The sequence below is a fragment of the Actinophytocola algeriensis genome (genome assembly GCF_014203735.1).
GTDB classification, from domain to species: Bacteria; Actinomycetota; Actinomycetes; order Mycobacteriales; family Pseudonocardiaceae; genus Actinophytocola; species Actinophytocola algeriensis.
Genome location: NZ_JACHJQ010000010.1, coordinates 115,343 through 230,685, shown reverse-complemented (window position 1 = coordinate 230,685; position 115,343 = coordinate 115,343). Strand labels below are relative to the sequence as shown.

Here is a 115,343-nt window from a genome sequence, read left to right as displayed (position 1 = left end):
CACGCAGACCCCGCCGGCCGGCATCGTCCTGGACAGGGACCGCGCGACGTCGTCGAGTGTCGGGCCCATCTCGGCCAGGTGGTCCTCCCGGACGTTGCACAGCACGCCGATGTTGGAGCGGATCAGCTTGTCCTGGCTGATCGCCTGCAGGTCCGGCATGACCGCCATGCACTCGATCACCAGCGCGTCCGGCCGGTACGCCGAGGCCCGCCGGACGATGCCGACCTGTTCGATCACGTTGGCGATCCCGAACTTGCGGTAGACCGGTTCCTCGCTCGCGTCCGGGTGGATGAACCGGGCCGCGGTGCCGGTGGTCTTCGCGACGGTGACGAGTCCGCCGCCACGCAGCGCGCCCGCGCACAGCCGGGTGATCGAACTCTTGCCGCGAATCCCGTTGATCATGATCCGGTGTGGGATCCGGTTCAGGTTGGCGTGGTGCCTGCGTTGTTCGACGACCCCGCCGAACAGCAGCAGCGCGGACCCGGCGAGCAGCACGCAGTACAGGAACACCATCAGCGGCCCCGGGGCGCGGGAGACGGCCGCGGTCTGGTGCGCGGTGCCGAGGGCACCGCGGCGATCAGCTCGGTCGCGTCGGTCGCCGCGCCGCTCGGCCTGCGCGCGCCGCCGAGCCTGCGCACCCCGTCGGTCAGCGCCTGCCTGCAGATCTCCAGGCACGAGGCGATCGTGCCGATCTGGTCCTGGTGCTGGGGGTAGGTCACCGAGGAGTAGCGGCCCGCGACGATCTCGTCGGCCGCCTCGGCCACCCGGCGCAGTGGCCGGAGCAGCAGCAGGTACTGCCAGCCGAACAGCAGCACCGCGAGGAGGGCGGCGACCAGCGCGGCCACCATGGCGTCGCGCCGCTGTTCGTTGCCGGGCAACGCGAGGTCGACGACCGGCTGCTCCGCGACGACCGTCCACCCCAGCTGCCCGCTCGCCCCACCGCGCAGCGGGGCGGCCACGACGACGGCCTGTCCGTCCGTGCCCTCCTGCGTCCTGGCGACCGGGCCGTCCTTTCCGGCGTCGGTGGCGCTGTCCCGCAGCTCCGCACCGAGCTCGGCGAAGGCGACGAAGCCGTCGGTGGCGGCGATCGTGCGCAGGTCGTCGTCGACCAGCCGGACCGAGCCCGGCGCGCGACCGAGCAGTCTGGCGATGTGGTCCAGGTCGAACTCGCCGACCAGTGCCTGGCCGTCCGGCAACGGTGCGTGGGCGAACAGCACGGGCACGGGAGCGGTGCCCTGCCGCAGGAGAAGACCGGGTTCGGCGGGCAACGGCTCCGCGGTGCGCAGCGGTGGGCGGCCCACCACCGAGCCCGCGCCGCCGGACCGGTCCGCCACGTACACGCTGCGGTACCGGGACTGTCCGGCGATCAGCTCGTCGAGACCGGACCGGACGTCGCCGCCGGTGAGCGCGGCGAACGACGTCAGGTCGGCGAGCCCGTCGTTGAGGCTGCGCCGCAGCGCGTCGGTCGCCGCCGTCGTCTGGTTGCCCGCACTGCTCACCACCGCGTCGGGCACGACGACGTCCCGGCTGCCCGCGGTCACCAGCACGGTGGCCGACCAGCCGAGCACCGCGGCGGAGGTGAGGCCGATGGCGAACCAGGTGGCCGGGCCCCTGCGCCGACGGCTGCCCGGCCGTTCCGGAGTGCCGCCACCCAGCTCCGCGCGGCAGTGCTCGAACGCGGCGGCGATCCGGTCCACCTCCCGGGTCCTCGACCGCCTGATGCGGGTCGTCATGAGCCGCCCGCCCGCGATCGCGAGCGCGTCGGCCCGCAACCGCCGGACCGGGCCGACCAGCACCCGCCGCACGACCAGGAACCCGGACAGCGCCACGGCAGCGAGCGCGACGGCCGGGATGACGCCGTTCCCGCCCGGCCCCGAGTCGGTGACCGGGGCGCGCACCACCGACACCACGGCCAGGCCGAGCACCCCGTCCACCTGGGCGGACGACACGGGGGTGTACACGACGGTCGGCTGCCGCCCGGCGACCGTGCTGCCGGTGAGGTTGCCCTTCTCACCGGCAGCGGCGGCGGCACTGGCCAGTTCGACCAGCCTGCCGACGTCGGGGTCCAGCGGTGCGCCGCGGGAGTCGATCACCTGACCGGTGCTCGCGGTGAGCAGCAGCGTCTCCCGCAGGTCGCCGCCGAGTGCGGCGTCGGGGAGCCTGCTGCCGCGCGCGGCGACGAGCAGCCTGGCGCCGGGCAGCGCCTGGGCCACGACCACCCGCAACGCGCCGTCGGCGCCGACGACCGGGGTGACGGTCGTGCCGGTCACCGACCGGGGGAGCGACTGGACGGCGACCGGCTCACCGCGCGACGCGACGAGGGCCCGGGAACCGGCGTCCAGCACCGCCGCGCCGCGCCACTTCCCGTTCTGCAGCAGCCGCGCCACCAGGTCCTCCGGCGTCGCCGCCGGCACGGCCGTCGCGGCGCGGAGGTCGGCGATGCCCTGGCTGGCGGCGGCGCCGACCGCGGCACCGGCACCCCGCACGAGCTGCGCCTGTGACTCGGCGATGGCGGCGGGCACGGTGCCGGACTCACGGCCGCCGAGCAGCACCGCGCACAGCCCCGCGTGCAGCAGCAACAGGACGAGCACGGTCGTGGCGGGGGTGCCGATCCCGGAGGGGAAGCCGCTTTCCGGTAGCTGGTCGGTCAACGTGTGCCCCGGCTGGGGGCGACGCGGTCGCCTGGTGCGGACTCCCATGGTGATCTACACGTACGCCAGCCCGGAAGCGTTCTGGTCCGTCTACACTCCGCGCCGATGAGGGGACTCCGCCGCCGACCGGTCCTGTGGCTCGCCATCGGGGCGGTGCTCGTCGCGGGCACGTTCGTCGCGGTCACATTCGTCGCGGTCACGACCGCCGACGGGCCGGACGGCGACCGCCCGGCCCCGTCCACCGACCTCGCCGAGGAGGTCCGCCGGTTCGCCGAGGGCCTCGACGACGACGCGCCCTACCGCCCACCGCGCCGCGACGAACGACGTCAGCTGCTCTCGGGTCTGCGGGCGCTGGAGGCGGGGAAGCCGCCACTGGCGGCCGAGGACCTGGGCTTCACGGCGAGCACCGGCACCGACGAGAAGACCGGCCGCCCGTTCGGCCTCCTGGTCAACCCGGCGGACGAGCGCGGGTGGGGCTGGTACCTGGTCGACCGGTCGGCGCCGGTCAAGCTGGTGATCGAGGTCCCGCACCCCAACTCCGACCTGCACACCGAGGAGATCGGGCTGGCGCTGTACCGGGCGGTCCCGGGGTCGATCCTGTTGGTGGCGGGCACCCACCGCCGGGCCGACGACGAGGCGGGCGACGTGGCCCACCGCACCGACTCGATGTTCCACGCGGTGGCCAGGGACCTCGCCGGGCGAGACCTGCCGCAGATCCAGCTGCACGGCTTCCACGACGACAACCTCCCGGACACCGACGTCGTGATCTCCCCGGGAGCAGGCGACGACGGCGACTTCGTGCGCCGGATCGCGACCCGGCTCGACGCCGGTTTCCGCGTGTGCCGGTCCTGGCAGCGCGACTGCGGGCGCCTGGAGGGCAGGACCAACGAACAGGGCCGCGACGCGGCGAGGCAGGGCACCCCGTTCGCACACGTGGAGATCAGCCGGACCATCAGGGACGACCGCGACGCCTGGTCCAGGCTGGTACGCGCACTGGCAGGCCGCTGACAAACCACCGAAGTGATGTCCGGACCGGGTTTGGGCGGGTAGCTTCGGTGGTAACGAAGATGATCATGTCCGGTTTCCCCGGGAGGGTGCTCGTGCAGATCCAGGTCAACACCGACCACAACATCCACGGTGGCGAACGGCTGGCCACCCATGTGAGCGCCGAACTGGCGACCGTCCTGGCCCGGTTCGACGGGTGGTTGACCCGGGTGGAGGTGCACCTCAGCGAGGACGGCGCGGGCAGGCCGGAGGACAAGCGCTGTGTGATCGAGGCCCGGCCAGCCGGCAAGCAGCCGGTCGCGGTCACCCACCACGCGACCACGGTGGACGAGGCGTACACCGGCGCGGCGCAGAAGCTGGAGCGGGTGCTGGACACCAGGTACTCCCGCGCGCACGACCACAAGGGGAGCGACAGCATCCGGCACATGCCGGCACCGGACGCACCCGAGACACCCGGCGATCCCGAGACCCCGGCATGACCTGACCACGCGCCGGTGCCCTGGCCGAACCGCGGCCAGGGCACCGACGCGTGGCTCACCCGGTCAGGGGCAGTTGGTGCTGCGCGCGAGGTTGCGCGAGCCCCAGTAGACGGGGTTGCCGTCCCGGAACGTCACCCGTTGCGCGGAGCCGCTGAGCTTCTGCTCGTAGTGCAGGTGCGGGCCGGTGGAGCCGCCGGTGTTGCCGACGCGGCCGATCATCGTCTTCTCCGTCACGGACTGGCCGACCGACACGTCCTGCGAGCTGAGGTGCGCGTAGAGGGTCTGCCAGCCGCCCGCGTGGTCGATCACGATGTAGCGGCCGTAGGACGTGTCGCCCAGGTTCGCGACCCTCGACACCCTGCCGGGCGCGGAGGAGTAGACCTTCCAGCCGTTGTCCTCGGGGTAGTGGTTGAAGTCGACGGCGTTGGCCGGGCTGTGGCCGCTGCGGGTGCTCGCCTCCCAGGTCTCACCGCAGGGGAACGGCAGCCAGAAGCGGCCGGTCGTGCCCGGGTTGAACTGGTGGGAGGCGTTGTTGTTCTTCAGCGTCGAGTTCAGGTTGCTCTTCGCGCCGGAGCCGAAGTTCTGGTAGTAGCCGCCGTAGCCGGAGTTGTAGTACACCCGGACCGTGCCGCCGGTGCGGTTCCACACCGACGCGGCGTTGTTCTTGATGCACTGGCCCTGACCGGCGCCCGCACCCTTGAAGTCGTAACAGGTGGGCTGGGTGGTGCCGTAGTCGGCTACGGACCCGGTGAAGTCGGAGATCGACCCCGCGTGGTCGCTGTTGTAGTAGTAGCAGAACTCGCCGCTCTCGCAGACGCCGTCCCGTGCCGCGGCGCTCGCCGGGGTCGCCGTGAGCGCGGTGACACCCGCGGCGGCGAGCGCCGCCACCGCGGTGGCCACCAATGTCCGCGTCCATGTTCTCAGTCTGGGCATGCGATTCCTCACTGGTGCAGGGGTTTCCGAGCGATCAGGCGGCGCGGAGGTACTGCTCCCACGTCACCTTGGTCACCTGTGGCCCGTCGTCCTGGCCGTTGTTCGCCAGTCCGTTGCGCCCCAGGTAGTACTGGCCGACCTGTTTCTGCGCGGGAGTGGACAGGTCGGTGTCGTTCACGGCTATGCCGTGGATGTGCAGCGGCCAGTCGCCCTGATCGGGCCTGCGCAGCCACGCGGCGAACCCGACCCGCCGCAACGCGGTCACCACCGCGGTCCGCTGCGCCGCGGTCAGCGCCTCGGCGTCGAGGTCGACCGCGCCGCCGCCGTCGTGCGTGCCTGCCGAGGTGGGGTCGTTGCCCGGCGAGTACGAGCCCTGCTCGACCACCAGCGACACCCCGGCCAGCCGCTGCGCCTCCCGCAGCATCGCGACCGTGCGCGTGTTGAACGGGAAGCCCTGGAACGTCGTGCGGGAACCGGGCGTGAGCGTGCGGGTGAGCGTGAACCGGCCCTGCGCGAGCGCCGTGAGCGACGCCCGCCCCGGGAAGCCGTTCGCCGCCGCGCCCTCGTAGCCCAGCGACTCCTGCCACCGCCCGTACGCGGTGCGGGTCACGGTGCCGAAGTGCCCGTCCACGTACTGCGCGGCGAGCAGCCCCTCGTCCACCAGCGCCTGCTCGACCAGCAGCACACTCGGCCCGGCGCCCGGCGTGAGCCCGGTGCCGGTCTTCACCGGATCACACTGGGCGGCCAGGACCACCAGTTCCATGTCCGCGGTGCCGGCACTGGCGGCCGCCACCCGAGGCACCAGCACGACGGCGGCCGCGGCGGCCGGGACCACGGTGAGGAACCCGCGACGAGCCAGACGATCTGTCATACCGCACACCGTCGGACAGGCCCGTACAAAACCCGTACATTCTCCTCGGTCGCGGTGCCGCCGAGGAGCGCTCCGCACATCGCGTCGTGCGGTTCTCGACGAGTCGGGAGCCGACACCGCGAACCGGGGATGCCGGTCAGCCGTCCAGGCGGCCCGGCACGGGGTCCGGCTGGATCCGGACGACCTCGGGGGCCGGGCCCGACCGCGCGGCCGGCACGGTGCCCAGCAGCGGGATCCGCACCGACGTCTCCGCCAACCCGATCGTCACGCGGGGAAGCTGACCCGGGGTCGTGGTCATGCTGCTGTCGTTCCCGGCGATCACCAGTGCCAGCCGGTGCCCCGCGGGCACTGTCCAGTCCGTTGTGGACAGTCGGAAGGTCATGGTGTACCTCGTGCCAGGGGTGAGTGTGCGTGGCGTGCTCAGTGAGGCGTAGTTGGCGAGGTCGGCCCAGCCGCGGGCGATGACCTGGGCGTCGACGGCGGCCGTCGTGGCCACCGTGTCGCGGTAGCAGGCGTCGTCGCCGGGACGGTTCTCGCCCCAGCACGACTCGGTGGCCAGCGTCCGGATGCCCTCACCGGAGCTGCCGCGGGCCGTCGCCGGACCGTAGTCCACCAGGTAGGCGGACAGGTGCGCGGTCGACGTCGACGGGGTGGCGGCGACCGTGACACGGGAAACCCCGGCCACCCGCAGATCCGTCGCCAGCGTGCCGGTGCTGTAGACGACCCGCCGGGCCGACGTCGCGCCGGGCGAGGCGATGTAACGCGACGGGGTGCCGGACCCGTTGTCGGTGAACGACGAGGTCGACGTACCGGGCGTGGTCCGCAGCGTGCCCACCCCGGCGACAGAACCAGCCACCGGGTACAGCGTCCGCGACCGCGTACCGGCCGGCGGCCAGTCGGCGGTGTCGCTCCACTGGTCCACCGCACGCTCGACCGACACCTTCGGCTCGTTCTCGATCCCGTTCGGCACGTCCAGGAGCCACCGGTCGAACCAGCGGTGCAGTGTGGCGACCCAGGTGGCACGCCGGAAGTCGAACGGGTCGATGTGCCCGGTCTGCGACAGCCACAGCTTGCGCGGCACCGAGGCCGGCACCGCGTCCAGCCACTGGCCCCAGTTCACCGCCTTGACGTTCAGGTCGGCCCGCCCGTTGACGGAGAACACCGCGGCCCGCACGTTCGCGGCGTTCCGCACGTAGTCCCGCTGCTGCCACATCGCGGTGTAGTCGCCGTTGCCAGGGGCGCCCGCGGTCATCTCCGACCGCACGGCTGCGCACCGCGACCGTGCGTTGGCGTTCTCGAAGCCCGACGCCAGGCTGGTGGGCGTGCCGAAACTCCGGAACGACACGCCGTCGGACCGGAACCAGTCGTACCAGGAGCTGATCGCGGCGATCGGGCGCAGCCCGTCCACCCCGGTGGCCGCCACGCCCTGCGTGATGCTGCCGTCCCACGACTTGCCGATCATCGCGGCCGCGCCGGTGGACCAGCTCGCGGTCACCGGCGAGCCGCCCGACGCCGCCGAGTAGCCGGTCGCCCTGCCGTTCAGCCAGTCCACCACCGCCTTGCCGGAGGCCACTTCGGACCGCCCGCCGGTGTCCATGCAGCCGGTGGACCGGGACGACCCGCTGAAGTCGACCAGCGCGACCGCGTAGCCGCGCGGCACGAAGTAGTTGTCGTAGAACAGCGGGAACTTGAGCGGCAGACCGGCGGAGTCGTAGGACTTGCGCTCGCTTTCGTTGCCGCGCCCGGACGTCGTGTAGTACGGGCTGGCGTCGATGATCACCGGCACCGGCTCGGTGGTGGCTGGCCGGATGAGGTCGGTGGCCACCCGGTCGCCGACCCCGTCGCCGTCCAGGTCCAGCCCGATGTCCACCCACACGGTCTCCCGCACCGCGTCGGCGAACGCGTGGATCGGCTGTGTCACCCCGTTCGCGACGACGAAGGCGGGGGTGGCCGCCGACGCGGGCACCGCCACCAGCCCGGACAGCACCACGACCAGTCCGGCGATGATTCCGCCTCGTCGCACCATGTCAGGCACGTTAGGTCACGGTGAGTACGGCGTGGCAGGACCAACCGGTGATGCCAGTTGCCACCTGGGGGCAACGTGGATCGGCGCCGCGGAGTCTTCACGAAGGTAAGGGATTTCCCGACCTGGAGGAGAAGTGGTGGGCCGACGGAGATGGTGGCGCGGCGGGGCGGTGGCCGTATTGGCGGCCGCGCTGGCCGCGAGTGTGGTCGCGAGCACGGGGCCGGGGGCGGTGGCTCAACCGATGGCCGCGGACGACCGGGGCGAACCGGTTTCGGTCACGCTGGTCAGCGGCGACCGGGTGCAGCTGTGGGGGAGTGACCCGGCGGCACCGCTGCGGATCGAACCCGCGCCGCGCGCCCACTCGGTGCCGTTCCAGGACTACTGGCACGACGGCGACCGGTACGTCGTTCCCGGCGACGCCGCACTGCTGGTCGGCGCCGGCGTGCTGGACCGCGAACTGTTCAACGTCACCGGGTTGATCCGGCAGCGCTACGACGACGCCCACACCGCGGCGGTGCCGCTGCTGGTCGAGTACGCCGACGCCGGAGCGCGCGCCAGGGCCGCGGTGCCGGCCGGTGCGACGGTCCGCCGGGCGCTGCCCGAGTTCAACCTGACCGCGCTGGACCAGGACAAGGACAGTGCGCAAAACCTCTACGGCGCACTGACGCGGCCCACCGCCCGCAGTGCCACCGGAGTGCGCAAGGTCTGGCTGAACAAGCGGGTCCGGGCCACCCTGGACCAGAGCGTGCCGCAGGTCGGCGCGCCGACCGCGTGGGAACGCGGACTGACCGGGGCCGGGGTGCGGGTCGCGGTGCTGGACACCGGGATCGACACCGACCACCCGGACCTGGCGGGCAAGACCGTGGTCAGCAAGGACTTCACCGGGACAGGCGGGGTCGAGGACGGGCACGGGCACGGCACGCACATCGCGTCGATCGTCACCGGGACCGGCGCCGCCTCGGGCGGCAAGTACCGCGGTGTGGCGCCCGGCGTCAGCCTCGCGGTCGGCAAGGTGCTCGACGACAGCGGCTGGGGCACCGACGACGGCGTGCTCGCCGGGATGCGCTGGGCGGCCGCCGAGTCCGGCGCGAAGGTCGTCAACATGAGCCTGGGCAGCGACCCGACCGATGGCCAGGACCCGATGTCGCTCGCGGTGAACGCGCTCAGCCGCGAGTACGGGACGCTGTTCGTGATCGCCGCGGGCAACTACGGCGCGGACCGGACCGTGGGTTCCCCGGCAGCCGCGGACGACGCGCTCACCGTCGGCAGCGTGTCCAAGCAGGACGAGCCGAGCGACTTCTCCAGCCGCGGCCCGCGACGCGGGGACGGCGCGGCCAAGCCGGAGATCAGCGCACCGGGCGGGAGCATCGTCGCGGCCCGGCCCGCTGGCGTGCCGCCGCTCGGCGAGCCGGTCGGCGACGGCTACCAGCGACTCGACGGCACCTCGATGGCGACTCCGCACGTGGCCGGTGCCGCGGCGATCCTGGCCCAGCAGCACCCGGACTGGACCGCGCCCATGCTGAAGTCGGCGCTGGTCAGCAGCGCGCACGACGTGTCCGCGGGGGTGTTCGAGGTCGGCGCGGGCAGGCTGGACGTGGCGGGGGCGACCGCGACCCCGGTCGTCGCCACCGCCGCGGTGTCGGCATACCTGCCGTGGCCGAACGCCGGGACGGTGGAGCGCAGGACGGTCACCTGGACCAACACGGGCGGCGCACCGGTCACCCTGGCACTGAGCGCCGAGCTGGTGGACGAGAAGGGGGCGGCGGCCCCGGCCGGGCTGGTCGCGCTGACACAGGACAGCGTGACGGTCCCGGCGGGCGGCAGTGCGCCGGTCGAGGTCGTCGTCACCGGCCAGGAGGGCCGGACGGGCACCTACTCCGGTGTGCTCGTCGCCAGCGCGGGCGACGTGCGGACGCGCACGGCGATTTCGGTGTACCAGCAGGAACAGCGGTTCTCGTTCACGCCGACCCTGCTGGACCGCACCGGCGCCGAGCCGGTGGACGAGTTCAGCTCGTCGGCGTTCGTCATCGACCTGGAGTCCGGCGACATCAACTCCGCCGCCTCGGGCCAGACGATCACACTGCCCCGCGGCCGGTACGCCGTGCACGCCGCGGTCACCACCTCGGCGCCCGGCCAGGAGTCGTCGTACACGACGATCAGCCATCCCGAGCTGAACCTGGACCGGGACGTCACCCAGGTGTTCGACGCCCGGATCGGCCAGCCGGTCATCGCCGAGCCGGACAACCCGGAGGCCCGTGGCGGGACGCACGCGATGTACGCCATGTCCCAGGTCGCGGAATGTGACTGCCGGTTCGCGTTCGTCACCGATGCCGACGCGCGGTTCCAGCCGCTGTACGCGGCGACGCTGCCGGGCACGGCGTCGGACGCCTACGCGCTCGGCGTCGCCCGCCGGGCCACGGAACCGGGTCTGGAGATGGTGGCCGACGACGGGCAGGAGTTCGACGTCAATCTCCAGGCGCTGTTCAGCCTGCCGCCCGCCGAGGAAACCACGCTCACCGCCGTCTACGGCGGCTCGGGCACGCCGGAGGATCTCGCCGGGATCGACGCCACCGGCAAGCTCGTGGTCGTCGAGTTCGACCCGTACGTCGGCCGGGAGGAGTGGCTGCGGCGCGGCGTGAACATCGCGAAGGCGGGCGGCAAGCTCGCCATGTTCCGGTTCATCGACGAGGGGGCCACCCCGCTGCCCCCTGGTGACCCGATCGAGGGTGAGCCGGTGCCGACCTTCTACGGTGACGGCAGTGGCACCGTGGACCGGCTCACCGACCTGGTCAAGGAGGGAGAGACCACGGTCGAGTACGCCAGCAGGGAGACCACCGACCTGCGCTACGAGCTGATCCACGGCGTCGAGCGGCAGGTCACCGCGCCGGTCGTCTACCGGCCGAGGACCGCGGACCTGGCCACCATGCGCGCGGCCTACCACGACAACGCGCCGAACTCCGCCGGGTTCGTCGCCTTCGGCAAGCTGTTCGGGCGCTACGTCGGCACCGGGTGGTTCGCGCGGACGGCGGGCGGGCGAGAGCGGGTGGAGTACTTCACCCCGACCGAGTGGGAGCTGAGCGCGACCACCGGCCCGTATGTCGCGGACGAGACCGTGACGCTCGAAGCGAACCGGCCGCCTGCCAGGATCGCCTGGAACAAGGCGGTGGTCGGCCCGTCGCTGCGCGGCACGACGAAGAACTTCGTGCCCGAGGACCCGCACCCCTGGTCGTGGCGCAACGACGGCCGGATCAACGTCAAGCTGCCGATGTACGGCGACGCGGCGGGCAGGCCGAGGATGGTCGACACGTTCAGCGACGCCAGCGGATCGGTCACCGTGTACCGGGACGACGTGGCGCTCGGCACGGTCCCGGTGACCGACTTCTCCGAGTACCCGGTGCCGGACGCGGACTCGTCCTACCGGGTGGTGGCCGACGCGCGGCAGCACAACGCGACCTGGACACTGTCCACAGTGGTCACCGCGGAGTGGTCCTTCCGTTCCTCGGCGGCCGGTGAGGGCAAGGCGCTGCCGATGCTGACCACTCGCTTCGATCCGGCGGTCGACGTGCGCAACCAGGCGCCCGGGAACCGCCGCTTCTCGTTCCCGGCCTACGTGGAGCGTCAGGACGGCCCGGCGAAGATCACGTCGCTGAAGGTCGACGTGTCCTACGACGACGGGAAGACCTGGCGGCCGGCGGACGTCCGCCGGGACGGCAGGAGGTGGGCGGTGTCCGTGCGGCACCCGGCGAACGGCCACGTCTCGTTGCGGTCCACCGCGTCCGACTCGGACGGGAACCGCCTGACGCAGACGGTTCTCCGCGCGTACCAGCTCGGCTGAGTGCACAGGGCCGGTGGCACCCCGTGCGGGTGTCACCGGCCCTTCCTTGTCGGGTCAGCACGGGTCGGCGGCATGGCCAGTGGCAGAATCAGCCTTGTGCAACAAAATTCTGCCAGGTAGTCTCGGCGCATGCTGAGGTCCGTTGCCGCGATCGTGATCGACCAGGTCGCACCGTTCGAGTTCGGTGTGGTGTGCGAGGTCTTCGGGTTCGACCGGACCGACGACGGCGTGCCGCTGATCGACTTCAAGGTGTGCGGTGAGCGGCCGGGGGAGCCCCTCCGGACCAACGTCGGCGCGATGCTCATCCCGGAACACGGGCTCGACGCCGTCGACGAGGCCGACCTCGTGGTCGTGCCCGCGGCGTCGGTGCGGGACGAGTACCCGCCCGCCGTGCTCGACTCGCTGCGCCGGGCGATCGACCGGGGTGCCACGCTGCTGTCGGTGTGCAGTGGCGCCTACATCCTCGGCGCCGCGGGCCTGCTCGACGGCCGGCCCTGCACCACGCACTGGCGCAACGGGCAGGAGCTGCTCGAGCGCTTCCCGACGATCAAGCTCGACCCGGACGTCCTGTTCGTGGACGACGGCAACCTCGTCACCAGCGCGGGCACGGCCGCCGGCATCGACGCCTGCCTGCACATCGTCCGCCGCGAACTGGGCTCCGCCGCGGCCAACGCGATCGCGCGCCGGATGGTCGTGCCGCCGCAGCGGGACGGTGGCCAGCGCCAGTACGTCGAGGTACCGATCCCGGAATGCACGTCCGACAGCCTCACGCCGCTGCTGACCTGGATGCTCGACAACCTCAGGACCGAGCACACGGTCCCCGACCTGGCCCGCCGCGCGCAGCTGTCCGAGCGCACGTTCGCCCGCCGTTTCGTCGCCGAGACCGGGACCACGCCGGCCAAGTGGCTCGTCATCCAGCGCGTACTGCACGCGCGCCACCTGCTCGAGGACACGCAGTTGCCGGTCGAGAAGGTCGCCGAGGAAAGCGGTTTCGGTTCGGCTGCACTGTTGCGGCACCACTTCAACAAGGTTGTCGGCGTACCGCCGAAGAACTACCGCCGCACGTTCGGCGCCGCACAGGGGATGCCCGCTTAGCTTGTGTGGTTGTCCTCGCCGGACGCATGGCGCACACAACTTCCCGTCCTTGTCGCGGACCTTGCCGCCGACGACCTCCGCTGGCCGTTGTCCGCGGAAGCGTGGCGATCGGCACTTTCTCGCTCCACAGCAGAACCTCTGGTCCGCTCGCAGGTGGGCCGTTGCTGGACGCCGCGCTGGTGGCGGACCTCATGGCGACCGCATTGCTCGCGGTAGCGCCGACACGTCGATCGACAACTTCGCTTAAGCCGTCAGCGGAACCGGTCATCGCGCCGTCGCTGTGCGGGGCTCAACGGCCGACCCGAAACCCGAACCATGCGGGCTGCTCGGCCGATCCCAGACGAGCCTGTGACCGGTCGTGTGAGGCCAGTGCTCGTGTCCACTGCTGTGTGGTCAGCCGGATCCACTGCGGGGCGGAGGTGACCCAGCGGCGAGGGCGTCCGCGAGGGTGGCGTGGAGCGCCAGGAGCTCGAGGAGACCTGTTCTCTGCAGTGTGCGGGCGACGACGTTGCCGCTTGCGACGATTCGCAGGTTGCTGCGGGCACGGGGTTGTTGCTGGTGCTCGACGAGGACGCGACGCCCGACGAACTCATGAAGGAGACCCGGCTCATGTCCAACACGAGGAGCCGCCCGGATGCGTCCTGCGCGGCGCTCGTCAGTTCAGCGGACAGGAGGGCTGCGTTGGAGAGGTCCACCTCACCGATGGCGTGGACCACGACCGCACTATTGTCCACCTCGCGCCGCAAGATCAAGAGGTCGTCGTCTCGCGCGTTGTCGTCGGAGTCTGGCACGTCACCGGATCCTCTCGTCACGGTTCACGCGAGGCACATTAGCCGCCGCTACCCGGCGACACACCTGATGTCCGCGGGACGATGGTGTGTTCGGTGGTGATGGGTGGAACATCTGAGGTGGCGGGCGGTGTTGACCAGACCCACCATGCTGAACGCCTGGGGTGTGTTGCCCCCCGGTCGACGGTGAACAGCTCGTGAAGGCCATGCGAGCGGTGACCGCGTTCGACGAGCTCGAGCTGTTGCCGGCTCATCAACGCACGGCCTTGCTCGCTGCCCTCGTGCCCGGGCGCAGCATTGGTGTCGGTGTGGACGGGCGAGTGCGGTGAGCATCGCCGCCGCGAGCGTGGTGTTGACGGTGCCGAGGCCGAGTTCCACGTCGGGCTGATGGTTGGCTATGACGTTAGCCGCTAACATGTTAGTGACTAACAGGAGGTCGTGATGGCTGAGCCGCACTGGCGGGAGCGAAAGAAGGCACAGACGCGCCAACGGTTGCAGGAGCAGGCATCGCGGCTGTTCATCGAGCGTGGTTACGACGCGACCACGGTGGAACAGATCGCGGCGGCGGCCGGGGTGTCGCACATGACGTTCTTCCGGTATTTCCCGACCAAGGAAGACGCGGTGCTCAGTGACTCCTACGACCCGCTGCTGGTGGCGGCGATACAGGCCCGCCCACGCTCCGAGCACCCGGTGGTCCGGATCCACGCCGCGGTACGTGAGGGTCTGGGCGCGATCTACGCCGCTGACCGGGAGGCGTTGCTGGTGCGAGTCCGGCTGACGTTGCGGACTCCGGCGTTGCGGGCACGGTTGTGGGAGAACCAGGTCGCCACGCGGGAACTGCTCGCCGGCGCGCTGGTCGACGGGGAGCCGGACTTCGCCACCCGGATTCTGGCCTCGGCGTGCCTGGCCACGCTGACCAGCGCGCTCGAGGAGTGGGTGGCCACCGACGGCTCCGCCGAGCTGCCCCACCTGATCGACGACGCCTTCGCGGTGCTGAGGGAGGGGTGGCGGCCATGACGGCTCCGGTCATCGTGGTCGACGACCTGCACGTGCGCTACCGGGGCGCCGCGACGGACGCCGTGGACGGAATTTCGTTCACGGTGGCGGAAGGGGAGGTCTTCGGGTTCCTCGGGCCGAACGGGGCGGGGAAGTCCACCACACAGCGGATCCTCACCGGCCTGCTCCGCGGTCACGAGGGGCGCGCGGACGTGCTGGGGCGCCCGGTGATGCGGTGGGGCCGGGCTTACTACGAGCACATCGGGGTCGGGTTCGAACTGCCCGCGCACTTCTCGCGGCTGACCGCGCGGGAGAACCTGGCCGCGTTCGCCGCGTTCTACCGGGGGCCTGCCGACGAACCTGGTCCGCTGCTCGACCTGGTCGGCCTCGGCGCGGACGCCGACCGGCTGGTGGGAGAGTTCTCCAAGGGCATGCGGATGCGGCTGAACCTGGCACGCGCACTCGTGAACCGTCCCCGCGTGCTGTTCCTCGACGAGCCCACCTCCGGCATGGATCCGGTGCACGCGAACCTGGTCCGCGACCTCGTCCGCCGCCAGCCCGAGCAGGGGTGCACGGTGTTCCTCACCACGCACGACATGGCGACCGCAGAGCAGCTGTGCGACCGGGTCGCGTTCATGGTGGACGGACGTATCGCCGCCATCGACACTCCGCGCAACTTCCGCCTCGCCCATGGCAAGCCGTGCGTGGTGGTCGAGTACCGGGACGAGAACGTGCTGCGGCACAAGGAGTTCCCGCTCGCAGGCATCGGCGAGGACCCCGCGTTCGCCGCCCTGCTGCGTGCGCACCGGGTGGAGACGATCCACACCAGGGAAGCCAGCCTCGACGACGTGTTCGTCGAGGTCACCGGTGGGCGGCTGTGAACCGGCTCCGTGCAGCCGTCGCGCTGGAGTGGCAAGTGGAGTGGCGGTACCGGATTCCCGCCGTCGCGCTCGGCCTGACCGCGGTGTGGACGCTGGTACTGCTGGCTGTGCCCGGCCCGCTGGCCCGTGGTGCCGGTCCGGTCATCCTGACCATCGACACGGCCACCTTCGGATCGTTCTTCATCGCCGCACTGGTGTTGTTCGAGCGCGGCGAGGGCGCGTTGGCCGCGCTGACGGTCAGCCCGCTGCGGTTCGGTGAGTACCTGGGTGCGAAGGTCGGCGTCCTGACCGGACTGTCGGTGGTGTCGGCGGTTCCGGTCGCGCTGGCCGCCGGGGTGAACCTCGTGGCGGCATTGCTGGGCGTGGTCCTGCTGGCGGTGCTGTTCCTGACGGTGAGCTTCGCGCTCGTGGTCCGGCGGCCGTCGCTCACCGCGTTCCTCACCGTCGCCCCGCTGCCGCTGGCCCCGCTCATCGCGGCGCCGCTGGCCCACCTCACCGGTGTCGCCGACCACCTGCTGTTGTTCCTCGTGCCCACCACCGCGGCCGCGGCCGTGATCCAGGGCCGTTTCGACCCGCTCGCACTCGGCTACCTGCTGGCGACCACCGCCGTGGCCATCTGGTTCGCCCGAGGACGTTTCACCCACGAGCCGGTGGGCGCCGAGAGCCGAGCACGGCCGCGCGGCACACGCTGGCGGCCGCGCGGATGGCTCGCCGCGCTGGTGGGCATCGACCGGCGGACCTCCGTGCGCAGCGCGCTGCTGCTGGTGGTGCTCGCCGGGCCCCTTCTGCTCGCGATCGCGCTGCGGCTGGGCTACCCGCCGCTGGCGGCGTACCTACAGGAACGGTTCAGCGTCGATCTCGTTCCGTACCAACCGATCCTGCTCGCAGCACTCCTTGTGCTGCACGTGCCGCTGATCACCGGGATGGTGGGCGCGCTGCTCGTCCTCGACGACATCGACGACCGCACCCTGCTGGTCCTCCGGGTCAGCCCGGTCACCGCGCGGCGCTATCTCGTCTACCGGATGGCCACGGTCGCCGCGGCGGCGCTGCTCATGCTCGTCGTCGTGGTGCCCGTGTCCGGGCTCGCGCCCAGCTTCGACCTGCCGGCGCTGGTGCTGGCGGCGGCACAGGCGCCGTTGATCACGCTCGCCACCGCGGCCGTCGCCCGCAACAAAGTCGAGGGACTGGCCTGGCTGAAGGTTCTCGGGCTGGTGCCGACGGGGATCGCGCCCGCCATGTGGTGGCTGCCCGACGCCGCGCAGTGGCCGCTCCAGCTGTTCCCGCACTTCTGGACCGTCGACGCCCTGTGGCGACCCAGTCCACTCGGCCTGCTCGTCGGCATCATCCTCACCGCGATCGTCGCGGCTCTGCTGACGCGCCGAACCCTGCGCCGGTTCGACTCGCTCTGACCCCGACTTGTGTTCCAGGCGGTCTGTGCGGCATCTTTACCGGCGGCGCGCCGGGAGGTCTGGTCGGCACACCCTCTGGGGTGTATGGGTGTTTCCGAAGTGGACGGGGTGTGTCGGTGGCGCTTGTGCTCGCGTTCGGTGTCGTGCTGCTCATCAGCGTGTCGTTGTCCGGGGTGGCGGCGAGGACGGTCCTGTCGACCGCGCTGTTGTTCCTGCTGGCCGGTGCCCTGATCGGGCAGGGTGGCCTGGGGTTGGTGGACATCCCGTCCGACGGGGCGTTCGTGACCGGGCTCGCCGACCTCGCCCTGTTCACGGTCCTGTTCACCGACGGCCAGCGGGCCGGGTTGCCCGCGCTGCGCGAGGGCTGGCGGCTGTCGGGCCGGGCGCTGGGACTCGCGATGCCGTTGACGATGGTAGGCATCGCGCTGCCCGCGCACTTCCTGGCCGGGATGGACTGGCCGACCGCGTTCCTGGTCGGCGCGATCCTGTCGCCGACCGACCCCGTGTTCGCCGCGGCGATCGTCGGGCGGGACGACGTGCCGCTGCGGTTGCGGCGGCTGCTCAACGTCGAGTCGGGCCTGAACGACGGGCTCGCGCTGCCGTTCGTGCTGATCTTCCTGGCCACGGCGGCGAACCAGGACGCGCACCTCGGTGAGGTGGCCTTCGAACTGGTCGCCGGGCTCGCGCTGGGGATCGCGATCCCGGCGGCGGCGGTGCTCGCCTGGCGGCTGCGGATCCTCACCGCCGAGCCGCGCCTGCAGGCGCTCGGGCCGCTCGCGATCGCCGTCATGCTCTACGCCGCCTGCCACCTCACGCACGCCAACCCGTACCTCGCGGCATTCGCGGCCGGTTCGACCATCGCCACGCTGGACCACGTCGCGGCCGAGCGGTTCGAACACTTCGGCGACCTGCTCTCGGAGGTGACGAAGTTCGCCGCACTGCTGGTGTTCGGCGCACTGATCACCCCGGAGCGAATCGGTGACCTCACCGCGGGGGACTGGCTGGTCGCGGTGCTCGCGATCCTGCTGGTACGCCCCGCGGCGATGCTGTTGTCGTTGCTGCGCACCACGTTGCCGGCACAGCAGCGGTGGGTCGCGGCGTGGTTCGGCCCCAAGGGATTCGCGTCGGTGGTCTACGGCCTGCTCGTCCTGCAGGCCGGACTGCCGACGGGGGAGCACGTGTTCGACCTCGTGGCCATCACCATCGCGCTCTCGATCGTCCTGCACTCCTCGACCGATGTGCCCATCGCCAAGGCACTCCGCGTCGAACCGCCCGACAACCTTCCGCCGGGCACCGCTCCGGTCACCGAACCACCACGCTGACCTGGGGCGCGATCATGTCGGTGATCGTCACCTGGTCGCTCTGCCAACTGGTGGTGGACGGGCGCCTGGGGTGGGCGACTCCGCGGTGGCGAGCAGCACCGCCTTCGGCACCTGGGTGAGTACCTCAGGTGCCCGATCACGAGATCAACCCGAATGCGCTAGCCTGCCGACAGGCGCGCCGGGAAGTCTGGTCGGCATCGGTGTTGTGCTGTCGACCAGGGAGTGAAATCGCATGCCGCGTTCATCATCGGTCACTCCGGCGGTGGTTGCTTCATGACCGATCGCCAGAACTCCTCTTCATCGACGGACGGCACTGACCTTGTCGATGTCGTCACCGTGTTGCACGACCAGCTCGACAACGTGCCTTTGCTTCAGTTGCGAGGAGCGGTGGTACTGCCTCGCGGGACGATCGTCGCGCTGGCCGACGGCACCGCTGTCCAGGTGCAGTCGTATCACCTGATCGCGCCGCGCACCGGCTCGGAACCAGCTCGGCTGGTAGCGCGAGTGGTTCGGGTCTCTGGTGATCGACCGGAACGAGGTTAGGAAGTTTCTGGCTGCCTCAATGCCAGTCTTTGCGCTTTCTTAACGTCACGAATTTGTGAAGATGCTGTAGTTTGTGAAGGTATGACGGGTACGGACGCGGCTGTCAGGGGAGTGCCCCTGGCCGATGCCGGTCGCCTGTCGTCGTCGCACGCGGGTGCGCGCCGCGCGGACTCCGATCCGCCGGTTCGGTAGAGCACTCCCGCCTTTTCTTTCGTTCTTCGACTGGCCGCCCGGTGACGATCCCGGGTGGCGGTTCGCACATCCGCTTGCGCACCGGTATCGCCGGTGCGCCTGTCAACGAGGACATCTCATGCCTGCTCTGACTGACGCTGCCATCTCGGTGTCGGGCCTCGACAAGTCGTTCGGTACGACCAAGGCGCTCGACCAGCTCGACTTGACCGTGCACACCGAAGAAGTGCACGGCTTTCTCGGCCCGAACGGAGCGGGGAAGTCGACCACGATCCGGGTGCTGCTCGGGTTGTTGCGCTCCGATGCGGGGACCGCGGCGGTGCTCGGTGGCGATCCGTGGCGGGACGCGGTCGCACTGCACCGCCGTCTGTCCTATGTGGCCGGTGACGTCAACCTGTGGCCCAACCTCACCGGGGGAGAGGCGATCGATCTGTTCGCCCGGCTGCGCGGCGGTTTCGACCGGAAGCGCCGGGACGCGTTGTGCGACCGGTTCGACCTCGACCCGACGAAGAAGGGGCGCACCTACTCCAAGGGCAACCGGCAGAAGGTCGCCATCGTCGCCGCGCTCGCGTCCGACGTCGAGCTGCTCGTCCTCGACGAGCCGACCGCGGGTCTCGACCCGCTGATGGAATCCGTGTTCGCCGAGTGCGTTCGCGAGCTGAAGGCCGCCGGGCGGACGGTACTGCTGTCCAGCCACATCCTCGCGCAGGTCGAGGCCCTGTGCGATCGTGTCTCGATCATCCGCCTCGGCCACATCGTGGAGTCCGGATCGCTGTCGGAGCTGCGGCACCTCACCCGCACCACGGTCATCGCCGAGACCGCGCGACCCGCTGACCGGCTCGCCGAGCTGCCCGGCGTGCACGATCCGGCCGTCCACAACGGACAACTGCGGTTCGACGTGGACACCGAGCAGCTGGACGCGGTGATCGGGTACCTGCACAGCCTCGGCATCCGCTCGCTGGTCAGTCAGCCCCCGACGCTCGAGCAGCTGTTCATGCGCCACTACGGCGACGACCTCAACGCTGACGTCACCACCACCCGGAGCGCCTGATGACCATCACGACCACGCGGCCCGCGGTCACCGCACACGATCGCGGCAGCACGTTCACCGGCACCGGCGCCCTCGTGCGGTTCATCCTGCGCAGGGACCGGGTACGCATCCCGGTGTGGCTTGCCGCCCTCACCCTCACCACCGTCGGCACCGCGCAGAGTTTCCAGGACCTCTACGGTGACGACACCAACCGTGCCCAGGTCGCCGAGACGATGAGCACGCCCGCGGGGCTCGCGATGACCGGGCCCGCGCACTACCTGGGCGACTACACGCTCGGCGCGATGATGAGCCACCAGATGCTCGGCTTCATGGCGATCATGGTTGGCCTGATGAGCGTGCTGGCCGTGGTCCGGCACACCCGGGCCGAGGAGGAGACCGGTCGCGCCGAGCTGGTTCGCGCCAACGTCGTCGGCCGCCACGCACACCTGGTCGCCGCGCTCGCCGTGGTCGCCGCGACCAACGTGGTGCTGGCCCTGCTCATCGCGGCCGGCCTCGGCGGGCTCGGCATGGCTGGCATCACCTGGAGCGGTGCGCTGCTCTACGGCGCCGCGCACGCCGCGGCCGGCATCGTGTTCGCCGGGGTGGCCGCGGTGACCGTGCAGATCACCGAGCACTCGCGAGGCGCGGCCGGTCTGGCGCTCGCGGTCGTCGGCGTCGCCTACGTCCTGCGTGCCGCCGGTGACGTCGGGGACAACGGGCTGTCGTGGTTGTCGCCGATCGGGTGGGTCCAGGCGACGTGGGCGTTCCTGGAGAACCGGTGGTGGCCGTTGCTGCTCGCGGTCGCGCTGGCTGTCGGGCTCGTGCTCGTCGCGTTCCAGCTCAGCAGCCGGCGCGACGTCGGCGCGGGCCTGCGCCAGCCTCGGAGTGGGGCGGCGGCCGCGTCGAACGCGCTGGCCCACCCGATCGGGTTCGCGCTGCGGCTGCACCGCGGGCTGATGTTCGGGTTCGGCGTCGCGATGCTGCTGCTGGGCGTCACGTACGGCTCGATCCTCGGCGAGGCCGAGGACATGCTGGCTGGGATCGACGCGTTCCAGGACGTCATCGCCGAGATCGGTGGCGCGACGGTCGCCGAGTCGTTCGCCTCGATGGTCATGGTCATCATGGCGATCATCGCCTCCGTGTACGTGGTGATGGCCGCGCTGCGGCCCAGGGCCGAGGAGAACGCAGGCCGTGCCGAGCCGGTGCTGGCGACCGCTTTGTCCCGCGTCCGCTGGCTCGGCAGCCACCTCGTCGTCGTCCTGATCGGCTCGGTCGTGATGCTGCTCGCCGCCGGTCTGGGGATCGGCCTGTCCGGGGCGTCGTCCATGGGCGACAGCAGCATGGTCGGGAAGCTGGTCGGCGCGTCGCTGGCGTACCTGCCCGCGCTGTGGGTCACGGCCGGGATCGCGGTACTGCTGGTGGGACTCGTGCCCCGCGCGGCAGCGCTGGCGTGGATCGTGCCGTTGTACGCGTTCCTGGTCGGTTACCTCGGCCAGATCCTCCAGTTCCCGAACTGGATGAACAACCTCTCCCCGTTCGGCCACATCCCCCAGTTGCCGGTCGACGACCTCGACTTCGTGCCGCTCCTGGCGCTCACCGCGCTGGCCGCCGCGCTGGCGGTGGGTGGTCTGCTCGCGTTCCGGGAACGGGAGGTCAACGTCACCTGACGTCGGTGCACCGTCCGTGTCGGCCGGTCTTTCGGGCGAGGACGAAGTACCGCAGCCACAGGTAGGGCGCGGCGATGGCGATCGTGATCGCGGTGATCACCGCGCCCTTCCTGGTGAACTCCCAGAACGAGATCGGGGAGCCCGCCCGCATGGCGATGCCGAGTCGTTGGCAAGCTCGAGCACGATCGGGCTCATTGTCGCCACGTACGGGATGTTGTCGATGATCCCGGACAGGAAGGCGGACACGATGAGGATCAGCATGACCGCGACGAGCGCGTCGCCTCCGGTGGCGTCGGCCGCCAACGCGGCGAGCTCTCCGATGACACCGGTCTTGACCAGCGCGCCGACCATGATGAACGGGCCCGCGAAGAACAGCAGCGTCTCCCACTCGACCCCGGCGAGGTAGTCCTTGGCCTGGTGCCGGAGATCAGCACGAGCACACCGGCGCCGAGCAGCGCGACCACCGAGGGTTCGATGTGGAACACCGAGTGGCCGATGAACGCGGCGAACACGGCCGCGAGGACGAGTTGGACGCGAGCACCTCGGCGATCAGGAACGGCAGCGGTTTGATGTCGAGCCGCACCGCCGAGCGCCGCGGCGGTCTTCGGGATCCGCTCGGTCGCGATGGACAGGTACGCGACGACGAAGACGGTGATCGCGATCCCCGTGCTCACGCCGAACTCCGTGCCCGGGAGGGCGTCGACGTGGCTAGCGCCGGGTGAGCGCGAGTTGCAGGAGCCGGGACGCGGTGATCACTCCGACCAGCTTGTCGCCGTCCATCACCGCGGCGAGCGGGCCGCGCAGGCGGGCCATCACGGCGGCGACCTCGACGATCGTAGCTGGGCACGAGGATCAGCACGACCTGGGAGGCAGGCAGAACCGCCACCGGCTTGCCCGTGGCGTCGGTGACCACCAGCCCGGGTAGCCGGCGCTCCGCCATCTGCGTGACCGCGGCCCAGGCGTCGGACTCCGCGACGACCACCGGGAAGGCCTCGGCCATCTCGTTGGCGTGCATGGTCGCAGCGTACGACCGACATGGCGGCAACTGCGCGGCAAGCTCGACACGACACCACTGGGCGCCTCCGGGGTCGACATCGGGATCCCGCCCCGGTGTTCACCAGGCGGCATTTTGGTCCTTCCTCACTCGACTTTCGGTGTCGTGTTTCAAGTGGACCGACACGTCACAGTTGTCGTCTCGACTGGAAACACCACCTTATTCACACCGCGTTTGTGCGTTAAGGTGCGATTGTGAAGGTCGCCATCGCCGGCGAGACCAGACCCGACGAGCGGCGGGTCGCGCTCGTTCCTGACCTGGTGCCGCGTCTCGCCGAAGCCGGACTGGAAGTCGTGGTCGAGCCGGGCGCCGGTGAGGCCGCGGGATTCACCGATGATGACTACCGGCATACCGGTGCGGCCGTGGACAGCGGCGCGCTGGACGGTGCCGGCGTGGTGCTGTCCGTGCAACCGATCGCCGCGCACCGGTTCGACCTGCTGGCCCCGAACGCGATCACGGTGTCGTTTCTGCCGGTGGCGCAGGAGCTGGACCTGGTGCGGGCGCTACGCGACGCCGGGCACACCGCGTTCGCCATGGAGCTGGTGCCGCGCATCGCTCGTGCGCAGGCCATGGATGCCTTGTCCTCACAGGCTTTCGTCGCCGGGTACCGGGCGGCGCTGGTCGCCGCCGAGCGGCTGCCGAAGTTCCTGCCGCTGGCGATGACAGCGTCCGGCACGATCCCGCCCGCGAGGGTGCTGGTGCTCGGCGCCGGTGTCGCTGGGCTGCAGGCCATCGCCACGTCGCGACGGCTCGGCGCGGTGGTGCACGCGTACGACGTGCGCGCCGCCGCCGCCGACGAGGTGCGCAGCCTGGGTGCGGAGTTCGTCGAGCTGGAGCTGCCGACGCTGGAGGGCACGGGCGGGTACGCGAGACAGATGGGCGAGGAACGCGCCCGGCTGCAGCGCGAGCTGCTCGCACCACACGTGGCCGCGGCGGATGTGCTGATCACCACCGCCGCGGTGCCGGGGCGGCCCGCGCCGCTGCTGGTGACCACGGACATGGTGGCCTTAATGCGCCCCGGCTCGGTCGTGGTGGACCTCGCGGCGGAGTCCGGCGGCAACGTCGAGGGTGTGAAACCAGGCGAGGAGCTCACCGTCGACGACGTGCTGCTCTGGGGCGGCCGCAACGTACCCAGCCAGCTGCCCGCCCAGGCGAGCCGGCTCTACAGCACGAACGTCGTGAACCTGTTGCTCCTCATGCGTTCCGGCGAAACCCTGGCGCCGGACTTCGACGACGAGATCATCTCCGCGTGCTGTGTCACCCACCGTGGCGAGGTCCGGCACGCGCCCACCAGGGACCTGCTCGGCAACGGCGGTGGAGAGGAGCGGTCCTAGTGGATGGAATCGCGCTGCTGACGGTCTTCGTGCTGGCGGTCTTCGTCGGGTACGAGGTCATCTCGAAGGTGTCCTCGACCCTGCACACCCCACTCATGTCCGGCTCGAACGCGATCAGCGGCATCGTGCTGGTCGGCACCATCGCGGTCGCCGCGCACACCGAGTCGACGGCCATCTTCGTGCTCGAACTCGTCGCCATCGTCCTGGCCACGGTCAACCTCGTCGGCGGGTTCGTGGTCACCGACCGGATGCTCCGGATGTTCCGCGCCAGGGGCAGGAAAGAACGGGAGCCCCGCGCGTGAGCGAGAACTGGACGGCACTGCTGTACCTGGTCGCCGCGGTCTGCTTCATCTTCGCGCTCAAGGGGTTGTCATCGCCGAGTACCGCGCGGGTGGGCAACCTCGTCGGTGCGGCGGGAGCGCTGGTGGCGGTGCTCGTCGTGTTCGCCGCCGAGCGCCCGGACCGTCTCGTGTGGATCCTGGTGGCGATCGCCGTCGGTGGTGCGATCGGCACACTCGCGGCGCGGCGCGTCGCGATGACCGCGATGCCGCAGATGGTCGCGCTGTTCAACGGTGTCGGCGGCGCGGCGGGCGCCCTGGTCGCGCTGCTGGAGCTGGCTGAGGGCACCTCGGGCGACCTGGCACATCTCGCGGTGACCGCGTTCACCGTCCTCATCGGATCCATCACCTTCTCCGGTTCTGTGCTCACCTTCGGCAAGTTGCAGGAACTGGTCACCGGCCGGCCGATTCTCTTCCCCGGCATGCGCTGGGTGGCCCTGGCGACGGTCGCGGGCACTCTCGCCGCCGGTGTCTGGGTGGCGGTCGACGGCGAGGTGCTCGGTGCGGTCCTGCTGGCGGTCCTGACGCTGGCGCTCGGTCTGCTGCTGGTGCTGCCGGTCGGGGGCGCGGACGTGCCGATCGTGATCTCGCTGCTCAACGCGTTCAGCGGGATCACGGTGGCGGCGAGCGGTTACGTGCTGTCCAACACGCTGCTGATCGTCGCGGGCACCCTGGTCGGCGCGTCGGGCACGCTGCTGACCAAGATGATGGCCGACGCGATGGGCCGGTCGCTGGTCAACATCCTGTTCGGCGCGTTCGCAGGCGGGTCGACGCTGGGCAGCACCACGGAGTCGGACCGCCCGGTGCGCTCGGCGGGTCCGCAGGACGTCGCGATCCTCCTCGGCTATGCCCGCAAGGTGATCGTCGCGCCCGGCTACGGACTCGCGGTGGCCCAGGCCCAGCACGCCATGCGTGATCTCACCGACGAACTGGAAAAGCGCGGGATCGAGGTCACCTTCGCGATTCACCCGGTGGCCGGGCGGATGCCGGGCCACATGAACGTCCTGCTGGCCGAGGCCGACGTCCCGTACGACAAGCTCAAGGAGATGACCGAGATCAACCCGGAGTTCCGCACCACGGACGTGGCACTCGTCGTCGGCGCGAACGACGTCGTGAACCCGGCCGCGCACTCCGCACCCGGTTCACCGATCTACGGCATGCCCATCCTCGAAGTCGCCCACGCCGATGCCGTCGTGTTCCTCAAACGGTCCATGCGGCCCGGTTTCGCGGGCATCGAGAACGAACTCCTGTACGACGCGAAGACAACCCTTCTGTTCGGCGACGCCAAGGAATCGCTCAGCAAGCTCGTGGCCGCGGTGAAGGCGCTGTAGTTCCGGTACGGCCAGGTCAGGAGCGCCGGGCGGCGATCGTCTCCAGTTGACGAACCGCTTCGCGGACGCCGTCCTCGGCCCGGACCTGTCGACCAAGCCTGGTCGCCGCCGAAGCGAGTCGCGTATCGCGCACGGCCTGTTCGATGGCCGCGGCGAGCCGATCGACGTCGAGATGGCGTTGGCCAACGGGTGCTGGTGCGACTCCGAGGTCGTGCACCCGCTGTCCCCAGAACGGTCGGTCGGCGACGAACGGGCACACGACCTGGGGCCGTCCCGCGGCGACGGTGCCCGCGCCACCGTGGTGGATCACGGCCGCCACCCTCGGGAACAGCTGGTGGAAGGGCACCTGGTCGATCGCGAACACGTCATTGCTCGTGCTGTCAATGGCCTCCGTGGTCAGGCCGCCCCATGCGGTGCCGATGACAGCACCGTGGCGGTGGCAGGCCAGTCCGCGGCCCGCAGCATCGCCTGCACCGTGCTGTTCTGCGGCGAGCGACCTGAGGGCGGTCGACACCGACCCGGCGCTGGCGCTGAGCCGCTCGCCGATCTCACCGCCCGGCCCTCGAACCAAAGGCTCGCCAGGTGGGAACGATGACCGCGTGACGTGCTGTCCGCTGTTCGGTCTGCCTTCGGGTTGTGGTGAAGCGTTCAGTCCTTGCCGACGGGGTCGGGGACGGCCGGTGGCTCCGGTGTGACGATGTCCTCGGCGTGGTCGGGCAACGCGCCATGGGTGGTCTCCATGTGCAGCCGCAGGAACTCGAGGTGCCGCTCGTACTGGTCGAGCAGGTCGTTGATCAGCTGCTCGGTGCTGTAGCCGAGCACGTCGTAGCCCTGGCTGCCTTCGGTCAGGTACACCTCGACCCGGAAGTAGGTCTCCGCGCTACCACCCCTGCGCGGTGCGAACGACGGCGTCCGTGCCCGGCACGGCCAGGCGCGGTAGGTGAACTCCTCCTCGGTGCCCATCGCCACGGTGAGCTCGTAGTACGGCATGCCGAGTTCGGCGACCACACCTTCGCGCACGTCGGCGTCGGCACCCTGTTCCCGCAGTTCAGCGGCGACCTCGGTGAACGCCGGCCGGCACACCTCGGTCATGAACCGGGCCGCGGCCTGCTCGTCCGGGTAGTGCATCGCCCGTGCCAGCCGCTGCCGCCACGTGCGGGTGACGCCCCGGGCTTCGATCGTCGTCCGTTCGGACAGGGACGAGGACAGGCTGGTACGGGCGGCGTCCTCGCGGAACCGTTCGATCCGCAGTGCCTTGTACAGCCCGAGCATCACCAGGAACATCACGAACGAGAACGGCAAGCCCATGATGATCGTCGCGTTCGTGAGCGCGCCGACGCCGCCGACCAGCAGCATGGCAAGTGTGAGCACACCGGTCGCGACGGACCAGTACACCCGCACCCAGCGGGCCGCGTCGGTGGTCGGTGTCCGCAGGCGGGAGGTGAAGTTGCCCATCACCAGTGCGCCGGAGTCGGCGGAGGTCACGTAGAACAGCAGCCCGACGAACGTGGCGAGACCGGCGGCGAACGTGACCCCGGGGTAGTGGTCGAGCAAGGCGTAGAAACCCTGTTCCGGCGCGTTCATCGCGGTCTGACCGAACTCGGCGTCGCCGCCGCGCACGATGGACAGCGCGCTGTTGCCGAAGATCGACAGGAACGCCAGCGTGAACAGGAACGGCACGATCAGGGTCGCCGCCACGAACTGCCGGATGGTGCGACCGCGGGAGATCCGGGCCAGGAAGAGCCCGACGAACGGCGCCCACGCGACCCACCACGCCCAGAAGAACAACGTCCAGGCGTTGAGCCATTCGGTGGGCTGGTCGTAGGCGAAGGTGTTCAGCGTCATCCCGGGGAACCGGCTCACGTAGTCGCCGATGTTCATGATGAACGCGTTGAGCAGCTGGACCGGGTTCTCCATGATCGCCACGTACAGCATCAGCACGATGGCCAGCACGACGTTCAGCTCGGACATCCTCCGGATGCCCTTGTCGACGCCCGCGACCGCGGACACCGTGGCCATCAGGACGGCGACGGCGATCAACCCGATCTGCGCCGGCACGCCCTCGGGCAGGTCGAACAGGATCTTCAGGCCGTGGTTGAGCTGTACCACGCCGATGCCGAGCGACACCGCGATGCCGAAGATCGTGCCGATCACCGCCGCCAGGTCGACGGCGTCACCGAGCCTGCCGTGCACCCGCTTGCCGATGATCGGGTACAGCGCGGAGCGGATCGACAGCGGCAGCCGGTAGCGGAAGGCGAAGTAGCCGAGCGCCATGCCCATCAGCGCGTACATCGCCCAGCCGGTGATGCCGTAGTGGAACATCGTCCACACGATGGCCTGGCGAGCGGCCTCGACCGTCTCCGCCGCGCCCTCCGGCGGGGCGAGGTAGTGCGAGACCGGGCCGGACACGGAGAAGAACATCAGGTCGATCCCGATGCCCGCGGCGAAGAGCATGGCCGCCCAGGCGAACAGGCTGAAGTCCGGTTTCGAGTGCTGGGGGCCGAGCTTGATCGTGCCGTAGCGGGAGACCGCGATGAACACGACGAACACGAGGAAGATCGTGGCGGCGAGGAAGTAGTACCAGCCCAGGCTCCCGGACACCCAGCCGACCACGACGCCGATGGCCTGTTCGGCGCCGGACGGGGTGATGATGGCCCACAGTGAGATCGCGATGATCAGTGCCGACGAACCGTAGAACACGACGGGGTTGAGCCTGCTGTCCTTGGCCGGTACGTCCTGGGCGGACGACATGGCGTCACCTCTCCTGGTCGGCTCCGTGCCGGTAGTAGTCCACTGTGGCTGGTCGAAGCGGGGTGTTGCCGAGAATCAGGTCGGCGGCCTTCTCGGCGAGCATGATCACCGGGGCGTAGATGTTGCCGTTGGTGAGGTAGGGCATCGCGGACGCGTCGACCACCCGCAGCCCGGTGACGCCGTGCACGGCCATGGACTCCGGGTCCACGACGGACATGTCGTCGATGCCCATCCGTGCGGAGCACGACGGGTGGTAGGCGGTCTCGGCGTCCCTGGCCACCCAGCCGAGGATCTCCTCGTCGGACCGGACATCGGGGCCGGGGGAGAGCTCTCCACCGTCGTAGGGGGCGAACGCGGGCTGGGAGAGGATGTCGCGTGCCACCCGGATCGCCTCGAGCCACTCCTTGCGGTCGTTCGGGGTCGACAGGTAGTTGAACCGCAGCGCCGGGTGCTTCCGGGGATCGGTGGAGGTGATCTTCACCGAGCCGCGCACGTCGGAGTACATCGGTCCGATGTGGACCTGGTAGCCGTGTTCCGCGCCCACCTGGGTGCCGTCGTAGCGCACCGCGATGGGCAGGAAGTGGAACATCAGGTTCGGGTAGGCGACCTCGTCGTTGCCGCGGACGAAACCACCCGCCTCGAAGTGGTTGGTGGCCGCGGGACCCTTGTGTCCGAGGAGCCACCGCAGTCCGACGGCCGGCCGGTTGCGCAGCTTCAGCGCGGGGTTGAACGAGATCGGCTGGGTGCAGGCGTGCTGGACGTAGACCTCGAGGTGGTCCTGCAGGTTCTCGCCGACGCCCGGCAGCGCGTGGACCATCTCCACTCCGAGCGGCGTCAGCTCGTCCGGGTTGCCGATGCCGGACAGCTGCAGCAGCTGCGGGGTGTTGACCGCGCCGCCGCACAGGATGACCTCACCGGCCTCGACGCGGCGGGTGCGACCGCCCGTCCTGCGGTAGTCGACGCCCACCGCGCGGGTGCCCGCGAAGCGCACCCGGTCGACCTGGGAGAGGCAGCGCACGGTCAGGTTGGGCCGGTCGCGCACCGGGTGCAGGTAGGCGCGGGCGGCCGACCAGCGGCGGCCGTCGCGGATCGTGCGGTCGAAGCGCGCGAAGCCCTCCTGCCGGAAGCCGTTGACGTCGTCGGTGAGCGGGTGACCCGCCTGCTCCGCGGCGGCGAGGAACGCGTCGAACAGCGGGTTGACCGCCGCGCCGCGTTCCAGCCAGAGCGGGCCGCCCTGCCCGCGCCAGTCGTCGGCGCCCGCGACGCAGTGCTCCATCTTCTTGAAGTACGGCAGGCAGTGCGCGAAGTCCCAGGTCTCCATGCCGGGATCCGCGGCCCAGCGCTCCAGGTCCATCGGGTTGCCGCGCTGGAAGATCATGCCGTTGATCGAACTGGAGCCGCCGAGGACCTTGCCTCGACCGTGGCTGACCCGCCGCCCGCCCATGAACGGTTCGGGCTCGGACTCGTAGCACCAGTCGTAGAAGCGGTTGCCGATCACCATGGTCAGCGCGGCGGGCATGTGGATGAGCAGGTCCCACCGCCAGTCCGGGCGGCCCGCCTCCAGCACCAGCACGGTCGTGCCGGGATCGGCGGACAGCCGGTTGGCGAGCACGCACCCGGCGGACCCGCCGCCGACGATGACGTAGTCGAAGCGCTCAGTGCTCACGAACCGCCCCCGAACCACCGGCCAGGGGTCGGCGCGATGTTGTGGTAGATGTGCTTGGCCTCCCGGTACTCGTCCAGACCGGACGGTCCCAGCTCGCGGCCGATGCCCGATCTGCCGAAGCCACCCCATTCCGCCTGCGGTACGTACGGGTGGAAATCGTTGATCCACACCGTGCCGTGCCGCAGGGCGTTCGCCACCCGCTGCGCGCGGGAGACGTCGGTCGTCCACACCGCGCCCGCCAGGCCGTAGTCGGTGTCGTTGGCGATCGCCACGGCTTCGGCTTCGGAACCGAACGTCTCGACGGTGACCACCGGGCCGAACACTTCCTCGCGCACGATCGCCATGCCGGAGTGGCAGCCGGTGAAGATCGCCGGCCGCAGGAAGTAACCCGCGCTGAACTCCTCGCCGTCCGGGCGAGTGCCGCCGGTGACCAGCGTGGCGCCCTCGGCGACCGCCTTCTCGATGTGGCGTTCGACCTTGTCCCGGTGCGCGGCCGACACCAGCGGCCCGCACTCGCTCGCCTCGTCCATGCCGTTGCCGAGCCGGATCCGTTCGGCACGCCACGCCAGCTCGGCGACGAACTCGTCGTGTATCGACTCCGCGACGATCAGCCGGGAGCCTGCCGAGCAGACCTGTCCGGAGTGGAGGAACGCGGCGGTGAGCGCGTAGTCGACGGCGGTGTCGAAATCGGCGTCGGCGAACACCACGTTGGGGTTCTTTCCACCCAACTCCAGCGCCACCCGCTTCACGTCCGGCGCGGCCATCGCCATGATCCGCCTGCCGGTGGCGAGCCCCCCGGTGAACGACACGAGGTCGACGTCCGGATGCTCCACCATCGCGGAGCCGACGACCGCGCCGTCACCCAGCACCAGGTTGACCACACCGTCCGGCACACCGGCCTCGGCCACCAGCCGGACCATGTGGACCGTCGACAGTGGAGTGACCTCGCTCGGCTTGCACACCACGGTGTTGCCGGCGGCGAGAGCGGGCGCGAGCTTCCAGGACATCTGCAGCATCGGGTAGTTCCAGGGTGCGATCAACGCGCACACCCCGACCGGCTCACGCACGACCCTGCTGACCACACCCGGATTGCCGGTGTCGACCACCCGGCCCGCATCGGAGTCGGCCAGGTTCGCGTAGTAGCGGAACACGGCTGCCACGTCGTCGACGTCGATCCGCCCCTCACGGAGCGTCTTGCCGGTGTCCAGCGTCTCGGTACGAGCGAGTTCCTCGCGGTCGCGGACGAGCAGATCGGCGACCCCGCGCAGCAGGTCGCCCCGCTCGCGGGCACTGGTCGCACGCCATGGCCCGGTGTCGAACGCCGCCCTGGCGGCCGCGACGGCGGCGGCCACGTCGCCGGCATCGGCCTCGGACACGGTGGCCAGCGTGCTGCCGTCAGCAGGGCTGACCACGTCCCGGCTGCCGGCAGACGAGGTCCACCGCCCGTCGATGAACAACTCCGGCATCGTCTGCCCCTCCGTCCCCGAACGGAAATGCGGACGAGCGTACACATTATGTGTACGCTCGTCCACATACAGGCGGGATACCGTTGATGCCATGAGTGGGGACGAAGGTGCGACCGTGGTGCGGCGACGAGGCCCGACGGACCGCGACCGCCGCGACCGCATCGCCAGGGCGGCCGTCACGGTCGTCGGCGAGCGGGGCATCGACGGCCTGACCCACCGCAAGGTCGCCGCTGCCGCGGGTGTGCCCCTCGGCTCGACCACCTACCACTTCGCCACCCTGGACGACCTGATCGCCGCGGCGCTGGACAAGGCGGCCGAACGCAGCGTCACCGAACTGCGCGCCTGGGAGCAGTCGCTCGAACCGGACGCCGACCTCGCGGCGGCACTCGCCGATTTCGTGCTCCGCTCGGTCACCGAGAAGCGAGCCGACACGATGGCCGAGTACAACCTCTACGCGCTCGCGCTGCACCGCCCGCACCTGCGGCAGGCCGCCGTGGCATGGGACGACGCACTGGCCGCCGTGCTGCGGGCCCGCACCGACCCGCTTACCGGGCAGATGCTCGGCGCCCTGTTGTGCGGCCTGCTCATGCAGTCGGTACTGCGTGACGACCAGCTCGACCGCGCCGACCTCGCCGCCCAGCTGCGACGCGCGCTCGTCGCACCCTGATCAGCCTTCGTGCGAGCGTCTGCTCCTTGACGCGCCGCGACCAGTGGACGATGGCGTGCGGGGGAGTGGCAGGTCATCGACGTCGGCGATGGGGATAAGACGAGGACAAGTCCACCGCAAGTCCGGTGTAGGCGATCACGTACTCCGGGCGAGTTCCGCGAGGGCGGCTTGAGGGCCGATCGCCCGGAACCGCTCCGCGAGCAGGTCGCCCGGCGAGCGGCCTGACTCCACCAGGTCCACCAGGTCGGCCACCGCCGGGCGCAGTTCGGTGGGCACCCGGTCGGCGGCGATGTGCAGGCACCGGGAGGCGGCGTTGGCGAGCCGCGGGTCCGCCAGGCCCTGGTGCGCGGCCTGCGACCAGAGCGAGTCGGTGGGTTCGGCTGCCTCGGCCGCGAGGTCGGCGGCGACCGGGTCGTCCATGAGCGTAGTGGTGACGGCGACGACCGCGGGCCACCACCGGGTGGGCAGCGCGTCGAGGTACCGCAGCTCGAGGTAGCCGCGCATCCGCACCGGCGGGAACAACGTGGTCAGGTGGAGATCGAGGTCCGCGACCGTGGGCGACCTGCCGCTCAGCCGCACCTCGCCGGTCACCCACTGCTCGAACGTGACGTCCGCCCGCACCGCGGACAGGCCGTCGCCCGTCCTGACGAACATCAACGGGGCCCGCAACGCGAACCGGGCCCACGCGGTCGTCGGGTCGGTGACTGTCCCCCGGCTCCCGGCGTCGAAGAAGGGCAGGCACCGCCGCTGATCCAGGCCGAACCACGCCCGCAGACGCGACGACTGCCAACCGGTCGGCGCGCCGCACAACCACGGCGAAGTGGCCGAGATCGCCACGAGGGCGGGGCCCAGCCGGTAGGCGTGGGCGACCCGGTCCGGCCAGACTCGTCGCGGGCCTGCGTCCAGGTTGACCTGGACGGAGGCGGTGGCGTTCATCGTCACCCTGCCGGGCACCACCGTGCCCACCGCCGCGAAGTGCTCCTCCATCGCCCGGTACCGGTCGCTGGGGTTGGCCCGGCGCGGGGTGCGCAGCGGATCGGTCCCCACCTGGGCGAGACCAACACCGTGCGGCGCCAGGGCGGCCCGGACGCGGTCGAGGTCGGCGCGCAACGCGGCGACCGCGGCGGACACGCTCGCCCTCGGCGGCGCCGACAGCTCCAGCTGTCCTCCTGGCTCCCTGCTCACGGCGCAGGCCCCGGCCGCCTCGCGCACGGCGGCAGGCAGTGGTTCGAGCCGGTCCCAGCACACCGGCCGCGCCGGGTCGCCGAGGTCGACGACGTGGTTCTCCAGCTCCAAACCGATCCGGCCGACCGCCGACTCGGTCAGCGCGGCCTGCTGGATGCGGCGGTGGGCATCCTCGACAGACAGTGCCAGTGCCCCGGCTCCCCTCTTCCGTACGGCTTCGCCAGTGTCTCCCGACAGCATCCTGGTAATCGACACCGTCCGGCGTTCTCCCTGCCCACGACCGTCGAATCACGGTACCTGCTGGGAGCGACATCATCCGCTGCGTTACTGGGACTGGGAGAAGGTGTATTCGTGGCGGTCGAAGTCCAGGGTCCACGTGTAGTTCTTGAGGAACGCCCAGGAGAGTAGGCCGTCGATGCGGACGCCGCCGAAGTCGCGCCATGGGACGCGGCGGGTGGGGGTGGTGGCCACGAACTGGTCCGATTGGGACAGGGGACCGAGGTGGATCGGGGCGGGGGCGGTGAAGTGCGGGGGCGGGTGTGGCATGCCCCAGCGGCGGTAGTGCTGGGCGGTGGTGTACAGGCACGCCTGCCGGTCGTCGATCACGTACACCAGGCCGGAGTCGATGAAGAAGTTCAGGTCCTGGTGGGGACCGAAGCCGCCGCGGGCGAACATGAAGTGGTCGGCCCACAGGTGGAACGCCACCCGATGGCCGGGTGGTGGTGGGGTGCCGCGCGGGGCGAGGGCCAGGCGTTCGGCCGGGGCGTCGATGGTGGCCAGGAACCGTTGCAGGATGTTGGTTCCGATGATGATCACGTCCTGGGTGCCGCGCAGCGTCGGCGCGGCCTCGACCGGGACGTTGGTCAGCGTGGCTCCGCCGAGGGTGAGTTCGCCGGCCGTGCCGGTGTAGAAGGTGGTGCGGGTGGTGCCGTGGTGGGCGCGGCCGTTGGGGGTGAGGGTGATGCCGAGTGCCCTGGCGCGCTCGACACCCATGACGAGGAACGTGCCGCCGGTGTCCAGGTGCGCGAGCACGGGGTGGTTGTCGATGGTCGCGCTGACCGCGGGCAGGTACTGGGCCAGGGCATGGTCGGCGAAGGGGAGCACGGTCGGGCCGGTCAGGTGGGCGGCAAGTGGGGTGTCCAGTCGGGACACCAGGTCCGGGGGTAACCGTCTGCCCCGGCGGCGCAGGTGCTCGGCCGCTTCGGCGGGGCGGTCCCGGTGCAGCAGGGCGTGTGCCACCGGCTCGTCCAGCGAGCGGGGACGACCAGCGGCGGCGTAGCAGGCCAGGGCCTGCTCGTAGCGACCACGCACGTAGTGGACCAGGAAGCGCTGGCGATCGTCGGTCGCCAGCCGCCCGGCCTCCTCGACGTCGCCGCGTGCCCAGGCGCGGCGGGCGGCCTTCATGCTGGTAGTCCCGTGCTCAGGTCCAAGGCGGCCGCGACGATCGCCAGCAGCGGGACCGGAGCCTGCGCGACGATCTCGTACTCGCCCCGTCTGCGCTGCGCGATCAGACCGGCGCCCTGCAACTCGCGCAGGTGGTGGTACAGGTGGCCGGTCGACGTGTCGCCCAGTGCCTCCTGCAGTTGTGCCCGGGTGCGTGGCGCCGTCAGCAGCGCGGCGAGCAGCGCCAACCGTGCCGGGCTGCCGAGGCGTTCCAACACCGCCGCCGCGCTGCGCCAGTCCTCGGCCAGTAGATCGTCGACCGCGTGGTCCTTGGCCCACACGTACTCCCGGTCGCCGAAGCCGACCGATCCGGCGTAGGTGACCTCACCGTCCCCGACCCGCGCCTGTACCCGCTTAACCGGTGTCCGGGCGCCCTCCAGCACAGCGACCCGCTCTTCAAGTGTGCGACAAGGCGTTCCTCGATGTCGTCCATCACTCACCATGTTGTTCCGGAATTTCGGAAAAACATACAACAGTCCCATGCCCGTGTCCATGCCGCCGAGAACCGCTACGGTCAGCCGTCCAGATCGACTGCGGCGCTTGGCGAACCAGCGGCGGCGTCGCTGGACGGCATGCACAACGCGGCCCAACCGGTCGGGCGAGCAATGTCGACCTGAGGCCTTGGCCGGTTCTCCCGATTTTCGTAATGGAAGTGACCCTTCGCCTGGTGTCCGGTCTCGAACGCCCCGGTTTCGGTCTCAGCTGATCTGGCCCGATTCGTTTCTCGTCTCAGGTTGGCCACGGGCCCGATGGGGCTATTTGTCCTGTCTCAGAGGAGCCGGGCGTGAGTATCGTTGAAGGGCGGACCTGTCGGGTGCGAAGCTGGACGGCGCCAACCTGTTCGAGGCAAGGCTCCAGCACGCGGACCTGTGGGAGGCGACCCTAGGCGGCACGCGCCTGCCAGGCGCGGATCTCACGAACGCGCAGTTGACAAATGCCTCCTTGAGGCACGCCATTCTGGCTGGCACGAGGTTGTCGGGCGCTGATCTGCGGGGCGCGGACACGCGCGCTCGGGCATCCTCATGTCGGGGCGATGGTCGTCCGGCACACACACTGGCCGGGGTCGTGGAGCGCAGAGAGAATTCGAGAACTCTCAGAAGAGACCGCGCCGGGCGAATGGCAGGTGACACGCAAGAGCAGCGTGCCGGATTCCCGCTTCTGACAGCGGCTGTGCGCGAGTACGTTCGTGTTCGAGATCGACCCCTTACTGGTCAGGCGGCGTGCAGGATGCGCTTGCGTAGGAGGTCGAAGTTGGCGCGGCCGTACATCTGTCGCTTGATCATTTTGATGCGGTTGACGTTGCCTTCCACCGCACCTGAGTTGTGCGGCAAGGTGAGTCCATTGAGGACCGCATCGTAGTCACGGCGCAGGCCGCGCACGAACCGGTGCAGGTGAGGCGTCGTCGGCTTCGACCGCGGCCATCCAGTCGTCGAGGCGGTCACCGCCCAGGTTGGTGAGGATCTTGGCGAACTCGGTGACGTGGCCGGCGGTCGCGTCCAGGTGCGGACAGCTGGCGTCGAAGGTGACTTCTCCGGAAGCTGGCGGTATGCGCGTTGGTCAGCCGAGGGACGGGATCACAAGTCCGCGCGCAGGCCATTCCAGACCAGCGCAGACAGTTCCGTCACGTCCGACACCGTGAAGATGTCCTCAATGGACAGCTCGTATCCCAGCTCTTCCTCCACTGCCGCTGCCGCTTCGATGGCCGCGAGCGAGTCGCCGCCCAACTCGAAGAAGTCGTCCCCGGCGGCGAGTGGCCCCCTTCCCAGGGCGGCACCGAGGATCTCGCGGACTCGGCGGGCCACGTCCTCGGCAGACCGGGCTGACTGGTCGCTGTTCATGTCGAACTTTCCATTCGGGCTCACAGGAACCGCGTTCAGGACCGTAACCGCTGACGGCACCGCCGCGGTGGGCAGCAGTGCTGCCACGTGTTTCTTCACCTCTCGCTCCGTGACCGGGACGTCGGGCCGTACCACCACCGTGGCGCGGACGCGCGGGCCGTCACCGGATGGTTCCACGCTCGCGGCCGCGAGGACGACCCCGGGACAGGACCGAAGGTGGTGCTCGACCTCGTCCAGCTCAACGCGAGCACCGCGGATCTTGGCCTGGCGGTCCGACCGGCCCGCGAACAGCAAGCGTCCATCGGGGTCACGGTGTCCCAGGTCCCCGGTGGCGTACTGCTTTCCGAACGGCTCGAGCCGCAATCCCTCGCCGTCACACCGGAGGTAGCCGAACGCGAGGTGCGGACTGCGCACCACCAGTTCCCCGTGTTCGCCGGCCGGTGCGGCTGCGCCGGTCGCCGGGACGAGTTCGACCTCCGCCTCCGGGGCCGGCTCACCGAGCGGCACCACCGCGGCCGGGTCGCCTGTGAGGACATCGCGGCCGGCCGTGTGATGCATGACGACCTGGGGGGTCTCGGTGCAGCCGTACACGACGGTGAACTCCGCACCCGGCGCGACCTGTGCGAAAGTCTGCAGATCCCCAGCGTGAACCACCTCGCCTCCCAGGACAACACGTCGCAGTTCAGGCAGTGACGCCTGTCCTGGGAGGAAGACGCGGCGCGCTGTCGTGGGTGTCAGGTGCGTGACGGTGAGCCGGCATTCACGCATCCACGTCGCCAGTGCCTCCGGGCGCGCCCAGGTGCGCGGGTCCGGGACGAAAAGCTGAGCGCCCAGCGAAAGTGGGCTGAAGACGTCCCGGACGAGCGGGTCGTGGGACAGGCCTGAGATCATGCTGAAGCGATCGTCGGCGCGCAGGCCGAACGTGTCCGGAGACCACGTCAGGTAGTGGGCGACGGCTGCGTGCCCACCTTGTACGCACTTCGGTGTTCCGGTCGTGCCGGATGTGAACGCCAGATAGGCGGGCGGCCCGGCTTGTGTCGGGCCGGCCACCGCGAGGCCCGCTTCGTCCCGCTTCTCCAGCCGGGTTTCGTCCAGCACGGCGTGCGGCAGGCACGCGTCGATCATCGCTCGCAGCCGGGCCCGCGGATACATCCGGTCCAGAACCGCGAACTGGCACCCGGCCAGCAGCACCCCGAGCAGCTGGATGACGAGGCCGGGGTTCCTCCTGGCGATGATCGCCACCCGGGAACCGGGTTCCAGCCCCAGACCCAGCAGCGACGCCGCGACGCGCCGAGCGGATTCGAGTAGCTGGCCGTAGGTGAGACACCGGTCCGCACCGAACAGCGCCGGTCGGCCGGGGTCGGCCTCGGCTATCCGCACGAACCGGGAGTGGATGAGTGGAGCAGCCTCGAGCGCCATCATGCCTCCATGACCGCCCGGCGCAGCCGCTGGAGTCCCTCGGTCCACGTTTCCACGGGGAGCGCGAACGACAGGCGGGTGAAGTAGCCCCGTTCGGCCCACCACGCGCTGTGGTAGCCGAAGGCAGGGGCGGGCAGGGTCTGCAGCCCGTGGTCCCGGAACAAGCGGTACGTGGTGTCGAGGTAGTCGCGGCCCCGCAGCGCGGGCAGTTCCACGAACGTGTTGAAGTCACCGTGCCAGGCGGGCACCTTCCCGACCAGGTCGCTGAACTCCTCGCTGAGGATCGCGGCGTTGCCGGCCAGCTGATCCCGGAGAGATGCGCGCCATCGGGCCAGTTCGTGTACCGCCCCGTTCTCGGCCAGTTCGGCTGCCGCCGTGCCGAGGAACGTGTCCAGGCCGGGAAAGGCCGGCAGGTACGGACCGGTGAGCTCCAGCACCAGGTTCCAGGCCGCACCGACCGTCGCGGCCAGGTCGTGGGCCGCGTGCGGCAGCGTTGGGTCACCAGCGGTGTCGAGCTGCTCTCCGGCAACGGCGGCGAGGCGGTCCACCAGCAGCGCAGGGGAGGCGATCGCGGGTGAGGACGGCGCGACGAGGTCGTTGAGCCGGGCGAACTGCCGGGCCAGTTGGACGCCTGCGATGAGCCAGCCGACACGGAACCCCGGTATGGACCGCGATTTGGACATGCTGCCGACCGTGACCACGCCGTCCGGATACCCTGCCGCGGCAGCGATCGACAGCAGGTGCGGAACCGGTCCGGCGCACGAGATGTCCGAGGAGACGGTGTCGTGCAGAATCGTGACGTCGTGGTCCCTGGCCCACACCACCAGTTGACGTAGCTCGGTGCCGTCGTAGAACTCCCCACTCGGGTTGTTGAACGTGTTCAGGTACAGCACCCGGGTGTGCGGGGTGGTGGCCGCGGTCACCTCGGCCACTGAGGGCAGCCAGCGATGCCCCGGTGCGGCAGACAGCTCCACGATCCTGAAGCCCGCCTGGGCCAGGCAGGCGGCTGCCATCGGGAAGGTGGGTACCGGGATGATGGCCTGCGGAGGCTCCCCGCCCGCGCTCGCCGACAGTGTGTGACGCATCCCGCGAGCGGCGACAGTCAGCGCCGCGCTGGCGCCGGCGGTGACGAGCACGTTCTCGACGCCGAGCTCGAGCTGCCCGTCACCCCGCAGGGACTCGCATGCCGCTACGGCTGCCCGGCCCACCACGTGGCCGTACGGGCCGTCGTAGTCTTCCCAGAACAGCGGGTCACTGGCCGCGTTGACCACGAACGACACCAGCCGCTGCGGTGGGTGCCAAGAGTTGATCCCGGACGACAGGTTGATGATCGCCGGTGCGCGCTCACTGCCGGCCAGCGCTGCTATCTCGTGCAGGTCGTAGTTGACGTCGTCGACGGTGAGCATGAATCGCCACGGCTCATACGGTGGACTCACCAGGTCGGCCCAGCTCACCGCGGACACCCGCCGCTGTCCCGGAATGCGGTGAGCCGCAGCTCGCAGCAGTACCGCTCGCCCGCGATCTCCAGCCACAGGTCGTCGAAGCCCGGCAGCATCTCATCCAGGCTCAGCCGGTCACATCCGGCGGCGGCACGTAGGAACGTGTCCACCGAAAGCGGGCTGCGGAAGTCCAGGAACATCGGCTTTTCCTCGCCGGGCAGCCGGACGAACACCTGGTCGGGCATCTTCCACTCGGTCTTCCACCGCCACGCCGCGAGGTACTCCCCGAACGACCCGGCCGGAACCCCCCAGCGGGGCAGGTCGCCCGCGGTCAGATCCCACCGCTGCCGCTGGTGGACCAGCCCGCCGATCGTGATTCGCGGCGTCATGGTCGACAGCCGGATCGGTCGTTTGTCCATCCCCGGCAGCGCGACAGCCCGCAGCATGCGCATGTCGGGGTAGGCGTCTTCGTACTCGGGGAAGAGCGCCAGCTGGGCACCGTCACCGTCGTGCAGGGCCGGCCTGCCGTCCGAGCCCACGCCCACCCGGCAGTCGCCGATGCGCACGCTGTCGGCCCGTGGCTCGGTGGCCTGCCAGTTCAGCCAGAGCACCGAGTGGCCTGCCGGAGTGTAGTCCCGGACCTTGTTCTGCCGGTCGATTCCCTGCAGCAGCGGCCGCGCCGCCCCGGCCAGAGTACGGACGGCGGCCCCCACCTCTGCCCGCACTCTGGCCGGCTCTGGGTCGAACGTGACGAACGGCAGTTGCGTCGGGGGGCAGATGTGGTGCGCCTCCGACAGCACGACCTGCCAGTCCGCACCGCGGAGCTGTGCACGGTCGCGGGCCACCAGCATCACGTCAGGGGCACAGAACAGCGGCCACTGGTCCAGGTCGTCGCGAATCAGTCCGAGGTCGCGCACGTCGTCGAGGGTGAGCTCGAGCCGCGATGCCCCGGTCAGCCGCACACCCGCCCATGCACCCGGGCCGTCTGTCCACTCGGGTTCTGGCATGTCCGCGAGCTGCTCCGCCCCGAGCACGCCACCTGCGCGGGCGCGGAGCCGGCGCACGACTTCGTGCTGGGCCTCTCGTTCGGCCACAGCACTGCTGGCCAGGATGTCCAGTGCGGGTGCGAGTGCGCGGGCAAGTCGTTCCGCGACCGGCTGCCCGAACGTCATGTGCCCGAGATTGCCGATGGCTTCGTCGGTGTACCAGAAGCGGTCCGCATAGAACGATCCCGCTCCCCGGGTCGGTTGTTCTCCGGTCAGCGCGGCGATGATCTCGGTCCCCTCGGCCAGCAGCCGTTCACGCCCGGGCAGATCGGCCTGCGCGAAATCGCTGAGCAGGCGCTCCACTTCGCTGAGCCGGTCGAGCAGGCCCGCGCGGACCGCGAGCGCCGAGTCCGCGACCAGGCCGCGCAGCGCGGCCAGCGGGTCGCCTGCGGTGGCGGGCACCCGGATGCCGGTGCGGAGCCATCCTCGGGACTGCGCGTCCAGCACTACGGCGTGGAGGGTGTCCAGCGGCATGCCGAGCTGTGCTGCTACCGATTCGAGAGTGTGCTCCCCGGTCGCCAGGGCCAGCAGCGCACCGTCGGGCGCCGGGCCGCTCCCCGCGTCACGGCGGGCCGCGCGGTACAGCCGGAGCAGGCCGGTGAGCCGCTCGTCGCGGGCCCACGCGGACGCGATCTGTTGCGCCGTCCAATAGCTGAGCAAGGTACGCCGTTGCCCGGCCCGGCCATCCCCGCGGGCCGCCAGTGTCACCGGATCCGGCGAACCGGGCGCGAACTGCCCGTGGTTGATCGGGCCGTAGAAGCCACCGGTCTCCACCTTGACGCAGAACCGCTGCAGGTACCGAACGGCCAGCCTGCGCAGCGGCGCGGATTTCCGCCCGCCCGCGAACCGGCGGATTCCGGTCAGTGCGTCAGGGCTGTTGAGGAACACGGCCTCCTGCAGATCCGGCGATGAGACAGTGCGTTGCAGGACCGCTTCCAGGCGCTTCAGCTCGGCAGGCCATCCACCGGACGCCGCGGCGAGCAGCTGCTCGCGTTTGCGTGCCGCCACGTTCCACGGTTCCAGTCGCTCCGGCCAGGTGCCGGGCAGCCTGTCCGGCGGCACCGGCTGCAACCGCCAGATCTGTCGCGCGGCCCGGTTGGCCCCGTTGCGGACCAGTGCGTCGACTGTCGCCCGCCGCTCCTCGAAGAGCCAGTCGAGGTACTCGCTCCGCAGGCTGAGCAGATCCGCTTCGAGGGCAAGGAGGTCGCGCACCCACCCGGTCGCCGTCGTCGACTGGAGTCGCAGCAGCCAGGAGACCGGGAACCCCGCCATCCGGAACACCAGACGCCTGGTGAAGTACCACTGAGGCCCGCTGGTCACGGCCGGACCATCGTCCTGGTTGCCGGGTGCACGGCTGATCCCGCCGGGGAGGGTTGCTTGACGAGCACGAAGTTCTCGATCACCAGCGCGTCCATCGCCGTGGTGTACAGATTGGTGATCGCGTGCACGGGGTCGTTGGCGAGTGGCTCGCTCTTGACGTTGAGCGAGGTGTTCAGCACGGCACCGACACCCGTCCGGTCCTGGAATGCCCGTATCAGGCGGTGATAGCGCGGGTTGACCGCCGCGGAAACCGTCTGCGGCCGGGTGGTGCCATCGATGTGCGCGGCCGCCGCCAGGTCCCGCCGGCCAACCTCGGTCAGCGGGATGGTGAGCAACATGAACGGGGAGGGTACGTCGAAGGCCAGGTATCGCGAGCGCTGCTCGTCGAGGATCGACGCCGCGAACGGCCGCCACCACTCCCGGTCCTTGACGACCGTGTTGATGCGGTCCCGGTTCGCGACGTCCCGGGGGTCGGCGAGGATGCTGCGATTGCCCAGTGCCCGCGGGCCGCATTCCGATCGGCCCTGGAACCAGCCGACCACGTTACCGTCGGCAAGCAGCTCTGCCGCCGTGTCCCAGGGCCGGTCGGTCTGCCGGTAGGGGAGCTTCAGGCGGTCGAGCAGGTCACGGACCTCGCTGTCGGCGTAACCGGGCCCCCAGTATGCGTGGGGCAGCGGCTCCGGCCTGCTACCGGTCGAGCGGAAATGGGCGTAGTAGGCCGCCCCCAGCGCTGTGCCCGAGTCGCCGGCCTGCGGCTGAACGTACAGTTCGTCGATGTCGTCCCTCGCCAGCAGGGTCCCGTTGGCCGCGCAGTTCAGCGCCACGCCCCCGGCCAGGCACAGCCGCCGGCTGCGCGTGGTGGCCAGTGCCTGGTCGACGAGGTGGTTCACGACGCCTTCGAGGGTCTTCTGCAAGGCGGCCGCGACGTGGGTGTAGGGAGGACGGCAGACCTGCGTGGCCGACGGGCCGGCCGGCAAGCCGAGGACGCCGCCCAGCTGGGGCGGTCGGTCCACCTCGATCACATCACTGCCCCACACCGCATCGGGCTCGGTCGTGAACCCGTCGGCTGCCGGGCGGAGAATCTTGCCGAACTCAGCGGCGAACACGGCCGGGTCACCGTAAGCGGCCAGGCCCATCGTCTTCTGCTCGTCGCTGAACGGACGGAACCCGAGGAAGCTGGTGACCGCGGCGTAGACGATTCCCAGTGAATGCGGAAGCGCAACCTGCCGGGTAAAACGGAAATCTCCGTCGAAGTGACCGAGCGTACTGGATTCGAGCTCGCCCAGTGCGTCCATTATCAGGAAAGCTGTGTCAAGGTGGCCGGAGCCGAACACAGTGCCGCTCGCGTGTGCCAGATGATGCGGCACATATTCCAGTCGCGCCCCGCAGCGCTCCGCGAAATCCGCCAGCATTCGCTGCCAGTACCGCAGCACCGCCACGGACTGCTCATTCTGTTGCGCGGACGACAGCGCACTGACCGGTAGGAAACGGTCCCAGTGCCTGATTCGCCGATCGAAATCGAAGTCGTACGCGACGATGTCTATATCGGTCAGCTCGATGCCTGCCGCGTGCAGCAGGTAGTTGATGCTCTGCTCCGGAAAGTAGCGGAGCTCGAAGCCGTCGAGTGCGTGTGATTCGCCGAGCGAGGACACGAATGTTCCAGGTGGACGCTCCACGGCGTGCTTCACGCGCAGGAAACGCTCCTCTTCCGCGATGCCCACCACCGCGCCATCTTTGAGCAAGGCCGCTGTCGCATCATCTCGAAAACAAGAAAGGCCGAGAATCCACACGCCTGACGACCTCCAAAATCGGTGTGGTGAGCCGTAAACCAATGTTCTGCGCCCGGGCAACCACAAGTATGCACCGCCGCCCACCTATCGCCAAGGGTTGCAAGGTCGCTTGACGACTCCTGCCCCATTCGCGAGACTGGCATGAGCAATCTTCCCGGCCCGTTTCAGGACCGTCGACAAAGTCATGGGGCCGGTTTCTCGCTACCGTTCACGCTTTGCCATCGGCAAGGGAGAAGGCCAGCACCATGGCAACCGCCACCGTCCCAGTCCTCGACCTGGCCACGACGAGTGCCGGCGAGCTGACCGAGGCCCTGATCGACTGGTCGTGCGTGCTGGTCACCGGTCACGGAATTCCCGATGACCTGCAGCAGGAGTTGGCTGACGTCTCGGCGGAGTTCTTCGACCTGCCCGAGCAGGAGAAGGGCAAGGTCCGCTCGCCCGAGCAGGGCCTGTGGCAGGGATGGGTGCCGATGTACCGTGGTGACCCGGACCTGGTGGAGCCGGGGAAGGTGCCCGATCTCGTCGAATGGTTCCAGGGACACGAGTTCGAGTCCTTCGACCTGTGGCCCGAGCGGCCGGCCAGGATGCGGTCGGTGTGGCTGAGGGCCTTCAACCTGTACCGCGACCTGTCCACCCGGGTGATCGACATGGTCGCGACCGAACTGGAGCTGCCCCGAGAGGATGTCCCGGCCTGGACGGAAAGGCCCTACTGCGGCTTGGCGGTGAACAACTACCCGGCCAGGAACCAAGCACCTCTGCCCGGGCAGGTGCGGTTCAGCGCGCACACCGACGAGGACGGCATCACGCTGGTCTCGGCGAGGGAGGACCCCGGTGGGCTGGAGATCCGGCGCCCGCACACGGCCGAGGACGACTGGCGGCCTGTCCCCATCCCCACGGGGGCGGTGTTCATCCAGCCCGGCGACCTGCTGGCGAGGTGGACCAACCGGGTGATACACGCCAATGAGCACCGCGTGGTGTACCCGCGCGGTGCGGGCCCGGCCATCCCGCGTCGCCAGTCGATCATCTTCTATCTCGACCCGGCGCGAGAGACAACCGTGACACCCGCTCCGAGTTGCGTAGCGCGAACCAGCGAGGTGCTGCCCCCGCTGCACGTGGCGGAGTACATCATGAGAAGCCAGAAGAACCTCTCATCCGGGGACGAGCGGGCACGGCTGGACCAGTGAGTCCTCATTGGTCGTACGGGGGTTCGTGCTGCCACGACTTTCTCCGGATCACGATTCATCGAAACAAGGACAACAAGGGTCGGGGGGTGCGTACATGCTGATCTCAGAGGGCTTGGAAGCCAACGAAGTTGTCCGCGTACAGGAGTCGGATGCCCGGCGACTGTGGAACTTCGCGCAACAACTCGCCGCAGGCGAGCAGATCGAACGGCTGGACGCCGAGCAACTGGCCGAGCTCGGCACCGTGCTGACGTCGACGCTGCCGGAAGCTGTACTCCGTGCCGCCCACCGGTTCCGCAACCGGGGCACCACGCACGACGTTCTACTGCTGCGCGGCATCCTGCCCGCCGATCACGATCTCGGGCCGACTCCTGGATCAGCCACCTCGCCACGGCACGGGCACGCGAACCTGTGCGCTTTGAACCTGATGGCCGTGATGAACATGTTCGGCGAACCGTTCACGTTCGAGGACCTCTACGGCGGACGTCTGGTCCAGGACGTCGTCGCCGCACAGGGCAAGGAAAGCGCACAGACCAGTGAGGGCAGCGACTGTTTTCTGGAGTGGCATGTCGAGGACGCGTTCAGCAGCGACCGGTGCGACTACTTCGGACTGCTGTGCCTGCGCGGTGACCCGGCCGCGGCGACGATTCTCGCACCAGCCCGCGCGCTCGTGCTGCCCGACGAGGCACGGAAGGTACTGATGCAGCCGCGCTATACCGTCCTACCGGACATCGCGCACGGGGAGAACCCGGAACCGCAGACGGGTGTCGCGGTGCTGACGGGCACCCGTGAGGCACCCGAGATCCGGTTCGACCCCATCTACATGGTGCCCGCCGACCCGGCGGACGATGAGGCACGGAGTGCCTTCGAGTTCCTCACCGAGGCGGTCAAGGCCACCGCTGTCAGCCACGTCCTCCAACCGGGCGATCTGATCGTGGTCGACAACCGCCGAGTGGTGCACGCCCGGAGCGCCTTCCAGCCGCGGTTCGATGGTTCGGGGAGGTGGCTGATGAGGACCATGGTGTGCTCATCACTACCACGCCATCGTCGTCGGCAGTCGCGGAGGGCGATTTGATGGAAGGCGCTCAAGACATGACGACCGAAGAATTCGCCATCAGATCGTCCTCGGCCGGAATTGGCGCGGCTTACTCGTGCGACGAGTTCTCCCCGCTCCGCGAGGTGATCGTCGGGAACCCCTACGGTGCCCGGATTCCCCGGCAGGACGTGTCGGCCTGGCTGAACCTCTACGGCGACCTGTCGCGCTCCGAGATGGAACGCGTACTGACGGGAGAGTTCCCGGCCCGGGTGATCGAGGAGACAGCGGAAGACCTGGAAGTTCTGGTCAGCACGCTGCGCGGTCTGGGTGTGGTGGTCCACCAGGCCCTGGCCAGTGATCAAGCGCAGGAGTTCGGCACTCCGCAGTGGCGAACCGACGGCTTCTACAACTACTGTCCCCGCGATCTCACCCTGATCATCGGAGACATGATCATCGAGACCGCCAGCCCGATGCGTGCGCGGTACTTCGAGCTGTTCAGCATGAGGCACCTCTTTCAGCGGTTCATGCTGAACGGATCGACCTGGATCGCCGCACCCAGACCGCAGCTGGCTGACGAGCTGTTCCTGATCGACGAACAGGACCGCCCGGTACTGGGTGAACAGGAGCCCGTGTTCGAGGCGGCCAACGTGCTGCGCTGCGGGAAGGACCTTTTCTACCAGGTTTCGGCCAGCGGCAACGAGCTCGGCCGGATATGGCTGGAGCGGACGCTGCAAGCCTATGGGGACTTCACCATCCACCCGTTGCGGAAGATCTACGAGTACACGCACATCGACAGCACGATCGCGTTCCTGCGGCCTGGACTCGTACTGCTCAACCCCGAGCGGATCAACGACACGAACCTGCCCGACGTGCTGCGGAAGTGGGACGCCATCTGGTGCCCGTCGATGAACACGGAACCCACGGCCTCGCCGTACCCGCTCAGCTCGCGCTGGATCGGAATGAACCTCCTCATGGTCAGTCCCGAACTGGCCGTTGTGGACGCGGCGCAGCACGAGCTCATCCGGGCGCTTGAACGGAACGGCATCGACACGATTCCGCTGACCCTGCGCCACGCGCGGACGCTCGGTGGCGGGTTTCACTGCGTCACCCTCGACGTCCTCCGCGACGGGACCATGGAGAGCTATTTCGACTGAGCGGGCCGCCGGCGTCTGGACTGACGAGCACGGAAGGTCCATGTGCGAGGAACGAGCCCAGGGGCCTTCCGCGCGCAGGAGGGAAGACGCCGGGTACAGGCCCGCGGACGCCGAGCGGAGGCGAGGCCATGTCACTGACCGAGCAACCTGCTCTTGAGGCCGGTCCAGAGCGCATCCGCCCGCGATCGCGAGTACGAGTCCGCGTCGTACAGGAGATACCCGGTGATCTGGTCGGAAGACCTTTCCAGCATCAGTTCGAAGTCGTGGAGGAAGGTCCCGTTGTACACGGGGATCTCTTCCGCCATGTCGATGTCCGCCAGGCCGTAGGCGATGCCAGGCGAGCCCTGGACGTTGAGCATGAACGTGTACGTCTCCACGTCCGTCAACCCGTGGAGTTCCCGCATCAGCAGCTGCCGGGTTCTGGGGTAGCGCAGGGCGGAGGCGGTCACCGACTTCGCGTAGTCCAGCCGATCGCGATCCGAGCCTCGGCTGCCGAGTTCGGTCAGCACCATGGGTACGTCGTTGACGACGTACCCGATCAGCGGACGCAGCTTGCGCCTGGTCCGGTTGTGGAACGGCACGCCGATGATGACGTCGTCCGTGTCCGCGTGCTCGCGCAGCGTCATGGCGACGGCGTCGAGCATGAGTGTGAAGACCGTGCAGCGTGACGCGCGAGCGCGCTGGTTCAGCTGTGCTGTCACGGATGCGTCGAGAAGAGTGTCCAGTATGGCCCCGTGCGCCCCGGCCCCGTCGATCCGTCCTCCGTCCCGGGGCAGGCGCACTGCGGGCAGGGCACTGGGCAGCAGCTTGCGCCAGTGCGCCAGGATGTCCCGGAACTCGCTCGTACCAAGCAGGTTCCGCTCTTCGTGGCAGTAGTCGCTGTAGGTGTACGGCAACGGGCTCAGTGCGGGGTCGCGACCGGACAGCGCCCGGCCGTAGGCGTCTCCCAGGTCGGCCAGGAAGACGAACACTGACCAGCCGTCGACGATGATGTGGTGGAAGACGAACCCCAGGATGTGATCGCCGTCGGGCAGGCGCATCAGGGTGATTCGCCACAGCGGTAGGGAGTCCAACGGAATCCGGGTAGCCGAGATCGTCGTGAACAGGCTGACGGCCTCGGCTTCGTCGGCTACGTCGATCGGCTCCGCGGTGACCGGCACGACGTCGGAGACGAGTTGGACCGGCTCCAAGGTGGCGACCGTCGTCGTGCGGAGCGGCTCGTGCCTGGCCACCACGGCGGCCAGCGCCCGGTTGAAGGCAGCCACGTCCAGGCGGCCACGGAGCCTGAAGGCGCCGTAGACGTTCTCGCGCGCGGAGTCCGTGGTCTGCTCAGCGTGCCACATCTCCAGCTGCACCGGTGCCATCGGCACTTCGCGTTCTGCCATGCCAGCCCGTCCTGGGATCTGTGTCGTCCGCCTAGTTCTGGGGCGTGGTGAAGTACCAGAACTCGGGTGTCACGTAGTACTGGGTGAGGTTCTCGAAGGAAGCGGGATCTCCCGAGACGGTGGTCTTCCAGGCCCGGATCGAATCGTGGTTGGGGAGCCACAGGACCGGCACGTCCTTGCTGAGGAAGGACGCCTCGTCCTTCACCGCTTGCGGGTCGCTGCTGGTGACCGAGGCTTCGATCAGCCTGTCCGCCGTGGGATTGCTGTAGTCGCCGATCTGGAACGATCCGCCGGTGTTCAGGAACCCGTACTGGGTGGGGTAGGGGTTGTTGCTCTGGGAACCGAAGTACTGCATCGCCCACCGGTTTATGTCCCCAGGTGAGCCGGAGTTGCTGTAGTGGTTGATCATGTAGCTGAGGCTGCTGCTCTCCAGGGCGATGTCGATGCCTGCCTGCTTGGCATCCGAGGCGAGGGCGGCGGACTCCTCGCCGAGGAGAGGCGGGCTGGAAGCGTAGATCAGGTTGAACGCCAACGGTGTGCCGGCGGGGATGCCCGCGCCGCACTCGTCCGGTCCGGAACCCGGCCTCGAGCACACAGTCGTGCCGCCAGGGTTCACTGTCCAGCCGTGCGCCCGCAGGATGCGGGTCGCCTCGGAGATGCTGAACGGATACGGGTTGACCGTGGCGTCATCCGGCACGTAGGGGCTTCTCGGGTAGGCCGGTACCGGACCGTAGGACTCGTGACCCGCGCCGTGCATGAACGCCTTGATGTAGCCTTTCTGGTTCGTCAGATGCGCCAGCACCTGCCGGAAGTACAGCTGGCTCACGATCTTGTCGAAATGACCGGTGGTGTTTCGGTAGTTGAAGGCCATGAAGTTGCTGCCGAAGTTGGGCATGCCGTAGACGTGGTAGCCGGCGCGTTCGATCGCCGGGATCTGCGGTACGGCGTTGAGGTCGATGTAACCGACGTCCACGTGACCTGCCTTGAGCGCGTTGAGCTCAGCGGTGCTCGAGGTGAAGCTCACGCCTTCGAAGTTGGACATGCGCTCGACGCGCGGGCCGCCGTAGGACGGGTTGGGGACCATCGTGAAGGCGCCGGTCACGGAGTTGAAGGCGCTGAGGCGGTAGGGGCCGTTCACGACCTGCCACAGTGGATTGGTGGCATAGGTGTCCAGCGACTTGGTCTGTTCGACGAGGAAGTTGTAGATCTTCCTGGCGTTGTCCGGGTTGGTGAAGTCGAGGATGGGCCCGTCGGCTGTTGCTTTCGCCCACACGTGTGACGGAAGCGGATTCACCGGCCCGCCGTAGGAGAGGATGTTCTGCTGGAACCAGCTCGGGTTGACCGGCTCGGCCAGGTTCAGGATCAGCGTCGCATCATCCGGCGTGCTCGTGCTCACCAGGTCGTCGGGGAACCCGCCAGGCACGTAGGCGGGCCAGTTGGACGGCGCCTCCTTGAGGGCTGCCTTGATCAGTTCTATGTCGAAGAGCAGATCCTTCGAGGTGATCGGCCGCCCGTCGGACCACTTGTAGTTGCTCTTCATCGTGATCGACACCGTCTTGCCGCCGTTCGACCACACAGGGGATTCCGCCAAGCTCATGGACGGGACGACTTCCGGCACGGTGCCGTTCTGGTTCCAGTACAGGGGTCGCCACATCAGCCACTGGAAGCCATGCACGTTGGCGAGGGAGAAACTGGCCTGCGTGTCGATCGGGAGGATCCAGTTCGGCGTCGCGCCAGGTTGCATGGCCCAGGTGATCGTGCCGGTGTACTGAGGTCCGGCCGCCGCAGGGGGCACCGAACCGATCTCGCCCGACGGTCCGATGGCAACGGGGGCGTCGGAGCCTCCGGTGCAGGCAGCGACCAGGGCGGCTGCGGCGACAGCCGCGGTAACGCCCTTGGTCCTCTTCCGGAACTGGGTCATCGGCCCCTCCGTCTCACGAGAGTTGCGGCAGTACTTCCTCGGCGACAAGGCGGAGGTGGTCCAGGTCGGTCAGGTCGAAGAGCTGGAGGTAGATGCGGCTCGCGCCAGCCTCCTCGAACGCGCGAAGGCGTTCGGCCACCTGCGCGGGCGTTCCCGTCGCACCATTGGCGGCATGGCCGGTGAAGTCACTTCCGCCTTTTACCGCAATGGTGTTCGTCCGTAGCGCGATCTCCGCCGGGTCGCTGCCACAGCAGATCGTGACCACAGCGGAAAAGGTCATCTCCGCCGGGTCACGCCCGATCTTCTCGCAGGCCGCGCCGATCCTGTCGTAGGCGGCGGCGCATTCCGCGGGAGACACCCCGTCGGCGTTGTACTCGTCGGCGAACTTCGCGGCCAGGGCCGGTGTGCGCTTCAGTCCCGGGCCGCCGAGCACGAGCGGCGGGTGCGGCGACTGCCTCGGCCGCACCAGGGCCGGGTAGTCGCGGACCGCGTGGTACTGCCCCTGGAACGAGTACGGGTGACCAGGACTCGCGGTCCACAGTCCGGTGATCAGTGCGAGCTGTTCCTCCAGACGTGCGAACCGTTCTTTGGCCGGAGGGAACGGGATGCCGAGCGCGTGGTGCTCACCGGCGAACGAACCCGCACCGAGCCCGAGCTCGACCCGTCCACCGCTCATCTCGTCGACCTGCGCCACCATGATCGCCAAATGCCCGGGGTTCCGGAAGGTCGAACAGGTCATGAGTGTACCCAGGCGGATCCGGGAGGTTTCCCTGGCGAGGCCGGCGAGCGTGATCCATGCGTCGGTCGGCCCGGGCATGCCGTCCGCATCACCCTCGCGCTGCAGGTGATCAGTGCGGAAGAAACCGGTGAAGCCGCATTCCTCGGCAAGCCGCGCCACTGCCAGCTGCTGGTCGAAAGTCGCGCCCTGCTGTGGTTCGGTGAGGACCCGAAGCTCCATAGCCAGCACGATAACGTTCCGCCTATCGCACGTACAGTTCGAACGCCCGACCAACGACCACTGTGTACTAGGGCGCTGACGGATCCGGGCGGGATCGGTACTGCCATGCGAGGAAGAACATCACAGCGGCAATGGGTATCGCGCCGAACAGCATGGGGGCGCGGATTCCCGCGGAGCTCGCCAGCGCGCCGCCGATGAGCGCGCCCAGGACCTCGGCGGTTCGGCTCACGGTGAGGTACAGGCCGGAAACGCGGCCGAGCATTGCCGTGGGTACCTGTCGCTGCCGCATCGTGACGGCCGTGATGTTGAACAAGGCGAAGGCTCCGCTGCTGGCGAACAGCATGACCGCGGCGACGACGACGTTGTCGGTGAGGCCGAGTCCGGCCTGGGAAAGTGCCATTGCCAGCCCGGAAACGACCAATGCGGGCCAGGGTCCCATGCGCCGCAGGACGCGCTCACCCAGCATGCCGACCGCTATCCCGCCGAGCGCCCCCACGACCAGGAGCAAGCCGTACACACTGGCCGTCCGATGCAGAGTCTCGGTCACGTACAGGACGAGGACCGCGAACCAGGCGGCGTCCATCGCGCACACCACGGCAGAGGCGATCGTGACGTCCCGCATCTCGGCGTGCCGCCACAACCACCGAACGCCATCGCGAAGGTCGTCGCGTTTGGCGGGCGCCCTCGGGGAAGGCTGGTCCTGCTCTGCCCGTTCCTGGGGCACCGGCCGGAAAACGCTCGGGAGCGTGAGCAGCAGAATGATGCCGATTCCCAGCGTTCCGGCGTTGACGGCGAAAGGCAGGACCGCGGCCACGCCGAACAGCCAGCCGCCCACCGCGGGTCCCGCCAGTTCGGTCCCCACGATCTGCCCGGTGACCACCCGGGAGTTGGCCCGTTCCAGGCCGACGGGCTCGACCAGGCGTGGCACGACGATCGCCGCCGCGGTCACACGCAGCGCCGCACCCGCGCCGGTGATGAACGCGGCCGCGTAGATGAGCCAGAGACTGACCACATCGGCCAGGATCGCCGCTGCCAAAGCCGCGACGACCACGGCCCGTGCGATGTCGACGATCACCATGAGCCGCCGACTGTCGTAGCGGTCGATGAGAACGCCGAGTCCCACGCCCATCAGCGGCCAGGCGAGTTGCTGCACAGCGGTGACCGCCGCCACCGCCGTCGGCGATTGTGTGAGCTGGGCGGCAAGGAGCGGAAACGCCGCCAGCCGCACACCGTCGCCGAAATCAGAGGAGAAATTCGAAAACCAGTACCGGGAGAAGGGGCTTCTCAATCCGCGCACATACGCGACCATTTCAGCATTGTGGCACGACCGGCGCCCATCCACCGCTCCAGGGGGCGTGGAACCGGCGGCCAATCATCCCCGGCGCCACCCCTGGCCGCATTCGTACCCACATCCCGGCGTCTTCACCGTCCACTTGGAACATCCCGACGAGTGGTTGCCAGGGCGAGACGACCAGCCTGCCGCCATCGAGCGAAGGAAACGGGACAGGGTCCGGCATTATGAGGTCCTGGACGACGTGCGTCCGATCCTCACGGGCCGCCTGCTCGGCGGAACTCCAGAAGGCGGGCTCCGGTGTGCTGACACCGAGCACGACGCCCGCGCCACCGGAACCGTTGGCCGGCTTGAGAACGAGTTCTCCGGGACTGCGGCCGCGCAGCTCCGGGAGGCTGAGCCAGGGGCCCCGCTGCCCGGCACCCTCGCCTGCCAACAGCCACGTGGGCGGGACCAGGGACCCCACCGCGGCTGAAGTGTCCCGGTCGAGCAGTCCGCGGCGCACCGCCTCGTGCAGCAGCGCGAACGCTGCCTTGCCCGCGAGCCACTCGTCGCGGAACGTGGATATCAGGACGATCGAGCCGTCGGCAGCCGCTTCCAGCACCGGCATGGCCGACGCGGGATCGGTCGGGAGGTCTTCGAGAAGAAAAGCGCGATGTACAACCTGGATCGGGCGCCGGCCAAGCCAGAGCCGGCCGGCTCGGTACCGGACCTCTCGGTGATGGCAGAGCATTGCGTCGAATCCGTGCGCCTGATAGAGATCGGCGATCCTCCGCTGCTCTGTCTCCTGTTCGGCTCCGACCCCTTGCCAATCCATGACGGCCACGGCGGGCCGGTCATCGATGGCCAGGCCCGCACAGCGTTCGGTGACGGCGCCGGCGAGCACGCTGATCGGTGAGACGCTGGCAAGACGATGTTCCGTGAGGAAATCGGCCACCAACGGGTAACGGCGGACGACATCGTCATAATCACCGACAGCGAGCCCACCGGCCGCACCGGTCACGTTGATCTCACACAGGCGCCAGCCATCAGGCCCGCGCAGGAAATCGCTCCGTGCCAGCCGCACACCCAGTGGGATGTCCTCCTTGAGGAAAGGCGCGATCGCCTGCGGTACACGCAACTCCCGGATGGCCGTTTCCAGGTCACCGAAAACCATTTCCGGCAGGGCGGCGAGTCCCGTGACGAGAACGTCGGCCCCGCGGCGCATGTGCTCGTGGTCATCCGACTCGACCAGGAACGGGACTTCCATCGGTTCCGCTGGTGGGTGCAACCCGCCCACGGTGCTCCGCAGTTCGGCCCTCAGTTCCCGCAGGACGGGGACCGCCGCCGACTGGTGGGCAACCAAGTGGTCAATGAGAGCGGCATTCAGTCGCATCCCGCCAGAATCACCCGTCCTTCGCCAACTGTGCCGAACTGGATCCGCGGTTTCCGGCGCGGGGCACTAGGTTCCCAGGGGCAGAAAACCAACGACCCGGTCCTCGTCACTGGACCGGCGTGCCCGTGAGCGCTCGAGGTCGAGGGTGATCATGGCATGCCGGAGCCATCTGTCGTTGCCGTCGTAGCGCGCGTGGAACGGTCGTCGACCGTGTACCAGCCGATGGTTGTCGATGAGCAGCGTGTCCCCGGGCTCCAGGGCGACGCCGGTCCGCACGGCCTCCAGTCGCGCGCGCAGGTCGGCGAGCGCCGCCTGCGCCCGGTCGTCTCCGGGCACCGCCTCGGTGTACGCCCAGTCGAGGCAGAGTCCCGGTTGGGACCGGCTGCCGCTCAACACCGGGCGCCGCAGGGTCACCTCGTCGTCGATCCCCATGCCCTCCAGGTGCTCGGGGTCGACCCGGATGAGGAAGCGTGGCTCGAAGAGCACGTCCACATCCAGGCCGGACAGGTCGGCATCGTCGATGGCGGCGAGGATGGTTTCGGTCCGGTCCGGGTTGCGCATGGCGAGCAGGCCGAAGAAGTCGCAACGGTCGTCGTCGAAGGGGTCGTCGACGTGGAAGTCGAACCCTCCGATACTGCTGAGCCCAAGCTGGGCGTCTTCCAGGCCCTCGATCGGAAGGAGGTCCTCGACCAGACGTCCGTCCTGAAGGGATGCGTACGAGAAGAGCTCACCTAGTTGCCCGCACACCAGGGTCAGCCAGAAATCGTGGAGGAGCGTGGTCTCGGGTTGCCATTCCCGCCAGTGCGCCGGGGTGGGTGTGGTCAGCTCGAACGACAGGCCGCGAATCCGCAGGGCGGGTGATGAACGTCGATCACGCAGTTGTGCCAGGCGATCGGCGAGATCGTCCGGTAGGAGCTCCGTCAAACCAGAGATCGTGTTCAGGTAGGTGGAGTTGTCGAACCGCTCGTATGTATTCGCGAGCTGGCTGAGCGAGTCGCGGATGCGTGCCGCGTCAGCGGGTGCGACCATATATTCGTCCATAATCAACCGACCGTTCGAGTCGTCGGGATCCGTGAACTTCTACTAACCGTCTGATTGTTACAGCGGTGAACCGGAACTCGCAATGGCCTGCGCGAGGAGACCGGGGCAGGCCATTGCGAGTACCGGGCCGACCGGCCGCGGCGCTCGGGCTCGGTGCCGGAGCCGGGTCAGGGACGTACCGCCGGACTGGCTGTCTTCGCCGGATCAGTGACTATCTGCCCGGCCAGAATCTCGTCGATTCGCCGCAGCAGTGCCTTGTCGAGTGTCACTCCGGCCGCGCGCACGTTCTCCCGGATCTGCTCGGGTCGACTGGCACCCACTATCGCCGAGGCGACGTTCGGGTTCTGCAGCGTCCACGCCACGGCGAGTTGGGCGAGAGTCAGGCCGGCCTCGTCGGCGACCGGGCGCAGCTGTTGTACCCGGCTGAGGATGTCGTCGGTCAAATACTGCGCGATGCACTCGGAGCCGCCGCGGTCGTCGGTAGCCCGTGACCCGGCGGGAGGCGCGGAACCCGGCAGGTACTTGCCGGTGAGCGTGCCCTGCGCGATCGGCGCCCAGACGATCTGGCTGATTCCTTCCCGCGTGCAGAGCGGCACGACCTCGGACTCGACGACACGCCAGATCATGTTGTACTCCGGCTGGTTGGACACGATCCGGTCCAGCCCGAGCTCGCCGGCGATCGCCAGTGCCGCCGAGATCTCCTCGGCGCGCCACTCCGAGACACCTACGTAGAGCACCTTGCCCTGTCTGATCAGGTCGTCGAAGGCCCGGAGGGTCTCCTCGAGCGGCGTCTCGTGATCGAACGCATGAGCCTGGTAGAGGTCCACGTAGTCGGTCCGCAGTCGCCGCAGCGACGCGTTCGCGGATTCCATGATGTGTTTGCGGGACAGGCCGCGGTCGTTGACCCCGGGGCCGGTCGGCCAGTAGACCTTGGTGCAGATCTCGACGGATTCGCGGCGTACACCGCGCAGCGCTCTGCCGAGCACCTCCTCGGCCCTGGTCTCCGCGTATTCGTCCGCGGTGTCGAAGGTGGTGATGCCGACATCGAGCGCGGTCGCGACACAGGCGGACGCGACGTCTTCGTCGATCTGCGATCCGTGCGTGAGAAAGTTCCCGTACGTGATCTCACTGATCTTCAGGCCGCTTCGGCCGAGGTGACGGTATTCCATGTGCTGCTGCTTTCTTCGGAAGTGGGTGTTTCGGCTCAGCCGGCGAAGTCGGCCGTGGTCTCAGGAGGAGTTGCCGTCCGCAACGGGAAATGACAGGCAGCCAGGTGACCTGGGCCGAACGAACGTGGTTCGGGTTCTTCGACGGCACAGCGTTCCTGCGCGAACCGGCACCTGGTGCGAAAGCGGCATCCCGATGGTGGGTGCACCGGGCTGGGCAGCTCGCCGGTGATGGCGGGTTCCTTCTTGGCGTGCTCCGCGGCGGGGCTGGGCAACGGGATGGCGGCGATCAGCCCTGCCGTGTACGGGTGCGCGGGCCGTTCGTAGATGTCGGACCCGGAGCCGATCTCGACGAGTTTACCCAGGTACATCACGCCGATCCGGTCCGCGAGATGTCTGACGACCGTGAGGTCGTGCGAGACCACCAGATAGGTCAGGCCGTGCGACGCCTGCAGCCGCGTCATCAGGTTGAGCATCTGCGCCCTGATGGACACGTCCAAAGCGCTGACGGGTTCATCCAGCACGATGAGCCTCGGGTTGAGGCTGAGTGCCCTCGCCAGGCCGATGCGCTGGCGCTGGCCGCCGGAAAACTCGTGCGGATAACGCTCCACTGTGTTCTTCGGCAGCCCCACTTCTGCGAGCAGTTCGAAGACGCGCTCCCGCCGTGCCTGCCTGCTTCCCCAGTGCTGTGCGTGGAGGGGCTCGGCGATGATCGAACCGATCCGCATCCGGGGGTCCAGCGACGAGTGCGAATCCTGGAAAACCAGCTGCAGGTCGCGGCGTTCGCGCCGCAGCTCGGCCCGCCGGAGCTTGGCCACGTCGACGCCGCCGAACGTGACCGAGCCGGAGTCCGGCCGTTCCAGCGCCACGATCATCTTGCCGATTGTCGTCTTGCCGCACCCGGACTCACCGACCAGGCCGAACGTGGTGCCTGCCGGCATGGAGAAGGAGACGTCCGAGACCGCTTTGACTCTTGCCGCGTTGCGCCGCAGGACCGCGTTCGAGCCGACGGGGTATTCCTTCACCAGGTTGCGCAGATCCAGCAGCGGGCCCTCTCGGTCGCCGTTCGCGGTAGCCGTCTCGGGCTTGTGTTCCGTTGCGCTGGTACGGATGCCGTCCGCGGTCCGGGGGCTCCGCGCGTCGGGCGCGACCAGGTCGGTCCCCGTGGTCCCGCTGACGTCCACTCCGGACACCGCCAGCGTGCGTGGCTCGTTCAGCGGATGCCAGCAGGAGTACCGGTGCGCGGATGTCGGCCCGGTCAACGGCGGTTCCTCGGCCCGGCACTTCTCCGTGGCCCGAAAGCACCTGGCGGCGAACCTGCAGCCCCGGGGCGGGCGGGACAGGTCGGGCGGCAGGCCGGGGATGGCGGGCAGTGCGTTTTCCCGGCCCTGGCGGAACCGGGGGATGGATGCGAGCAGCGCCCGGGTGTACGGATGGCGCGTCTCCCGGAACAGCGGGACCACGCCGGAGGTCTCCACCACCTGACCCGCGTACATCACACAGACCCGGTCGGTGTGCCCCGCGACCACCCCCATGTCGTGCGTGATCAACAGTATCGCCATGCCGAGCCGCTCCTTCAGATCCCTCAGCAGGGCGAGGATCTGCGCCTGTATCGTGACATCGAGCGCCGTCGTCGGCTCGTCCGCGATCAGCAGTTCCGGCTCACAGGCCAGCGCCATGGCGATCATCACCCGCTGCCGTAGGCCGCCGGAGAGCTGGTGCGGGTAGTTGTCCAGCCTTTCCCTTGGTTGCGGCACACCCGCCAAACCCAGTACCTCGACAGCCCGGTCCAGAGCCGCCTTTCTGGAGACGTTCCGGTGCAACCGCACCGGCTCGGCCACCTGGTAGCCGATGGTCTTGGTCGGGTCGAGCGATGTGAGCGGGTCCTGGAAGATCATCGCGATCTGGTTGCCCCTGATCCGCCGCACCTCTTCCTTCTGCAGGCCAACGAGTTCACGGCCGTTCAGCTTGATCGAGCCGCCGGTGACCGCCCCTCCGGGAGGCAGCAGACCCATGATCGACAAACCCGTCACGGACTTGCCGCAGCCGGACTCGCCGACGATGCCGAGCGTCTCGCCTTTGCCGACCCGGAGGCTGACGTTGTCGACGGCGTGCACGGTGGAGCTCGTGAGCTTGATCGACGTCGACAGGTTCTGGACGTCGAGGAGCGGCGCCATCAGACCTCTGCACCTCCTTCGAATGACCTGGTCATTCCTACCTTGCGCGCCACTACCTGTGCCGCAGCCGTACGTCCGTGGCGTCGCGCGCCGCGTCGCCGATGAAGTTCAACGCGACGACGGTCAGCACGATGCAGACGCCGGCGGGGTAGACGAGCCACCAGTAGCCGGCCTGCATGTACTGCATGCCGTCCGAGAGCATGTCCCCCCAGTCCACGTCCGGGAACTGCAGGCCGAAGCCGAGGAAGCCGACGTAGGCGACGGCCAGGATCGCGTCGGCCACCTGGAACGTCATGTTGACGATGACGACGCCGAGCGTGTTGGGCACCAGGTGCCTGATGATCAGCCGCCACGGGGGCGTACCCGCAATCCGGGCAGCGCTGATGAAATCCTGTTCCCGCAGTATCAGTACTTCGCTGTGGACCAGTCTCGCCGGTACCTGCCAGGAGAAGCCGCCGATGACAAGGGACAACGACAGTACCGAGGGAACGAATGTGACCGCGAGAATCAGCACCACGAAGAGGAACGGGACGGAAAGGAACACGTCGACCACGCGCATCATGATCGAATCGACGGTCTTGTTGGACAACGCGGCGACAGTGCCCCACAGCGTGCCGATCGTGACAGCGACGACCGCGGCGAACAGGCCGATCTCCAGGGAGGTCTGCCCGCCCTTCATGAGCCGGCCGAGCTGGTCGAAACCGTTGGCGTCGGTGCCCAGCAGGTGCGCGGCCGACGGTGGCTGGTTGGCGTCGACGAGGCTGATCACATCCTGGTTGGTGCGGTAGACGAGTGGCCCGACGAAGGAGAAGAGCAGAAAGAAGATGAGCATGGCAAAGCCGATCACGGCCAACCTGTTGCCGGTGGCCCGGCGCAGGGGGAGCGGTCGGCGGTCCAGTACCGGTTCGTCTGCTCTGTCCTCGGTGGCCCGTCGCCGACCGAACGGGAAGAACATCGACCACATTGCCAAGATCGCCCTCCTTGCCTCGGGTCCGTCCGGTCACCTCAGCCGGATCCGCGGATCGGCGATGCTCAGCGCGATGTCCGCGATCAGGTTGCCGGCGACCACGAGGATGGCGGCGGCCTGGGTATAGGCGAGCAGCACCGGGTAGTCCGCCTTCTTCAGGCTGTCGAAGAAGAGCAGTCCCAGACCCGGGTAGTTGAACAGCTGCTCGGTGATGAGGTTTCCTGTCAGCAGCTGCGGTAGCGACAGACCGACCAGCGTCACTATGGGCAGGCTGGCGTTGCGGACGAGGTGCCGCAGCAGCACCAGCCGCTCCGGCAGACCCTTGGCCCGCGCGACCCTGATGTAGTCCTGCGCGAGCACGTCCATCGAGGAGGACCGCATGTAGCGGGAGAAGGCGGCGACCGATATCAGGGTCATCGTGGCGATCGGCAGAGTCATGGCGTGCCAGTCGGCGATGACCGTCAGCAGGGATGTCGACTGGCTCGCCTGGAAGCTGAAGACCGGCAACGACAGCGCGAACACCTGGATGAGAAGCAGACCGAGGAAGAACACCGGCATCGAGTAGAGGGTGAACGCTGTGCTCGTGACGACGAGGTCGCCGATGCTGTTGCGCTTCACCGCCTGGAAGACGCCCAGCGGGATGGCGATCAGGACGGCGAGTGCGAGCGAGATGCCGGACATGTACGCACTGCGGGCCATCCGCCCTTCGAACAGCGCGAGGACCGACTGGTTCTCGATGTAGGAATAGCCGAGGTTCCCGTGCAACAGGTCCTTGACGTAGCGCAGGTACTGCACCGCTGCCGGGTCGTCATAGCCATGGGCCTTGTTCCACGCGTCGACGGCCATCTGTGGTGCGCGTAGGCCGAGTACGTCCCTGGCGGGCGATGGGTAGATCACGTGCAGCAGGGCGAAGACGAAGATGGACACGCCGATCACGACCAGAACGGACATGCAGATCCGGCGAATCAGATAGCCGATCAGGCCGAACCCCTCCTCGTGTCGAGGACACAGTGGTCACCCCGTGCATCGCGTTGGCATGACGAGTAGCCGGCGTACGGCTCATTCGGCCGACAGGCAGTCTTCGTGCGCTTGTCTGAGTTGACTGGCCAGCTGTTGCCAAGCTTTCGTGTTCTGTGTAATGAGGTCGGCTATCAGAGGTACGCAGTGCTGTGGGACGCTGGCGGCGAGCCGATCCCTGGTGCCTTCGTCGACCGTCCACGCTTCCAGAGCGCGCAGGAGCAGTCGTCCTTGCTCCGTGAGACGCAGCGACGGATCGGACCGCAGGATCTTGAGTGTCTCCGTCGGCGCCTTCGACAGGACCCGTGAACCTTCCGTCGCGGCTTCCGGTGTCGGTGCGGATGCGGACGGCCGCGGTTGCTGGATCTGCGGGCTTCGTTGTTCCGGGACGAATGCCTGCCCCTGGCGAATGCGGTCACGGACATCTCGAACGGTGCTTGCGGAGATGCCTGCCTCCGCGCTGATCTCTCGCAGAGACGCGTTGGGACGTTCAGCGAGTAGCTCGGCCGCCTTCCTCCGGCCGGGCGAGGTGTCCAGGGGCCGAGCGGAGCCGTCGCGACCGATCCTGATGTGTGTCTGCGGAATTTCCGCGGCCGAACGGCGCCTGGCCGCGCCCACGGTCTTGTCGGACAGACCCGTGATCGCTGCGATGGCGCGGTCCGACCAGTGTGGATGGGAGTTGAGGATCCGTTCTGCGGCTGCTCTGCGATCAGCCAGGGACAAGGGGAGGCCGTGCCTGTTGTTGGCCTTCACCGCCAACACGAAGGCGTCCTCGGCGCCACTGTCGACCAGGATCGCGTCGATCTCACTCTGGCCACGCAAGATCGCGGCTCGGACTCGGTGGGCACCGTCGATCACCCGCATGGAGGAGCGCTGGACCAGGATCGGTGGCAGGGTGGCCCCGCAGTCCGCCAGCATTCGGGCGTGCGTGTCGTTTTGGCCGTTCATGCGAGGCGAATCGGGTGCACCCAGTGAGCTTATCGGCACCCTGGTGACGGGGACACTGTCGTTCGTGACCGGACCGGACGGTGAATCGCGCGGGGTTCTTTCGGACATGGAAAAGCGTCCTCCCGTTTTGCATGTCAAAACACAACGGAGACAGCAAGCCACACTTGTTTCGTGCAAGGTGGTTTCGAGCTCATCGGTGCAGGCGAGTGGCCGGCGTGAAGGGTCCCGCATGGCACCACCGGCGTGCTCGGCCCGGTGTCCGCCCGTTTCTGAGCGACAGACCGTCGATCAGTTCGTGGGAGCCCGCGGAAGGCTGCCTGGCGAGAGGTGCGGCGTGGCCGGATTGGCGCCGCACGGCCTACCCCAGTGGGAGGCGTCCCAGCAATCGACCGCGCTACGTCACACCATCAGAACGATGATCTTGGGACGTCCGCGCAATGGTCAGTCCGACGTTCCCGTCCCGATCACTGGCCGCGATCCAGGACCGTGCGGCAAACGTACATGTGCGTGGACCCACCATGTCTTAGATTCCCCCAAGGATTCGTCTGCTCTTGTTCGTTGAACACTTGCCTATATCTCAGGATGCCGGTTGGGGAGCTGTTGTCAATAGCTGTGGATCAACATCTTCGAGCGCCGGTCGGGCCCGGATGCCGGCCCGGGCCCTCGTCCACGCAGGTTGTCGGTCACCGACGCGTTGGTGTCCGAATCCATGATCAGGAGTTGCGTATGGCGCGCAGCGAGCTGACGCGGAGGGCGCGCCTCTCCGAGGAGTTTTCACGTTGGTGCGCAGGCGGTTCGCCACTTCGCCGACGCGGGCACCCGCGTCGCCGACCCGGCTCAACGGCACCTGCGTGAATGGGCGCGACGCGAGAGATGCCGCGACACGTCTTCGTCCGCACCCTGGTCGGCGCGAAGCCGTTCCACGTGGACTTCAACGCCCCTGCCTTGCGGACAACACGGTGGTGATGAGTGACCGGTTTCAGCCAGGGCTGAAATGTCTGGTCCCGGTCCGCGGTCCGCTGCCACACTTTCCACGCTGACTATCAGTTGCGGAAGGGGAGTTCCGTGCTTCGAATCACCCACCATCGTCGACGCTAGCCCCACCTCGACAAGCAGAGGCGGGCTATCCGACTCGATACTTGATCCACGGCTGCACCGCGGGCAGGGTCCAGTCCTTCCCGGCGCCGTCCGCACGTCCGCCCAGGACCTCAAGTCCAGGGCGGGGTCCACGCCGTCGAGGAGCACGACCGAGTGCACGCGGTCGCGGTGGGCCGCGGTGTAGCGCAGTACCGGGTAGCGCCGGAGGAGTGGCAGACCAGGACGACCGGTTCCGCGGGGTGGCGCGGTCCGTCACGGCGGCCAGCTCGCGGTCGAGGTCGTCGCCGTCCCGTCCGGCTCGTCGCGGTGTGGGGCTGTCCCCGGCGCCGGGCGGTCGAAGCGGCACACCCGCCGCAGCCAGCGCCGAGGTGACCTCATGGGTCGGTGCCGGGCTCGTCCTGCCCTACTACGGCGCCGAGGATTTCGGCCCGCACGCGCTCGCCCGCCACCCTCCGGCGACCTGCTGGCGATTGAAGATCGACGGCATGAGCACTGACGTACCCACTGTTTCCCTGCCCGGTGGCACCTGGTCCCTCGGCGAGCTGACCGTCACCCGGTTCGGCTACGGCGCCATGCAGCGGGGTGGCCGGTCCCCGGCCCGGCGGCCGGCGGATCTGCGCCGCGCCGTCCACGAGGACCTCGACACCCTCGGCCTCGAGCGGCTCGACCTGGTCAACCTGCGGCTCGGCGACGCCCAGGGACCGCGACCCGGCTCGCTCGCCGAGGCGTTCGGCACCCTCGTCGAGCTGCGGTCTTCCGCGCTGTCGGCGGTCGCCGCGCGGTTGGGCACGACACCGATGTCGGTCGCCCTGGCCTGGCTGCTGCGACGATCGCCGAACATCCTGCTCGTCGCAGGCACCTCGTCGGTGGCGCACCCGACGGAGAACGTCGCGGGCGCGGGAATCCGGCTCTCCGATGACGATCTGGCCGAGCTGGACGGGATCGGCGTGCGGCACGGCGTTGCCGGGTGAGGGTCAGACGGTGACCACGCGGGGGCCCGCGCTCGCGATCTCGGCGGCGGTGGCGCTGTCGACCTCGGTGTCGGTGATGAACGTGTCGATGTCGCGGAGTTCGGCGAAGCGGGCGAAGTAGTCGTTGCCCACCTTGGTGTGGTCGGCCAGCAGGACACAGCGGCGGGCGCTCGCCACGGCCGCCCGCTTGATCATCGCCTCCGCGGTGTCCGGGGTGGTGAGGCCACGTTCCACGGAGACGCCGTTGGTGGCAATGAACGCGACGTCGACGAAGGTGCTCTGCAACGCCTGCAGTGCCCACGAGTCCACGGTGGCGAGGGTGCGGCTGCGCAGCCGCCCGCCGACCAGCATGATCGTCAGGTTGGGACGGGCGGTCAGGTTCAGCGCGATGTTCACCGAGTGGGTGACCACCGTCAGCTCGCGGTCGGTGGGCAGCTCGTCGGCGAAGCGGGCGGTGGTGGAGCCCGCGTCGAGGAGGATGCTGCCCTCGTTGGGGAGTTCGGTGACCGCCGCCTTCGCGATGCGGGTCTTCTCCTCGGTCATCACCACCTCGCGAGTGGACAGCGCCGGCTCGAGGCCGAGGCGCTCCAACGGGATGGCGCCGCCGTGGACCCGGCGGAGGACACCGTGGCGTTCGAGGGTGGTGAGGTCGCGGCGGATGGTTTCCGTGGTCACCTTGAACTCGTCGGCGAGTGCGGTGACGTCCACCCTTCCCCGGGAGCGGGCTCGTTCGAGGATGACCTGCTGCCGCTCTTCGGCGTACACCGACTCTCCTTCCGCGGAGGTGACATCCGGGGTAGCCCGCTCGTCCGGACCACCGCTTCCCCCGGGAACGAACAGCGGTCGCCATTACCGGCCCGAATGTTATCCCGGGGGAACTGCTGGAATCACTAGTGCCGGACGGGAAATGATTTTCCCGACATTCCGTCACGCGTCAAGGAGGGCGTCATGACCAGCGTACGTGTGGTGCTGTCGGGTGGTCCGGACGGACTGCCTGCGAGCGAACGCCTGCGGGAGGTCACCGATCTCGTGAACAAGGTGAAGATCCCGTTCGCGTCGTGGCACGAGCACTTCGAGTACCGCGGCGGGGATCTGGAAATCGACGGCGAGCCGGTGCCGGTATTCGAGTGGTGCGATCGCACACGGGTGGCGGAATAGCGTTTCAGGCCACGAGCGTGCGCGGGCCCGCCGCGGTGATCTCCCGCAGCAGTTCCGGGTCGGCGCCCGCGTCCGTCACGACGGTGTCGACGTCGGCCAGCGTCGCGAACGACGCCGGGTGCGCGCGCCCCAGCGCGGTGTGTTCGGCCAGCAGCACCACGCGCCGGGCCGCGGCGACGGCCGCGCGGTTGAACGTGGCGACCTCCTCGTCGGCACTGCTCGCGCCGTGCGCCGGGGTGACGCCGTCCGCGCCGAGGAACGCGATGTCCACGAAGCTGTCCCGCAGCGCCTGCCGCGACCACGGCCCGACCACCGCCGAGGACCCCGGCCGCAGTTGCCCCCCGACCAGTCGCAGTTCGAGTTTCGGCCGCGTGCTGAGCAGTGTCGCGACGTGGAACGAGTTGGTGACGACGATCAGTTCCCGGTCGGCGGGCAGCAGCGCGGCGACGTGGTGGGCCGCCGGTGACGAGTCGAGCAGGATCGCGCCGTCCGAGGGGAGGTCGGACAGCGCGGCCTTCGCCATGCGTTCGAATCCGTCCATGTCCACCGCCCTGGTGTCGGCCGTTCCGGAGTTCGGCGCGGGACGGGGAGTGTACAAGGCCGGGTGCGTCAGCAGTGGGCGTCGAGCGCGGCGGTGATCTCGGCGCAGACCCGGTCCTGGCTGTCGACGAGGTAGAAGTGCCCGCCGGGGTACACCGCCAGCCGGAACCCGCCGGTGGTGTGGGCTGCCCAGCCGCTCGCGGTCACCCGGTCCACCTTGCTGTCGGTGTCGCCGATCAGCGTGACGATCGGGCACCGCAGCACCTGCTCGCGGTTCGCGGCGTAGGTCTCGATGGCCCGGTAGTCGGACCGGATCGCGGGCAGCGCCAGCCGGAGGATCTCCTCGTCGGCGAGCAAAGCCGCCGCTGTGCCGTCGAGGCCGCGGATCTCGGCGAGCACCCCGTCGTCGTCACGCCGGTGCACGCCCTCGTCGAGCGGGTCGGACGGCGCCCGCCAGCCCGACGCGACGAGCGCGCGGGGCCCGAGGCCGTCCCCTTCGAGCCGCCACGCGGTCTCGAACGCTACGGCGGCGCCCATGCTGTGTCCGAAGTAGACCGTCGGTTTCGGTGGCAGCGCACGGAGTTGGTCGGCGATCAGCCCGGCGAGCACGCGGAGGTCGTCGACGCGGGACTCGTGCCTGCGGTCCTGCCGACCGGGGTACTGGACGGCGATCACCTCGACGTCCGGGCTGAACCGGGCGGACACCGGGTGGTAGAAGCTCGCCGAGCCGCCCGCGTGCGGGAAGCAGACGAGGCGGCGGGCGCCGGGGTCGGCTGGGTGGTAGCGGCGCAACCACGCGGTGGCCGGTGCTGCGGTGGTCATGACGGGTCCTCCTCGGGTCGGCGGCCGGGGTAGTGAACCCCGGAACGAACCTGGAGATCCCCAGTCATCCCGGCAAACCCACACGAACCAACGCATACTGGTTGAAAATCCATACCGATACCAACTATGCTCCACAATCCACCGCGTCACCCAACGATGGAGTGATCGGCTTGGCGTTGCTCGAACGTGATCGCGAGCTGGCCACGGCGCAGGCCGTGACGACGGCCGCGGCCCGTGGGCACGGCGGAGTGCTGGTGGTCGGCGGACCGCCGGGGGCGGGCCGGACGGCGCTGCTCGACGCGGTGTGCGCCGCGGTGCCCGCCGACTTCGTCCGGCTGCGCGCCGACGCCGCGGTCGCCGAACGGGACTTCGCGTTCGGGGTGGTGCAGCAGCTCTTCCAGCCGCTCGTCAGCACCGCGACCGACGGCGACCTCGACCGCTGGCTGCGTGGCCCCGCCGCCCCAGTGCGCGGGCTGCTGCTCGACGAGCCGTGGTCGGTGGACCACGAGGCGGGGGAGGCCGTGCTGCACGGCCTGCACTCGTTCCTGCTCAACGTCAGCGAGGACCGGCCGGTCCTGCTCGCCGCGGACGACCTGCAGTGGGCCGACACGCCGTCGCTGCGGTGGCTCGGCTACCTCGGCAGGCGGGTGCGGTCCGCGCGGATCCTGGTGGCCTGCGCGCTCTGCGACGGCCGGGACGCGCGGGACCCGCGCCTGCTCGACGACTTCCGAGCCACCGCGGAGCACTCCGTGGAACCCGCGCCGCTGTCCCCGTACGCCGTGCGCAGGCTGCTGGCCGACGAGTCCGGATGGGACTGTCCACCCGCGGCGGCGGTCGCCTGCCACGAGGTGACCGGCGGCAACCCGGGTGCGGTGCGGGCCGTGCTCGACGGTCTGCGCGCCGAGCGTTCGTGGTCGTTCCGCGCACAGGACCTCCAGCCGCTGTTGCGGGAACGCAGGCTGGCGGACCTCGCGTCCGCACCGGTCGAGGTGCGCACGATGGCCAGCGCGCTCGCCGTGCTCGGCGACGCCGCCGAGCCGGATCTCCTGTGTGGACTGTCCGGGATGGACCACCTGGCGTACAAGTCCTCAGTGGCCGCGCTGGAGCGGGCCGGCCTGCTCGCCGACACCGACTCCCCGCGCCTGGTGCACGACTCGGTCCGCGACGGCGTCCTCGCCGCACTGCCCGCGCCGGTCCGCACCCGGCTGCACCGCACGGCTGCCCGGCTGCTGCGGGACGCCGCGCACCCGGCGGAGGACGTCGCGGACCACCTGCTGCTGGGCGGCCGGGGGTACGACCACGCGGAGAGCGCCGTGCTGCGTGCCGCCGCGGGCGCCGCGCTGGACCGCGGCGCCACCGAGACCGCCGCCCGCTACCTGCGGGCCGCGTTGCTGAACCACCTCGAGCAGGGCCCGGAACGGTCGCAGCTGCTGGTGGCGCTCGCGGCCGCGGAGCGCAGCGCCGCCCCGGGAGCCGCCGCCCGGCACGTCACCATGGCGTTGCCGCACCTCACGGCCGGGGTGGAGCGGGCCGTGGCCGCGCTGTCCATCCCGCCCGCGCTCGCCGCCACCACACCCGCGCTGGTCGACGTCGTGCGCGACACGTGGGCCGACCTCGTCGCGCACGACCCGACGGGCAGGCACCGGCAGCTGACCGCCCGGCTGACCGCCCGGATGCGCCTGCTCGTCCTGCACGACCACGTGCCCGGCCCGGTCGCCACGGCCGACCTCGACCGGGCCGAGGTCGACGACCTGCTCGGCACCGGCGCGGGCCGGGAACTGCTGGCGGTCCACTGCTACGAGGCCGCGCTCGGCGGCACCCGCCCCCGCGGCGAGGTGGCCGACCTGCTGGGCCGGGTGCTCGCCCGCGAGCCCGCGACCCCGGCGCACGTCCACACCGCGCTGCCCGTGCTGGTGCCGACCGCCGTGGCGGCCGACGCGGAGGCGGAGCTGACCGGCTGGCTCGAACTGGCCGGTCGCGAGGCACGACGCACCGGGTCGACCGGGGAGCGGGCGCTGCTGGACGCCGAACTCGCGGTGCTGCACGCCGCCACCGGCAGACTCGGACGCGCACAGTCGGCCGCGACGGCCGCGTTGTCGTCGGCCGGACCGGACTGGCCCGAGACCACCGCGCTCGCCGTCACGGCGCTCACCTCGGTCGCGCTGCGCACCCAGGACGTCGAGCTGGCGGGCCGGCTCCTGGCGAACGGGCCGCCACCCGCCGATCCCCGGGTCGCCGTGTCGCTGACCATGCTGCGCGGCATGACCGACGCGCTCGCCGGTGACTGGGCTACCGCGCTGGACCGGTTCCTCGACTGCGGGCACCGCCTGCGCCGCGTCGGCTGGACCGGGGCGGCCGGACCGCCGTGGCGGGAGTGGGCGGTGGCCGCGCACCGCGCGCTCGGCGAGTCCGCCGCCGCCGAGGCGCTGGCCGCCGAAGCGCACCGCGTGGCGCAGGCGTGGGGGAGCCCGGGTGCGGTCGGCCGGGCGCTGCTGTCACGGGCCTCGCTCGCCGGCGGCGCCGAGGCACTCGCGCTGGTGCGGTCCGCGATCGACGCCCTGCGCGACTCCGACGACCGGCTGACCCTCGCCGCCGCCCTGACGGTGCTCGGCCGCCGGTCGCGGGAGCTCGGCGCCACCGGAGACGAGGCCGTGGCCGAGGGGGAACGGATCGCAGGGGAGCGCGGCACCTACTGGGGCGCGGAGGGCTCACCGTACGGCGGCCCGGTGCCCCGGCCGCGCCGCACCGGGCACGTGCCGCTCACCAGGTCCGAGGAGGCCGTGGTCGCCTCCGTCCGGAAGGGCTGGACGAACCAGCGGATCGCCGACGACCTCGGTGTCACCCGGCGGGCCGTCGAGAAGACGCTGACCGGCGTGTACCGCAAGCTCGGGGTGTCCGGCCGGGGCGCGTTGCTGCGCGGACCGGAGCCGGGGGAGTAGCGGTACGGAGGCGCGGCGGCGGTCGTGGGGTCCGTACCGAACCAGCCGCCCGGCAATTCCCGCATCGTCCGAACCGCGGCCAGATAAATCCCTGGAATCGCCTCGCCATGCCGCCGTACGCATTGCTGCGCACATTTCCCGTCCATAGTCTTCGAAATTGATTTGGACGGCGCAACGAAGCACAGGACAGGTCGATTTCCATGGGCAACGAGTTCGCGATCGACGATCCGCACGACACGCTCGGCGGGGACCCCGAACAGCGCGACGGCGTGTTCCGCACGGTGTTCGACCGGGCCGGGGTGCGGGTCGCCGCGCTCGACCACACCCTCCTGATCACCGACGCGAGCGCCGGTTTCGCGGCCGAGTTCGGCCGCACGGTGCCCGGGCTGCGGGGTGTCCTGTTCCCCGACCTGCTGCACCCGAGCGTGCGAGAACGCCTGGTCCAGCAGCTGACGCGGCTGGTCGAGGGGCAGCGGCAGCGGTTCGTCGACCGGGTGCTCGCACCCCTGTCCGGCAGCACCGTGTTCGGCGGTGAGCTGACCGGGTTCGTGGTGCACAGCGAGGCCAACCAGGTCGACGGACTGCTGGTCGTGCTGCGGCCGGAGCCGATGGAGCGGGGCACCGTCGTGGTCGGCAAGCGCAAGCTGCTCTCGGAGACCGACGCGCAGATCCTCGAGGGGATCGCGGCGGGCGCCTCGACCGTCCAGCTGGCCGCTCTGCTGTACCTGAGCTGCGGCGGAGTCGAGTACCACCTCACCGCGCTGCTGCGGTTGATGAAGGTCGGCAACCGGTCCGCGCTGGTGTCCAAGGCATACTCCATGGGCCTGTTCGGCGTCGGCACCTGGCCCCCGAGGGTGCTCCCGGACTACGTCGGGTGACAGCGGCCGACTCGGTGCCCGTTTGTGTGGGGTAGCTGTGCGCTGCCCACGATTGTTGCTGGTAAACGCGTCGCAAGTGAACGCGGGTTTTACGATAACCAACGTAAAACCAACCAAACCGCTTGCTAATCAACATGACGTCTCCTACACTTCGTGACGACGGAGTCACCGTGAGCCGCGGTGCGTGAACCGTCCGGACGGCCGAGACCCGGCCTGCGACCGGCGCACAACGCCGCCACGCGAATTGTGTGCGGGCTTGTGCAAGATGCAGAATTTTCGCGGCATTCCGATGTCGCGGTCGAGTTCTGCGCGGAACAATTTCGGAACGGGAGCGTCAATGACTGCCGCGCCGTATGGACCCGGAATTCCGGGGGTGGCCGGGTTCCTGGTGGAACGCGGCCCGGAGCTGCACCGGCTCCGCACCGCGGTCGGCCGTCTCGCCGCCCACCGCCGCTCGAGCCCCCTCGTCCTCGCCGGCACGCGCGGCGCCGGCCTGAGCGCGCTCGTCGACGTCGCGGTCGCCGAGGCCGACGCCATCGGCATCGCGGCCGCGGTCGCCCGCTGCACGCCTGCCGAGGCCGACCTCCCGTACGGCGTCGTCACCCAGCTGGCCGCCCAGCTCGCGGGCGTGGGTCAACCGCTCCCGCTGCGCCTGCTCGGCGCCCCCGCACGCGCCGCGGTGCCCGGCCTGTGCGCCGAGTTCCTGGACCTCGCCCGCACCCGCCCGCTCGTGCTGGCCGTCGACGACGTCCACTGGGCGGACCCCGCCTCGCGCCGCTGGCTCGGCGGCCTCGCCCGCCGGGCGGGCCAGGCGCCGCTGCTGCTGGTGACCGCCGGCGCGATCGAGCAGCCGCGGCCACCGGCCACCGTCCTGCGCGTGCGGCCGCTGGGGGAGCAGGCGGTGCGCGAGCTGATCGCGGTGCGGTGTGGTCGCCCCGCCGATCCCGGATTCGCCGAGGGCGTCACGCGGGCCACCGGCGGCAGCCCTGCCGTACTGCGGGTCGTGCTCGACCGCTTCGCCCGGCTCGACCTGCCGCCGACGACCGAGCACCTCGCCGAGGTCGTCGAGCACGCCGCCGAGGTCGTCGGCGACCGCGCCGTCCCGGTGCTCGACCGGCTGCCCGCCGACGCGCTCGCGCTGGTCCGCGCCATGGCCGTGTACGGCGACGCCGGTGACCTCGACTTCGTCCGCGCCCTCGCCCCGCTGGGCAGGCGGTCCGCCGACGCCTCGCTCGCGCTGCTCGTCCGGCTCGGTCTCGTGCCGCCGGGGGAGCGGCCGGTGCTCGGGCCCGCCGTGGCCACCCGGGTGCTCGCCGGGATGCCGGCCGGGGCGCGCGCCGACCTCGCCCGCCGCGCCGCCGAACTCGGCCACCGGATCGCGCTGCCCGACGACCGGCTCGCCGCGCTCGTCGTGCAGGCGCCGCCGCTACACACCGAGTGGGCGGTGCACACCCTGCGCGCCGCCGCCGTCCGCCGCCCGGCGGGCGAGGCGGCGGCGCTCCTGGCTCGCGCGCTGCGTGAGGACGTCCCCGCGCAGCGCGCTGAGGTACTGGTCGACCTCGCCCGTGCCGAGTCCTCGGCCCGCCGCGAGGTGAGCACCCGCAGGCTGGAGGAGGTCCTGCTCGGCGCCGGTCCCGAGGTGCCGGACCGGGTGCTGGTCGCCGCCGCCGACCTGCTGCAGACCGGCGGCGACGCACAGGCAGCGGACCGCGCCATCGCGGTCGCGTGCGCCCGGCGCCCCGACCAGCCCGCGCTGGCCGCGATCGGCTGGCTCGCCGCCAACGACAGCGCGGGCGAACCGGTCCTGCCCGCCCCCGTCACCACGCGAGCGGACCAACTCGCCGACCCCGTGCTCGCCTCGGTCGCCGGGTGGCGGCTCGCCATGCGCGGCAGGCACCGCGATCGCGCGCGCGAGTTCGCGCTCGCCGCGCTCACGGGCCAGGGGCAGGACGCGCCGCACGGGCCGCGGATCCTCGCGTGCCGGGTGCTGCGCTGCACCGGCGATCTCGCCGAGGCCGTGGCCGGACTGGACGACGTGGTCGCCGACGCCCGAAGGGCAGGCGCCCGCCAGACCGCCGCGCAGGCGCTGCTCGAACGGGCCCGCTGCGAGCTGGCCAGGGGCGGGCTCACCCGCGCCGCCGCCGACCTCGCCGCCGCGCAAGTGGAACTCCCCGCCGACCGGTGGCACCCGAGGCTGCTGCCCGCGCTCGCCGGGCTCACCGCCGTCCGCGCGCTCGTCGAGGGCGACGTGACCGAGGCGGAGCGCGTGCTCGCCGGGCCGCTGCCCCCGGCGGCCACCGGCGGCGCCGCGTGGGCCCAGTACCAGTACGCGCGCGGCTGCCTGCGGCTCGCGCTCGCCGACCCGGTCGGCGCGCTGCCGCCGCTGCTCGACTGCGGCCGGGTGCTGACCGTGCGACGCCAGACCAGCCCCGCGCTGTCGGCCTGGCGGTCGATGGCCGCGATCGCCCACGCCGGGGCCGGGCAGACCAGGGCCGCCGCCGACCAGGTGCGGGACGCGGTGGGACGCGCACGCGCATGGGGCGAACCGGCCACGCACGGCCTCACGCACCTGCTCGCCGCCTACACCGGCCACGACACGCGCACACACCTGCGTGCCGCGGTCGGCCTGCTGGCCGCGTCGCCGGCCCGCGTCCACCGCGCACTGGCCGCCCGGGAGGCGGAGAGCGCGCGGGGCGCGGCAGGTGCCACCCACGAACTGTCCACAGAGGACCGTCGGGTGGCGCAGCTGGCCGCCGCGGGACGGTCCAACGCGGACATCGCCCGGCTGCTGGCGCTGGGCACCCGCACGGTCGAGTCCCGGCTCACTGGCATCTACCGCGCGCTCGGCCTGTCCGGGAGGCGAGCGCTCGCAGCGGTGTTCCGGCCCCCGGTGGTACTGGGCTGACGGCGAAGTCCCCGGTACGGCGAGGAGAACGTCCGACGAGAGGTGGAGTGGTCATGAGCAGTGGCATCGCGGTCGACGTGATCGGCAGGACGGGCACGGCCCTCGCGAGCAGGCGCCCGGACTGCGGGGACGTGTTCAGATCCTTCTTCGAGCGGTCCGGGGTGTGCGTCGCGCGCCTGGACCGCGGCATGCGGGTCGTGAGCGCGAACACCGACTTCCAGAGCCGGTTCGGCCGCGCACGGCAGGACGTGCGCGGCACCGAGCTCGTCGAGCTGCTGCACCCGGACGACCGGACCCGCGTGAGCAGGCAGCTGGACCGGCTCGCCGACGACCCCTCCGCCCGGTTCGCGGAACGGGTCGCGGCAGGCAGGCGCGGCGCCGCGGCGTTCGCCGGAGAACTGACCGGACTGGGCATGACCGACGACGTCGGCCACTTCGACGGCGTCATGGTGCTCGGCGATCGGCCGGCGCAGCCCGGCGACGAGCCGACCGCCGCGCGCCGCCAGCAGATGCTGAGCGAGGTCGACGCACGCATCCTGGAAGGCGTCGGGGGCGGGGTGTCCACGGTGCAGCTCGCCGCGACCCTGTACCTGAGCCGCGGCGGCGTCGAGTACCACGTGACGAGCCTGTTGCGCCGGTTCAAGGTCAAGAACCGGCCCGCGCTCATCTCCAAGGCCTACTCGGCGGGCATCTTCCGCGTCGGTTCGTGGCCGCCCCGGGTGCTGCCCGAGTACGTGAAGTAGCGCGGGGCCTCGCCGGACGGGCACGCTTCGGGATGCCAGGGAGCCCTTTCGTGGTCGGCTCTTGCCGCGGGGTGGCGCCCGCTGTCCTGAATGGTCCGTTCGGGGCGCCTGCCCGTGCCGCGCCCAGCGCGGGAATGCCTCTCGGTACCCGGCTCGGTCTGTGGGAATACCTACACCTTTCCCACTACCAATGAGGTGTCGCCGGTGAGAGGAGGGTCCATGACCGCGGTGGGAAAGTCGGTCCTGCGGGTGCCCGACGACACGCTGGCACACCGGCTCGCGATGTCCGCGTCCACAGTGGACGGCGGGTGCAACACCATGGCGGAGATCCGGTCCTGGCTCGCGGACCGGGCCGAGAAGCAACTGCACCAGGTGGCGCGGATCCCCTTCGCGGAGTTGCGGTCCTGGCGGTTCGACGAGGACAGCGGCGATCTGCGCCACGACAGCGGGAAGTTCTTCCGCATCCAGGGCCTGCGGGTCCAGTCCGACTTCGGACCGGTGCCGTCGTGGACGCAGCCGATCATCAACCAGCCCGAGATCGGCATCCTCGGCATCGTCGTCAAGGAGATCGGCGGCGTCCTGCACTGCCTCATGCAGGCGAAGTCCGAGCCGGGCAACGTCGACGGCGTGCAGGTGTCGCCGACCGTGCAGGCCACGCGGAGCAATTACCTGCGCGTGCACGAGGGCGGCGCGGTGCCTTACCTGGACTGCTTCCGCGACCTCGGCAGGCACCGGGTGCTCGCCGACGTGCTCCAGTCCGAACAGGGCGCGTGGTTCTACCACAAGCGCAACCGCAACATGATCGTCGAGGTGGACGAGCCGGTCGAGGCGCACGAGGACTTCTGCTGGATGACCCTCGGGCAGCTGCACCTGCTGCTGCGTGAGGAAAACGTGGTCAACATGGACGCCCGCACCGTGCTGTCGTGCATGCCCGCCGGGTTCGAGGCAGCGGCGGGCGGTCTCACCGACGAGATGGTCACCGCGATCGCGCTGTCGTGCGACCCGGCGTTCGGCGGGCTGCACACGCCGCAGGAGACGATGAGCTGGCTCACCTCCCGCGAGTCGGAGCAGGTCGTGGTCACCGAGCTGACGGGGCTGTCGGACGTGCCGCGCTGGCGGCGCACCGACGTGGACATCCACCACGACGAACACCGGTTCTTCCGGGTGGTGGCCGTGTCGGTGCTGGCCAACAGCCGCGAGGTCGGGGACTGGACGCAGCCGCTGCTCGAACCGTGCGGAACCGGGCTGATCGTGTTGCTGGTCAAGCGCGTCGACGGCGTGCTGCACGCGCTCGTCAACGCGCGCGCGGAACCCGGCTACCGCGGCACGGTCGAGCTGGCGCCGACCGTGCAGTGCACCCCGGCCAACTACGGCGGCATCACCAGCGAGCAGTGGCCGCCGTTCCTGGACCTCGTGCTCGACGGTGACCCCGGCCGGATCCTGTTCGACACCGAGCTGTCCGAGGAGGGCGGCCGCTTCCACAACGCGCGCAACCGCTACCGGATCATCGAGGTGGCGGAGGACTTCCCCGACGGCGGACGGCCGGAGTTCCGGTGGCTGACACTGCACCAGCTGACGAGCTTCCTGGGGCACAGCAACTACGTCAACGTCCAGGCCAGGACGCTGATCGCCTGCCTTCGGGGGCTGCGGTGAACGGGCCGGTGCGCATCGGGGTGCTCGGCTGCTCGGCCATCGCGCGCAGGCGCACCCTGCCGGTCATGCGGGACGCGGACCACATCGAGGTCGCCGCGGTCGCGAGCCGCTCCGCGGACAAGGCACGCGAGTACGCGGCCGGGTTCGGCGGCGAACCGTGTGGCTACCACGAACTGCTGGCGCGGCCGGACGTCGACGCCGTCTACATCGGACTGCCGAACGCGCTGCACCACGAGTGGGCACGGCTGGCGCTGCTGGCGGGCAAACACGTGCTGTGCGAGAAGCCGCTCGCCACCGACCAGAGCAGCGCCAAGGACCTCGAGGACCTCGCGACCACGAACCGGCTGGTGCTGCGGGAGAACTTCGCGTTCCTGAACCACCCGCAGCACGACGAGGTCAAACGGCTCGTCGCCGACGGCAGGCTCGGCGCGGTCCGCACGGTCGCCGCCGCGTTCGGCTTCCCGCCGCTGCCCGCGACGGACATCCGCTACCGCGCGGAACTCGGTGGCGGCGCGCTGCTCGACGCGGGCGTGTACCCGATCCGCCTCGCGTGGCACCTGCTCGGCGACGGGCTGTCGGTCGCGGGTGCCGTGCTGCGGGTGGATCCCGCGCTCGGTGTCGACGTCAGCGGGCACGCCCTGCTCACCAGCCCTGACGGTGTGTTCGCCGACCTGGAGTTCGGGTTCCAGCACACCTACCGCTCCCGCTACCAGATCTGGGGCAGCGCGGCGGCGTTGCGGCTCGACCACGCCTTCACCCCGCCGCCGGGGCACCGCGGCAGCCTCGACATCGAGGAGCAGGACCACGGCGAGCAGCTCGTCATGCCGGCCGCGCACCAGTTCCGGCTCTCCGTGGAACGCTTCGCCGACGCCGTCCGCACGGGGTGGTCGGCGCGGACGGAGGCGCCGTGGCTCGCGGGCGCGCGGGAGACCGCGCGGCTGGCGGAGGAGATCCGCGCCGTCGCCGTGACGGTCCCCGCCCAGGCGGGCGCCGCCTGATGGACGTCGTCGGCAACGGGTTCCTCGCGAGCCACCTCCGCCCGCACTTCGGCGCCGGCTACCCGGACGTCACCGTGATCGCGGCCGGGGTGTCGAGCGCGGGCTCGACCGAGGGCGCCGCGTTCGACCGCGAGGCGAACCTCGTCTACGACGTGCTGCGCCGCTGCCGTGCCGGGGGCCGCACCGTCGTGTTCTTCTCGACCGCGTCGACCGGGATGTACACCGGCGCGGACTGCCCGGGCACCGAGGACGGCCCGGTGTACCCGCGCACCCCCTACGGCAGGCACAAGCTCGGCCTCGAACGGGTCTGCGCGCTGTCCGGCACCCCGTTCCTGGTGCTGCGCCTCGGTTACGTCGTGGGTGCGGGCGCGCCACCGGACCAGCTGCTGCCGGCGCTGACCCGGCAGGTCCTCGCAGGCGAGGTGACCGTGTTCCGCGGCGCGCGGCGCGACCTCGTCGACGTCCGGCACCTGATGCTCGTGCTGGACCGGCTGCTCGCCGCCCGGGTCGCAGGCGAGGTGGTCAACGTGGCGACCGGGGCACCGAGGGACGTCGAGGACGTGCTGGCGGCGCTGGAGCGCAGGCTCGGCGTCACCCCGGCCCGGCACTACGTCGCGCACGACCTGGAGCACGCGGCCGTCGACACGGCGAAGGTGCGCGGCCTGGTCCCCGAGTTCGCCGAGCTGGACTTCGGCCCCGGCTACCTCGACGAGCTCCTGGACCGCTACGTCGACGCGGACGCGGTGCGCGGGGGCCTCATGGAAGCAACCGCAGGCAGCTGAAGGGAAGGGACACATGCGGGCACGGCCATTGCGGATCGAGGGCGCGTTCGAGTTCACCGCGGAGAAGTTCCACGACGACCGCGGGTACTTCACCTCACCGTTCCAGGGGGACACGTTCACCACCGCGGTCGGCAGGGCGCCGTTCCCCATCCGCCAGACCAGCCACAACTTCTCCGTCCGCGCGGGCGTCCTGCGCGGCATCCACTACACCGCGACCCCGCCGGGAGGGGCGAAGTACGTGCACTGCCCCCGCGGCCGCGTGCTCGACTTCCAGGTGGACCTGCGCGTCGGGTCGCCGACGTTCGGCGTCACCGACTCCGTGGTGCTCGACGAGACCAACGGCCGGGCCGTGTACTGCCCGGTCGGGGTCGGGCACGGCTCGGTCGTGCTGACCGCCGGGTCGGTCGTGATGTACCTGCTGTCCCAGGAGTACGTGCCCGCCTACGAGCTGGCCGTGTCGCCGCTCGACCCGGGCCTCGCGCTGCCGCTGCCGCCGGACCTGGAACTGGTCATGTCGCCCCGCGACACCGCGGCCGTCACGGTCGCCGAGGCGCTGGAGCAGGGCGCGCTGCCCGACTACCAGACCTGCCTGGCGCTCGACCAGGCGCTCGAGTCCGTGTGAACCGGAGAGGAAACCGTCCCGTGCGAGTCCTGTTCGCGATCTTCCCGGCGACCGCGCACCTGTACCCGGTGGTGCCGCTCGCGTGGGCACTGCACAACCAGGGGCACGAGGTCCGCATCGCCGTGCACCCCTCGATGAACGACGCCGTCGCGCGCACCGGGCTGACCGCGCTGCCCTTCGGCGACAACGAGACCGTGCGCCACGTGGTCGGCTTCAACAGCGACCCGGACAAACTGGCATCGCTCACGACCGACCTGTCGCTGCGCTGCCTGCCGGACGAGCCGTGGCACGACGCGTGGCTCGGCACCATCGCCACGTTCACCATCTACGCGTCCGTGCTGGACGAACTGGTCGACGTGTGCCGGGAGTGGCGTCCCGACCTCGTGGTGTGGGACCCGCTGTGCGTGCCCGCCGCGATCGCCGCCGAGGCAACCGGGGCCGCGCACGCCCGTTTCCTGTGGGGCCAGGACAACGTCGGCTGGATGTGGGAGCGCTACGCGGAACGTGATCCCGCGAGCACCCCCGTCGCGGTGGACGGGTCGGTGAACTGGCTGCTCGGTGAGCACCTCGCCCGCCACGGCGTCGAGTTCTCGCCCGCCCTGTTCGTGGGGCAGTGGACGATCGAGCCGCGACCGGACCGCTGGGCGGTGCCGACGTCGCTGGACCGGCTGCCGCTGCGGTCGGTGCCGCACAACGGCGGCGGGCACGTGCCGGACTGGGTCCGCGCGCCGCGCGACCGGCCGAGGGTCGTGCTGTCGCTCGGGATCGGCGGCCGGGGCCGGGAGCTGTTCGCCGAGAGCGGGCTCACCCACACCGGGCTGGTCCGCCGGCTGTCCGAACTGGACATCGAACTGGTCGTCACCCTGGCGCACAAGGACTTCGACGGTGCGCTGCCGAACAACGTGCGGGTCGTGGACTACGTGCCGCTCAACCAGGTGCTGCCGGACTGCGCCGCGATCATCCACCACGGCGGGGACGGCACCGCGCTCGCCGCGGGCGCCTTCGGGGTGCCGCAGCTGGTGGTGCCGGTGCCGTTCTGGGCCGAGGACAACGTCGCCGACCACATCGCCGACCAGGGCGCGGGTCTGGTGGTCCGCCCGGCCGAGCTGACCGGTGAGGCACCGGCCGACGTGCTGGCGGACGCGGTGACCCAGCTGCTCACCGAGGAGCGGTTCGCCAAGAGCGCGGCGGAGTTCTCCGAGGAGCTCCGCACCCAGCCGAGCCCGGCCGAGCTGGTCCCGGAGATCGAAGAGCGCGTCGCCCGGCACCGGCGCTGACCAAGGAGGGCACCATGGGCAGGATCAACGTCTTCCAACCGACGCTGGGTGACGAGGAGGCCGCCGCCGTCGCGGCGGTCTTCGCAGGCAACTGGCTCGGCTACGGACCGCGCGCGAAGGCGTTCGAGGCGGAGTTCGCCGCGCACCTCGGGGTGGCCGCCGAGCACACCGTGCTGATCAACTGCGCGACCTCCGGCCTGTTCCTCGCGATCGAGCTGCTCGAGCTCGGCGCGGGTGACGAGGTGGTGCTGCCGTCGCCGAGCTTCGTCGCCGCGGGCAACGCGGTCCTGGCGAGCGGCGCCCGGCCGGTGTTCTGCGACGTCGACCCGGCCACCCTCAACCCGACCGCCGACCACGTCGCGGCCGCGCTCACCCCGGACACGAAGGCCGTGCTGCTGCTGCACTTCGGCGGTTACCCCGGCGACGTGGCGGCCATCGCGCGGTTGTGCCGGGACCGCGGCGTCACGCTGATCGAGGACGCCGCGTGCGCCGTCGCGTCCCGGGTGGACGGACAGGCCTGCGGCACCTTCGGCGACCTCGCCGTGTGGAGCTTCGACGCGATGAAGATGCTCGTCACCGGGGACGGCGGCATGCTGTACGTCCGCGACCGGGAACTGGCGGACAAGGCCCGGCGGCACGCCTACTACGGCATGGTCGAGTCGAGCGGCCTGTCCAAGGTCGGGTCCGGCCGGACGGCCCGCTGGTGGGACCTCGAGGTCGAGCACCCGGGACGGCGGATCATCGGCAACGACGTGACCGGCGCGATCGGGAGCGTCCAGCTGCGCAGGCTGCCCGGCTTCGTCGAACGCAGGCGGGAGATCGCCGCGACCTACGACCTGCTGCTGGCCGGTGAGCCCGCGCTGCGGGTCCCGCCGCCGCTGCCCGCCGGGCACGAGACCTGCCACTACTTCTACTGGGTGCGCACCGACCCGGTGACCAGGGACCGGCTGGCGGCGGATCTGCTCGACGCGGGCGTGTACACGACCTTCCGGTACCCGGCGCTGCACCACGTGCCGCTGTACGGCGCGACCCACCAGGTCCTGCCGGGTGCGGACCAGGCAGCCGAGGAGACGTTGCTGCTGCCCCTGCACCAGGGCCTGACCGACGCCGACGTCAGACACGTCGCCGACGCGGTGTGCCGGTCGGTGTCCGCGGAACGGGCCACCGTATAGAGAGGACACCGATGACGACCGTTCACGAGAACACCACCGCGTACGGGCACCGGCAGGCCGCCGTGTACGACGCGGTCTACGGCGGCCGCGGCAAGGACTGGGTCACCGAAGGCGACGAGCTGGCCGCCCTGGTGCGCGAACACTGCCCGCACGCGGCGTCGGTCCTCGACGTGGCGTGCGGCACCGGCAGTCACCTCCGCCGCCTGGTCGAGTTGTTCGACCGTGCCGACGGGGTGGAACTGTCCGAGGCGATGTGCGACATCGCGGCCGCCAAGGTCCCGGACGCCACCGTGTACCGGGCCGACATGCGGGACTTCGACCTCGGCCGCACCTACGACGCGGTGCTCTGCCTCTGCTACTCCATCGGGTACTCGACGTCCGTCGACGAGCTGAACGGCACCGTCGCGCGCCTCGCCGCGCACACCGCGCCCGGCGGGGTGTGCGTCGTGGAGCCGTGGTGGTTCCCGGAGCGGTTCCTGCACGGGTTCGTCACCGCGTCCTCGGTGACCGAGGACGGCCGGGCCATCACCCGCCTGTCCCACTCGGTCCGGGACGGGGATGTCAGCCGCATGACCATCCGCTACGTCGTCGCCGACGCGGCGGGCATCGAGGATTTCACCCAGGTCGAGGTCCACTCGCTGTTCACGCGCGAGGAGTACCTCGCCGCGTTCGAGCACGCTGGCCTCGCGGCGGAGTATCGGGAGGGCGGCCCCAACGGTCGCGGCCTGTTCATCGCTCACCACAGCTAATGCTGTGTCCACCAACGTTTGCCGGGTCCTCCGGCGGGTCCGGCCAAGCCGACGGTGATCGCCGTGCCGGGGTGGGCTGGATGCTGTGAAAGGCGCGTTGGGGACATGGCCGGTGTTGTGAAAGGCGCGTTGAGGGCGTTGGGTGCCCTGAAAGCGCCTTTCACAGCGTGGCCAACGCCGTGAAAGCGCCTTTCACAGCACAACGGGACGTCGTGAGGGTGCGCAGGCGCCGGGGGCGCAAGCCCCACACCACACCCGAGGCTGCCTGCCATCCCGTCGACCTGGCAAAGCCCGATCACACCGGATCAAGGAGGCACCCAGCAGCCAAAACCGGCGCCAAACCTCGGAACCGCCCCCTTGAGCCGGTGTGATAGCCCGAAGGGAGGTCGACGGGATCGCAGGCAGACCGACCCTCGCCAAGCCACCGAAGATGCCAAGCCGCAAGGCCATCCCGGAGACCTGCCCCTCCGGCGAGGAGCCGCCGGAGGCAAACCCGCCCGGCGAAGACACCCGTCCGGCGAGGACAAACCACGAACCCACCCCCGGCCAACGTAAGGCGGTGGCACCGCCGTAGGCGGCATCGGCCACGACCGGGCGTCGCGACAGGCCCCAGTCGAGGGTCTCGTCGATCATGTCCAGCGCCAGGCGCCACTTCTCCCAGTGCCGGACCTCGTCCGGGATCGCGCAGCGAACCCGCTTCCGGACGATCTTCAGCCACGTCCTGCTCATCGGTGGCTTTGCGATCGTCCCAGGACTCGGGCAGGCACAACCGCCAGTCCACCGCGGCCGAGGCCCAGTCGGTGACCGCATGCACGCTGACCCGATCTGGCAGTTGCCCCGCTTGCCCAACGCTCCGCAATACATGATGGCGGCGTGGCCAGGTCGCGGAACGCTCGGCGTCGAAGGCGGGTGGAGGGCTTCGCTGGATTCGCTGGTGGTGCTCCGTTGTGCCACTACCAGGACGAGGCGAGTGCGAGGTCGGCGTACCGCTGCTCCTGCTCGGCCTGCCGCAGGTCGGACTCGACCATCATGTGCATCAGCTGTTCGAAGTCGACGGTCGTCCGCCAGCCCAGTTCGGCGCGGGCCCGGCTGGAGTCCGCGCACAGCGTCTCCACCTCGGCGGGCCGGACCAGCCGGGGATCGATGACGACGTGGTCCTCCCACCGCATGCCCACCGCGCCGAACGCGATGCGGACCGCGTCCCGCACCGAGTGCATCCGGCCGGTGCCGACGACGTAGTCGGTCGCCTCGTCCTGTTGCAGCATCAGGTGCATGGCGCGGACGTAGTCGCCAGCGAAGCCCCAGTCGCGCACCGCGTCGAGGTTGCCGAGGCGGAGCTTGTCCTGCAGCCCCAGTTTGATCTGGGCGACGGCGAGCGAGATCTTGCGCGTCACGAACTCCGCGCCGCGGCGCGGGGACTCGTGGTTGAACAGGATCCCGGAGACGCCGTACATGCCGAACGACTCGCGGTAGTTGCGGGTGATGAAGTGCCCGTAGGACTTCGCCACCCCGTACGGACTTCGCGGGTGGAAAATGGTTGTCTCGTGTTGTGGCGTCTCGATCACCTTGCCGAACATCTCCGACGACGACGCCTGGTAGAACCGGATCTGGCCGCTGCTCGCGGTGCGGGACTTGTCGATCCCGCACACCATCCGGATGGCCTCCAGTACGCGCAGCACGCCCATGCCGTTGACCTCGGCGGTGAGCTCGGCCTGTTGCCACGACAGCGGCACGAAGGAGATCGCCGCGAGGTTGTAGACCTCGTCCGGCTGCACCTTGTCCACCGCGGACACCAGGCTGCCCTGGTCCATCAGATCACCGTCGACAAAGGACAGGTCGGCCATCAGCCTGCTGATGCGCGACTTCCTCGGGTTCGCTTGCCCTCGGATGAGGCCCCACACCTGGTAACCCAGCGAGAGCAGGTGCTCCGCGAGGTACGAGCCGTCCTGTCCGGTCACGCCGGTGATCAAGGCACGCTTGGTCACAGGAAATCCCCTTTCGTGCACCGGCGACTGATTGAACTGCATCGAAACTAGGGATTCCTCCAGGGGCATGCGGTCATTGTTGGCGCCAGAGTCCGCCTTTTACCGACGAGTGAACGCACGCGAGGGGCGACCATGACCCAGATGTCCGACATTGTGCTCGGCGGTGCGACGCAGGCAGAGATCGAACGCACCCCGCTGCCGCCCACGTACCTGGCCGCGCACCTGCGGGTCGAGGACGCCGACATGTTCCTCGGCGTCAGCGACAAGGACGTCCGCAAGTCGCTGCGCGTCGGCCGGGTGCCGATGCCGGAGCTGGCGCCCGACGAGGTCGTCGTCGCGGTCGCGGCCAGCTCGGTGAACTACAACACCGTGTGGTCGGCGATGTTCGAACCGATCCCGACCTTCCGCTTCCTCAAGCATTTCGCCCGGCAGGGCGGCTGGGCGAAACGGCACGACCTGCCCCACCAGGTGGTCGGATCGGACGCCGCGGGTGTGGTGGTGCGGGTCGGTTCCGGTGTGCGGCACTGGAAGGCGGGCGACCACGTGGTGGTCAGCCCCGCCTACGTCGACGACCAGGAACCCGCGTCCCACGCCGACGGCATGATGGGTGCCGAGCAGCGGGCGTGGGGTTTCGAGACCAACTTCGGCGGCCTCGCGGAGTACACCGTGGTGCGCGCGAGCCAGCTCATCCCGAAACCCGCCCACCTCACCTGGGAGGAGGCCGCGGTCAACACCCTGTGCGCGGGCACCGCCTACCGGATGCTGGTGAGCGACAAGGGCGCCAGGATGAAGCAGGGCGACGTGGTGCTGGTGTGGGGTGCGGCCGGCGGGCTCGGCGCGTACGCCGTGCAGTTCGTCCGCAACGGTGGCGGCATCCCCGTCGCGATCGTCTCGTCCGAGGAGAAGGCGGCGGCGGTGCGCGCGCTCGGGTGCGAGATCGTCATCGACCGCAGGGAGTTCGGCCTCACCGACCGCGCCGCCGACGACCCGGCCGAGGCCGTGGCGATCGGCAAGCGGCTCGGCCGGATCATCCGCGACCGCACCGGCCGCGACCCGGACATCGTGTTCGAGCACGTCGGCCGCGCCACCTTCGGCATCTCGGTGTTCGTGGTCCGCCGCGGCGGTGTCGTCGTGACGTGCGGTTCGAGCACCGGCTACCAGCACCTGTTCGACAACCGCTACCTGTGGATGAAGCTGAAGCGGGTGATCGGCAGCCACGTCGCCAACCTCCAGGAGCAGTGGGAGGCGAACCGGTTGTTCGAACTGGGCGCGGTCGCACCGACCCTGTCGGCGGTCTACCCGCTCGCCGAGGTGGCCGAGGCGACCCGGCTCGTGCAGACCAACCAGCACATCGGCAAGGTCGCGGTGCTGTGCCTGGCGCCGGAGACCGGCCTCGGCGTGACCGACCAGGAACTGCGTGCCCGCGTCGGCGCCGACCGCCTCAGCCCGCTCCTCGGGGCCCGGTGAGCGCGGTGGCCGTCGGTTTCCTCGGTACGGGCTCGTACCTCCCCGAGCGGGTCGTCACCAACGACGACATCGCGGAGCTGGTCCAGGACGCGACCCCGGAGTGGATCACCAGCAGGACGGGCATCGAGACCCGCCGCTGGGCCGCGCCGGGGGAGGCGACGTCCGACCTCGCCGCCGTCGCGGCGCGCCGCGCGCTCGCCGCGGCCGGTCTGCCCGCCGACCGGATCGACTACATCGTCGTGTCGACCTCCACCCCGGACCACCCGCAACCGCCGACCGCGTGCCTCGTGCAGTCGCTGATCGGCGCGGGCAGCGCGGCGTGCTTCGACCTCAACGCCGTGTGCGCCGGGTTCGTCTACGGCGTCGAGCTGGCACGCAGGCTCGTCGCGGGCAGACCGGGCGCGCACGCGCTCGTGATCGCCGCCGACGTGTACTCCCGCATCCTCGACTTCGGCGACCGGCGCACGTCGGTCCTGCTCGGCGACGGGGCGGGGGCCGTCGTCGTCGGCGAGGTCGCCGACGGTGGTGGTGTGGTCGAGATCGACCTCAGCAGCTACGGCGACGACCAGGACCTCATCAAGGTCGTGGCCGGGGGCAGCCGGGTGCCGACCACCGCCGCGACCGTAGCGGCCGGGCAGCACGTGTTCACCATGCGCGGGCGGGACGTCCGCGACTTCGTGATGGCGAACCTGCCGCCGCTGCTGGACAAGCTCGTCACCGGCGCGGGACTGGAAATCGCGGACGTGGACTGTTTCGTGCCGCACCAGGCCAACGGCGTGCTGCTGCGCGAGCTCGTCACCCGGTGCGGCCTGGACGGCGCCCACACCCACCTCGTCGTGGACCGCTACGGCAACGTCGGCAGCGCATCCGTCCCGATCGCTCTCGACGACGCGGTCCGCACCGGCCGGATCGGCGCGGGCGACCACGTGCTGCTCGCCGGGTTCGGCGGCGGCATGTCGGTCGGCACCTGCCTGGTGCGGTGGTCAGCATGACCCTCGCGATCGAACGCGTCGGGCTCGTCGGGTGCGGCCAGATGGGTGCCGGGTTCGCCGAGGTGTGCGCGCGGGCCGGGCTGAACGTGCTCGCCGTGGTCGGCAGCGAGGACTCCGCCGAACGCGGCAGGAAGCGGATCACCACCTCGCTCGACCGCCTGGTGCGCAAGGACAAGCTCGCCGCGTCCGAACGGGACGCCGTGCTGGACCGGATCACGTTCACCACCGACCACAAGGCACTGCGGGACCGCCAGTTCGTGCTGGAGGCGGTCGCCGAGGACCTCGCCGTGAAACAGGCGGTGTTCGCCGTGCTGGACGAGGTGGTGCCCGACGAGGGCGCCGTGCTCGCCTCCACCACCTCCGCGTTGTCGATCACGAAACTCGGCCGCGCCACCGAGGCGCCCGAGCGGGTGATCGGCGTGCACTTCTTCAACCCGGTGCCGGTGATGCCGCTCGTCGAGCTGGTGCCCTCGCTCGCGACCGGCGCCACGACGGTGGTGCGGACGACCGCGTTCGTGACGGGTCTGCTCGGCAAGGAGGTCGTGACCGCGCGGGACCGGGCCGGGTTCGTGGTGAACGCCATGCTGGTGCCCTACCTGCTGTCCGCGGTCCGGCTGCTGGAGTCCGGGGTCGCCTCCGCAGAGGACATCGACCGGGGTATGACCGCCGGGTGCGGCCACCCCATGGGCCCGCTGGCGCTGATCGACCTGATCGGCCTGGACGTGGTCGCCGCCGTCGGCGAGGCGATGTACGCGGAGACCAAGGACCCGCTGCACGCCCCGCCCGCGCTGCTGCTGCGGATGATCGACGGCGGTTTCCTCGGCCGCAAGAGCGGCCGCGGCTTCCACGAACACTGACTGGCTGAACTACCGAGACGGGGAGTACCGCATGCGGGTCCTGTTCGCCGTGTCGTCCTGGTCCGGTCACTACTACCCGATGGTGCCGCTGGCGTGGGCGCTGCGCGTGGCCGGGCACGAGGTGCGGGTGCTGTGCGCACCGTCCGAAGTGGATCGGGTGACGGGGGCGGGGCTGACGCCGGTGCCGCTGCTGGCGGACACCGACCTCACCCGCCACGCCCGGGCGTTGAACCTGCTCGAGGAACGGGCCGGTCACTGGCCGTACCGGGAACCGCCGCCGCACCCGGAGCTCGACGGGCCGGTCGAGCCCGGCACGTTCGACCTCGACGCCTGGTGGGCCGGGGCTGTGCGGGCCGAGCGGGAACGGCTGCTGCGCGGCGTCGACGCCGCACAGGGTTACGCGCTGCGGTGGCAGCCGGACCTGGTCGTGCACGACGTGGTCTGCTACGAGGGCCCGCTCGCCGCTGAGGCGGCCGGCGTGCCGAACGTGCTGCACCTGTGGGGCCCGACCGGCGCCGAGGGCACGTTCGGCGTGCTGCGCGGCAACGGCGGTGCGGAGCAGTTCACCGCCGCCGTCGCCGAACAGGCACTCGTGGCGGCCGCGGGCGCCGAGCAGGCCGACCGGATCCTGACCCGTGCCGGTCACGTGCTGGACCCGTGCCCCGATCCGGTCCGCGAGCACACCACCGTGCGCAGGCTGCCGATCCGCTACCTGCCCTACAACGGGTCCGGCGCGGAACCGGTGCTGCCGCCCCGGTCGGACCGGCCGAGGATCTGCGTGACGTGGGGCCGTTCCGGCACCCGCTGCTTCGGTCCCCAGACCTCCAAGCTGCCGCAGGTCGTGGCCGGTGCCGCGGACCTCGGCGCCGAGGTGCTGCTGCTCGCGCCGCGCGCGGACGTCGAGGCGTGCGGCACGCTCCCGGAGTCGGTGCGGCCCATGGTGGAGGTGCCGTTGCACCTGGTGCTGCCGGACTGCGACGCGGTCGTGCACTACGGCAGCGGCGGTTCGACCATGACGTCGGTGGTCGCCGGGGTGCCGCAGCTCGCGATCCCGTTCACCCCGGCCGGGGTGTTCCTTGCCGACCGGTTCGCGGCCGTGGGCTGCGCCCGCACGCTGCCGAACTACGAGACCGACGCGGCCGGGGTGCGTGCCGCCCTCGGCGGGCTCGTCCACGAGCCGTCGTACGCCCGCGCCGCCCGCGACCTCGCGGCCGACGCCGCCGCGATGCCGGCCCCCGCCGAGGTGGTGGGCACGCTGGAGCGGATCGCGACGGCACCCGAGCTGGTCGCCCGGCGGGCAGGCTGATGGTGTTCAACCGCAGGATGTTCGGTGCTGCCATCGCGGGCAGCACTGTCGCGGTGGGTGCCGCCGCCGTGCATCCCGGGCGGTCCTGCTTCGTGCTGGTGCCCGGTGCCTTCGGCCGGGCGGCCATGTTCGCGCCGCTCGTGTCCGCGCTCGCCGAGCGCGGACACCTCGCCGTTGCCGTGGAACTGCCGGGGCACGAACCGGGCTGGGCACCCTACAGCGCCGCTTTCCAGGTACCGCAGGACCTCGCGGCGTGGGCGGCGGTGCCGTCACCGCTCCTCGGGATCGGACTCGCGGACTACGTGGCGCACACGATCGGCGTGGTGCGCCGCATGGCGCGGCGCGGTCGGGTGGTCCTGGTGGGCGCGAGCGCGGGCGGGCTCGTGATCAGCCTCGTCGCGAACGCGGTCCCGCACCTGGTGCACCGGCTGGTGTACGACGACGCGTTCTGCTGCGTGCGACTGCCCAGCGTGGACGCCTATTACCAAACGCCGGAGGCGGCAGGCGCACACAACGAGTTCGTCGGACCCGCGCTGGTGGGCAACCCGGCGGAGCTGGGGGTGCTGCGGGTCAACTGGCGCACCGGCGACCCGTGGTTCCTGAGCGAGGCCAAACTCGCGTTCCTGACGCCCGAATCCACCGACGCCGAACTGATCGAGATCTTCGGGACGCTGTACCCGGACGATCCCCTGGGCGTGAACCAGGCCGACGCCCGCGTCCAGCGCGACACGTGGGGTCGGGTACCGCGCACGTTCATCCGCCACACCCGCGACGGGCTGCTGCCGATCGCACTGCAGGACCGCCTGATCGCCGAGGCCGACGAGCTGACCCCACGCAACCGGTTCGACGTGCACAGCCTCGAAGCCGGGCACGTGGTCCCCGCGGCGCGGGCGTCGGCGGTCGTCGACATCATCGCGAACCTGGCCTGACCACCCCGGCAAACCCCGCGAGCCCACCGGGAGGATCCGCGAGCCCAACCGGGACGACTCGCGAGTTCGACCGACGCGACTCGCGAGTCCACCTGGGACGGCCCGCTACTCGATGCGTGCCCCTGCGGCGAGCTCCTCCAGCAGCGGCACCACCGCACTCGGCGGCGGCATCGCCGCCACCTCGGTGGCCAGTGTCCGGGCCGCGGCCGCGAACGACGGCTCGGTCAGCAGCCGGGACAGCCCCTCCCGGATGGCGGGCACGTCGGCCTCGTAGTTGCGGATGGACAGTCCGCTCCCGTGGTCGACGACCCGCGCCGCGAGGCGTTCCTCCGCGTGTGCGCACAACGGCAGCATCAGCTGCGGCACCCCGATCGCGGTCGCGGTCATCAGCACGCCGGCGCCGACGTAATGGACAACGGCGTCGCAGTGGGGGAGTACCAGGTTCAGCGGCATCTCGACGAGCCGGTGCACCGAGTCGGGCAGTTCGCCGGTGCCCGCGTCCTGTTCGGACGCCAGCAGGAACACCTCCGCGTCCAGCTCGACGGCGGCCGCCACGGCCTCCTGGATGCGGTTGACGGTCTGCCCGAACGTGGCGGCCGCGGACCGGCCCCACACCACGCACACCCGCTTGCGGTCGGTCGGCGTGAGCAGTTCGTGCGGCACGGCACCGGCGCCGTTGTAGGGCACGTACCGCACCGGCACCCTGGTGCCCTTGGTATTCGGCGCGAGCTGCGGCGGGCATGGGTCGAGCACGTACCCGAGCTGCTCCTCGATGGTCGCGGCGGCCTCCGCACCGAGCGAGCCCTCGAACACCGCGGCCGCGGGCAGGTGGTCGAACGACTGGTCGGTGCCGTAGCCGCCGACCGACTCGAGGGTGTCCTCGGTGCCGGTCGGGCCCCACAGGTGCAGGACGCTCGGCACCCCGACGGCGTGCGCGGCCAGCGGACCCTCACAGCTCAGCAGGTCGTGCACCACGAGGTCCGGCCGCCACGCACGCGCGTACTCCCGCGCCGCCGCGACGCTGCGCCGCGAACTGTCCGACATGGTCGCCTGGATCTCCTGCCACGCCGCGTCGAGGTCGAACGTGGCGCGGTCGAACGGCTCGCACGTGTCCGGGTGCGGCGGCGGCTCCGGGTAGGGCCAGTTGCCGGTGTAGGCGGCGAGCACGTTGGAGAGCCGCCCCTGCCGGTGCATGTCGATACCGGTGAGGGCGGGCACCGGGTGCAGACCGGACCGCGCGATCGGCCCCACGTCCGCCTCGGTGCACAGCACCCGCACGTCGTGCCCGGCGCCGCGCAGTGCCCAGCCGAGCGGTACCAGGGGGAAGTAGTGCCCTGACCATGAGGACACGACGAACAGAACTCGCATGCGCCTGCCTTTCGGTCGAACGGCGTCCGCCCCGCAGCGTAGGAACGCACAGGTATGGAAACCCCCAGCGCGCACTGGGGATTTCCATACCTGTGCCGTGAGATCAATGGCCGGACGGCGATCCACGCGGTGAGGGGCTGGTCCATGTGCTGACGGGGTTGCTGCGACGACACCTGCGGCCGCACCGGCGGCTCGTGGCACTCGCGATCGTGCTGCAGCTGCTGGAGGTGCTGGCCATGCTGCTGTTGCCGACGCTGAACGCGGGCATCGTCAACCGGGGCGTGGTGGACGGCGACCACGGCTACATCCCGGTCGCGGGCGGACTCATGGTGCTGGTCGCGTTCGTCGCGGCCGCGGCGGGCATCGGGTCGATCCGGTGCGGTGCGCGGGTCGCGCTGGGACTGGGCCGCGACCTGCGTGCCGCCGTGTTCGGCCGGGTGCTTGACCTGTCGGCCAGGCAGGTGGGCCGGTTCGGGGTCGCGTCGCTCACCACCCGCAGCGTCAACGACGTCCAGCAGATCGAGACCGTCGTGCTCGCCGGGCTGACCACGCTCGCCGCCGCACCGATCATCTGCTTCGGCAGCGTCTTCCTCGCGCTGCGGCAGGACGTGCCGCTGTCACTGGCGCTGATCGCGCTGATCCCGGTGATCGTGGTGCTCACGTGGTACGCGCTCACCCGGCTCGGCGCCATCTACGGCCGCGTCCAGTCCGGTGTGGACACACTGAACCGGGTCGTCGGCGAACGGCTCGCCGGGGTTCGGGTGGTACGCGCGTTCGCGCGCGACGCCTACGAGCTGGACCGCTTCCGGCGGACGAACACCGAGCTGCTCGGCCACGCGCTGCGGGCGGGCAGGCTCCTCGCGACCATGTTCCCGGCCGTCGCGCTCGTGTCCAGCCTGACCACCGTCGCCGTGGTGTGGTTCGGCGCGGTGCGGGTGGACGACGGCGCCGTGCGGATCGGCACGGTCAACGCGTTCGTCGAGTACCTGGTGTTCATCACGTGGTCGATCACCATGACGACGTTCGTGTTCCTCGCGGTGCCGAGGGCGAGCGTGTCGGCGGGCCGGATCCGGGAGATCCTCGAGACCACCCCGGAACTCACCGCACCGGCGGCGGCCAGGCCGGGGGTACGGGCGGGCACCGTGGAGCTGCGCGGGGTCTCGTTCCGCCACCCCGGTGCGGAGCTGGCGACCGTGTGCGGCGTCGACCTCGTCGTGCGGCCGGGGGAGACGGTCGCGATCGTCGGCGGCACCGGCTGCGGCAAGACCACGCTGCTCGACCTGGTGCTGCGCCGCGCCGACGTCACCGCGGGCGCGGTGTACGTCAACGGGGTCGACGTGCGCGAACTGGACCCGGACGAGCTGACCGCCACCGTCGGTGTGGTGCCGCAGCGGGCGCACCTGTTCGGCGGCACCGTCGCCGCCAACCTGCGCTTCGGCAGACCCGACGCGACCGACGCGGACCTGTGGCGTGCCCTCGACGTCGCCCAGGCGAGGGAGTTCGTCGAGGCCATGGGCGGACTGGGCGCGGTTGTCGCGCACGGCGGCGCCAGCCTCTCGGGCGGGCAGCGCCAGCGCCTCACGATCGCGCGCACCCTGTTGCGCCGCCCCGCGGTGTACCTGTTCGACGACTGCTTCTCCGCGCTCGACCCGCTCACGGAGGCGGCGCTGCGGTCGGCGCTGTCGACCGAGACCGCCGGCGCCGCGGTCGTCGTGGTCGCCCAGCGGGTCGCCACGATCCGGCACGCGGACCTGATCGTCGTCCTCGACGGCGGCCGGGTGGTCGGCGCGGGCACGTACGACGACCTGCTCGCCGGGTGCGCGGTCTACCGCGACATCGCGGACTCCCAGTCGGTGGTGACGCCATGACCGGTGTCGTCAGGCCGCTGCTGGCCTGCCTGCGGCCGTACCGTCGGCACCTCGGCACGCTCGTCGTGTCCGGCATCGCGGGTGCGTCGCTGATCGCGCTCGTCGCCCCGGCCGTGCTGGGCGCGGCGACCGACCTCGTGGTGTCCGGGGTCGCGGCGGACGGGGTCGACTTCGACGCGCTCGGTCGCGCGCTGCTCACCCTCGTCGCCCTGTACGCGACAGGCGCGGTGCTGACCTGCGTCCAGGCGCGACTCGCCGCGTTCGTCGTGCGGCGCGTGGTGTTCGAGCTGCGGGAGCGGGCGTCGGAGAAGCTGACGCGGCTGCCGGTCGGCTACCTGGACCGCCAGTCCCGGGGCGACCTGCTCAGCAGGCTCACCAACGACGTCGACACCCTCCAGCAGTGCCTGCAGCAGCTGGTGGAACACCTCGCGATCCGGTGGTTCACGCTGCTCGGCGGCGTGGTGATGATGTTCGTCGTGTCCCCGCTGCTCGCGGTGCTGGTGCTGGCCATGCTGCCGCTCGCCGGGGTCGCGACGGCGCGGATCGCCAGCAGGGCGCAGACCCGGTTCGCCGAGCAGCGCGCCGCGGTCGGCGCGCTCACCACGCACGTCGACGAGATGTACGCCGCGCACGGGCTCGTGTCGGCGTTCGGCAGGCGGCGGCAGGTCGAGCGGACGTTCACCGAACGCAACCAGGCCGTGCTCGCCGCCGGGTTGCGTGGCGAGACCGGGTCGCGGTCCATCGAACCGGTGATGTTCCTCGTCACCAACATGATCTACGTGGTCATCGCGACCGTCGGCGCGGCACGGGTGATCGCCGGCGCGCTGACGATCGGCGACCTGCAGGCCTTCGCGCTGTACTGCGGGCGGTTCGGCCACGACGCTGGCATGGTCGCCGGGCTGGTCGGGGACGTGCAGGCCGGGGTCGCCGCCGCGCGGCGGGTCTTCGCGCTGCTGGCCGAGGAGGAGCAGGCACCCGACCCGGCGGTCCGGACCGGGCCGGGCAGGGGCGCGGGGCGGGTGGTGTTCGAGTCGGTGTCGTTCCGCTACGAACCGGACGCTCCGCTGATCGAGGACCTGTGCCTGACCATCCAGCCGGGACAGACGGTGGCGGTGGTCGGGTCGACCGGCGCGGGCAAGACCACGCTCACGAACCTGTTGCTGCGCTTCCACGAGGTGACCGGGGGCCGGATCCTGGTCGACGGCGCCGACATCGCCGCCATGCACCGCGACGACGTGCGCGGGCTGACCGGGCTGGTGCCGCAGGAGCCGTGGCTGTTCGGTGGCACGGTGGCCGACAACATCGCCTACGGCCGCGCGGGCGCCACCCGCGAACAGGTCGTCGCAGCCGCGCGGGCGACCGGCGTCGACCGGTTCGTGCGCACGCTGCCCGACGGCTACGACACGGTGCTCGGCGAGTCGGCGGGCGTCAGCGCGGGGGAGCGGCAGCTGCTGACGCTGGCGCGGGCGTTCCTGGCCGACCCGGCGATCCTCGTGCTCGACGAGGCCACCAGCTCCGTCGACACGCGCGGCGAGGTGCTCGTCCAGCGCGCCATGAAGGCCGTGCGCGCCGGCCGCACGAGCTTCGTCATCGCCCACCGGTTGTCCACGATCCGCGACGCCGACCTGATCCTCGTGATGCACGCGGGCAGGCTCGTCGAACGCGGCACGCACGACGAGCTGCTGGCGGCGGGCGGGCACTACACCGCGCTGCACGCCGCACAGACCGGCACTCCGGTCTCCTGACACGGCGAAGGCCACCGCGAATCGCGGTGGCCTTCGCCGTGGTGCGGTTTCTACAGCACCCGCAGCGCGGGCCACAGTTCGGACCACGCGGTGTCGCGGCCGCTCAGCAGCCAGACGGGCAGGTCCTGGAACGAGTTGTCGACACCCAGCCCGTTGTCGGTGCGACCGACCTCCTCGGCGGAGGAGAACGCGGACCGCAGCGCCTCGGGCGGATCCCCGAGGTACAGCACCGCATCGGCGCTCTCCGGCGGCGTCGCGAAGTACCACATGCCCAGGTAGGCGCTGTAGGCTCGCGGCAGGTCGTGGTCGGCGCCGTACCGGTCGATCGCCGCCGCCAGTTCGTAGGTCTGCGACATGATCACCGTCGACTCCGGGTCGGGCACCGTGCGGTAGTCGTCGGCGACATCGGCCACCAGCTCCGGCCAGCCCGCGGTCGCGGGCACGTCGAAGCGCGCGCTGTCCTGCGCGACGTCCGACAGCGGCCGCACCGGCAAGTTGACCACCTGCGTGCCGATCGACACCACGAGCGCGGGCCAGAGCACCCACGGCACCCACCTGGCACGCACGTGGTCGAGCCCGGCCGCACCCGCGGCCCACAGCACCGGGAACAGCCCGGCGACGTAGTAGCCGCTCCAGTTCATCGCCGCGAACAGCACCGCGAGCACCGCGAACGCCACGCCGAAGAACCGCAGGTCCGCGTTGCGGAACACCCGCACCAGGCCGAACCCGAGCAGCAGCACCCCGGCGACACCGCAGAACAGAGCCGCGTCGAGGAAGAACCCGACCGGGCCGCCGCCGAACACCTTGTCCTCCGCCGCGCTCTCGAGCACGTCGCCCATGTGCAGCTGCGGCCACCCGTTCGCCGCCTGCCACACCACCATCGGGATCGCGGTGACCGAGGCGATGCCCGCGCCGATCCACAGTGGACGGCGGGTGAGGAGCGCCCGGGGACCGCACACCAGCAACGCGGCCACCAGCACGGCCACGTAGATCACGATCATCACCTTGGCCTGCAACGCCACCGCCGCGACGAGGCCGGTGGCGAGCAGCAGACGGTCGTCGCGCGTGCGCAGCCAGCGCACCAGGAGCAACGTGACCAGCGCGGTGAGCGTGACGTCGACCGTCGAGGTGAGCAGGTAGCGGCCGAACAGGACCATGAACGGCGACGCGACGAACGCGGCCGCCGCGATGACCTGGGCGCGGCGTGACCCGCCCAGCTCGCGGGCGAGCAGCGCGCAAATCACCACCCCGGCCGCCGTGCAGAGGATCGCGGGCAGCCGCAGCACCAGGATGGAGCCGGGCGCGAGCCAGTCCATGGCCGCGGCGAGCAGCGGCAGGAGCGGCGGCTGGTCCGGGAAGCTCCAGTCCAGGTGCTGTCCGGCCAGGCGGAAGTACAGCTCGTCGCCGAAGTAGCCGTAGCGGGTCGCGGTCGCCAGCAGTACGACGGTCAGCGCACCCGCGATCGCGAGGACCGGCAGGCGTGCGAACGGTGGCGGCTCGTCCCGGTGTACGGGTTCCGCTGTTCTCGTGGTCTCGGTGAGACTCATCCGGCTCCTCCGTGGTCGTGCCGGTCTGTGTGCGTGCACTACATCCCTCCGGGGACCGGCAAACCCGTAGTCCTTCCCCGGGGCACAGCAGGACTGGGGAATTCCTTGCCCCGGGCGCATAACGTCGGCGACCATGCTGACCAGGGTGCGCAACATCGGCCGGATCGTCCGCGCGGTCACCACCCGGGACCCGGACCTGCGGGTGCGGCGGTTCTACGAGCTGCCCGACCCGGAGAGCCAGTTCGCCGACCGGGCGACGCGCTACATCAACATCGGGTACTGGGCGTCCGAGGAGACGACGGTCGACGAGGCCGGCGACGCGATCGCCGCCCTGCTCGCCGAGGCCGCCCGGTTCGAACCGGGCCAGGAGGTCCTCGACGTCGGCTGCGGCTTCGGCGACCAGGACTTCCTGTGGCTGCGGGACAAGCAACCCGCGACCATCCACGCGCTCGACGTGACGCCGCACCAGATCGCGGGCGCCCAGGCGCGGGCCGAGGCCGACGGGGTCGCCGACCGGGTGCGGTTCCGCGTCGGCACCGCGACCGAGCTGGACTTCCCGGACGCCTCGTTCGACCGGGTCGTCGCGCTGGACGCGGCGCTGCACTTCAACACCCGCGAGGACTTCTTCCGCGAGGCGTTCCGGGTGCTGCGGCCGGGTGGCGTACTCGGCACCGTGGACACCATCCCGCTGGACGCCGCGACACCGCGCAAGTCGTTCCGCAGCCCCAGGTTCAGCCTGTACCGGGTGGGTGTGCCGGACGCGAACTGGTACGACCGCGACGGCTACGAGCAGCGGCTCGCCGCCACCGGGTTCACCGGCACGAACGTGCTGTCCATCCGGGACCGCACGTGGGAGCCGTGGTACCGGCACTGGAGCACGCTCGCGCACGACGACGCCGCCCGCGCGAACCTGGCGCCCGGCGTGGCGCGGGTGGTCGAGAAGGAGTGGGCCGACACCGACCTGATCAAGCGCGAGCTGGACCGGCTCGACTACGTGGTCGCGGTCGCCGTGAAGCCCAGCTGAACCCATGGCGCGAAACGAGAAGGCAGGGCCAGTGATGACTGTGTCGGAAGAGCTGCCGACGTTGGAGGCGCTCTGGTCACCCGCGCTCGGCGACAACAAGCTGCTGCGGGCGATGGCCGAGGAGAAGCCGGTCTGGCGGGTGCGCACCTACACCGGTGACGAGGGCTGGCTGGTGCTCGGCGCCCCCGAGATCAAGGCGCTCATGCTCGACCGCAGGCTGGTGCGGTCCCACCCGAACCCGGCGGACGCGACGCGGCTGACCGACAACCCGATCTACTCGATGATCGCGGGCGCCGGCGGCGCCGACCCGCACGAGATGCACGCCGCGATGCGTGCGCTGCTGATCCCCTTCTTCACGCACAAGAAGATGGCGGCGCTGCGGCCCCGGATCGAGGCGATCGTGCACGACGCGATCGACGAGGTCCTCGCGTTGCCGCAGCCGGTGGACCTGCTGCCCGCGTTCTCGCTGCCGGTGCCGCTGCGGGTGCTGTGCGAGCTCATGGGCGTCCCGGAGGAGGAGCGCGACACCCTCGCCGAACTACTGGACCGCATGCACGGCACGGGTGATGCCGCCGCCGACCAGTCGGAGTTCTTCGGTTACCTGATGGGGCTCGCCGCCCGCAAACGGGAGCACCCGGCCGACGACGTGATCTCCGGGGTGGTCGCGGCGGGCCACGACGACGTGGTCATCGCGACCATCGTGGCCCTGCTGCTGTTCGCAGGCCACGAGAGCATCTCCTCGCACATCGGTATGGGCATGGCGCGGTTGCTGACCCGGCCGGACCTGCGTGAGCCGCTGGTCGCCGACCAGGACCTGATGGCGGGCGCGGTGGAGGAGATGCTGCGCACCGCGAACTTCGGCGGTGGCTGGCAGCCGCACTACGCGTTCGAGGACTTCGAACTGGCGGGCGAGCACATCCGGGCGGGCGATCTGGTGCTGCCCGACTTCGCGATGGCCAACTACGACCCGCGCGCGTTCGACGACCCGGACGAGGTCGACTTCCACCGCTCCCCCAACCAGCACCTGACCTTCGCGCACGGCGCGTGGCACTGCATCGGCGCGCCACTCGCCAGGCTGGAGCTGAACACCGTGTTCACCGCGTTGCTGACCAGGATCCCCACCATGCGCCTCGCGGTGGAGGCAGGCGAACTGTCCAATCCGGAGAAGGTGAAGGCGCGCCTGTCGTCCACACTGGCCTGGCTCCCGGTGACCTGGTAGCCGCGGCGATGGTTTCCGGCGACAACGAAGAGCGGCTCCGCGCCTACCTCAAGCGTGCGAGCGCGGACCTGCGCAGGACGCGGTCGCGGCTGCAGGACCTGGAGTCCGCCGCACACGAACCGATCGCGATCGTCGGCATGAGCTGCCGCTACCCCGGCGGCGCCACGAGTCCGGAGGACCTGTGGCGGATGCTCGAGGCGGGGGAGCACGGCATCACCCCGCTGCCCGTCGACCGCGGCTGGCGCACGGAGGAACCCGACTCCGGGCTGGCCGGTGGCTTCCTGCCCGACGCGACGACGTTCGACGCGGACTTCTTCGGCATCTCGCCCCGCGAGGCGCTCGCGATGGACCCGCAGCAGCGGGTGCTGCTGGAGTCCACCTGGGAGGCGGTCGAACGGGCGCGCATCGACCCGTTGTCGCTCAAGGGAACAAGGACCGGCGTGTTCGTCGGCGCCATCCCGCAGGACTACCGGGTCGGCCCGCCGGACAACGTGGAGGGCTTCGGGCTGACCGGAACCACCAGCAGCGTCCTGTCCGGCCGCCTCGCCTACGTGCTCGGCCTCGTCGGTCCCGTCCTGACGGTCGACACCGCGTGCTCGTCGTCGCTGGTGGCGATCCACCTCGCGATGCGAGCGCTGCGCGCGGGGGAGTGCCCGCTCGCGGTCGCGGCCGGGGTGACCGTGCTGCCGACCCCGCTCGCGTTCGTCGAGTTCGGCAAGCAGGGCGGGCTCGCGGCCGACGGGTTCTGCCGGTCGTTCGCCGACTCCGCGAGCGGCACCGGCTGGGCCGAGGGCGTCGGCGTGCTGGTGCTGGAGCGGCTCTCGGACGCCCGGCGGAACGACCACCGGGTGCTGGCGGTGCTCCGCGGCTCCGCGGTGAACTCCGACGGCTCGTCCAACGGGCTGACCGCGCCCAACGGGCCGTCGCAGGAGCGGGTGATCGAGCAGGCGCTCGTGGACGCCCGGCTGTCCGCCGACCAGGTGGACGTCGTGGACGCGCACGGCACCGGCACGGTGCTCGGCGACCCGGTCGAGGCGGAGGCGCTGCTCGCCACGTACGGCCGGGACCGCGACCCGGAGCGGCCGCTGCTGCTCGGGTCGGTCAAGTCCAACCTCGGGCACACGCAGGCCGCGGCCGGTGTCGCCGGGGTGATCAAGATGGTCATGGCGATGCGCCACGGCGTGCTGCCCAAGACCCTGCACGTGGACCGCCCGACGTCCCATGTGGACTGGTCGGCCGGCACCGTCCGGCTGCTGACGGAGAACGCGGCGTGGCCCGGGACCGGGGAGCCGCGCCGCGCGGGGGTGTCGTCGTTCGGCCTGTCCGGCACCAACGCGCACGTGATCGTGGAGGAGGCGGTCGAGGAACCCGCTGCCCGGGAGGACGCCGTCGAGGCCGGACCGGTGCCGCTCCTGGTGTCGGCTCGCAGCAGGGAGGCGTTGCGGGCGCAGGCGGAGCTGCTGCGGTCCACGGTGGACGGTCAGCCCGATCTCGCGCTCGTCGACGTCGCCCACTCGCTCGCCACGACCCGGGCCCGCCTCGAACACCGCGCGGTCGTCGTCGCCGACGACCGGGACGCCGCGCTCGCCGGGTTGTCCGCGCTCGCCGACGGCCGCGCCGAGGGCACCGTGGTACGCGGCACGCCGCAGCTGGCGGTGCTGTTCGCGGGCCAGGGCACGCAACGCGTCGGGCTCGGCCGGGCGCTGTGTGGACGGTTCCCGGTGTTCGCCGCCGCGCTCGACGCCGTCATCGCCGCGCTGGACACGCACCTGGACCGCCCGCTGCGGCCGGTGCTGTGGGGTGCTGACCCGGATGAGTTGGCGCGCACCGAGTTCGCCCAGCCCGCGTTGTTCGCGGTCGAGACCGCGCTGTACCGGCTGGTCGAGTCGTGGGGGATCACCCCGGACTTCCTGGCGGGCCACTCGATCGGCGAGATCACCGCCGCGCACGTGGCCGGTGTGTTCACCCTCGACGACGCGGCCGCGCTGATCGCCGCGCGGGGCAGGCTCATGCAGGCGCTGCCGCCCGGTGGCGCGATGGTGGCCGTCGAGGCCGCCGAGTCCGAGGTGGCGCCGCTGCTCGCCGGGCTCGCGGACCGGGTCGCGATCGCCGCGGTCAACGGGCCGCGTGCCGTGGTGCTGTCCGGCGACGAGGACGTGGTGACCGAGCTGGCCGCGCGGTTCGACCGCGCGCGCAGGCTGACCGTCTCCCACGCGTTCCACTCGCCGCACATGGCGCCCGTGCTCGACGAGTTCCGCCGCGTCGTCGCCGGGCTGGCGCCGGGGGAGCCGCTGATCCCGATCGTGTCGACGGTGACCGGCGAACCCGCGACCGTCGCCGAGCTGACCTCTCCCGACCACTGGGTCGAGCACGTCCGCGCGACCGTGCGCTTCGCCGACGCGGTCGCGTGGCTGCGCGGCCACGACGTGACCGCGTTCCTGGAGCTGGGCCCGGACGGCACGCTCACCGCGCTCACCCGCGCCTGCCTCGGCGACGAGGACCTGCCCGTCCACCCGGCGCTGCGAGCCGACCGCGACGAGCGCGCCGCCGTCACCGCCGCGGCCGCCGCGCTGCACGTGGCGGGCGTGCCCGTCCGGTGGGACACCTACTTCACTGGTGCGTCCACTGTGGACCTGCCGGTGTACCCCTTCCAGCGCACCCGGTTCTGGCCGACGAACGGCGTCGGCGGCGCGGGTGACCTGCGCGCCGCCGGGCTGGGTGCCGCGCACCACCCGCTGCTGTCGGCCGCGGTGTCGCTCGCCGGGTCGGACGGCACGCTGCTCACCGGCAGACTCTCGTTGGCCGCGCAGCCTTGGCTCGCCGACCACGTCGTCGCGGGCACCGCGCTGCTCCCCGGCGCCGCGATGGTCGAACTGGCGATCCGCGCGGGCGACGAGGTCGGCTGCGACCGGCTGGCCGAGCTGACCATGACGGCCCCGCTGCCGCTGCCCGCCCACGGCGGGGTGCAGGTGCAGGTGTGGGTCAGCGAACCGGACGGCAAGGGCGAGCGCACCCTGGACATCTACGCCCGCCCTGACGACACCGACGACCATCCGTGGACCCGGCACGCCACCGGCGTACTCGCCTCCGGTCCTGCGGTGGGTGAGTGGCCGCAGCCGGGCGACCGGGTCGCGGAGGAGGGTCCCGCGGCCGGTGTGTGGCCGCCGTCGGGTGCGGAAGCTCTCGACGTCACCGGTCTCTACGACCGGCTTGCCGAGCAGGGCCTCACCTACGGGCCCGCGTTCCGCGGGCTGACCGCGGCCTGGCGCCACGGCGGCGCCGTGTACGCGGAGGTCGAGGTCGCCGAGCACGCGGCCGCGTTCGGCATCCATCCGGCGTTGCTCGACGCCGCGTTGCACACCGCGGCGCTGGTCGGCGGTGACGTCGGCGGGCTGCCGTTCTCCTGGGAGGACGTGCGGCTCCACGCCACCGGCGCCCGTACCGCGCGGGTCCGCGCCGTCCTCGACGGTGACGCGCTCTCCCTCGACCTGACCGACACCGAGGGCGCACCCATCGCCACGGTCGGGTCGCTCGTCTTCCGCGCCCCGCAAGGTGCACCCGCCGCCGTCGACCGGGCACTGTTCCGCCTCGACTGGGTCCCGGTCCGGTCGGGCGCGGCGACCGGCACGGAACGGGTGCTCCACCCGGTTCCCGCCGCCGGGACCGACCCGGTCACCGCCACCCACGAGCAGGTGGCCGCCGCGCTCGCCGCCGTGAAGGAGTGGCTCGGCGACGACCGGTTCCCCGGCACGCGCCTGGTGTTCGTCACCCGGGGCGCCGTCCACAGCGCCGCACCCGACCCGGCCGCCGCCGCGGTGTGGGGGCTCGTGCGGTCCGCCCAGGCCGAGCACCCGGGCCGGTTCGGCCTCCTCGACGTCGACGGGGAGACCGTCCCCGCCGCCGCGCTCGCCAGTGACGAACCACAGCTCGCGGTCCGCGACGGTGAGCTGTTCGCCCCACGACTCGCCAGGACCGCGCCACCTGAGGACGCGGCTCTGCCCACCTGGGACGGCACCGTCGTCATCACCGGCGGTACCGGCGGGCTCGGCTCCGTCCTGGCCCGCCACCTCGTCACCGAGCACGGCGTCCGCCACCTCCTCCTGCTCAGCCGCAGCGGTGTCGCCGCGCCCGGGCTGGTCGACGAGCTGACCGGTCTCGGCGCCGACGTCGTGGTGACCGCCTGCGACGTCGCCGACCGCGCCGCGCTCGCCGAAGCGCTCTCGTCCGTCGAGCACCCGGTGTCCGCGGTGCTGCACGCGGCCGGTGTGCTCGCCGACGGTGTCATCTCCGCGCTCACCCCGGCCGCGCTCGACACCGCGCTGCGCCCCAAGGTCGACGCCGCGTGGCACCTGCACGAGCTGGTCGGCGACGCGGACCTCGTGCTGTTCTCGTCGGTCGCCGGGGTCACCGGTGCCGCCGGGCAGGGCAACTACGCCGCGGGCAACGCGTTCCTCGACGCGCTCGCCGCGCTGCGCCGCGCGCAGGGACTGCCCGCCGTGTCGCTCGCGTGGGGCCCGTGGGAGTCCGATGCAGGCATGACCGGCGCGGACGAGAACAGCCGCCGCCTGCGCCAGCTCGGCACCCCGCCGCTGACCGTCGCGCAGGGCACCGCCCTGTTCGACGCCGCGCTGCGCACGGGTGAGCCCGTCGTCGTGCCCGTGCGGCTCGATCTCGCCGCCCTCCGCGCGATGGGCACGGTGCCCGCCGTGCTGCGCGGGCTCGTCCGCACCACCACGCGCCGCGCCGCCGTGTCCGGGTCCGGCACCGCGGCCGACCTCGTCACCCGCCTCGGCCGCCTCGACGAGACCCGGCGCCGCGACGCGGTGCTCGACCTCGTGCGCGAGCAGGTCGGCGCGGTGCTCGGCCACCAGGACCCGCGCGCGCTCGACCCCGCGCGCCCGCTCGCCGAGCTGGGTTTCGACTCCCTGACCGCGATCGAGCTGCGCAACCAGCTGTCCGCCGCGACCGGGCTGCGGTTCCCCGCGACCCTGGTGTACGACCACCCGTCCGTCGCGGTGCTCGCCGCCCACGTGCTCGACGAGCTGCTGGGCACCACCCCCGGCGCCACCCCCGGCACCTCAGTGTCCACTGTGGACGCATCGGATCCGGTCGTGGTCGTCGGCATGGCCTGCCGCTACCCCGGCGGCGTGCGGAGCCCCGAGGACCTGTGGCGGCTCGTGAGCGAGGGCCGCGACGCCATCTCCGGGTTCCCGGTCAACCGCGGCTGGGACCTCGACACGCTGTTCCACCCCGACCCCGACCACCCCGGCACGTCCTACACCCGCTCCGGCGGCTTCCTGCACGACGCGGGCGAGTTCGACGCCGAGTTCTTCGGCATGAGCCCGCGCGAGGCACTCGCCACCGACGCGCAGCAGCGGCTGCTCCTCGAGGCGAGCTGGTCCGCGGTCGAGCACGCCGGCATCGACCCGATCTCGTTGCGCGGCAGCAGCACCGGTGTGTTCGCGGGCGTCATGTACGGCGACTACGGCACCGTCCTCGCGGGTGGTGAGTTCGACGGCTACGTCGGCACCGGCAGCTCGGCGAGCGTCGCGTCCGGCCGCGTGTCCTACGTGCTCGGCCTCGAAGGCCCCACGGTCACGGTCGACACCGCGTGCTCGTCGTCGCTCGTCGCGATGCACTGGGCGATGCAGTCGCTGCGTGCGGGGGAGTGCGCGCTCGCGCTCGCCGGTGGCGTCACCGTGATGTCCACACCCGGCGCGTTCGTCGAGTTCTCCCGCCAGCGCGGGCTCTCGACCGACGGCCGCTGCAAGGCGTACTCCGACTCCGCCGACGGCGTCGGCTGGGCCGAGGGTGTCGGCGTGCTGGTGCTGGAACGCCAGTCCGACGCACTCCGCAACGGGCACCGCATCCTCGCCGTCGTGCGGGGTTCCGCGGTCAACTCCGACGGCGCCTCCAACGGCCTCACCGCGCCCAGCGGCCCGGCGCAGCAGCGCGTGATCCGGCAGGCGCTCGCGTCCGCCGGACTGTCCACAACGGACGTCGACGTGGTCGAGGGGCACGGCACCGGCACGTCGCTCGGCGACCCGATCGAGGCGGGTGCCCTCCTCCAGACCTACGGCCAGGACCGGGACACCCCGCTGTTGCTGGGTTCGGTCAAGTCCAACATCGGGCACACCCAGGCCGCCGCCGGGGTCGCTGGCGTGATCAAGATGATCATGGCGATGCGGCACGGCCGGGTACCGCCGTCCCTGTACGCGGACCGCCCGTCCGACCGGGTCGACTGGGCGGCCGGGGCCGTCGACCTCGTCACCGAGACCACGCCGTGGCCGGAGACCGGCAGGCCACGCCGCGCCGGTGTGTCGTCGTTCGGCTTCAGCGGCACGAACGCGCACACCATCCTCGAGCAGCCACCCACAGGAGAGCCGGCGACACAGCCGGGTGGCGAACCGTCCGCCGGGCAGCACGGAGTGGTTCCGGTCGTGCTGTCCGGCCGGACGGGGGGTGCGCTGCGCGACCAGGCCGCCCGCCTCCTATCCGTTGTGGACGACCACGCACCGGCCGACCTGGCGTTCTCGCTCGCCACCCGCCGCTCGGCGTTCGAGCAGCGGGCCGCCGTCGTCACCGGCGACCCCGCGGTGCTGCGCAGGGCGCTCGGCGCGCTCGCCGCCGACCGGCCGGACCCCGCGCTGGTGACGGGGGAGCACACGCCCGGCGGGCGGCTCGCGATGCTGTTCACCGGCCAGGGCGCGCAACGCCCCGGGATGGGCCGCGACCTGTACCGCCGCTTCCCGGTGTTCGCGCAGGCGCTCGACACCGTGGCCGCCGCGTTCGAGCAGCACCTGGACCGGCCGCTGCTGGACGTGCTGTTCGCCGACGACGGCCCGCTCGACGAGACCGGCTGGACCCAGCCCGCGCTGTTCGCGCTCGAGGTCGCGCTGTTCCGCCAGCTCGAGGCGTGGGGGGTGCGCCCGGACCACGTGGCGGGCCACTCGATCGGGGAGCTGGCCGCCGCGCACGTCGCCGGGGTGTTCCCGCTCGCCGACGCGGCCGCACTGGTCGCCGCGCGCGGCAGGCTCATGCAGGCGCTGCCGGACGGTGGCGCGATGGTGGCGATCGCCGCCACCGAGGACGAGGTGCAGGCCGCGCTCACCGACGGCGTGGACATCGCCGCGGTCAACGGACCCGCCGCGGTCGTGGTGTCCGGCGACGAGGAACCGGTGCTCGCGCTCGGCGCGCGGTTCGCCGAGGACGGCCGTCGCACCCGCAGGCTCGCGGTGAGCCACGCGTTCCACTCGGCACGTGTGGACGCCGTGCTCGCCGACTTCCGCGCGGTCGCCGAGCAGGTCACGTACTCGGCGCCGGCGGTGCCGCTGGTCTCCACGCTGACCGGTGCGGTCGTCACCGACGAGGTGTGCGCCCCGGACTACTGGGTCGAGCACGCCCGCCGCACGGTCCGGTTCGCCGACGCCGTCACGACCCTCGCGGGGCTGGGCACCGACACGTTCCTGGAGATCGGGCCCGACGGTGTGCTGACGGGCATGGCCGCCGAGACCGCCACCGGTCCCGGTACGGCGTTCGCCGCCACCCTGCGCGCGGACACCGACGAGGAGACCGCGTTCGTCACCGCGCTCGCCCGCCTGCACGTCCGCGGCATCCGCGTCGACTGGCACGCGTGGTTCGCCGGCAGCGGCGCGCGCCCGGTGGACCTGCCCACCTACGCCTTCCAGCACGAGTTCTTCTGGCCGCCCGCGCCGGTGGCCCGCCCCGCCACCGACCCCGCCGACGACCGGCTGTGGGCGGCGGTCGAACGCGACGACGCGACCGAACTGGCGTCCGTCCTCGGCATCGCCGCCGACGAGCTGGGCACCGTGCTGCCCGCGCTCTCGTCGTGGCGGCGCGGCAGGCACGACCGCGCCCGCATCGACTCGTGGCGCTACCGCGTCACGTGGACCCCGGTCCGCACCGGCCCGGCCCGGCTGTCCGGCACCTGGCTGCTCGTCGGGCCCGACCCCGGTCTCGCGGACGCACTGCGTTCGGCCGGGGCGGAGGTGCGACCCGTCGCGGTCGAGGGCAGTGCCGTGGAAGTCGCCGAGCACCTGACCGACGACGTGACCGGCGTGCTCTCCACCGTCACGGAGCTCGCCGCCGCGCTCACCCTGCTCCAGACGATCCCCGACGTTCCACTGTGGACGATCACCGGCGGCGCGGTCACCACCGGCGTCCACGACCCGCTCACCGACCCGGAACAGGCGGCCGTGTGGGGCTTCGGCCGCACCGCCGCGCTCGAGTACCCGCGCCGGTGGGGCGGCCTGATCGACCTGCCGGCCGAACCCGACGCCACCACCGCCGAGCGGGTCGTCGAGGTCCTCGCGGGACGCCACGGCGAGGACCAGGTCGCGATCCGCGCCACCGGCGTCCTCGGCAGGCGCCTCGTCCGCCACCCGGCGGCGCCCGCACCGGAGCCACCCGTGCGCGGCACCGTCCTCGTCACCGGCGGCACCGGCGAACTGGGTGCGGCGGCCGCGCGGTGGCTCGCGACCGCGGGCGCGACACGGCTCGTGCTCACCAGCCGCCGCGGCCCGGACGCGCCCGGCGCCGCCGACCTGCGTGCCGAGCTGACCGCCCTCGGCGCCGAGGTGGACGTCGTGGCCTGCGACGCCGCCGACCGCGACGCGCTCGCCGCCGTCCTCGCCGGGCTGCCCGACCTCACCGGGGTCGTGCACGCCGCGGGCACCAGCGACATCAGGCCGCTCGCCGAGACCACACCCGGGGACCTCGCGGCCGCCATGGCGGCGAAGGCCGACGGCGCCGCGCACCTGCACGCGCTGCTCGCCGACCGCGACCTGGACCTGTTCGTGCTGTTCGGGTCCCTCGCCGGGGTGCTCGGCAGCGGCGGGCAGGCCGGGTACGCCGCCGCCAACGCCTACCTCGACGCGCTCGCCGAACACCGGCACGGCCTCGGTCGCGCCGCCACGTCCGTCGCGTGGGGCCCGTGGGCAGGCGGTGGGATGGCCACCGATGACGAGGTGTCCCGAGGGCTCGCCCGCCGTGGCCTGACCGCGCTGCCCGCCGGGCCCGCACTGGCCGCGCTCCGGCAGGCCGTCGCGTCCGGCGAACCGGCCCTGACCGTCGCCGACGTCGACTGGGCGCGTTACGCCGCGGTCTTCACGTCGTCGCGGCCCAGCCCGCTGCTCGCCGAGGTCGCACCGGCCCAGTCCCGGGAACCGGTCGGCACCAGCGAGCTGGCGACCCGGATCGCCGGGCTCACCGACACCGAGCAGGAACGCCTCCTCGTCGGGATCGTCCGGGACGAGGCGGCGGCCGTGCTCGGCCACGACCGCGCCGACGGTGTGCCGGCACAGCGCGCGTTCCGCGAGGCCGGGTTCGACTCGCTCACCGCCGTCGAACTGCGCACCCGGCTCGGCGGGCTGACCGGCCTGCCGCTGCCCGCGACGATGGTGTTCGACCACCCCACCCCGCTCGCCCTCGCCCGCTACCTGCGCGCGGAACTGTTGGGCGCCACCACCGACGGCACCGCACCGGTCGCCACGCGGGCGGACGCCGACGACCCGATCGCGATCGTCGCGATGGCGTGCCGGTTCCCCGGCGACGTCCGCACCCCCGAGGACCTGTGGGCGCTGCTCGCCGACGGCCGTGACGCCATCACCGACTTCCCCGCGGGCCGCGGCTGGGACGGCACCGTCGCGGTCGACACCGACCCGGACCGCCCCGGCGCCACCTACACGACCCGCGGCGGGTTCGTGCACGACGCCGACCGGTTCGACCCGGCGTTCTTCGGCATCTCGCCCCGCGAGGCGCTCGGCATGGACCCGCAGCAGCGGCTCCTCCTCGAAACCACGTGGGAGTGCGTCGAACGCGCCGGCATCGACCCGACCACGTTGCGCGGCAGCCGCACCGGCACGTTCGTCGGCGCCAGCCACGCCCAGTACGGCGGCGAGGGCGAGGACATCGAGGGTCACGTCGTCACCGGCACCATCCCGTCCATCCTGTCCGGCCGTCTCGCGTACGTGTTCGGGCTCGAGGGCCCGGCCGTCACCGTCGACACCGCGTGCTCGTCGTCGCTCGTCGCCATGCACCTCGCCGCCCAGTCGCTCCGCGACGGCGAGACCACCCTCGCGGTCGCGGGTGGTGTCACCGTCATGACCACACCGGGGCCGTTCGTCGCGTTCAGCCGCCAGCGCGCGCTCGCCCCGGACGGCCGCTCGAAGGCGTTCTCCGACGCCGCCGACGGCATGGCCCTCGCCGAGGGTGCCGGCGTGGTGCTGCTGGAACGGCTCTCCGACGCGCTCCGCAACGGGCACCCGGTGCTCGCGCTGGTACGCGGCTCGGCCACCAACTCGGACGGCGCCTCCAACGGCCTCACCGCCCCCAACGGGTTGTCGCAGCAGCGGGTCATCCGCCAGGCCCTCGCCAACGCACACGTGACCGCCGCCGACATCGACGCCGTCGAGGCGCACGGCACCGGCACCGCGCTCGGCGACCCCATCGAGGCCCGCGCGCTGCAGGCGACCTACGGGCGCGACCGCGAGCGGCCGCTGTGGCTGGGCTCGGTCAAGTCCAACATCGGCCACACCCAGTCCGCGGCGGGTGTCGCGAGCGTCATCAAGATGGTGCTGGCGCTGCGGCATGGGGCACTGCCGCGCACGCTGCACGTCGACGAACCGTCCAGCCACGTCGACTGGTCCTCGGCCGCGGTGACCCCGCTCGCCGAACCCGTGGCGTGGCCCGCGCGGGACGTGCCGCGCCGGGCCGCGGTGTCGTCGTTCGGCATCAGCGGCACCAACGCGCACCTGGTGCTGGAGGAGGCACCCGCGCCCGACCCGGTGCCGGACCCACCCGAACCTCCCGCGATCACACCGTGGGTGCTGTCCGCGCGCACCCCGGCCGCCCTGCGGGCACAGGCCACTCGCTTGCGGTCCACTGTGGACGGTGTGCGTCCGCTCGACGTCGGGCACACGCTCGTCGGGTCCCGGGCGCTCTTCGAGCACCGGGCCGTGGTCCTCGGCCGTGACCTCGCCGAGCTGACCGCGGGACTGGGCGCGCTGGCCGCGGGCCGGTCCGCCCCGTCCGTCGTGACCGGCACCGCGGACCTCGACGGGCGGACCGTGTTCGTGTTCCCGGGACAGGGCGCGCAGTGGGCGGGCATGGGGGCGCGACTGCTCGCCGAGTCACCGGTGTTCGCCGCGCGGACCGCCGAGTGCGCCACCGCGCTGGCCCCGTTCACCGACTGGTCGCTCACCGACGTGCTCACCCGGGCCGACGACGCGCCCACGCTCGAGCGGGTCGACGTCGTACAGCCCGCGTCGTTCGCGGTGATGGTGTCGCTGGCCGCGGTGTGGCGGTCGCGCGGTGTGCGGCCGGACGCGGTCGTCGGCCACTCGCAGGGCGAGATCGCCGCCGCCGTCGCCGCCGGTGCGCTGTCCATCGAGGACGGTGCGCGGGTGGTCGCGTTGCGCAGCAAGGCGATCGCGGAGACCCTCGCCGGTGCGGGCGGCATGATGTCGGTCGCGCTGCCCGTCGCCGAGCTGACGTTGCCGGACGGCGTGTCCGTCGCGGCGGTCAACGGGCCGAGTTCCACCGTCGTGTCCGGCACGCCGGAAGGACTCGACGCGCTCCAGGCCGACCTGGTCGCGCAGGACGTGCGGGTGCGCAGGGTCGCCGTGGACTACGCCTCGCATTCGGCGCAGGTCGAGGCGCTGCGCGACCGCCTGCACACCGACCTGGCGCCGCTGCGGCCCCGGCCCGCCGACATCCCGTTCCTGTCCACCCTGACCGGCGACTGGCTCGACACCACCGCGATGGACGCCGACTACTGGTACCGCAACCTGCGGGAGACCGTGCGGTTCGAGCACGTCGTCCGCGAGCTGCTGGCCGCAGGGCACCGCGCGTTCGTCGAGGTGAGCCCGCACCCCGTGCTCACCTTCGCGGTGCAGGAGACCGCCGACGACGCGCGCGAGCCGGTCGTCGTGGCAGGCACACTGCGCCGCGACGACGGCGGCCTCGACCGCCTCCTCACCTCCGCCGCCGAGGTGTTCACCCGCGGCGTGCCCGGCACGTGGCTGGAACTGGCGGGCGGTCGCCGGGTCGACCTGCCCACCTACGCGTTCCAGCGCGACTCCTACTGGATCCCGCCGACCCCGCCCCGTCAGGCGGAGGGTGGACCGGACGCCACGTGGCGGGCGATCGAGGAGGCCGACCCGGCCGCGCTCGCCGCGGACCTGCGGGTCGACGAGGACGCGCTCGCCGCCGTGCTGCCCGCCCTGTCCGCGTGGCGCCGCGACCGCGCCGACGAGTCTACTGTGGACTCCTGGCGGTACGGGGTCCGCTGGACCCCCGTGCCCACCGATGAGCAGGTGACCCTCACCGGCGTGTGGCTGCTCGCCACCGGCCCGGATGACGACGCCGACGAGGTGGCCGACGCCCTCACCGCGCACGGCGCCGAGATCCGCCGCCTCACGCTGTCCGGGTTCGACCGCGAGCAGCTCGCCGACCGGCTCGACGACGTCGCCGCCGACCTGACCGGGATCGTGTGCGTCGCCACCGCGACCGGTCCGTGTGCCGACCACCCGGCGCTGCCGCTCGGCGTCGCCGCGACCGTCACCCTCGTGCAGGCCCTCGGTGACGCCGGGATCGAGGCGCCGCTGTGGTGTCTCACCCGGGGCGCCCAGTCCACCGGACCGTCCGATGTGGTCACCGAGCCCGCACAGGCCATGGTGCACGGCGTCGCCTGGACCGCCGCGCTCGAACACCCGCACCGCGTCGGTGGCGTGGTGGACCTGCCCGGCACGCTCGACACCGCCGCCGCACGCAGGCTCGTCACCGCCCTGTCCGGCGGCACCGGCGAGGACCAGCTCGCCGTCCGCGCGACCGGCCTGCTGGCCCGCCGCGTCGTGCCCGCCCCGGCCGCCCCCACCGCCGCCCGCTGGTCACCGCGCGGCACCACGCTCGTCACCGGCGGCACCGGCACCCTCGGGCCGCACGTGGCGCGCTGGCTCGTCGCCCGCGGCGCCGAGCACGTCGTGCTGCTGAGCCGCCGCGGTGCCGCCGCGCCCGGCATGACCGAGCTGGTCGCCGAGCTGGGCGGCAACGCGGAAGCGGTCGCCTGCGACGTCACCGACCGCGACGCGCTCGCCGCCGTGCGGGCCCGGCTCGCCGCCGACGGCCACGAGGTCCGCACGGTCATCCACGCCGCCGCGGTGATCGAGCTGGCCGCGCTCGCCGACACCGACCTGACCGGGTTCGCCCACGGGCTCGACGCGAAGGTCCGCGGCGCGCACAACCTCCACGAGGTGTGGGGCGACGACCTCGACACGTTCCTGCTGTTCTCGTCCGTCGCCGGCATGTGGGGTACGGGGCAGCACGCCGCGTACGTCGCGGGCAACGCCTACCTGCACGCCCTCGCCGAGCACCGGGCCGCGCTCGGCATGCCCGCCACCTCGCTGTCGTGGGGCATCTGGGCCGACGACCTCGAGCTCGGCCGGGTCGATCCCACGCGGATCCGCCGCAGCGGCCTGGAGTTCATGGACCCGGCCCGCGCGCTCACCGGGCTCGGCCGGGTGCTCGACTGCCGCGACACCGCGGTCGCGGTCGCCGACGTGGACTGGGAGCTGTACCACCCGGTCTACACCGCGGCCCGTCCCACGCGGCTGTTCGACGAGGTGCCCTCGGTGCGGCTGCTCGCCGCGACCGAGGCCGCCGACCGGCCCGACGGCGAGTTCGCGACCCGGCTGCGCGCGCTGCCGCCCGCGGAACGCGAGCACGAACTGCTCGAACTGGTGCGCACCGAGGCCGCCGCCGTGCTCGGCCACGACTCCGCCGACGCGCTCGCCGAACGCAGGGCGTTCCGCGACGCCGGGTTCGACTCGGTGACCGCGGTCGAACTGCGCAACCGGCTCACCCGCGCCACCGGCCTGACGCTGCCCGTGACGATGGTGTTCGACCACCCGAACCCGGTGGCACTGACCGACTTCCTCCTCGCGGGCCTCGCGGGCGCGACCACACCGGCAGGCCGCGCCTCGGCCACCGCGGTGACCGAGGACGAGCCGATCGCGATCATCGGCATGGCCTGCCGCTACCCGGGCGGCGCGAACACGCCGGAACGGCTGTGGGACCTGGTGCGCGACGGCGTCGACGCGATCTCCGGCTTCCCCGCCGACCGCGGCTGGCCCGCCGACACCCTGTACGCCGAGGACCCGGACAGCACCGGCAAGACCTACTCGACACAGGGCGGTTTCCTCCACGACGCCGCCGGGTTCGACCCCGGCTTCTTCGGGGTGTCGCCGCGCGAGGCGCTCGTCATGGACCCGCAGCAGCGGCTCCTCCTGGAGACCGCGTGGGAGGTGTTCGAGCGGGCAGGCATCGACCCGCACACCATGCGCGGCAGCCGCACCGGCACGTTCGTCGGCGCCAGCTACCAGGACTACAGCGCCGCCGTCACCGCGGCGGAGAACGCGGGCGAGAACGCGGAGGGCCACGGCATCACCGGGTCGTTGCCGAGCGTCCTGTCCGGCCGCCTCGCGTACCTGTTCGGCCTGGAGGGTCCCGCGCTGACGCTCGACACCGCGTGCTCGTCGTCGCTCGTCGCGATGCACCTCGCCGCGCGGTCCCTGGCCACGGGGGAGAGCAGCCTCGCGCTCGCCGGTGGCGTCAGCATCATGGCCACCCCGAGCGCGTTCGTCGGGTTCTCCCGGCAGCGCGCGCTCGCGAAGGACGGTCGCTGCAAGGCGTACGCGGACGGCGCGGACGGCATGAGCCTCGCCGAGGGTGTCGGCGTGCTGCTGCTGGAACGGCTGTCCGACGCGCGCCGCAACGGCCACCGCGTGCTCGCCGTGCTGCGGGGCTCCGCCGTCAATGCCGACGGCGCCTCGAACGGCCTCACCGCCCCGAACGGCCCCGCGCAGCAACGGGTGATCGCCGACGCGCTCGCCGCGGCAGGCCTCGAACCGTCCGATGTGGACGCTGTCGAGGGGCACGGCACCGGCACCGCGCTCGGCGACCCCATCGAGGCAGGTGCCCTCCTCCAGGTCTACGGGCAGAACCGGGACATCCCGCTGCTGCTGGGCTCGGTCAAGTCCAACATCGGGCACACGCAGATGGCCGCGGGGGTCGCCGGGGTCATCAAGGTGGTGAAGTCCCTGGAGCACGGCGTGCTGCCGAGGACGCTGCACGTCGACACGCCGTCGTCCCACGTGGACTGGTCCGCCGGGGCGATCGAGCTGCTCACCGAGGAGACCGCGTGGCCGGACACCGGCCGCCCACGCCGGGCCGGGGTCTCGTCGTTCGGCCTGTCCGGCACGAACGCGCACGTGATCCTCGAACAGGCGCCACCCGCCGACGAAACCGCTGACGTCGCCGACACCGGGCCCGTGCCGGTGCTGGTGTCCGCGCGGGACGAGGCGGCGCTGCGCGCCACCGCGGACCAGCTTCTGTCCTATGTGGACACAGCGCCGAATGTGCCGCTCCAGCGGCTCGCCGGTACGCTCGCCACCACCCGCGCCACGTTCGAACACCGCGCCGCCCTGGTCGCCGAGGACCGCGAGGACCTGGTCCGCGGCCTGACCGCGCTGCGCGACGGCACCGGGCCCGTCACCCGCGCGGGCCGCGGCCGCACCGCGTTCCTGTTCTCCGGGCAGGGTTCCCAGCGCCTCGGCATGGGCCGCGAGCTGTACGGGCGGTACCCCGCGTTCGCCGAGGCGCTCGACGACGTGCTCGCCCACCTCGACCCCGGCCTGCGGGACGTGATGTGGGGGGAAGACCCGGCGCTGCTCGACCACACCGGCGCCACCCAGCCCGCGCTGTTCGCCGTCGAGGTCGCACTGTTCCGCCTGCTCGCGTCGTGGCGCGTGCAGCCGGACTACCTGGCAGGGCACTCGATCGGCGAGCTCGCCGCCGCGCACGTCGCCGGTGTCCTGTCGCTGCCCGACGCGTGCACGCTGGTGTCCGCGCGGGCCCGGCTGATGGCGGCCCTGCCCGAGGGCGGGGCGATGGTCGCCCTGCGCGCGGGCGAGGACGAGGCGCTCGCGTTGCTCGGCGAGCACCTCGACGGCAAACGGGACCGGGTGGCGCTCGCGTCGCTCAACGGCCCGTCGTCGGTGGTGCTGTCCGGGGACGGCGACGTGCTCGCGCCGCTGGTCGACCGGCTCCGCGCCGACGGCTACCAGGCCACGCCGCTGCGGGTCAGCCACGCGTTCCACTCGCCGCGCATGGACGGGATGCTCGCCGACTTCGCGGCCGTGGCCCACGGCCTGACCTACCACCCACCCGCGCTGGCCGTGGTGTCCACGGTGACCGGCGAGCCTGCGACCGCCGAGGTGCTGTGCTCCCCGGACTACTGGGTGCGGCAGGTGCGCGAACCGGTCCGGTTCGCCGGCGGCGTCTCGTGGCTCGCGGACCGCGGGGTCGGCATCTTCGTGGAACTCGGCCCGGACGGCGTGCTGTCCGGCATGGCCCGCGAGTCGGCGGGCGAGGCCGTCCTGCTGCCCGCACTCCGCAAGGACCGGCCGGAAGTGACCGCGCTGCTCGGTGCGCTGACCGGGCTGCACGTCCACGGCGGCGCCGTTGACTGGTCCGCCTATTTCGGCGGCACCCACCACCTCCACCTGCCGACCTACCCCTTCCAGCGCGCCAGGTACTGGCCCGCCCCACCCGCGGCCGCCCCGGCGGCGGGGGAGGACGCCGAGTTCTGGACCGCCGTCGAGCGCACCGACCTCGCCGCGCTGTCGGCCACGTTGGATGTCGACGGGGACGCGCTGGCCGAGGTGCTGCCCGCGCTCGCGGGCTGGCGGGCGCGGTGGCACGAGGACCGGCACGAACGCACTGTCCTCGACGGGCTCCGCCACCGCGTCCAGTGGCGTGCGCTGCCTGCCCCCGCACCTACGCCGCGCGGCCGCTGGCTCGTGCTGTGTCCCGACGACGTCGAGCACTCGTGGCTGCCCGACCTGCTCGCCGCGATCGCCACCGAGCACGTGGTGGTCACACTCGCCGACCTCGCCGCACTGGACGGCGGGTTCAGCGGAGTGCTGTCGCTGCTCGCCATCGACGTCACCGACGAGGTCGCGGCGCTGACCGCGACCGCCGCCGCCGTGCGGGCGCTCGACGACGCCGGGATCCGCGCCCGGCTCTGGTGCCTGACGCGCGGCGGGACCGGCACCGACGCGGCCCAGGCCGCCGTGTGGGGGCTCGGCCGGGTGGTCGCACTCGAACAGCCGGACACCTGGGGCGGGCTCGCCGACCTGCCCGCCGAGGTCGACCGGCACACCGTCCGCAGGCTCGCGGCCGTGCTGACCGGCGGCGAGGAGGACCAGGTCGCGATCCGCGCCGAGGGCGCGTTCGGCAGGCGCCTCGTGCCGGACCCGCTCCCCGTCGACCGGCCATCGCGCGACTACCGGCCGGCCGGCACGGTGCTCGTCACCGGCGGCACCGGCGCGCTCGGTGCGCACGTCGCCCGCTGGCTCGCCCGCGAAGGCGCCGGGCACCTGCTGCTCACCAGCCGCCGCGGCCCCGGCGCACCCGGTGCCGCCGACCTCGTGGCCGAGCTGGAAGCGCTGGGTGCCCGCGTGACCGTCGCGGCCTGCGACGCCGCCGACCGCGACGCCATGGCCGCGCTCCTGGCGGACGAGCCGCTCACCGCCGTTTTCCACACCGCGGGCGTCGTCGACGACGGCGTCGTCACCGCGCTCACCCCCGACCGGTTCGCCGAGGTGGTGCGCGCCAAGGTGACCGCCGCGCGGGTGCTGCACGAGCTGACCGCCGACCTCGGCCACGAGCTCGCCGCGTTCGTCCTGTTCTCGTCGATGGCGGGCACCATCGGCGCGGCCGGGCAGGGCAACTACGCCGCCGCCAACGCCGCCCTCGACGCGCTCGCCCGGCAGCGGCACGCGGCCGGTCTCCCAGCCACGTCGGTCGCCTGGGGCCCGTGGGCCGACTCCGGGATGGCCGCTGGCGACGTCACCGACCGGATGCGCCGCGGTGGGCTCACCCCGCTCGCCCCGGACCGCGCGCTCGCCGCGCTGCACCGCGCGATCGACCACGGCGACACCGAGATCATGCTCGCCGACGTCGACTGGAGCCGCTTCGCGACCGTCCTCTCCGGTGCGCGACGGGCACCGCTGTTCACCGAGCTGTCCGGTGTCCCGAGCACCCGCGCCGCCGCCCCCGCGCCGACGGCGGTCCGCGACGAGCGCGGGCTGCTCGACCTGCTGCGGTCCACGGTCGCCACGGTCCTCGGCCACACCGACCCCGCCGCCGTGGACGCCGACCGGTCGTTCCTCGACCTCGGGTTCGACTCGCTCACCTCGGTCGAGCTCCGCAACGCGCTCGGCACC

The 115,343-nt window shown here is 71.2% G+C and carries 76 protein-coding genes and 3 pseudogenes (2 of these 79 running past the window's edge); 42 read left to right on the top strand and 37 right to left on the bottom strand.

The window, feature by feature from the left end:
- A protein-coding gene (pgsB, locus tag FHR82_RS38745) for a poly-gamma-glutamate synthase PgsB (protein WP_184815624.1) crosses the window boundary here: on the bottom strand, window positions 1-513 show its 5' end (the start). 831 nt of this gene lie to the left of the window's left edge; only the first 513 of its 1,344 coding nucleotides appear in the window; its start codon is at window positions 511-513; its stop codon lies off the left edge, out of view.
- Complete coding sequence (locus FHR82_RS38740) at window positions 513-2,699, bottom strand: HAMP domain-containing protein (RefSeq protein WP_184815623.1); 2,187 nt, start codon at window positions 2,697-2,699, stop codon at window positions 513-515. Before FHR82_RS38740 ends, pgsB begins: the two co-directional genes overlap by 1 nt.
- Before the next feature lie 57 nt (window positions 2,700-2,756).
- On the opposite strand from FHR82_RS38740, the gene FHR82_RS38735 reads away from it, so the two are divergent.
- Both FHR82_RS38735 and FHR82_RS38730 read left to right on the top strand, forming a co-directional pair.
- Window positions 2,757-3,659, top strand: coding sequence for a hypothetical protein (locus FHR82_RS38735; RefSeq protein WP_184815622.1), 903 nt, complete (start codon window positions 2,757-2,759; stop codon window positions 3,657-3,659).
- 65 nt (window positions 3,660-3,724) lie between these two features.
- On the top strand, window positions 3,725-4,135 hold the full coding sequence (locus FHR82_RS38730) for an HPF/RaiA family ribosome-associated protein (protein ID WP_221464830.1): 411 nt from the start codon (window positions 3,725-3,727) through the stop codon (window positions 4,133-4,135).
- A 63-nt stretch (window positions 4,136-4,198) separates the two neighbouring features.
- Here the strand turns inward: FHR82_RS38730 and FHR82_RS38725 are convergent, their stop codons facing one another.
- From FHR82_RS38725 to FHR82_RS38715, 3 genes are all read right to left on the bottom strand, one after another.
- On the bottom strand, window positions 4,199-5,068 hold the full coding sequence (locus FHR82_RS38725; protein WP_184815621.1) for a peptidoglycan DD-metalloendopeptidase family protein: 870 nt from the start codon (window positions 5,066-5,068) through the stop codon (window positions 4,199-4,201).
- A gap of 34 nt (window positions 5,069-5,102) precedes the next feature.
- Entirely contained in the window at window positions 5,103-5,939 is an 837-nt protein-coding gene (locus tag FHR82_RS38720; protein ID WP_184815620.1) for a peptidoglycan-binding protein, read from the bottom strand.
- A 136-nt stretch (window positions 5,940-6,075) separates the two neighbouring features.
- Entirely contained in the window at window positions 6,076-7,965 is a 1,890-nt protein-coding gene (locus FHR82_RS38715) for a CocE/NonD family hydrolase (protein WP_221464829.1), read from the bottom strand.
- A 136-nt stretch (window positions 7,966-8,101) separates the two neighbouring features.
- On the opposite strand from FHR82_RS38715, the gene FHR82_RS38710 reads away from it, so the two are divergent.
- Complete coding sequence (locus FHR82_RS38710) at window positions 8,102-11,800, top strand: S8 family peptidase (RefSeq protein WP_184815619.1); 3,699 nt, start codon at window positions 8,102-8,104, stop codon at window positions 11,798-11,800.
- 129 nt (window positions 11,801-11,929) lie between these two features.
- The gene (locus FHR82_RS38705) at window positions 11,930-12,895 is read left to right on the top strand and encodes a helix-turn-helix domain-containing protein (protein ID WP_184815618.1); all 966 of its coding nucleotides are present in this window, start codon (window positions 11,930-11,932) and stop codon (window positions 12,893-12,895) included.
- Window positions 12,896-13,146: 251 nt separating this feature from the next.
- Here the strand turns inward: FHR82_RS38705 and FHR82_RS48175 are convergent, their stop codons facing one another.
- Window positions 13,147-13,629 (bottom strand): STAS domain-containing protein, encoded by a 483-nt coding sequence (locus FHR82_RS48175; protein ID WP_376706481.1) that lies wholly within the window; start codon window positions 13,627-13,629, stop codon window positions 13,147-13,149.
- A gap of 495 nt (window positions 13,630-14,124) precedes the next feature.
- Here FHR82_RS48175 and FHR82_RS38695 point away from each other — a divergent pair, with 495 nt between their 5' ends.
- The 7 genes from FHR82_RS38695 to FHR82_RS38665 all read left to right on the top strand — a co-directional run bounded on the left by FHR82_RS38695 (window position 14,125) and on the right by FHR82_RS38665 (window position 21,720).
- Window positions 14,125-14,700: a TetR family transcriptional regulator gene (locus FHR82_RS38695; protein ID WP_184815616.1), complete on the top strand. Its 576-nt coding sequence runs from the start codon at window positions 14,125-14,127 to the stop codon at window positions 14,698-14,700.
- The gene (locus tag FHR82_RS38690; protein ID WP_184815615.1) at window positions 14,697-15,560 is read left to right on the top strand and encodes an ABC transporter ATP-binding protein; all 864 of its coding nucleotides are present in this window, start codon (window positions 14,697-14,699) and stop codon (window positions 15,558-15,560) included. The genes FHR82_RS38695 and FHR82_RS38690 overlap by 4 nt, the downstream gene beginning before the upstream one ends.
- Complete coding sequence (locus tag FHR82_RS38685; RefSeq protein WP_184815614.1) at window positions 15,557-16,969, top strand: fluoroquinolone export ABC transporter permease subunit; 1,413 nt, start codon at window positions 15,557-15,559, stop codon at window positions 16,967-16,969. Before FHR82_RS38690 ends, FHR82_RS38685 begins: the two co-directional genes overlap by 4 nt.
- A gap of 116 nt (window positions 16,970-17,085) precedes the next feature.
- On the top strand, window positions 17,086-18,291 hold the full coding sequence (locus FHR82_RS38680; RefSeq protein ID WP_184815613.1) for a cation:proton antiporter: 1,206 nt from the start codon (window positions 17,086-17,088) through the stop codon (window positions 18,289-18,291).
- 273 nt (window positions 18,292-18,564) lie between these two features.
- Window positions 18,565-18,834, top strand: coding sequence for a hypothetical protein (locus tag FHR82_RS38675; protein WP_184815612.1), 270 nt, complete (start codon window positions 18,565-18,567; stop codon window positions 18,832-18,834).
- Between the two features lie 310 nt (window positions 18,835-19,144).
- On the top strand, window positions 19,145-20,074 hold the full coding sequence (locus tag FHR82_RS38670; RefSeq protein WP_184815611.1) for an ABC transporter ATP-binding protein: 930 nt from the start codon (window positions 19,145-19,147) through the stop codon (window positions 20,072-20,074).
- Window positions 20,074-21,720, top strand: coding sequence for an ABC transporter permease (locus FHR82_RS38665; RefSeq protein WP_184815610.1), 1,647 nt, complete (start codon window positions 20,074-20,076; stop codon window positions 21,718-21,720). The genes FHR82_RS38670 and FHR82_RS38665 overlap by 1 nt, the downstream gene beginning before the upstream one ends.
- On the opposite strand, the pseudogene FHR82_RS47815 reads toward FHR82_RS38665, so the two are convergent.
- Window positions 21,713-22,247: pseudogene (locus FHR82_RS47815) on the bottom strand (ArsB/NhaD family transporter); the annotation flags it as partial. The gene FHR82_RS38665 and the pseudogene FHR82_RS47815 overlap by 8 nt on opposite strands.
- 721 nt (window positions 22,248-22,968) lie before the next feature.
- Here FHR82_RS47815 and FHR82_RS38645 point away from each other — a divergent pair.
- The 3 genes from FHR82_RS38645 to FHR82_RS38635 are packed head-to-tail and all read left to right on the top strand — an operon-like array spanning window position 22,969 to window position 25,777.
- On the top strand, window positions 22,969-24,108 hold the full coding sequence (locus FHR82_RS38645) for an NAD(P) transhydrogenase subunit alpha (RefSeq protein WP_184815609.1): 1,140 nt from the start codon (window positions 22,969-22,971) through the stop codon (window positions 24,106-24,108).
- Complete coding sequence (locus FHR82_RS38640; RefSeq protein ID WP_184815608.1) at window positions 24,108-24,410, top strand: NAD(P) transhydrogenase subunit alpha part 2; 303 nt, start codon at window positions 24,108-24,110, stop codon at window positions 24,408-24,410. The genes FHR82_RS38645 and FHR82_RS38640 overlap by 1 nt, the downstream gene beginning before the upstream one ends.
- Window positions 24,407-25,777 (top strand): NAD(P)(+) transhydrogenase (Re/Si-specific) subunit beta, encoded by a 1,371-nt coding sequence (locus tag FHR82_RS38635; protein WP_184815607.1) that lies wholly within the window; start codon window positions 24,407-24,409, stop codon window positions 25,775-25,777. Before FHR82_RS38640 ends, FHR82_RS38635 begins: the two co-directional genes overlap by 4 nt.
- Before the next feature lie 16 nt (window positions 25,778-25,793).
- Here FHR82_RS38635 and FHR82_RS38630 read toward each other — a convergent pair whose 3' ends face one another.
- The 4 genes from FHR82_RS38630 to FHR82_RS38615 form a co-directional block, all read right to left on the bottom strand.
- A complete protein-coding gene (locus FHR82_RS38630) occupies window positions 25,794-26,291 on the bottom strand; it encodes a glycosyltransferase (protein WP_184815606.1) in 498 nt (165 codons plus the stop codon).
- Window positions 26,292-26,425: 134 nt separating this feature from the next.
- On the bottom strand, window positions 26,426-28,528 hold the full coding sequence (betT, locus tag FHR82_RS38625) for a choline BCCT transporter BetT (RefSeq protein WP_184815605.1): 2,103 nt from the start codon (window positions 28,526-28,528) through the stop codon (window positions 26,426-26,428).
- 4 nt (window positions 28,529-28,532) lie between these two features.
- Window positions 28,533-30,194, bottom strand: coding sequence for a choline dehydrogenase (betA, locus tag FHR82_RS38620; protein WP_184815604.1), 1,662 nt, complete (start codon window positions 30,192-30,194; stop codon window positions 28,533-28,535).
- The gene (locus FHR82_RS38615) at window positions 30,191-31,660 is read right to left on the bottom strand and encodes an aldehyde dehydrogenase family protein (protein WP_184815603.1); all 1,470 of its coding nucleotides are present in this window, start codon (window positions 31,658-31,660) and stop codon (window positions 30,191-30,193) included. The genes betA and FHR82_RS38615 overlap by 4 nt, the downstream gene beginning before the upstream one ends.
- A gap of 91 nt (window positions 31,661-31,751) precedes the next feature.
- Between FHR82_RS38615 and FHR82_RS38610 the strand changes: the two genes are divergently transcribed.
- The gene (locus FHR82_RS38610) at window positions 31,752-32,327 is read left to right on the top strand and encodes a TetR/AcrR family transcriptional regulator (RefSeq protein ID WP_184815602.1); all 576 of its coding nucleotides are present in this window, start codon (window positions 31,752-31,754) and stop codon (window positions 32,325-32,327) included.
- Between the two features lie 135 nt (window positions 32,328-32,462).
- On the opposite strand, the gene egtA is transcribed toward FHR82_RS38610, so the two are convergent.
- From egtA to FHR82_RS38595, 3 genes are all read right to left on the bottom strand, one after another.
- Window positions 32,463-33,752 (bottom strand): ergothioneine biosynthesis glutamate--cysteine ligase EgtA, encoded by a 1,290-nt coding sequence (gene egtA, locus FHR82_RS38605; protein WP_184815601.1) that lies wholly within the window; start codon window positions 33,750-33,752, stop codon window positions 32,463-32,465.
- A gap of 84 nt (window positions 33,753-33,836) precedes the next feature.
- Complete coding sequence (locus tag FHR82_RS38600) at window positions 33,837-34,916, bottom strand: retropepsin-like aspartic protease (RefSeq protein WP_184815600.1); 1,080 nt, start codon at window positions 34,914-34,916, stop codon at window positions 33,837-33,839.
- A complete protein-coding gene (locus FHR82_RS38595; RefSeq protein WP_184815599.1) occupies window positions 34,913-35,338 on the bottom strand; it encodes a helix-turn-helix domain-containing protein in 426 nt (141 codons plus the stop codon). Before FHR82_RS38595 ends, FHR82_RS38600 begins: the two co-directional genes overlap by 4 nt.
- A gap of 424 nt (window positions 35,339-35,762) precedes the next feature.
- Here FHR82_RS38595 and FHR82_RS48170 point away from each other — a divergent pair.
- Window positions 35,763-35,945, top strand: a pseudogene (locus FHR82_RS48170) (pentapeptide repeat-containing protein); the annotation flags it as partial.
- A 221-nt stretch (window positions 35,946-36,166) separates the two neighbouring features.
- Here FHR82_RS48170 and FHR82_RS38585 read toward each other — a convergent pair.
- The 5 genes from FHR82_RS38585 to FHR82_RS38565 form a co-directional block, all read right to left on the bottom strand.
- Window positions 36,167-36,397, bottom strand: coding sequence for a transposase (locus tag FHR82_RS38585; RefSeq protein ID WP_221464828.1), 231 nt, complete (start codon window positions 36,395-36,397; stop codon window positions 36,167-36,169).
- 132 nt (window positions 36,398-36,529) lie between these two features.
- On the bottom strand, window positions 36,530-38,212 hold the full coding sequence (locus tag FHR82_RS38580) for a non-ribosomal peptide synthetase (protein ID WP_225944361.1): 1,683 nt from the start codon (window positions 38,210-38,212) through the stop codon (window positions 36,530-36,532).
- Window positions 38,212-39,618: a pyridoxal phosphate-dependent aminotransferase gene (locus tag FHR82_RS38575; protein ID WP_184815597.1), complete on the bottom strand. Its 1,407-nt coding sequence runs from the start codon at window positions 39,616-39,618 to the stop codon at window positions 38,212-38,214. The genes FHR82_RS38580 and FHR82_RS38575 overlap by 1 nt, the downstream gene beginning before the upstream one ends.
- 44 nt (window positions 39,619-39,662) lie before the next feature.
- Window positions 39,663-42,017 carry a lantibiotic dehydratase gene (locus FHR82_RS47810; protein WP_184815596.1) on the bottom strand — a complete coding sequence of 785 codons (2,355 nt, stop codon included), beginning with the start codon at window positions 42,015-42,017 and terminating at the stop codon, window positions 39,663-39,665.
- The gene (locus FHR82_RS38565; protein WP_184815595.1) at window positions 42,014-43,807 is read right to left on the bottom strand and encodes a carbamoyltransferase family protein; all 1,794 of its coding nucleotides are present in this window, start codon (window positions 43,805-43,807) and stop codon (window positions 42,014-42,016) included. The genes FHR82_RS47810 and FHR82_RS38565 overlap by 4 nt, the downstream gene beginning before the upstream one ends.
- Window positions 43,808-44,052: 245 nt before the next feature.
- Between FHR82_RS38565 and FHR82_RS38560 the strand changes: the two genes are divergently transcribed.
- From FHR82_RS38560 to FHR82_RS38550, 3 genes are read left to right on the top strand one after another with little or no spacing between them, the layout of a single operon-like run.
- Window positions 44,053-44,991: a 2-oxoglutarate and iron-dependent oxygenase domain-containing protein gene (locus tag FHR82_RS38560; RefSeq protein WP_184815594.1), complete on the top strand. Its 939-nt coding sequence runs from the start codon at window positions 44,053-44,055 to the stop codon at window positions 44,989-44,991.
- A 25-nt stretch (window positions 44,992-45,016) separates the two neighbouring features.
- Entirely contained in the window at window positions 45,017-46,063 is a 1,047-nt protein-coding gene (locus FHR82_RS38555) for a TauD/TfdA family dioxygenase (RefSeq protein WP_192772846.1), read from the top strand.
- Entirely contained in the window at window positions 46,012-47,178 is a 1,167-nt protein-coding gene (locus FHR82_RS38550; protein WP_221464827.1) for an inosamine-phosphate amidinotransferase 1, read from the top strand. Before FHR82_RS38555 ends, FHR82_RS38550 begins: the two co-directional genes overlap by 52 nt.
- A 131-nt stretch (window positions 47,179-47,309) precedes the next feature.
- Here FHR82_RS38550 and FHR82_RS38545 read toward each other — a convergent pair whose 3' ends face one another.
- The 11 genes from FHR82_RS38545 to FHR82_RS38490 form a co-directional block, all read right to left on the bottom strand.
- A complete protein-coding gene (locus FHR82_RS38545) occupies window positions 47,310-48,563 on the bottom strand; it encodes a condensation domain-containing protein (RefSeq protein WP_184815592.1) in 1,254 nt (417 codons plus the stop codon).
- Window positions 48,564-48,594: 31 nt separating this feature from the next.
- Window positions 48,595-50,484: an ABC transporter substrate-binding protein gene (locus tag FHR82_RS38540; protein WP_184815591.1), complete on the bottom strand. Its 1,890-nt coding sequence runs from the start codon at window positions 50,482-50,484 to the stop codon at window positions 48,595-48,597.
- A gap of 13 nt (window positions 50,485-50,497) precedes the next feature.
- Window positions 50,498-51,442: an LLM class F420-dependent oxidoreductase gene (locus FHR82_RS38535; protein ID WP_184815747.1), complete on the bottom strand. Its 945-nt coding sequence runs from the start codon at window positions 51,440-51,442 to the stop codon at window positions 50,498-50,500.
- A gap of 67 nt (window positions 51,443-51,509) precedes the next feature.
- Window positions 51,510-52,751, bottom strand: a complete 1,242-nt coding sequence (locus FHR82_RS38530) for an MFS transporter (protein ID WP_184815590.1) — start codon at window positions 52,749-52,751, stop codon at window positions 51,510-51,512.
- Between the two features lies 1 nt (window position 52,752).
- Window positions 52,753-54,108 carry a hypothetical protein gene (locus FHR82_RS38525; protein WP_184815589.1) on the bottom strand — a complete coding sequence of 452 codons (1,356 nt, stop codon included), beginning with the start codon at window positions 54,106-54,108 and terminating at the stop codon, window positions 52,753-52,755.
- A gap of 66 nt (window positions 54,109-54,174) precedes the next feature.
- Complete coding sequence (locus FHR82_RS38520; protein WP_184815588.1) at window positions 54,175-55,137, bottom strand: TauD/TfdA family dioxygenase; 963 nt, start codon at window positions 55,135-55,137, stop codon at window positions 54,175-54,177.
- 179 nt (window positions 55,138-55,316) lie between these two features.
- Complete coding sequence (locus FHR82_RS38515) at window positions 55,317-56,318, bottom strand: aldo/keto reductase family protein (protein ID WP_184815587.1); 1,002 nt, start codon at window positions 56,316-56,318, stop codon at window positions 55,317-55,319.
- 35 nt (window positions 56,319-56,353) lie between these two features.
- Complete coding sequence (locus FHR82_RS46890; RefSeq protein WP_225943826.1) at window positions 56,354-58,492, bottom strand: ABC transporter ATP-binding protein; 2,139 nt, start codon at window positions 58,490-58,492, stop codon at window positions 56,354-56,356.
- 52 nt (window positions 58,493-58,544) lie between these two features.
- On the bottom strand, window positions 58,545-59,447 hold the full coding sequence (locus tag FHR82_RS38500) for an ABC transporter permease (RefSeq protein ID WP_184815746.1): 903 nt from the start codon (window positions 59,445-59,447) through the stop codon (window positions 58,545-58,547).
- A 45-nt stretch (window positions 59,448-59,492) separates the two neighbouring features.
- Entirely contained in the window at window positions 59,493-60,425 is a 933-nt protein-coding gene (locus tag FHR82_RS38495) for an ABC transporter permease (protein ID WP_311771489.1), read from the bottom strand.
- Window positions 60,426-60,518: 93 nt separating this feature from the next.
- On the bottom strand, window positions 60,519-61,424 hold the full coding sequence (locus tag FHR82_RS38490) for a ParB/RepB/Spo0J family partition protein (protein ID WP_225943827.1): 906 nt from the start codon (window positions 61,422-61,424) through the stop codon (window positions 60,519-60,521).
- Window positions 61,425-62,731: 1,307 nt separating this feature from the next.
- Here FHR82_RS38490 and FHR82_RS47805 point away from each other — a divergent pair.
- Window positions 62,732-63,493: an aldo/keto reductase gene (locus FHR82_RS47805; RefSeq protein ID WP_311771478.1), complete on the top strand. Its 762-nt coding sequence runs from the start codon at window positions 62,732-62,734 to the stop codon at window positions 63,491-63,493.
- Between the two features lie 3 nt (window positions 63,494-63,496).
- On the opposite strand, the gene FHR82_RS38480 is transcribed toward FHR82_RS47805, so the two are convergent.
- Window positions 63,497-64,258 carry a DeoR/GlpR family DNA-binding transcription regulator gene (locus FHR82_RS38480; RefSeq protein ID WP_184815583.1) on the bottom strand — a complete coding sequence of 254 codons (762 nt, stop codon included), beginning with the start codon at window positions 64,256-64,258 and terminating at the stop codon, window positions 63,497-63,499.
- A 183-nt stretch (window positions 64,259-64,441) separates the two neighbouring features.
- Between FHR82_RS38480 and FHR82_RS38475 the strand changes: the two genes are divergently transcribed.
- The gene (locus FHR82_RS38475; protein WP_184815582.1) at window positions 64,442-64,651 is read left to right on the top strand and encodes a DUF5988 family protein; all 210 of its coding nucleotides are present in this window, start codon (window positions 64,442-64,444) and stop codon (window positions 64,649-64,651) included.
- 4 nt (window positions 64,652-64,655) lie between these two features.
- Here FHR82_RS38475 and FHR82_RS38470 read toward each other — a convergent pair whose 3' ends face one another.
- Together FHR82_RS38470 and FHR82_RS38465 are read right to left on the bottom strand one after the other, a co-directional pair.
- Window positions 64,656-65,192 carry a DeoR/GlpR family DNA-binding transcription regulator gene (locus FHR82_RS38470; protein WP_184815581.1) on the bottom strand — a complete coding sequence of 179 codons (537 nt, stop codon included), beginning with the start codon at window positions 65,190-65,192 and terminating at the stop codon, window positions 64,656-64,658.
- Window positions 65,193-65,260: 68 nt separating this feature from the next.
- Window positions 65,261-66,013, bottom strand: coding sequence for a thioesterase II family protein (locus FHR82_RS38465; protein ID WP_184815580.1), 753 nt, complete (start codon window positions 66,011-66,013; stop codon window positions 65,261-65,263).
- A gap of 170 nt (window positions 66,014-66,183) precedes the next feature.
- Here FHR82_RS38465 and FHR82_RS38460 point away from each other — a divergent pair, with 170 nt between their 5' ends.
- The 11 genes from FHR82_RS38460 (at window position 66,184) to FHR82_RS38410 (ending at window position 80,731) form a co-directional block, all read left to right on the top strand.
- The gene (locus tag FHR82_RS38460) at window positions 66,184-68,952 is read left to right on the top strand and encodes a helix-turn-helix transcriptional regulator (RefSeq protein WP_184815579.1); all 2,769 of its coding nucleotides are present in this window, start codon (window positions 66,184-66,186) and stop codon (window positions 68,950-68,952) included.
- A 200-nt stretch (window positions 68,953-69,152) separates the two neighbouring features.
- Window positions 69,153-69,830, top strand: a complete 678-nt coding sequence (locus tag FHR82_RS38455; RefSeq protein ID WP_184815578.1) for a helix-turn-helix transcriptional regulator — start codon at window positions 69,153-69,155, stop codon at window positions 69,828-69,830.
- 337 nt (window positions 69,831-70,167) lie between these two features.
- Window positions 70,168-72,735, top strand: coding sequence for an AAA family ATPase (locus FHR82_RS38450; RefSeq protein ID WP_184815577.1), 2,568 nt, complete (start codon window positions 70,168-70,170; stop codon window positions 72,733-72,735).
- 53 nt (window positions 72,736-72,788) lie between these two features.
- Window positions 72,789-73,478, top strand: coding sequence for a PAS domain-containing protein (locus FHR82_RS38445; protein ID WP_184815576.1), 690 nt, complete (start codon window positions 72,789-72,791; stop codon window positions 73,476-73,478).
- Between the two features lie 219 nt (window positions 73,479-73,697).
- Complete coding sequence (locus FHR82_RS38440) at window positions 73,698-75,131, top strand: NDP-hexose 2,3-dehydratase family protein (protein ID WP_184815575.1); 1,434 nt, start codon at window positions 73,698-73,700, stop codon at window positions 75,129-75,131.
- A complete protein-coding gene (locus FHR82_RS38435) occupies window positions 75,128-76,129 on the top strand; it encodes a Gfo/Idh/MocA family protein (protein WP_184815574.1) in 1,002 nt (333 codons plus the stop codon). The genes FHR82_RS38440 and FHR82_RS38435 overlap by 4 nt, the downstream gene beginning before the upstream one ends.
- Entirely contained in the window at window positions 76,129-76,911 is a 783-nt protein-coding gene (locus FHR82_RS38430; protein ID WP_184815573.1) for an NAD-dependent epimerase/dehydratase family protein, read from the top strand. Before FHR82_RS38435 ends, FHR82_RS38430 begins: the two co-directional genes overlap by 1 nt.
- Window positions 76,912-76,924: 13 nt before the next feature.
- On the top strand, window positions 76,925-77,533 hold the full coding sequence (locus tag FHR82_RS38425; RefSeq protein WP_184815572.1) for a dTDP-4-dehydrorhamnose 3,5-epimerase family protein: 609 nt from the start codon (window positions 76,925-76,927) through the stop codon (window positions 77,531-77,533).
- A gap of 20 nt (window positions 77,534-77,553) precedes the next feature.
- Window positions 77,554-78,810, top strand: coding sequence for a nucleotide disphospho-sugar-binding domain-containing protein (locus FHR82_RS38420; RefSeq protein ID WP_184815571.1), 1,257 nt, complete (start codon window positions 77,554-77,556; stop codon window positions 78,808-78,810).
- A gap of 14 nt (window positions 78,811-78,824) precedes the next feature.
- Window positions 78,825-79,982: a DegT/DnrJ/EryC1/StrS aminotransferase family protein gene (locus tag FHR82_RS38415; RefSeq protein WP_184815570.1), complete on the top strand. Its 1,158-nt coding sequence runs from the start codon at window positions 78,825-78,827 to the stop codon at window positions 79,980-79,982.
- An 11-nt stretch (window positions 79,983-79,993) separates the two neighbouring features.
- Window positions 79,994-80,731 (top strand): class I SAM-dependent methyltransferase, encoded by a 738-nt coding sequence (locus FHR82_RS38410; RefSeq protein ID WP_184815569.1) that lies wholly within the window; start codon window positions 79,994-79,996, stop codon window positions 80,729-80,731.
- Window positions 80,732-81,280: 549 nt separating this feature from the next.
- On the opposite strand, the pseudogene FHR82_RS48300 reads toward FHR82_RS38410, so the two are convergent.
- Both FHR82_RS48300 and FHR82_RS38400 read right to left on the bottom strand, forming a co-directional pair.
- A pseudogene (locus FHR82_RS48300) lies at window positions 81,281-81,622 on the bottom strand (transposase); the annotation flags it as partial.
- A gap of 62 nt (window positions 81,623-81,684) precedes the next feature.
- Complete coding sequence (locus FHR82_RS38400; protein WP_184815567.1) at window positions 81,685-82,716, bottom strand: GDP-mannose 4,6-dehydratase; 1,032 nt, start codon at window positions 82,714-82,716, stop codon at window positions 81,685-81,687.
- Between the two features lie 132 nt (window positions 82,717-82,848).
- Between FHR82_RS38400 and ccrA the strand changes: the two genes are divergently transcribed.
- Genes ccrA through FHR82_RS38375 form a run of 5 tightly spaced genes read left to right on the top strand, consistent with a single transcriptional unit; the run spans window position 82,849 to window position 88,267 of the window.
- Window positions 82,849-84,183 carry a crotonyl-CoA carboxylase/reductase gene (gene ccrA, locus FHR82_RS38395; RefSeq protein ID WP_184815566.1) on the top strand — a complete coding sequence of 445 codons (1,335 nt, stop codon included), beginning with the start codon at window positions 82,849-82,851 and terminating at the stop codon, window positions 84,181-84,183.
- Between the two features lie 5 nt (window positions 84,184-84,188).
- A complete protein-coding gene (locus FHR82_RS38390; protein ID WP_311771477.1) occupies window positions 84,189-85,175 on the top strand; it encodes a 3-oxoacyl-ACP synthase III family protein in 987 nt (328 codons plus the stop codon).
- On the top strand, window positions 85,172-86,032 hold the full coding sequence (locus FHR82_RS38385; protein WP_184815564.1) for a 3-hydroxybutyryl-CoA dehydrogenase: 861 nt from the start codon (window positions 85,172-85,174) through the stop codon (window positions 86,030-86,032). Before FHR82_RS38390 ends, FHR82_RS38385 begins: the two co-directional genes overlap by 4 nt.
- Window positions 86,033-86,063: 31 nt before the next feature.
- A complete protein-coding gene (locus FHR82_RS38380; protein ID WP_184815563.1) occupies window positions 86,064-87,338 on the top strand; it encodes a nucleotide disphospho-sugar-binding domain-containing protein in 1,275 nt (424 codons plus the stop codon).
- Window positions 87,339-87,355: 17 nt separating this feature from the next.
- Window positions 87,356-88,267: an alpha/beta hydrolase gene (locus tag FHR82_RS38375; RefSeq protein WP_225943828.1), complete on the top strand. Its 912-nt coding sequence runs from the start codon at window positions 87,356-87,358 to the stop codon at window positions 88,265-88,267.
- Between the two features lie 105 nt (window positions 88,268-88,372).
- On the opposite strand, the gene FHR82_RS38370 is transcribed toward FHR82_RS38375, so the two are convergent.
- Entirely contained in the window at window positions 88,373-89,635 is a 1,263-nt protein-coding gene (locus FHR82_RS38370) for a nucleotide disphospho-sugar-binding domain-containing protein (RefSeq protein WP_184815562.1), read from the bottom strand.
- Between the two features lie 146 nt (window positions 89,636-89,781).
- On the opposite strand from FHR82_RS38370, the gene FHR82_RS38365 reads away from it, so the two are divergent.
- Together FHR82_RS38365 and FHR82_RS38360 are read left to right on the top strand one after the other, a co-directional pair.
- On the top strand, window positions 89,782-91,503 hold the full coding sequence (locus tag FHR82_RS38365) for an ABC transporter ATP-binding protein (RefSeq protein ID WP_184815561.1): 1,722 nt from the start codon (window positions 89,782-89,784) through the stop codon (window positions 91,501-91,503).
- A complete protein-coding gene (locus FHR82_RS38360; protein ID WP_184815560.1) occupies window positions 91,500-93,248 on the top strand; it encodes an ABC transporter ATP-binding protein in 1,749 nt (582 codons plus the stop codon). The genes FHR82_RS38365 and FHR82_RS38360 overlap by 4 nt, the downstream gene beginning before the upstream one ends.
- A gap of 50 nt (window positions 93,249-93,298) precedes the next feature.
- Here the strand turns inward: FHR82_RS38360 and FHR82_RS38355 are convergent, their stop codons facing one another.
- Window positions 93,299-94,795 (bottom strand): ArnT family glycosyltransferase, encoded by a 1,497-nt coding sequence (locus FHR82_RS38355; protein ID WP_184815559.1) that lies wholly within the window; start codon window positions 94,793-94,795, stop codon window positions 93,299-93,301.
- A 133-nt stretch (window positions 94,796-94,928) separates the two neighbouring features.
- On the opposite strand from FHR82_RS38355, the gene FHR82_RS38350 reads away from it, so the two are divergent.
- The 3 genes in view from FHR82_RS38350 to FHR82_RS38340 are tightly spaced (at most 34 nt apart) and all read left to right on the top strand, a layout consistent with a single transcriptional unit that may run on beyond the window.
- Window positions 94,929-95,819, top strand: a complete 891-nt coding sequence (locus FHR82_RS38350; RefSeq protein WP_184815558.1) for an SAM-dependent methyltransferase — start codon at window positions 94,929-94,931, stop codon at window positions 95,817-95,819.
- Between the two features lie 34 nt (window positions 95,820-95,853).
- The gene (locus tag FHR82_RS38345) at window positions 95,854-97,038 is read left to right on the top strand and encodes a cytochrome P450 (protein WP_184815557.1); all 1,185 of its coding nucleotides are present in this window, start codon (window positions 95,854-95,856) and stop codon (window positions 97,036-97,038) included.
- Between the two features lie 8 nt (window positions 97,039-97,046).
- Window positions 97,047-115,343 carry the 5' portion of a type I polyketide synthase gene (locus FHR82_RS38340; protein ID WP_184815556.1) on the top strand. Its footprint extends 4,491 nt past the window's final position, so only the first 18,297 of its 22,788 coding nucleotides appear in the window; it begins with the start codon at window positions 97,047-97,049; its stop codon lies beyond the right edge, outside the window.

Bases quoted from the DNA above. Each gene is read 5' to 3' on its own strand.
- FHR82_RS38740 (WP_184815623.1), bottom strand. From the start codon at position 2,699: ATGGGAGTCCGCACCAGGCGACCGCGTCGCCCCCAGCCGGGGCACACG.
- FHR82_RS38735 (WP_184815622.1), top strand. From the start codon at position 2,757: ATGAGGGGACTCCGCCGCCGACCGGTCCTGTGGCTCGCCATCGGGGCG.
- FHR82_RS38730 (WP_221464830.1), top strand. From the start codon at position 3,725: ATGTCCGGTTTCCCCGGGAGGGTGCTCGTGCAGATCCAGGTCAACACC.
- FHR82_RS38725 (WP_184815621.1), bottom strand. From the start codon at position 5,068: ATGCCCAGACTGAGAACATGGACGCGGACATTGGTGGCCACCGCGGTG.
- FHR82_RS38720 (WP_184815620.1), bottom strand. From the start codon at position 5,939: ATGACAGATCGTCTGGCTCGTCGCGGGTTCCTCACCGTGGTCCCGGCC.
- FHR82_RS38715 (WP_221464829.1), bottom strand. From the start codon at position 7,965: ATGGTGCGACGAGGCGGAATCATCGCCGGACTGGTCGTGGTGCTGTCC.
- FHR82_RS38705 (WP_184815618.1), top strand. From the start codon at position 11,930: ATGCTGAGGTCCGTTGCCGCGATCGTGATCGACCAGGTCGCACCGTTC.
- FHR82_RS38695 (WP_184815616.1), top strand. From the start codon at position 14,125: ATGGCTGAGCCGCACTGGCGGGAGCGAAAGAAGGCACAGACGCGCCAA.
- FHR82_RS38690 (WP_184815615.1), top strand. From the start codon at position 14,697: ATGACGGCTCCGGTCATCGTGGTCGACGACCTGCACGTGCGCTACCGG.
- FHR82_RS38675 (WP_184815612.1), top strand. From the start codon at position 18,565: ATGACCGATCGCCAGAACTCCTCTTCATCGACGGACGGCACTGACCTT.
- FHR82_RS38670 (WP_184815611.1), top strand. From the start codon at position 19,145: ATGCCTGCTCTGACTGACGCTGCCATCTCGGTGTCGGGCCTCGACAAG.
- FHR82_RS38665 (WP_184815610.1), top strand. From the start codon at position 20,074: ATGACCATCACGACCACGCGGCCCGCGGTCACCGCACACGATCGCGGC.
- betT (WP_184815605.1), bottom strand. From the start codon at position 28,528: ATGTCGTCCGCCCAGGACGTACCGGCCAAGGACAGCAGGCTCAACCCC.
- FHR82_RS38615 (WP_184815603.1), bottom strand. From the start codon at position 31,660: ATGCCGGAGTTGTTCATCGACGGGCGGTGGACCTCGTCTGCCGGCAGC.
- FHR82_RS38610 (WP_184815602.1), top strand. From the start codon at position 31,752: ATGAGTGGGGACGAAGGTGCGACCGTGGTGCGGCGACGAGGCCCGACG.
- egtA (WP_184815601.1), bottom strand. From the start codon at position 33,752: ATGCTGTCGGGAGACACTGGCGAAGCCGTACGGAAGAGGGGAGCCGGG.
- FHR82_RS38600 (WP_184815600.1), bottom strand. From the start codon at position 34,916: ATGAAGGCCGCCCGCCGCGCCTGGGCACGCGGCGACGTCGAGGAGGCC.
- FHR82_RS38580 (WP_225944361.1), bottom strand. From the start codon at position 38,212: ATGGCGCTCGAGGCTGCTCCACTCATCCACTCCCGGTTCGTGCGGATA.
- FHR82_RS38575 (WP_184815597.1), bottom strand. From the start codon at position 39,618: ATGCTCACCGTCGACGACGTCAACTACGACCTGCACGAGATAGCAGCG.
- FHR82_RS38560 (WP_184815594.1), top strand. From the start codon at position 44,053: ATGGCAACCGCCACCGTCCCAGTCCTCGACCTGGCCACGACGAGTGCC.
- FHR82_RS38545 (WP_184815592.1), bottom strand. From the start codon at position 48,563: ATGGCAGAACGCGAAGTGCCGATGGCACCGGTGCAGCTGGAGATGTGG.
- FHR82_RS38540 (WP_184815591.1), bottom strand. From the start codon at position 50,484: ATGACCCAGTTCCGGAAGAGGACCAAGGGCGTTACCGCGGCTGTCGCC.
- FHR82_RS38535 (WP_184815747.1), bottom strand. From the start codon at position 51,442: ATGGAGCTTCGGGTCCTCACCGAACCACAGCAGGGCGCGACTTTCGAC.
- FHR82_RS38530 (WP_184815590.1), bottom strand. From the start codon at position 52,751: ATGGTCGCGTATGTGCGCGGATTGAGAAGCCCCTTCTCCCGGTACTGG.
- FHR82_RS38525 (WP_184815589.1), bottom strand. From the start codon at position 54,108: ATGCGACTGAATGCCGCTCTCATTGACCACTTGGTTGCCCACCAGTCG.
- FHR82_RS38520 (WP_184815588.1), bottom strand. From the start codon at position 55,137: ATGGTCGCACCCGCTGACGCGGCACGCATCCGCGACTCGCTCAGCCAG.
- FHR82_RS38515 (WP_184815587.1), bottom strand. From the start codon at position 56,318: ATGGAATACCGTCACCTCGGCCGAAGCGGCCTGAAGATCAGTGAGATC.
- FHR82_RS46890 (WP_225943826.1), bottom strand. From the start codon at position 58,492: ATGGCGCCGCTCCTCGACGTCCAGAACCTGTCGACGTCGATCAAGCTC.
- FHR82_RS38500 (WP_184815746.1), bottom strand. From the start codon at position 59,447: ATGTTCTTCCCGTTCGGTCGGCGACGGGCCACCGAGGACAGAGCAGAC.
- FHR82_RS38490 (WP_225943827.1), bottom strand. From the start codon at position 61,424: ATGAACGGCCAAAACGACACGCACGCCCGAATGCTGGCGGACTGCGGG.
- FHR82_RS38475 (WP_184815582.1), top strand. From the start codon at position 64,442: ATGACCAGCGTACGTGTGGTGCTGTCGGGTGGTCCGGACGGACTGCCT.
- FHR82_RS38470 (WP_184815581.1), bottom strand. From the start codon at position 65,192: ATGGACGGATTCGAACGCATGGCGAAGGCCGCGCTGTCCGACCTCCCC.
- FHR82_RS38465 (WP_184815580.1), bottom strand. From the start codon at position 66,013: ATGACCACCGCAGCACCGGCCACCGCGTGGTTGCGCCGCTACCACCCA.
- FHR82_RS38455 (WP_184815578.1), top strand. From the start codon at position 69,153: ATGGGCAACGAGTTCGCGATCGACGATCCGCACGACACGCTCGGCGGG.
- FHR82_RS38450 (WP_184815577.1), top strand. From the start codon at position 70,168: ATGACTGCCGCGCCGTATGGACCCGGAATTCCGGGGGTGGCCGGGTTC.
- FHR82_RS38445 (WP_184815576.1), top strand. From the start codon at position 72,789: ATGAGCAGTGGCATCGCGGTCGACGTGATCGGCAGGACGGGCACGGCC.
- FHR82_RS38440 (WP_184815575.1), top strand. From the start codon at position 73,698: ATGACCGCGGTGGGAAAGTCGGTCCTGCGGGTGCCCGACGACACGCTG.
- FHR82_RS38430 (WP_184815573.1), top strand. From the start codon at position 76,129: ATGGACGTCGTCGGCAACGGGTTCCTCGCGAGCCACCTCCGCCCGCAC.
- FHR82_RS38425 (WP_184815572.1), top strand. From the start codon at position 76,925: ATGCGGGCACGGCCATTGCGGATCGAGGGCGCGTTCGAGTTCACCGCG.
- FHR82_RS38415 (WP_184815570.1), top strand. From the start codon at position 78,825: ATGGGCAGGATCAACGTCTTCCAACCGACGCTGGGTGACGAGGAGGCC.
- FHR82_RS38410 (WP_184815569.1), top strand. From the start codon at position 79,994: ATGACGACCGTTCACGAGAACACCACCGCGTACGGGCACCGGCAGGCC.
- ccrA (WP_184815566.1), top strand. From the start codon at position 82,849: ATGACCCAGATGTCCGACATTGTGCTCGGCGGTGCGACGCAGGCAGAG.
- FHR82_RS38385 (WP_184815564.1), top strand. From the start codon at position 85,172: ATGACCCTCGCGATCGAACGCGTCGGGCTCGTCGGGTGCGGCCAGATG.
- FHR82_RS38380 (WP_184815563.1), top strand. From the start codon at position 86,064: ATGCGGGTCCTGTTCGCCGTGTCGTCCTGGTCCGGTCACTACTACCCG.
- FHR82_RS38375 (WP_225943828.1), top strand. From the start codon at position 87,356: ATGTTCGGTGCTGCCATCGCGGGCAGCACTGTCGCGGTGGGTGCCGCC.
- FHR82_RS38370 (WP_184815562.1), bottom strand. From the start codon at position 89,635: ATGCGAGTTCTGTTCGTCGTGTCCTCATGGTCAGGGCACTACTTCCCC.
- FHR82_RS38360 (WP_184815560.1), top strand. From the start codon at position 91,500: ATGACCGGTGTCGTCAGGCCGCTGCTGGCCTGCCTGCGGCCGTACCGT.
- FHR82_RS38355 (WP_184815559.1), bottom strand. From the start codon at position 94,795: ATGAGTCTCACCGAGACCACGAGAACAGCGGAACCCGTACACCGGGAC.
- FHR82_RS38350 (WP_184815558.1), top strand. From the start codon at position 94,929: ATGCTGACCAGGGTGCGCAACATCGGCCGGATCGTCCGCGCGGTCACC.
- FHR82_RS38345 (WP_184815557.1), top strand. From the start codon at position 95,854: ATGACTGTGTCGGAAGAGCTGCCGACGTTGGAGGCGCTCTGGTCACCC.